Below are 115,343 nucleotides of genomic sequence, written 5' to 3' on the forward strand. Positions count from 1 at the left end.
TAGGTAATCAATAATAGTAACCTTCAGTCCAATCTGCTGACCACATCATATCCTGACAACCTGAGTAGTTACTTGCACACCCAGTATCGTCAAGTTCCAAGTTTACGGAATTACCAAGTGGATAGCCTGTAAGATTTGTAACGATACTGGGTAGATCTTCATCTAGAAGCAACTGTTCATCTGGAAAGCTTGTTGTAATCATCGTAAACCTTGAACTTGAGTTTTAACACACTGTTGTCACTGTCACCCGTATATGAATTTGATCAAATAGATCAGGGGTGGATGCAAATTAACACCACTAATCCCCATTTCACATTAAAACCTAGATTTGAGCACGCTAAGTTGATCTCTGGCTAGAGATCTATGTCTGAGCTTTCTAGCAGGCGAAGCCAATGCTTAACACTCAAGGTTTAACCTTGAGTGGGAATAACCCATTTTTTTGTTTCTGAATCATATTGCAAATGAAATGTATGGCGCTGAACTGGGCCCACTCTAATACTACAATAATCAGCCCATTCTTGGTCTTCCATAACTTTTTGTTTCAACTCCACTTTGATCCTAGCTACATTGTTGTAGATTGTTTCTTCTAAAATCGTGTAGTTAGAGCAGAATAGCTCTTCGCTCCCAAGCAGCATCTTAAAAGCAAAAATGCTGTCTTCAGAAAAACCATCTGAGGTATTTGTTTCATCAGCTATGTGGCTCTTCAGAAAATCAGCAGTTGAAGGCGCAACAAAGTCGTGAAAGTTACCCACACCATCAGTTCTTAACATTTCTGCATACGCTGGAAATGCTTCGCTTGCGGATATTTTTCCATCACCATCAGTATCTTGACTGTCACTAAAACAACCAGACAATGCGAATGATAAAGTTGCGATAGAGCTTAACAAAACGAGTTTATTCATTTAATTTTCCTTTATTAGACAAACCAAAATATCTTTTTTAAAAACACGATGACTAAAAACTGTTGAAGCCAAAACTCTTTGAAGTTAATGAATTCAACCGTAGTTGATGGCAGTAAATATACTGACGCAGACGGAATAGATCTTTCCATCAAGAAAATAATTAGGAGATATAAGCATTTTAGTTGACGGAAATTTTTATTCTGCTTCGAGCTGTATATTCAAATTACTGAATTGAACAAATACATTTTTGTATTCGGCTAATTCTATCAACACGTTTTTTATCAAACCTTGGAGTGTATATGCAGCAGGATATCAACCAGGCTATTTACAACATATTGATGCGAGCCAAAAGTCATTCGTTTTTGGTAGACATCAGTTCGCCTTGTAAACCAATTAAGGTTGCTTTTAGTGACCGTATTGAGTTTATGAAAAAGCTGGTTGTTGGTTCGGCGCGGATAGATGAGTTTGATGACCAAGTGATTTTAGAGGTGTTAGTAAGGCAGTATTTGGGCGAAATTGAACTCGCACGTAAATCCCCTTGGCCAAATAGCCTTTATGGTGAAGATTGTGTAGTGTTCATTAGAGCTAAACATAGGTTAGAGCATGATGCAGAAACAACCATCCAAAGTGTCGCTAAACTAGAGTGTGATAATCATCAAATAAAAGTGTTTAGCAATCCTAATGATCACGAAGAAGTGTGGATATTTATCTTCGGATATTCGTCAAATGCGTCTCAAATTGAGATAGACCTAAATACGGTATTAATTAACGTTAATAGAGGTAACCAGGCCAACGAAATTGGCTCCAAAGACATTCAACGATATTTTGTACTGCCGCAAAAAATCAATCAACAATCACCTAAAAGCTTTTCACAACAATTAATCGCCAATCTTTTTAACGAGTTTTCTATCAAGCGAGAATTTGAGCCTACTTGGATGCTGCCTTATATAGGTGTTCTGAGTTTATCTGTCGATGATTTTTCTAACATTGATAATTATCTAGAAGAGGCTTTTCGCCATCTTATGAACTACTCTTCACAACAAAAAAATCGGACTAAACCCAATTTCAGCAATCTTATTTTCAAATAGAAACTACGTGTAAATACGCCAAATATATCAATCAAATTTATGAGGTAACTATGCAAAATATTGCAATAAAAAGTGACAACAAAGCTATTTCACAAGCTTCGACTCCAATGCTTTTGAATTTTGAGCGTGCAATGTTAGCGGCAGCAATAGGTGATGCATTTGGATTGCCGATGGAGTTTTTTAGTGATCAAAAAATCAAACAGTCGGGACTCCACCTATACAATTATGACGGACAATTAACATTTTTAGGTAAAACCAGCGACGACACGCAATTAAACCTATTTACCGCAGAAGGTATTATTTATTCTAAATACACTAACAAACAAAACGTTAATGATTACCAACTGATAAACGACACGATAGTCCTTGAAGTGGCTCGCGCATATCAGCGCTGGCTATACACGCAGAATGAAGTCAGCGTATTTTGTGAAAAAATTGATACTGAAGCTGGATTAGTGTCTCATCCTGAATTAAACCAGCGAGTTGAACCAGGCGATACTTGCATAAGTGCACTGAAAGATATGGAATATCCCTCACAGAGTGCATACAACTTTAGTAAAGGCTCAGGCGTGACCATTAAAAACCTGCCGATAGCAATGGTGTATGCAGCTCAATCTTCTAGTTCATGTTCTTTAAGTTGTCATCAAAAAGCGTTGGCAAGTTTTGACTTAGGATTCAAAGTGGCGCAAATCACTCATGGACATCCTATCGCAAAATTAACAGCGGCAGCTATTGCAACCCTGCTCTTTTTTAATTTACAACGAGGTCCTAGTAAAAGCACATTAATGTACTCCATGGCAATGACTAGAGAGTTAATGATAAGTAACCTGGCGAATATATTGTCTTTTAGTTTTGATATTCAAAAGAGCCATATTGAACACGTCATCGAGCTACTTAATAACGATTTTTACGAAGGTGTTAACTGTGTATCTGCTTACGGACAAGGTTGGTGTGCTGATGAGACATTGGCAATGGCTTTATACTGCGCTCTTCATGCCGAAACATTCGAACAATTATTGGTAATGAGTGCCTGTCATTCTGGAGATTCGGATTCTACTTGTAGCTTAGCTGCGTCGATTTTTGTATCAGCAAGAGGTGGTGAGGGTATGCCTGATTATTTGGTAGAAAAGCTAGAACTGAGGGATATTGTAAAAGTAATAACTGAAAAATTCATTTATTAGTCAAGGCTTGTTCAGTTAACCAACTCGATTTAAATCGAGTTGGTTTTCACGGTACTCATGGATGAGGCGTTCTGAACCTATGATGTTAACGTGGTTGCCAAGAGACATTAAATCTTCTATAAATTTAACACTTAGGCGGCGATTAAAGGATACACGAGCCTTTCGGAATGAAGAGTCAGTATTTTCAAACTGCCAGTCCTCACAAAAACGCGGTCTTTCCTCGCGGTAAAGATCCACTGCTTTAGAAGACAACTCCAAAACAATATGCTCTTTATTATCGCTAATAAAGTGCTCTTCAATCCCACTTTGTAGAATACCTATGGCGTCACTTTGAGACAAAACATGAAAATGCTTTTCGTCATGCTTTTTGCATAAATCAAGCATCTTCATTACCGTGTAAGCCCTTTTTTCACCGTGTTTATTAAATGCGATCATGACAGTATGTCTACCGTCTTTAATAATGCCTATGGGCTCTACAATGCGCTCACTAGTGCCTTGCTTTCCCTTAATATAAGAGAAAACTAATTTACGTTTATGCTGGATCGCATCTTTAATAGTATTTACACGCTCCATTAGCCCTTTGTCTAAACGGTCAACCACATCGGCGCTTAATCCAATCAGCCTCTCTTGTAGCTCAAAGTCATTTAAGCGCTCTGATGAAGCTTTATTGACTCTTCCATCCTCATTTGCACTCAATTGCGTCAGACGTTTTAGGTCCAGAGTATTTAAGTGGGGTTTCTTATAAAACCTTGCAGCGCGGCCCCCCTCAACACGGCATATGTGGCCACCATCAATGAGAGGCTTTAGCTTATTCCTAATATTTCTCATTTGGCTGTCGGGAGTACCTTTACCACGAATATGTTCAGGTAGCTTTGCATTAAGCTCTGCTACCGATATAGCATCACTGATTGTTGTTGCAGAAATGAAAGTAGCAAGCTCTAGAGATTGACTAATTAAGCACATAAAAAACCCTCGACGTAGTGGAATGATCGATAACAATTAAACAAAAAAATTATTTTAGGATTGAAAGTTAGTAGCCAAACTAATTAGCAAAATAGCTACCGTTTTATTTCTTTGCCCGAAGGGCTATTTCATGTGAATAAAAGTGAGTTAGTTAAATAACGTGTCTGTTGACAACGGCGAGCATCTTACACTAATTGAGGTGAAAAGTCAATGTGGAATCATACTCTATTGATTTTGTCAACGTTTGATGGGAATTAATTTTCAAGTGCCAGTTGCAAGCTTATCTAATTACAATGACTTTCCAATATTGGGATTAAGGGACTGGTATATAGCGAATAAAATTAGACACAAATCGTTCACTTTATTCTAAATAAATTTTATACATTATTTTTTGTTTGTTTTAGCCAGTTTTTTCTTGAGACCCATATATCGTTGAGCCCAAACAATTGGCTCTTTATAATAAGCTGTCTCTGCAATGATTAACGCCCGCCTCAAAACTTCAGTCCCCTCTATCATATTTGTAGATTCGATAAAACTATCAGGAATTGTCATCATCACAGACCAAAATTCGAGGCCCCATACTTCAGGCCTTGACGTGTAGAGTTTTTCCAAAACAACTAAAGATTCTCCCATATACCGAATAGTTTCATTTACATTTTCTATTTGCTGCCAGGTTTGGATAAGATGAGTGAGACTATTGTAATAGCTCTCCCCCCATTGTTCAGGTGCTAGTTCAAAGTAAGGTTTAAGTATATTTCGAGCTCTTTTGCCAAGGTTAATTGCTACTTCAAAATACTTTAATTTCATGCTAATGAAACTGAGACTAATTAGACTACCGTAATAATAATTTACCCAGAAATCTGGATCCTTTCTGAAACCATCTTCTCTAATATTTAATGATTGCTGAAAAAGGTTTTTAGCCTGTTCTGTCTCAATGCCTGATTGTACATAGCAAAAGCCGAGATTATTCAGACTAATGCTATAGTCTTCAGCCCAGAGGCTAGGATTATTGGAGAAGCCTTTTTTTCGAATTGCAAGAGCTTTCTTATTAAATAAAATAGCATCAATATTGCGATCTTCGACTTGTATATAGCTTTCTGCAAGGTTATTAAGAGTTGCACTGTAGTTAATTACAGATAGTGTATCGTTTTCATTATAGAGTCGTTTGCTGATAGGTAGTGCAATTTCGCCAATTTTAATTGCATCTTCGTAATTGCTCGCATTCATGTAAAACGTTGCAACATTTATTAAACTAGTTAAATATTGTTTTTCCCAACGATACGGATTGAGACTGAAGCGTTGCGTCAGTATTATCAACGCTCTTTTTCCTATGTTGATCGCGTCTATAACTTTGTCAGATTTATCATAATATGAAGCAAGATTATTAAGGAGTGAGATGTAAATATTTATCCAATATCCAGCGTTTTTACTATAGTTGGGCTCTACAATTTGCAGTGCTTTTACATTTAAATGAATAGCATCATACATTTCACCCCTCGTATAATGCAGTCCTGAACGATTAATAAGGCCATTAACGTATAGGTCGGCCCAAATTTCAGGGTTTTTAATATACAATTTTTTACGAATGTCTAGTGCCACTTCTTGCAATTCATTGCACTTTGACAAATTGTCTATTTGGCGATAACTATCCGCAAGATTAACCAAACTATCGCTGTAGTATTCCGCCCATATATCAGGATTTATTCCATACAGTTTTTTTCGAATGAGCAATGCCTTTTTTCCAACACGAATCGACTCTCTATGCCGCTCCATCTCATTATAGATTCCTGCACAAGTGTTCAATAATAAACTGTAAATGCCAGCCCGTTGATCGGGATCTTTACTATATTTAGGTTCAACAATCAATAACGCTTTCTCAATAAGTTTGAGAGCCTCATCTTCTTGACCAACTAAAGCGTATTGACTTGCAAGATTGTTTAAGCTTTTACAATAACCTCGCCAATTTTCATCGGTGGCAGTGTAAAGTTCTTCTTGTATGTTATTTGATTTAGTATTTAGTCGAATCGCTTCATCATTTTGTTCAATTTTACCGTAAAAGAGTGCAAGGGTATGCAAAGTACTACAATACTCACCGCTCCAGAGGGATGGATTTTCTGTATAACAATATTCAGCAATAGTTACTGCGTCCTCCCCAAGACTAATAGCATTTTCGCTCTGCCCTGTTAGGTTGTAGGTAGATGCAAGTGTTCGTAAACTACTGCAAAACGGTTTCCCCCAATATTGAGCATCAATATCATAAGCAAATTCTAATAAACGATTTAAGGAATTTTTCAAGTATAATTGGACTTCGAATTGTGCTTTAGTAGGCTGTTTGAGCTCCAAAAATTTATCGATTTTCTCATTTAAAACGTCCTGACAAAGCGCTACAAATGCATTGAACGTATGACTGTTCTGTCTATAGTTTAATACCTTATCAAGTGTATGTTTTGCTTGTTGTCGCAAAAATAGGGCAAACAATCCGTGGCGATATTGGTGCATGTTTTGGCCTTGCTGCAGGCGTCTGAGTATCTCAAAAACTTCATCCAATATTTCAAGATGCTCGTAAGTAAGCGTTTGTCCACTTTGTTGGTTTAAGAAGGTTTTTATTGGTGACATAGTTGGGTATTTTGATATATCTACGGTACTGAGTTTTGTAATTAACTCACTCACTAAACTACTATCAAAAGGCGCGCCAATTAGTGCCCCTAGCTGTAGGCTAAATGTAGCGGCGTCGCCATATTCAGCAAAATATTGGTGAATAATAAATAAACGCTCTTCCATTACTGCGTATGAGGACAGGGTAAAATTTCTAGTAGTTTCATTTTGGAAACTGTCATGATTAAACGCATCTTGGTGCGCTTCACGTAACAGTTTGAAAACTCGCTCTACAATATGTGAAAGACTTTGTTCTGTTTCAGTATTAATTCTAAACATGCCTTTCTCATTCTGAATAATCAAACGAGCAACATCGGCGTTTCGGTGATAGAAGGCGTCATCGCTGACGACGTTCAGCGCTTCGACAGCAAACAGCGTAACCACCTGCGTTTGTTCTGATATTTGCTCTTCTGTTAACGCTTCGATAAGGGCGCTAGCTATTATATCAGCACTATACTGCGTGGTATTTTGATAAACTGTGCTTATTAATGAGGCTAAAGTGGTTTTATCCATGCCTCTGAGATTAAGTTGTTCAGTTAGCTTGATATTATTAAGTTCTGTTGAACTATTTTTGTTTTGAGATTTTTTGTTGCTTGGAGTGCTAAACAGATTAGCAATTTCGAATAGTTTTAGTTTATGTGGAGACAGATTTTCATCTTGTTTGGCCAACTTAAAACTTGTCTCGCTATCAGACTTTCTTGCTGTTATCAGAAGTTGTACTGAAAACTTAGGCAATAATTGGTTGAGTATGTATTCGGCCGATAATTCATCTATCCATTGAAGATCATCAATAAACAGTAAAAGGGGAACTGCTTTCGCCCCAGGGTTAACAGCTTCTGAAATATTCGATAAATGCATAAGTGCAATATTCAGTTGTTCAAACTGCTCTTGCTTTTTATCTTCCTTATTGTCTGTATCCAGTACATTCATAGTTTGAAACTGGCTTTTATCCAAGGTAAGGGCATCAAATGCTGAACTTGTTGCGTCGTGCATAGTCCCAAAACCTGCACAATCAGCAATAAATTTAACAGCATTTTTTATAGTGCTTTTTCTAGAGCTATATCCCCCACCCACAGCATGCTCAGCGTCATCTTTAGCATTTTTAATTACTATCTTTTTATCATTTATCGCTTGTACCACAAAGTTTTGCTTGGTTTGATAATAATGGGTTAATCGGATTGCTTCTGATTGTATGAATTGCAATAGAGAGGCCAACCCCGTCACTTCAGAATTATGTCCTATTTGGTTTAATAGTCGTAAACGGATTTGACTGCTTAAAAGTGAGTCTTTAGGGTTTGTGATGTTTTCAATATGTTTATTAATTAGCGCTGTTTTACCAGTACCTGGTTCGCCTTTTATCATTGTCCATAGACTTTCTTTGGTTCCCTTAGTTTTTTCTGTACATTCTTTAACGAAATCAAAATACGACTGAGATAATTGTTCTAATTCTTCTTTACGACCAACAAAGGTAGAGGCTTTAATCGCTGGTTTAGGAATGTTGGATCCCGGCTTTTCCAACATGCCATAACGCTGCACCATGTGACGCAACCGTGTCAATGTTGTGTATCTTGTAGAATCGTCTTTGTCAGCGCTTTGTGCAATCGGCGACATGTCGTATGGTTGACGGTCCGTATAATTAAAGACGACAGATATGTTAGTGCTCTCACTTTTTTGATTTAGATCTTTTGCATAAGAAAACAGCAAAGAGCACAGTGATAAAGATGCCGAATCCAAATGATATGGGTTGTTGATAACAATTAGTTTAGGGGCATCTAATCCAAGTGATGTTATCAATTTCATAGTGAATTGTATGGCTTGATGCGGAGTATGTTCTTGACTTATGTTGGTGGCTAATTCAAGCAAGCATTTTTGGGCTTCATTACTTAGATATAACTCGCTACCTAATTGATGCCTTTTATTAGCTAAGTCAGCGATATTATTGCTAACATCTTCGACTTTATCGAGCGCCATGCTCACTGATTTTTCAGAAATATCTTCAGAAAATTTATCTACGACCGTATCAATCAAATCAGATATCTGACTAGTTACATTCTCAGCAACTAAGTCGGCAAGTCCCATCGTAGAGAAACTAACCACCAATTTTAACAAGCTATCAATGGTCTTCTTCGCTTTTAAACTGCTGCTAATTAAATGATAAATAGCATTCAAAATTTGAGCTTTTTCGCCAGCATTTGCATCGATAACTATTATATTTGTCAAATTGTAATTGGATAATTCTGCATCATAGATTTTGCGATAAGTTTCAAATTCGGAGAAGATTTCATTCTCCTTTTTTAGTTGTTCAATATGCTTTTTTTGCACTTCAATAAGTCGCGCTGTTTGACGTGCAGCAATAAGGTCATTGGTAAAGTCTTGGTATAATGTTGTCATGCTTTTAAGTCTCAGTTGAAATACGTGTTTTATTCAAATTTATGGCACTAGTTTATTTATGTGGGGGAGTAAAATACGATAACGTTATTTCTGCGGCCTATATTTATATCAACAACCTATTATACTCATAAGCAAAAATTAACTCTAAGTACATGTTATACAGTAAGTATTTTCACTTTGTTACCTGTTATAATTATATGCTTGGCTCATAAGGTATATATTTACATACCTCTGTTATTCATTACGTATAAATAACGTCCAATTTCCTTTTCTGGCATATTACAAATAAATTTTATTAGCAATTTTGGAATGAGCGGAAATATTATTTCCGGCTGCCTCGTTAATATAGCTGCCATTATCGTATAGCCAGCCAGCTGATAGATACAATTGCAGTCTCTTTATCTGGTTAGCTTTTTTACGGTGATTATTCACCAGTCTCATACACGGTTAATATGCCTTCACGGGCTTTGTTTCTAATGTGCAGATAGATATTACTTTTCTTATTAAGGAATTCTTATGAGCAATAAAAAAGCTATGAAAACTAATCTACATCATGAAATTAGTAACGACCCACTGATGAACCAAAATCAACCGAAAGTTGACAAGACTGTGGAAGATGAGTTTGATCAGGATTTTGCAGATATATTCGATGAGCTTTTAGATTTAGATATTGAAGAAGACGTTTATGACTCGGTTAAAAAAGATCTGAAAGCGCTAGGACCGGTGCGAGATAAAGGTCAAATAGATTATCAAAGCGATAAGTTTGACCCAAATAAAATAGCTATTGTTGACCTGCAAAAATTGCAGAAAGTTATAGAAGAGCAACACAGTGTATCCATAAACAATGAGGATCATTTGTCGACTATAAGCGCATATAAAAATGCGTTGGTGTGCACCATAGAAATGGCTCAGAAAGTTGCCTCTTTAATTGTTGATTTCCCAAACTTTAGTCATGTTATTGAAGATTTAGTAGATAGAATTACCTTGTTATCTATTTCATCAAAACACATGTCTGTGCAATCAATTAATCTTCAAGGGTCTCCAGGTGTAGGTAAAACTACCTTTGTACGCGCATTAGCAGCAGCATTGGGTGTCGATTTTTTTGATTTAACGATTAGCGCTATGATGTCTAAATTTGAACTTTGTGGGGGTAATCCACATTGGAAAAATGCCACTTGTGGGCGGCTGGCTGAATATATGCTTAAAAAAACAAATAATTTCCAACCGATTATATTGTTAGATGATTTGTGCTCAGTGTATACAGGTACCGAGTCTGAACATACCTTGTTGCCAGTATTACTCAATATATTAGAGCCTCATCAAGCTAAACATTTCAAAGACCAGTTTTACGATTTAGAAATTGATCTTTCGGGTGTCATATTTATTTCTACAACCAATAAGTTTTCAAGATTACCTGAAAACATTCAATCTCGTTTGAGTAACTATGAGATAGATTTGCCAGAAGGCGATCAATTCTCTCGGGTAGTTCAAAATATTTACCAGGGGCTTGTCGTTGAAAATGACTTGTCAGACATATTTTCTAAGCAGCTCAACGAAGCAGTCATTGGTAAGCTGCAAAATACCAATCTGCGGCATATAAAACGTTTACTGACCCGGGCAATCAATCAGGCCTATAAACGGTCCGCTGCGGTTTCACTAGAACTTACTCAAATTGCCGTTTCTCTGGCAGATTTAAACTTACTCGAAAAAAACAATCAATCGGGTTTACCTGAGTGTCAGCGGGTTTTGCACTGAAATAGTAAAGCTAAATTCGGCAGGGAACGTATTTGTATTTTAGGCCAGTTTGGGAGATGTCATGAGTAATCAATCAGAATGTTTTGGTTTTATGAAGAAGCGTGAAAAAAGTATTGTTTATTCAGGTATGTACACAAATTTTTCTAACAAATTAGCAAAATTGACCGAAGCCAAACCTAATTGGAAGAGTGGTCTTCAATGGCAATCCCCTTATCGAGGTATAAACTTAGAGCTGACTCGGTTTATTCAAAAAATATGTTTGGCTAATAATGGTCAAAAAGTACAGCTAATCAACCAATTCAATATGATAGCCTCTGCGATTTTGGATTTTTCAGAAATACAAACCTACGTTGAGTTATTTAATCATAAATCCAACATTAGCTTAAAGTCGTTCTTAAAAACCGATAAACGTATATTTAATATCGGTTTTAATGTGCTTAATCAAAACAGTCCAAACCTAGAGCGTGAGGTAGTGTTTGATACCTACAATAAAACGTTGAACACACTCAGTCGAAGTATATGGCCACTATTACCCGTGAGTACGATTACCCGCGGCAAAATACGCGAGGGAACTGAAATAGACCATGAGAGTGACATTGAAAGTAGTTTTGCTGAGCCCAGATTTATCCCGACAGAAACTGATAATTGCACACTAAAAATCGCTCAATCTGCCTACTTCCGGCATTTACTAAATTCACGCTATGAAGGTGACACAATCGATTTAGGGCAATACTTAACCGAGTCTCGGCACCTAAATGTTGCGTATTACACAGATTTGCGTACGCCTTTTTTATGCATCTTGAATATCAATGGTAAAAAAATCCCCTATATTGCCAATTTAGATAGCGAAGACATTTTAGTGAATACCATGGAGTTCCTAAATTTATCTGCTGAGGTAGGTGCGTATATTAACTTACGAGAAAGCTGGCAGTTTTGTTTTCAGTAATAGTTAAAGGCGGAGAAAGTGAAGTATTAGTATAGAATGCCAATCGAGGTCGTGACTTTCATAATGTCGTTGCAATGATCTTAGTACTAATTTTGTTTTCTAATGGTTGTTATTTACACAATCCGCACCGCTACTTGCTAGATACGTTGACTTATTAATTCTTTAAAGCCACTTTTCAAAAATGCGATTTCGGCTGTCGACTGTGCGTGTTCTCTATCCATACTACAAAACTCTTTAATTCTATACTTCAGATGTGGCACAACGACGTGATAAACCGAAAGAGCTTCATTTAAGTCCTTGGTTTTCAACGAGAAACGAACTTCTAATCTGTGCCTCTTACTAATAGTATTGTTAAAGGGTAATAGAAAGCGGAGGTAATAATTTGAGTTACGATTTTTAAGAAGGTAGGGGAGTTTGAAAGCCATATGTGTGACACCTGAGTGTGACACTTTTTCGCACTTTCGACCAAGATGTCGACCTAACTCGTTGAATTATCAACGAATTAGGTCTTAATTGGTGGAGCTGGCGGGAACTTAACAGGGTATGTAATTTATTGTATTTTATATATTAATTATTTTTTATGTTTTTTCTGTCCCACATCCTGTACCACTAAAGCTAATTGTGACCATCAATTACGATTGTTCAATTCTAGTACTTAAAATTTCAACTTCATTATTTTTAAACGCTTTTGTAAATCCACAAAAAAACCATTCACTATCACAATATTCAGCAATGATAGGGACGCTATCTATTTCTTTGCATCTAACCCAGTAATAACCGTCTACTATCAAATCATGCAAAGCTAAATCCTTTAGTTATTAGTTCTGAAAGGTAAAGTGTAAATCATAGTTATCGATCTACAACTTATGAGTTATCGTTTGTATAAAAAGTCTTTAAGTTGCGGGAGTATAAGAAGGAGTATAGCGACGGTACTGATTGAAATGGGAGTAGACTTTTTACCTGCCCCTAGGTGGTCTTATTCAATTGATATTTGAAATCCGCAAAGGAATGAAAACATTAACTTCGAATTATCCATGTAGTTTCCAGTCAACAGGACTCTTTTTTACATACCATATAGAAACAACAACCTAACCTTCAAGGATTAAACCTAGAAAATCTCTGGGATGGGAATTACCCACAAACTCCTAGCCTTGAAGGACCCAATTTCGCCTTTGGTGAGTGATAAACGGGCTGATGGGTTGCTACACCTAAGATTTCATTTAAACGTGAATATGTAGCCAAATATGGCGCTGCAATGGCTTTATTTAAGCAAACCAGCATCCTACTCGAATAAAGGTTAGTGAAGAATTTAAAATCAAACTTACAAACCTTTTTTTAATTATTAATCATATAACGACGATGAAACAACATTTTGCATTTACTCAGAAATGATTTAGTACGGTTGCACATACCCACATCATAGAGTAATTAAAGGACGCTAATTGATATCCATATTCTGTTATTGACACTAAAAGCATCAATGCCTTAGTGTGGTTAAAAAACAACCACAAGGAAATTCAGTAATATGGATAATTTGAAGAAAGGAATTGGGTACCTACTGTTTGGACATGGCTTTATTTTATTAATTAGTTCGATTTTTATGCTTTTTCACTTCATTCCTAAACTTGGGTTTCCTGATGGATTAATACCTTCTTGCATCGCAATATTAGTAGGAATTATCGAAGCGTTTATTGGAATGAAATTAATAAAATTAGGTGAAAAAGATAAGGGGGTTGGTCGTATTTATATCTTGTATTTTTCGATTGGTGCTATGTTGTTGATTGGTGATTTTATCGGGGTAATAAATCAAACTTTAACGCCAAGTGTTGGTGTCACCATTTTGGGGTTTGCTATTACTTCATTTGGGTTGGGGGTCAGAAGTCGTTCTAATTATATTTATCAAAAAAATCAAAAGTTTTCACACGTTGAATATTCCAGACCGTCTGAAAGTGAGTATGAAGGCATCTCGTTAAAAACTAAAAAGAGCAAACACAAACGTTTTATTAAATGAATTTTAGGTTTTGCTAGTTACTTTAAATTTTTATTTCTTTCGTTAGAACTGCAGCTTGTGCCACAGAAAACACAGATGAATTTTACAACTCATATAAATCTATCAAGGTTTTGGCTTTTCCAAACTTTAAGTTTTGTAGCGGCACTGTGAGATGTAAACCAAAATGGTAAAATTGTTTCAGTTACTGTATTTTTCGGGAACCTTTGCTTTCCTCGGTCAGCCAAAATAACAAAATCAAATTTAATTCTTATAGAATTAACATCTTTAAATTTGAGTGGATGCAAAGAGTATTTTTGCCAATGAACTGGGCAGTTAAGGAATATAATATTTCTAATGTTAGTACCGTTCTTTAAAGCGTCCATAACAACATTGCACCCATGGCTATGGGCTATAATATCTAAGCCGGACAAGTTCCTTGCATTTATCCAATCATTTAAGTTCATAGAAGCTACTTCCCTAGCATAATCAGTATAACCACCTTCCCAACGGAAATAATCATTTTGGCTGTAAACATCTGGTCGAATGCTTCTTAAGTGATTGTGGAGCTGCCCAGTGTTAGGTACTGACCATGTGGGGGCATTTGATTGTTTAGTTGGTAGCACGGTACCGTGAATTAGCAATAGGTTTGGTACATTTGACGGGGAGGGGGTTATGCTAAATGGAGTTTGGTTATTAGCACTTGGTATGTGAAGAAACACTCTAGAGACTATAGACGCTAAAATTTGGCTCGTTGTTTCATCTACTTCTCTACCGTAAAACCAACCAATTCTCTGGAATAAATCTAATTCCTTAATGTCGAATAAGTCGATAGCAGAGCAAAGTGCGCATGAACGAATAAGATTGTTAGGTGATCGTAGGCCTAAAGCAACTAATTGTGATGAAGCAAAAACGCTTTTTTGAGAAATCGCGCTTGCTAATACACCATTCAATATTCTGTAAAACTCGGTATCAGAAAAATGTGGAGAATAGATTTTGTCGTAAAAAGATTCATATTCGTTCAAATTATCAAACGAAAACCTATCTTGTGATATTTGGCTTTCGATACACCAAAGTAACAACCCTAGTTCTTCAAGTTCCTCTTCTGCAGGTAAGCAAACATTTTTTACTTCTTCGTCATGTATTATTCCCGCTAACAACATGGCTGCAGCAATAGTTAAAATCACTTTATCGTCAGGCTGCTCTTCTGATTCAAGTGAGCGTAAAGTCTGATTTAATGAAGCGACCTCTGTAACTAAATTGTCCATATCAAATTTATTCCTTATCATTTACTTAGGCTTTGCACATAGAGTCACTATATTTTTATAGCTTGAAGTATGTAAAACACCAAACTACTATTCTGAAATGAAAATAGCTAAAGCTTCCATTCTGGTGTAGTTATCACCGCGAATATACATGGACAGGCACCTTTTAAGGTAGTGAAAATTGAGGCATATAATTTATACTGGAATCTGATGAAAAGTATTAATGCGTTCATAATTTAGGTAAACACCTAAGCAATCATCGATTTCAGGCGACTGAGCATCATGGAGATGAATTTGGCGCGATGCTAGGCCTGCCTCTTGTGCAAAAGACGATTGAAATGAAAACTGATTTTAGGGGAGACGTTAACCCAATGAACTCTTTTGCCGACGCTTTCGTTTATATTCCTTCAATGTACCAGATTGGCCCGCAGCCACGCTAAAATTAGTTTCAAAGGTTAAAAATATATCTTGCCAGGTTTCTTCATCCAATCCTAAGCGCTGCAATATGGGCGAACCACTCATATCTATTGCGCCTCGCTTGTTAGGAACAAAACTACGACCCGATAGGTCCACTAATTTTAGATAGTCGACTAAATCAAACTTTAGTCCTGCCGGTTTTGGCTGCATTGAGTTACCGACAAAGGGCATTAACGTAGAGGGCTGATACCCTTTTTTAAAATCATGAATGCGGCGCTTTATGCTGGTGTGATGAGATGATTCTGGTGTAGTTGCCATTTTAGCGCGTATTGGATTTAAATCTACATACACCATACATGCAGCTAAAGCATGCTCATCCAACAGAGCCTGTGACTTAAATCGCCCTTCCCAAAAATGCCCCGTACAGTTATCTTCTTGGTTTGCTTGTCGGGCAATAGGCTCATTCAATTCTCGCATGAACCAGCTGATGTCGATTAATCGACTTCGATAGACGGATAAAGTGGATTGGAGTGTCATGTGTTCAGCCTCACTAAGCTCAGTAGCTTGCTCAGATGTGAACTTTTGTGAAAGCAGCGTGCCCTTGTGAAGCATATGCCAGCGCTGAGCAACTTCTTTATCCGTCCAGTGTTTTGCTTTGCCAGAGTTCACATACAGTACCACATGGGTGTGATTACTCATTACCGCATATGCACACACGTCAATGGCAAAGACCGTGGTCAAAAATAACAATCTGTCTTCTACCCACTGGCGACGGTGTTCATAACTTTTTCCAGTCAGTTTATCTTCGCCGCACAAAAAAGCCCGACGAACACAGCGGGATATACAATGATAATAAGGGGGGTCTGAAAGACTGATTTGGCGCTTCCGTGGCAATGGCATAATTCATTCCTTGAATTAAGAATACTTAAGCATAGTTGATGTGGGTTACCTTAGAGTCTAGTTTGTGGCTGTCCATACTTGAGTTTGTACATGAGTTAGGTGAGTTGCCGACGTTAAAATTTTGCCTACCAGTAGTGCTTTTTAGCCACTTTAAATTAGTCAGTATTTTTTACAAAATGTATATTTTAATAAGTGTGTAAAATAAATATCCTTATTAAACAATTATTTATGATTTGGCGTGACCTTTGCATTTCTTGGTTATCTTGACAATATAGAGTAAATGAAATGAATAAAGTATTACTGACCCTTGCACTTCTTTTTGTTGGTACAGCAAATGCGTCTTTAATTTATAATGTGGAAAGAGTCATTGGGGCTGGTGGTGTCACTGGTTCAATTACTACAGATGGTTTTTTAGGAACATTGGCTACGAACAATATCATCGATTGGGACTTAACGCTTAATGATGGTTCTAATACGTTTAATTTAATCGGCCCTGGAAATGTGGGTACGAATTCTGACCTTTTGATAAATGGTTCCTCTTTGACGGCTACAAACACAGATTTATTATTTGATTTTTCTGGTGTTGGTCTCGTACTATTCCAAAATCCCTTTACTGGTTCTGGTATAAACTTTTGGTGCGTCGAGGGTGTAAATTCCGCCTGTGCAAGTTCAGGCAGTAGTACAGAGAGTCTTTATCTATCATCGATGTCTTATGTTGTGAATAGCGGTGTTGTGAGCATTGCATCAACGTCAAGCCAGTCGGTTCCTGAGCCATTGTCTTTAGCATTACTTTGCATGGGGTTGTTCGGACTGCGTTTTTCTACGAAGCGTAAATAAGTTTTCAATAGTAATCGTTTAAGTACATCTACGGCCTGTTCTTTGAAACGGGCTTTTTTTTTGCCACATGTTATGATAAATGATGGAGAGTGCCATGGCTTTACTTGTTAAAAGCTAATGGACGTTTGCTAATAATTTTAAATATGTTTTAACCAATGAGTAAAATTATTCTGCAACATCGATAACCGATAAGATGATATGCGCTCTATATCACTGATGTTAACCACATTACAGCCATTGTTGTTTTCTTCCAATAAAAGGCGAGCCAGTGTTTGCTGATGGTTTTCCATTAGGTATGCAATAAATGCCCAACTGGTAGCATACATCATCGTTTTGTCGGCTTCCCAGAGACTGCCGTTTGCTTTAAACAGTGTTGTAAGAGGCAGTGTCCCATGTTTTTGGATATGTGCTCGCCATTGGCTATTGGAAGGGGAAGTCGACTGACTTGATTCTGCGTATTCAGCGATACCTTCATTCAGCCATTTGCTCATATGACCGAACCAATGCCGATTGATCGCGTGCATCGCTTCGTGAACAGCCGTATCCACACTCTGCTTATCATCATTGATCATAACAACAGATTCGTTAATATGACTAACATAAAAACCAATAGCCGATTCTATAGTGGGCGCGACCTGCTTCTGGTATTTATTGTAGCTATTAATATCTTTGAAAAATCTAAAATTAATGGTGATAGGTCTTACTAAATCCTTTGCTGTAATTTGTGCAAACAAGTCTTTGTTTGTCATTACCCTTGAGTGAATTTCTTGTTGTAGACGATAGGGCGGTACCGTACCTGAGTAATTGATAGATAATGCCTCGGGTTGGATGGTTGCAATGACTGAAACGGAGGTATCACTGTTCACGGATCTGGATTTGTCACTTATATGACGGTTACCATCGTTATCTATCCAAGTGTAAATTTGTTTACTCTTAAGATTTGGCCGAGAATCAGAGCATAGGGATCCCGTGGTAGATAATTCTCCATGATTATTGATATTGGCAATTAGTTTAGCAGAATCCGGCTGTTGGCCACTGGCAGGTAAATCAATGTTGTGTTGGGGTTGAACATTATCTAAAGGGGTCAAAGGCACGGATGTGATTTCATCTTCTTCGTTAATTAATAGTTCTATATAGGATAATGGTTTCACTAACCACTCGGGTAATGCTAATCGCTCTCGCCCTAGATATAGGACTGCTAAAGAATTAACCAGGATAATCAACAATACGATAGTCAATTTGAATGTGCGACTTTTGCTAACAAGCATAAATATCCTTATAAACCGCGCCTTGTTTAAGCAATTAGATTAAATCGATAGTTATGTCACCATAGTATCGAGGGAATAGACAGTATCTCAACAAGTTGTTGTTATTCAAATTAATACCTGAGTCACCAATGCAAGATAAAAGCTAATTTCTTAACCACCCATTGAAAATAACGGGAGGATAAAGTGGAATGTTCAGAGTTGATATTAAGGGGGGAATTTTAAGGATAAGAGATAATACCATGCTGATAAAAGATAAATTCATTTAACTGATGGTATTAATAGAAATTATGTTGTCTGGAGACATAAAAAAAGACGCTAAAAAGCGTCTTCTTTTATTGATTTGGTGGAGCTGGCGGGACTTGAACTATTTTTAAAGTTATGTTTTTCAATGGAATACATATTCTATTCTCTATAATTGACTGCAGTGATACCATTCTCAAGTCGTTCTTTGCAAAGTTCTTTTGTCCATATTTTATAGTTTGGATTTATTTGGTTCGCACAGCTGACTAATCCGATAAACCGTTGAAAGAATGCTATTGATTCTTCCATACTATTTTTCGATTTTTTGATGAACCGTTCCCTGTCTCTATCATGATTTAACATTTTCAATCTCAATTTATTAGGAACATATAGCACATTATCTTTTAATATTACGCCTGTTATTAATTTAGCTGTATTACAGTCATACATTTTGAATTTGTGAATAGTGTAATTAGAATTTTTCTTAAAAAGAAATATTACTCTATCAAAAAGCTCTTTTTTAAGTTTATATTTCGCAGAAAAAGTAAGATCATCTACGTATAAAGAAAATTTTATTTCTCTCTTTTTACAATACTGAGAAACTTGATTAAATAAGTTAATATTACAAAAAAAAGTGAGATTTTGAGACAAAGAACTACCAGTAGGAATATGGCCATTGTAGGTGCATAAAACCGACAATACATTAGCTATATCAGGTTTCATTTTAAAGGTATTTATAAAACATTTGTAAACGCTTTTTACAGATGTGTCTTCGTAATAATTTTTTATATCAACTTTACTCATATACGAAGATTCTATATGACATTTAGCATTACTTACATTCGACCGACCCTTAACTCCTGAGTATAGGTATTCAGGTTTCTGAATTTTAGAGAGAAATTTCTGTATTTTTCTATGAATCCTGTTTAGCTGCGGCTTGGGGACTTGTATTTTTCTCTTAATAATTTCTTTTACACCGCTTTTAATTTTTTCCTGCTTTACATAAGAGGTGTAGTAATTGTTTTCAGGATTGTTGAGAAGAGATTCCAAACTTTTCACTTCGCAATCTAAGATTTTTGCTAGCCTTTTAAAAGTTCCAAGTTTGTAAAGTGGAGATTGATTTATATTATACTGCTTTGCCATTCAAAAATAAGCTTCCTGTCTTATAGAATATTTTGTTCAAAATTTTTAAAAAGTAAACGGATGACTTTGGAGCATTACCTTGAATGAAGCAAAATTTGAACTTATCTACATCAATTCCTATCAAGTCAGAATAGTAAAAAGAAATTCTATTTGTAACGTTTGACTGATTTAACTTAGTAGCATCTTTTTGCTCAACAGCTTCAAGTTCTTCAACTGTAATATCACATGAACTTGCAACCTCTATTGCATCTATTCCAAGGATATTTCTAAGCAATAATAAATTCATAATAACACCATATAGGTAAACGCAGGGGAGTAACCCTAGCCCTAGCAATATAAAGCTAAAAGTTTGGCACTAGCACTCCGAAGTACGTTAAACATGCAATGATGGCTATTTTAAGCAATACTTTTATTGCAAAGTAAAAACAATTTAAAAATAGCTTAATCATCAAGATTCGCCACTTAGTAGCTCTTCTCAAACTCTTAGGTTTTTCGTTAGTTTTGCGATCAATATTCATAATATTTTCTCCGTCATATGGTTGGTTCAACCCCCTGAAAGATATCAGAGGTCCACTATAAACTTCCCATCTGGAGTGGTGAGCTACTAACGAACTTTACTCCCCGACAAACCTAGCGACGATCCACTCGTCGCTTACCGGGCACGACGTGCTTAAAAGCTCGCGAGCGTTACCGGTTCAGGTAGAACATTTAAGTTCCTCGAATTAACAATTTTGAGCAATGCTCTGTGGTTAAATTCACCATTTAATCGCGTAATTAGATTACCTTACCGTGGTCATTTGTCAATTATTAATCCACCGCCCATAAACTTTTCTAATCATGCCCCAGTCAGCGTGCCCCATTTGTGCGGCAACCCACATTGGTGGTTTTCCCTTAGATAGCATCATTGAAGCGTATGTATGTCTTGTTTGATATGGGCATCGGTATTTAACTTGGCTCGTATTGAGTGCAGTTTTCCAAATATATTTTCTTAAACCTTCTGCATTTTTGAATGTTTTACTCGTTCGCGGATCAACAAAAACACGTTCGGCATTAGTATGTTTACTGGTAAGTTGGAGCTTGAGAGCTTCTTGTGCTTTTGGATGCATATCCATATCTCTTATACTTCCACGTGTTTTCGGATCCTTTTCAACTCCATGTGAAATACTTTTACGCACGTGTATCTTAGTGTTATCGAAATCAATATCCTCCCACCTCAAAGCTAATAATTCACCAGTACGCATACCTGTATAAAAAGCGACTTGAAAATATGCTTTATAAGGGGATTCTAAAGCAGACAGTATTTTGTCGATTTCTTGCTGGTTAAAAGGTTCAGGTTCTTTTTGTTGTACTTTGGCTCTGCGGGTACGTTTTATGGGATTTACATCAACAATTTCGTCAAGAAATGCTTCTTCAAATATTTGATTAAGGATATTACGGATTTCATTCATAGATTTTCCGGACATTTTTTGAACTTTTGCCCAATCGTGATAAATACTAGGAGTAAAGTCTTGAAGTTTGATTTGGCCAAAATTCGGCTTTATATGAGTATTATATTTTTGGCTATAGCCTCGAATTGTAGTGTGTGACCAGTTGGCTTGGTGGCGACCAAACCAAATGGATGAATATGCATCTACCGTATAGCTAGCACTTTTAAAGTCGAAAGCTTTTTGTAATATTCCGCTATTAGGATATTTGTCTAACGCAGTTTTATCACTTATCGAGATCGCCATTTTATAAACTGCTTCTTGTTCTATTAACCGCTTTTCTGCACTTTTGTTATGTGGCGCAGGGATGGACTCCCTATATCGAACACCATTCAAAGTGAAGTCCATTACATATCCACCTTTTGATATTTTTACTGTCATTACGGCCTTCCTTCTATCCATTTGTAAATTGCTTCAACATTCATCATTAGCCTCCCGTCAGGAGCTTTATGGAAATGAACATTTTTTTGCCAAATACCTTTTTTGGTTTTGTTGTTAATTGCTTCTCTCGTGTATCCTGTGATTTCGGATAGTTTTTTGGTCGTGACATATTTCTGAGTTAGGGCAATCATTTTTGTACCTCCGTATTAATTGAGGGGTTAGAATGGTCTGTAAAGGTTTGGTAAAACAGGGTTTATACCGGTATGAAACCGGTTGATATTATTTTGTTAGGGAATTAAAAGTGGTTGATATTCAAAAGCTTAATGGGGTTCTAAAGACTGCTAAGCAAATCCTAAATGAAAATCAGAATTTGAATAAAGCTGAAGAAATACTTTTAGCATTAATTACAAAATCCTTAGAATTAATTGAAGAATCGGTTCCAATTAATAATATTTGTTTTACATACAAAGAAATTTACTCATTTGTATGGTCAGATAATGTTGACGCTGACAAAGCAAGAAGAGTAGTAAATAGCCATAAAGATAACCTTAAAGAGCTTTTATCAGCGGAATCTAAATTTAGTAAAAGTTTGTTAGAGAAAGGGCATAACAGACATCTCGAAATAAATAGCAATGATTCGAAAGGTGGCGCAAAAGCATTTTGGTATTTAACTCTTTCAGATATTAACTCACCTAACTTTGAACCTAGTAACCAGATCAGCTATAAACCCATTTCAATTCAAAAACCTTATTTCTGGGTAAAGCCATTATTAAAAGTATCACTCCAAGGAAAAGGGGCTTTTTTCTTTGTTTGCATACCCGTAATTGGAATCATTGGAATCCCTTTTTTGATCTACTTACTTGGTACGACAAATTATGTTTGGGTTTCTATAATCTCAGTATTTTTCCTTTACTTTTTAGTACGAGCGATATTCGTAATATACGAGTTAATGGAAAAAGGTGTTTCTTCTGTACCTGATTTTATGGTTAGGTTTAAAACATCAAACACTTTGTTTGTTGTCACTAGGGATAAAAGTATAAAAGATGAGAAGGAACCGAAATCAATTGAAATTGTACAATATGAAGCGAGTTGTCCTAAGTGCGGTGATATTGTATTTATTGAACATGGAATAAAAGAGTTCAAAGGAAGGTACGTGGGCCGTTGCACTTTAGCACCATCAGAGCATCAGTTTTCTTTTGATCATGTTTTAAAAATTGGTAAATGTTTACGCTGATTTACCTATAAAAAGGGTATGTTATTGAATAATCAAATAAAATCTAGAGATAGGGAATTGTCTGATGGACTTTTAAGACAACGAAGAAACTTAATTATGTCTTCAATAGGCATTTTGATTTTTGTCGTTTTAGGATTTGAATTAGAAACAGTAAGATTTTTAGGAAACACTGTTAAATTAACTAGTCATGAAAATGTATATGTCGTTCTTCTTTGTATCCATATATATTTTTGTTTCAGGTTTGGCCAGTATTATTTAGAAGAAAATCATAGGCCTAGTTTTTTAAGTGTTATTAGAAGCAATAATCAGAATTTGGAAAAATTATATTTTGAGAGTTTAGCATTAAAATCATTAGATCAATTTTTCAGGAATAAGAAAAATCAAGTTTTTGTACTATTACCGAGATTAGCAACTGAAGATAATGAGTTATACAAACTAAAATCGGAAGGGGATCCCAATTTCTTTTTTGCTCAGACTCCCGTTTACGTTTCACTAGGAGATGAGTTATATCGTTCTATATTTGAATATAGCCCTGAAAATAAATTGATTGTTAAAAATAAAGTGGATTTTAGAGGTTGGGAAGTTCTTGAAAAACTAGAAAACATTAACTCATTTAAGACCCCTTTTTTACATAAAAATCTGGAGTACAGCCGTCTAAAAATTATTTTAATTAGAATTAAATCCTTTATTAAATATTTGGTTATTCAATCTAATTTTTCAGACTATGAGTTCCCAATAGTTTTAGCACTTATTCCATTTTTATTATCAATGTATTAATAGACTAGTGTCACCCAAACCAATCAAAATCCAAATTATTAAAGAGCGTTTTACTTAAATAAATTCAGGTAAAGATAAAAACTTAACAGCGTTGAACTTTTCCTTGGCTATATCCATGGCAGCTTCGGCACTTTTGTATTTAAAGCTAAACTTTACTTGGCCGTCTTGTTTACCCATGACAAACCAATCGCCTGGTTTAAGCATGTCAAAATCCAACATTTTATTATGTTCTAACGCTACTGATTGATTGGCTTTTATGACATGGCAACAAGCGTTATCAAAGTCGATATCAAAAGGGGTGTGACTCTCATATTCCTTTGTAAAACCGTGATAAACTGTCACTTCAAAATCATCTTCTAAGAACTCAGGCTCTAAGGTTTGTTTAACGTCGAAAGTCTGTGATTTTTGGTTCATTAACAAACAGCATTTTTTAAATTTTTTGCCACTTCCGCAAGGGCATTGATCGTTTCTTTTAGTTTTCATATTTGTTCTTTATTTGTCGTTTATTAAGTTGAGTACAGTTATTTACACAAGTCCAAGACCTACGGGATTGGAGCTCCTCCCCGCAGGCGGGGCCCCTCCCCAAGCCCTTCGGTAACCACCGGAGGCTTCATCAACTGCTCGTCCGTCCCGTGGGGCGGGCGAGCAGTTGATTTGCTCCGGAGGTGACGATAAGAGCTTCCAGCCTTTATCTTCTATAGGGTAGTTGTTAGTCGTTGAGCGAATAGAGCAGGGCTTTTTGTTAAATGCATGCTCAGATAAAGTGGAAGCCTCTAAACCTTCTAAGTGTTTTTTTAATTGCTTCTTGTATTCAATGGCAAAGGGACGATCTTGTTTGGGGATATTGTGACCTCCCATTAGCACTAGGTAAGTTAACCAATCGGATGAATCAGCTGCTTTACGGATTTCTTCCAACTCAGAAGATTTTGATTCTTTTGTTTTTCTAAGTTCTCTCCATAAACTGACAGATGGCCCACCAATAAATTGAAATTGACGTATCCTAAATAATGATGCCCATGCAGTGATCCGTTTTGCCGAGGTTTTCGCATCATTACCGTATTTATCTTTATCGATGTATTCACCATCAATGTTTTTGCAAACGTATTTTGCAATATAGTCCTGCGCTGACCCTTTTTCGGGAATGATTTCTTTCGCATTAAACCTGTTTTTTTCAGCACCACGTTCAGCGCCATCATCTTCCAAAGCATAAAATTTTAAAATTTCAGTAACACGATGTGCATGCTCAGGAGCCATGAATAACATTAAGTGCCAATGTGGCGTTCCGTCATGGTGTGGCTCAACAACGCGTAAACCATAAACTTGTATATTTTCTCTGTGGAACTGGGCACGGGTCTTTTGCCATTGTTTACACAAATAATCGTTAGTTTCTTTCACATTGAAATTCTGATATTTCGGGTTTGGTCTACCTGTTTTGTAGTGAGAGTGATATTTGGAAGGGGACGTAATTGTATAGAAGTACCCAATGTGCCCAAGCAATTTTGAATATTCTTCAGTTCCTTTTATGCGTACCATTAGTTCAGCTCGTCTAATAGCTGGATTCGATACATTACTTTTATAAGCGTCTAACATTGAGATTAGTTCACCGCTGGCGCTGCAAAACCAGTTTTTAGACATGTATTCTAAGGATTGTTCTTTTTCCCATTCCCATTGACGAAGTTGATCATTACTACAATAGGGGCTTTTAGACTGATTGATTAAATCTAGTGAACGACGCACCTGTTCAAATTTTTGTGAGGCAAGTTGCTTTAATTTTAGAAACCAGAATTTTTCATTTTTTGCTGATGCAATATTTTCTATATCACTGGCTTTTTCAGGAAGTGTGATTCCATACTTCAATAGCTTTGCTTTGCACCATGCTACTGACTGAGCATCATTGAGACCAACGGTGTCTAATATGCACTCCATTGACTTCTTATTAGCAAATTCTCTAATTTCTTTAATGTCCCAAGTGATATTGAGATCTGCAATATGGATTTGCTTATCAATTCGATTCAGAAACCGATTTGCGTGAACATAATCTAACTCACGGGTAATTTTTAAGTATTTATGAGCTGTATCGTAGGAAATAGGGGTGATGCGATTGAATATCTTTTTACGAAATTCATGGCATTCTCGCGTACCAATGCCTTGAGTAAGTTCGTCAGGAGAGGTTACAGATTTGAGACATTTACTTGCAGATTTGGGACATTCTGTAGCCTTTTTAAGACCACGCATGACCGCATGCTGTGAATGTGATGATTCACTGGAGGCTATATAGTTAGGGGGATTCGACGGTCTAGAAGGGTCTAAACCGTCATTTTGTTTGGTGGAGCTGGCGGGACTTGAACCCGCGTCCAGAAAGCTTCAACCGTCGGTACTACATGCTTATTTTGTCTTTTATTTAACTATTTTGGACTCCGACAAACAGGATTCCTAGTAGCTGTTCCGATACTATTTCGCGGTTCAACCTCGGACAAGTTTCCCTCGCTATTCTATTAGTATGACCTTCCAAACCTTCACGAATAGAAGACGGCTGAAGTGGAAGGGCCTATACAGGTTATTAAGCTGCTAGTGCGTAGTTTTCGTCGTTTGCGACTATTTTTTTGCGGCTGTTTAAAGAGGCAAACCGCACCTCTGCATGCACCTAAGGCATCCCGATTCCTGTCGAATCCAAAATCAGCCCCGATGTAGTACTTTTTCAAGTAGCAGATAGGATAACACATCCTTCTATAAAACAATATGTGGGGACAATAAATTTTGTTTCAAGTGGTTGGGTTTTAATCGTTTATGAGTATTCAACATAGTTTAGACGTTTTATTGTGCAGCTTGACTTAGTAAAAGGAGTATATAAGTGCATTTATTTAGCGTCACCTCACTGAAAATCGGTTTTTGACAACCTAGGGTGGCTAAATGATAAGATTTGTTAATCCAGACTCCAAAGGGGAGTGACCCTTGTAGGGGCTAATTATTTTGGGTTAGTTGTTGTGCAAATAACTATTCTGATTTGATTAAGTCATGGTTAACTATTGCATACTAAGAAGAGTTTAATGACGAACGACATATTTGCAGCTTTTTCGCTGCCCAGTGGTAAAACCTTAAAAAATAGATTGGTAAAAGGGGCAATGGAAGAGAATTTGGCAAATGCCAAGCAATTGCCCGATGAAACCCTATTTAATTTGTATCAAAAATGGGCAGAAGGGGGCGTAGGTCTCATTATTACTGGTAATATTATGGTCGATGCTATGGCCATGACAGGCCCTGGGGGAATGGCTTTAGAAGAAGATACGGATTTAGCTCCATTTGCGACTTTGGCGCAAAAAGCAAAACGCAATAATACACGAGTTTGGATGCAAATTAATCATCCAGGACGACAGGTATTTAAAAAAATGGGGGGCAAAGTCTTGTCACCGTCGAATGTGGCCCTTGATCTTGGCAAGCATTCTAGGCTATTTGGTCAACCTAAGGCGATGACTGAGGAGGAAATTCAAGATGTCATTCAACGCTTTACTGAAACCGCACTGTTGGCCGAAAAAGCGGGGTTTGATGGCGTTGAAGTGCATGCAGCTCACGGCTATTTGCTCGCACAATTTTTATCACCTTTAGTTAATCAGCGCACTGATCAGTGGGGCGGAAGCCTGGAAAATCGCGCCCGTTTATTAATCGAGATCATCACTGCGATAAGAAAGTCTTGTGCTAAGGACTTTAGCGTGGCAGTGAAGCTTAATTCCGCTGATTTTCAACGTGGTGGTTTTGATGTTGACGATGCCATAGCCGTTGTGAAAATGCTTGAACCCCTGCATGTTGATGTGGTTGAACTTTCAGGTGGAAGTTATGAAGCGCCTGCGATGCAAGGGCATACTGCAGATGATAGAACACTAGCAAGGGAAGCGTATTTTCTTGAATTTGCCAGCAAAATTGCTCAACAAAGCCACATCCCCATCATGACGACAGGGGGGATTAAACGCTTACCGGTTGCTCAAAAGGTGTTGGAGTCTGGTGTTGATTTAGTGGGAATGGCCACAGCACTCGCCTACAACCCTGATTTACCGAATCATTGGCAACAAGTGCCCGGAATGGTCAGCATGACACCGCAAGTGGGATGGAAAGATAAAACCTTAAGTGGCATGGCTAATATGGCGTTGGTGAAACGACAACTGCGACGGCTCGGCAAGGGTAAGCCAGTAAAACTCAATGCATCTGCGTTTATTAGTGTCGTGCTAGATCAAATTTTAGCGGCTAAATTAACTAAGCGTTACCGACGCAATATGCCACATACAACTAAGTGATAGTGGCTTTTAGCAATTAATTTACTACGTCAATCCTTCGGCTTGTAAACTAGCCTAGCCCAATTACATGAAATGGGCTAGTTAGCCAAGCATAGCGTTAAGCGCTATGTTTCATCATACGTTCTTTTTGCCTTGCCCAATCGCGATCTTTTACTGTATCTCGTTTATCATGGGCGTCTTTACCTTTGGCTAAATGTATTTCTACTTTTACCCAACACTGCTTCCAATACATAGCTGTGGCGATAATAGAGTAGCCTTGTCGTTCTCTTGCGCCCATTAATCGGTCAATTTCACGGCGGTGAATAAGTAACTTTTTCTGACGATCGGGATCACACACAACATGGCTAGAAGCCTGATTTAATGGAGTAATCTTACAGCCTTGCAAATAAGCTTCGCCATTGTGAATATTCACAAAGCTATCTGTCAGGTTAACTTTTCCAGCACGAATACCTTTCACTTCCCAGCCTTGTAGTTCTATACCTGCTTCGATTTTATCTTGCAGGTGATAGTCATGACGGGCTTTCTTGTTTAAAGCTATGGTGTTGCTTTTATTTGATTTAGCGTTCTTTTTCTTCATAGTGGCGAATTATATCAGGCCGATTTAATTTGTCTGTAGATGATTTAAAAAATAGTTGTATTTACATGGATGAACTATGCAATTTGATAATTCGTGGTAAACTTCCTCGAGAAATTGCAAGGTTATTAAGAGGAAAGTGGATGGCAAGTGTTCATCGCAGTGCGCTAGTAGGATTCAGTGCCGAATCGATGTTTGATTTAGTCAATGACGTAGCGTCATATCCTGAATTTTTGCCAGGTTGCGCTGAAACGAAAGTGCTTGAACATGACAAGGATTCAATGAAAGCGGCTGTGTTGATTGCCAAAGCGGGTGTAAAACAATGGTTTACCACGTTAAATGCCTTAGATAGGGGCAAAACCATTGAAATGAACCTTATTGAAGGGCCTTTTTCCCATCTAAGTGGGGGCTGGTCATTTACCGCATTAGCCGAAGATGCGTGCAAAATAGAATTGAAGCTGGATTTTGCATTTTCGAGTCGTCTAGCGGAAATGGCGTTTGGCAAAGTATTTAATACCCTGGCTACCAATATGGTCAATGCTTTTACAGCCAGAGCGAAAGAGGTGTATTTATGAGTGATTCGCAAATCACAGTCGAGGTGGTTTACGGTATACCTAAAGAGCAGGCGTTGATTAGTGTAACTATCGAAAAGGGCAAAACGGCAGAGCAAGCAATTCAGGCGTCCGGTATTTTACGGCGCTTTCCAGAAATTGATTTATCAAAATTGAAAATTGGTATTTGGAATCGCACATGTAAGCTCTCCGAAGTACCTAAGGAGGGGGATAGAATTGAAATTTACCGTCCCCTCATAGCAGATCCAAAAGAAGTACGTCGGATCAGAGCGGAAAAAGCAAAACTAGAAGGGCGAGCTGATAAAGTTACAGGTGGAAGAGTTAAATCTTAGTGCCCCATAGGAATTAGATAGTTTGTGCAATCTAAGCGCCTCTTCCCGTTATCTTAAAAGCGAAGCCTGTCGAAAATATTGATGAATGTAGAACCTGTATTCATTGGATTAAACAAACCTTGTGTAAATTTGAATTCTATTTGGTCATGAATTCGATTTAGCAACGACATGAAAAGAATATAATAATGGCAATTCAGTGGTATCCAGGGCACATGCATAAAGCCCAAAAAGAGATAAAAGATGTTCTACCCAGTGTGGATCTGGTGATTGAAGTACTTGATGCTCGAATTCCTTATTCAAGCGAAAATCCCGCGATTAAACACTTAAGAGGTGAAAAGCCTTGTATCAAAGTGTTAAGTAAAACAGATTTAGCCGATCCTGAACTCACTCTGAAATGGCAAGAATATTTAGAGCAAGAAAAAGGTGTTAAGACATTTCCAACTACTACGGAGCAACCGGCGAAAATTAAACAAATTGTAGATCTGTGCCGCAAAATGCTGCCTGAAAAAGATGCTGGAATCAAATCCATCAATACCATGATAGTGGGTATTCCTAATGTAGGAAAATCGACCTTAATTAACACCCTAGCTGATAGGATTATTGCACAAACGGGCAATGTTCCAGCAGTGACTAAAACCCAGCAACGGATAAACTTGGGAAGTGGTATCGTGTTGTTAGATACGCCCGGAATTCTTTGGCCCAAAATTGAAAATGAAAACAGTAGTTATCGTTTGGCTGCGTCAGGTGCAATTAAAGACACGGCCATGGATTACGAAGACGTTGGCTTTTATGCGGCAGACTACCTCATTAAATACTATCCTGAGCTGATGAAGGAAAGATTTGGTTTAGACACCATACCCGATACGGAAATTGAGTTTTTAGAGGCCGCAGCAAGTAAACGTGGCGCCTTGCGAGCAGGAGGACGGGTTAATTTACATAAAATCTGTGAAGTGCTTATTAATGAGCTTCGTTCAGGTAGATTGGGCCGAATCACATTAGAAACTCCAACTATGGTGATTCAGGAAGAGAAACTTGTGGCGCAATTGGCTGCTCAAAAAATGGCTGAGAAAGAAGCGAAAAAACAGCGTTTTAAAGACGGCTCAGCAACACCAAATAAGCGTGATTCAAAAGCCATGAAAATGGAAGGGAAAACGAAAAGTAAACGACGAAAACGTTGATAGTTATTTCCCAAATTATTCAAAATAATCAAATATTTAGGTAAAATAATTGCGCATCTTGAGTTTGTGGAATAAATTAGACGGAGCTTAATTTTGTTCTATACTTAATGAATATTCATTGAGTAGATGATATTGATGGCAGACTTTATTGAGCTTAACACCAAGAAGCTTTTAGAAAACGCTCACATAGGCGTTGTGATCCATCGCTGGGACACTTCTATTATTTATGCAAACCCAACGTCTTTACGCTTATTAAGATTAAACTACAAACAAATCATCGGCAAAAGTTCTAAAGATCCTCAGTGGCGTTTTATCGATGAGTCTGGTAAAAAATTGTTGATTGAAGATTATCCAGTTAACAAAGTTAAACGAACCAAAAAACGTCTTAAAAACGAAGTGCTTGGCGTGTTAGACAGCTCGGCAGATACTATTAGTTGGTTTTTTATTAACGCTTATTTTGAAGGTGAACCCGATAGTCCCGAAACCTTTATTGTCGTAACTTTTACTGATATTTCAGACTCGAAACAATTATTTTCCTTTCAAGCCATTGTTGAAAATACTCAAGATATGGTGGTGGTTACTGAAGCGTCGGAAATTGACTATCCATTAAGTCCTAGGATCATCTATGTCAATAAAGCGTTTGAGAAGATGACCGGTTATAAGAAAGAAGATGTTATCGGTGAAACGCCGAGAATTTTGCAAGGCGCATTAACAGATAAACAAACTACAGATCGCATACATCAAAAGCTCGAGAATTTTCAGGAAGTGAGCGAAACACTCCTTAATTATGATGCTAATGGCAGACCTTACTGGATTGATATGAATATCATTCCTTTAAAAAATAAATATGGTCAAGTTACTCATTTTGCTGCCATAGAACGCGATATTTCAGAACGGAAGTTTCATCTAGAACAATTAGAAAACAAACATAATGAATTCAAAAAGTTAAAGACAGAGCTAGAAAATCTAATTGATAAAAGAACCAAAGAGCTTCAAACCGCCAACGCTAAACTGGAAAAGATTGCCTATTACGACCCCTTAACGAATATTCCCAATCGACGTTTTTTTATTGACCATGCCCACCGGCTGATTAAATCCTGCCTCAGACGAGACTCGTTAGTTGCTTTTGGTTTATTAGATATTGATGATTTTAAAGTGTTTAATGATACTTATGGCCATGATGCAGGTGATATTGTGTTGGTTGAAATCGCCAAATATTTAAACGGCTTCTTTCGGGTAGATGACGCTTTTTGTCGATACGGAGGTGAAGAGTTTGCCTTTGTTGCGGCAATTAAAGAAGCTGATGATGCATCCCGCTTGGCGGATAGGCTGTTAAATGGAATTCGCAATCTTAAGGTAACCCTTAACACTAGCACGCAAATTTCGGTGACCATCAGTATGGGAATACGAGTATCTCTGCCTTCTGAAGATCTTGATTTAGAAAAAGGTTTAAAAGATGCCGATATCACACTTTACCATTCCAAAGGAGAGGGCAAGAATCAAGTCAATATAACCTTTGATCACAAATGAATATTGGTTTGACGCAGTGTTCAATTTGCACGGTAAAGACATTGGCGTATTTTAAAAGTGGATTGGGAAAACAATGTTTAAATCCTCATATGCCCATGTTCTCTATAGGGGGAACTCAGCAAAGCGTGCTGAGTTTTGTTAAGCAATGGCAACCCCATTGTATTTTCGTAAGCTATCAGTTAAACAAGCGTTGATTCAGCAGGAGGTGTTTACCTCAAAGCTAGCCCTTAAATGAGCCTATTAGCTTAAAGTGGAATATGAAAATGGTAAACAGGTGTTTATAATTCACCATTAAGAGATTAATATTGGTCACCAAACCTGTTGTTTTTAGGAATCCTGTGAACGAGACGATTTTATTTGCGAGACAACCTATTTTCGATAGAAGTTGTAAAATGGTCGCTAGTGAGATTTTATATCGTGGAGATATATTTAACTCTGATAGTGACGATAAAGATCTTATTGCTACTCGGGATTTATTAGTTAATGTGTGCACTTCTGTTTTCAACAGTAATATAAATCTAGATCTCCCCATGTTAGTCAACGTTGATATGGGTTTTTTAGATTCAGACTACTTTTTCCCTATCCCCCCACATAATCTTATTTTCGAAATATTGGAAACCGTCGAACCTAGTGAGGATGTATTAAAACGAATTGCTGAACTAAGACGTTTGGGCTATCAATTCGCATTAGATGATTATGTACTCGAGCCATCTAAGTTTCCGTTTTTTAAACACATTAAAATATTAAAAATTGATATTCTAGATATCGACTTTAACAAATTAACTGTAATTTTTCCGAAATTAAAAAAAGTTGGTTTCCAGCTGTTGGCGGAAAAAGTAGAAGACCAAGAAAGCTTTGATAAATGTCTCGATTTAGGCTTCGATTTATTTCAAGGGTATTTTTTGGAAAAGCCAGTCTTAATTAGTGGCCAGAAAATTGATGCTAACAAAAATTCAGCGTTGCAATTAGTTTCCCATTTAAGTCGGCATGATATTGAAACCGATGAAGTTGCTGAGTTGATCTCTCGGGATCCTGTGCTCACGGTTAAAATTTTAGCATTAATAAATTGCCCGATTTATCAACTGGTTAGAGAGGTTAAATCGGTTAAAGATGCGGTGGTAAGGCTTGGTTTAAATGTGGTAAAACAATGGGCAATGATCCTAACCCTTGCATCCAATTCATCCCAACCCAAAGAGTTATTAAGAACGCTATTAATCAGAGCTAAAACCCTATCGTTGTTTTCTGATAATCCCCTTACCGGTGGCGTAAAAACAGATTCTTCAGAGAGTTTTTTGGTTGGTTTACTCTCAGGTATAGATGCGGTTTTTCAAGTTGAAATTAAAGATCTTTTAGATAGTTTAACCCTGAGTGATTCGATTAAGTCAGCCTTACTGTTTCATGATAATGATTTGGGTAAATTACTGCAAAATACCATTGGAATTGAGCGCCTAGACGACAAAGTGTTTGAACGGCTAACCAAACAAGAACTCGAACTCTTCAAGAAGTGTTATTCACAGGCGTTGACCTGGACTGATGAAGTCATGAATTACCTTGTTTAAGTGATCTTTTTGTAGATTAGCTGTTAAGCGATTTTAATCGTAACCTCGAGCAATAGAAGGGTTTTCGGACTGAGCTCCGTCTTCTAGTTTTTTTGTAAATAGCATTCAATCTTTTCCGCCGTTGCTTGAACTGTCATATGCGTATTGTCTATATGGAAAGTTTCAACATTCGGAATATTAGTTGAAAAATCGAAGTCTCTGAGATACTTATCAAGGTATGCTTTCGATTGAATTTTGTTGGTGTTTTTACGACCTGGGTTGATTACTCTACTGACGTGTTCATCATAAGCACAAGATATTCGAATAAAATTAGGCGCAATGTGGTTGCGTTTCAATAATTCAAACAAGCCTTCAATGAAATAGTTACTTGCTAGATGCACATAGCAAAACGTAAAAACGACTCCATTTGTCTTTTTATCAATCATGGTTTGCAAGGCTTCAACACATATTTTGCGCTGAAATGCCTCAAAACCGTCATTACCGAAACCCACTGCCGCACAAGAAATGTCGAAGGCCAAATGTTGTGGAAATAATCGCCAGTAATTTCTTTTTGCCAACTCTCTGGCCACACTTTCTTTACCGACTCCAGATGCGCCGTATATCATTGTAAACTTCAACGTCTATCTGCTTTTTAAATAGTATTGATAACCACAATGTAACTGTATATAAAAACAGTATCAAGTTGGTTTCGTAATCTCGTCGATATTTTAGCCAATGGGTTTAAACCAAAGCGCAATTTTCTTTGCCCCTTGGAGTCATGCAAACGAATATGTCTAGAATCGCAAGCCTAAGGCATCGCATAAAAACTTCTGAAAGGGCTGAGCTCTGCCATAGCGCCTAGCCACTTCCTCGCATAAGTCTCCACCAAATAGAAATGTTTCAGGTAATGGACAAACAGCAATAAAGTCTTTGCGCTTTATTTCTTCAATCAATTGATGTTCGCCGTTGAAACCTTTAGGAGGGCGTTTCAATTTATCCCCTGAGAGTTCATAGATTTGTTTAAATGGCGCGTGCTGTATTGCGTCCTCGTACGAATCAGGTTTCAAGGCAATGTGTTCACGGATGGATTTCAATGCGTCGGGTTCTGGCCGCCAAGTGCCCACTGCAATAAATACATTTTCCGGTTCAATATGCAAATAAAAACCAGGAGCATGTACATTTTTGCCAATTTCATGACGAAATTGAATGCCTAGGTTAGTTTTGTAAGGGGATTTATCTTTGCTAAAGCGAACATCTCGGTAGGGGCGCATCATCGATCCTCCTACCTTTTTCGCTATTGCCTCATAGTGTGGAGAAATCATCTTAATCCAACTATCCATGCTGTCAATAAATTCAAGGGTAGGGGTACGAACTTTGTCTTCATACTCCTGTTTATGGTCGGCAAACCACTCTTTATTATTATTACTAGCCAATTGTCTCAGAAACGTCAGCAAACTTGGATCAAAATGAGTAAACATACAGTAACGTCCTAATATTTGCGCCTTTGAATACCTGTTTCTGCCAATATCTTAGCTGACATCTCTTCAATGGAGAATTTTGTGCTATTCAAAAAGGGAATTTTTTCCTTACGATATAAGTTTTCCACTTCTCTCAATTCCATGCGGCATTGTTTCATCGAGGCGTAACGGCTATTTGCTCGTCGCTCCGAACGAATTGAGTGCAACCTTTCTGCGGCAATGGTTAACCCAAACAACTTATCTTTAAAACGTCTCAATGCAGGGGGAAGTTTCAAAATATCGCCCATATCTTCTTCGGTGAAAGGGTAATTTGCCGCCTTAATTCCAAATTGTAATGCCAAATATAGACTGGTGGGCGTTTTTCCTGAGCGAGATACCCCACATAGAATAATATCGGCTTCATTGTAGTCTTTTACATTAGAGCCATCGTCGTTAGCTAGCGCATAATTGACTGCATCAATTCTATTGTCATAGGTCTTTTCATGGATACTATGAGTTCGATGCTTTTCTGGCATCGACGGAACACCAAGTGCTTTTTCTAGGGGAGCTACAAATTGGTCAAGGAAGTTATAATTAATCCCCACCGACTTAGCTATCATTTTTCGAATATCGGTGTTTACGATGGTATAAAATACCAATGGGCGTAAACCGGTCTCCTTAAATTCCTCTGAAATCTTGTTTAATACTTTTTTAGCTTGTTGTTCAGTTTCTACGAAAGGTTCGGTGTAATGTTTAAATTCTACGGTGAAAAGCGACAGTAAAGCATGGCCAAACACTTCTGCGGTAATGGCTGTGCCATCAGATATGTAAAAAGCTGATCTCACTACAATTCCTTAACAATGTTGTAATTTTATTACAGAAAGAAATTAAATTTTACTTTCATCTTTACACCATTCTAAAATCCCTGACGCAAAAAGCCAGAAGGTGAACAAAATAAATTCGTATGCACCAATCTGAACACTATTTTGCGATAAAACTTATTTCGTTTGCGCCTTAGCAATCGAGCCCAGGACAAAAAACTTTGAGGTGTTAGCAGTGCAAGAATATGTACTTTGGTATGAGCAGTTGGGAATGGATGATGTGAATCGCGTTGGCGGTAAAAATGCATCATTGGGTGAAATGATTTCAAACCTGTCTAATGCAGGTGTTCAAGTTCCGGGGGGCTTTGCTACAACCGCATATGCATTTAACGAATTTTTGGAACAAAGTGGACTAGAAGGTCGTATCCATGATGTTTTGAACAGCTTAGATGTTGACGATGTGGAAGCGCTAGCCAAAGCAGGTGAAAATATTCGCAACTGGGTGATTGAAACCCCGTTTTTACCGAAACTCGAAAGTGAAATCAAATCTGCATTTGAAAAGTTACAAGGAGATGCTGGTGAAGAGGCTTCTTTTGCAGTGCGTTCGTCTGCAACGGCTGAAGATATGCCAGATGCTTCTTTTGCAGGTCAACAAGAAACCTTTTTGAATGTTAAAGGCTATGAGTCAGTACTTGTTGCCATTAAACATGTATTTGCATCGCTATTTAACGACCGTGCTATTTCCTATCGTGTTCACCAAGGTTACGACCATAAAGGGGTTGCTTTATCTGCTGGTATCCAGCGTATGGTAAGAAGTGACGTAAGTTCTTCTGGTGTTATGTTTACCATTGATACTGAGTCGGGTTTCGAAGACGTAGTCTTCATTACATCTTCCTATGGTTTAGGGGAAATGGTTGTACAAGGGGCCGTAAACCCAGATGAGTTTTACGTGCACAAACCAACCCTAGATAAAGGCTTACCTGCTATTGTGCGTCGCAATATGGGTAGCAAACTAATTAAAATGATTTATTCTCCAGATTTGTCCCACGGTAAACAAGTTGAAATTGTTGATGTCGACAAATCTCAAAGTTTGGAGTTCTCTCTTACTGATCAAGAAGTCATGGAACTCGCCAAGCAAGCTCAAATCATTGAGAAACACTATAAACGTCCAATGGATATCGAATGGGCAAAAGATGGCACTGACGGCAAGCTCTATATTGTTCAGGCTCGTCCGGAAACTGTGCGTTCTCGTGAAGATATTCAAGTCATTGAAAACTTCCAATTGAAAGGCAAAGCGAAGATTGTCACTGAAGGTCGCGCAATTGGCCATAAAATCGGTGCAGGTGAAGCCAAAGTACTAAGCTCAATTGATGAAATGGGTAAAATTCTTCCAGGGGATGTGCTAGTCACAGACATGACAGATCCTGATTGGGAACCCATCATGAAAAAGGCGTCAGCTATCGTCACCAATCGGGGTGGAAGAACCTGTCATGCGGCTATCATCGCTCGTGAACTGGGTATACCCGCCGTGGTGGGTTGCGGAAATGCAACTGATTCCATAGAAACTGGCGATAAGATTACTGTTTCTTGTGCCGAAGGTGATACGGGGTATGTCTACGATGCTGAGTTAGAATTTGATGTGGTGACATCACGCATTGATTCTATGCCAGATATTCCATTGAAAGTCATGATGAACGTCGGTAATCCTGACCGTGCATTTGATTTCGCAAGATTACCCCATAAAGGCGTAGGTTTAGCGCGCTTAGAGTTTATTATCAACCGAATGATTGGTGTGCATCCTAAAGCCTTGTTAGACTTTGAAAATCAGCCTGAAGAGTTGAAAGATGAAATCTCTGAAATGATTGCGGGTTATGAATCACCAGTTGAGTTCTATATTCAAAAGCTTGTGGAAGGGGTTTCTACCATTGCGGCGGCTTTCTCACCGGAGAAAGTAATCGTGCGTATGTCAGACTTTAAATCAAACGAATATTTCAACTTGGTAGGCGGCTACCAGTATGAACCTGATGAAGAAAACCCAATGCTGGGCTTCCGTGGTGCAAGTCGCTACATTTCAGAGGAATTCCGTGATTGTTTTGCTCTAGAATGTGAGGCCATTAAGCGTGTTCGTAACACCATGGGGCTAACCAATGTTGAAGTTATGATCCCCTTTGTGCGCACTGTAGGCGAAGGCAAAAAAGTCATTGAACTACTCGCTGAGCAGGGATTAGTGCAAGGTGAAAACGGTTTGCGGGTTATTATGATGTGCGAACTCCCTTCAAATGCATTACTTGCTGATCAATTCTTGGATATCTTTGATGGGTTCTCAATCGGTTCTAATGATTTAACCCAGTTAACATTAGGACTGGATCGTGATTCAGGGGTTATTGCTCATTTGTTTGATGAACGCGACGAAGCTGTGAAAGTACTCTTAAGTATGGCCATTAAAGCGGCGAAAAAACGCGGAAAATACGTGGGTATATGTGGTCAAGGACCATCAGATCATGAAGACCTTGCAGCTTGGTTAGTGGAACAGGGAATTGATAGTGTTTCCCTAAACCCAGATACCGTTGTAGAAACATGGTTATATTTGGGCGAAAAACACGCTTAATCTCAGGTAATAAGACAATAAATACAATAAAGGCAGGTTAATCCTGCCTTTATTTTGCGTAAAATTTGCTTGCTAGGGGTTAGCGATATTTGCGATTTAGTAAGAACCTGTCTAATCGCCGCGCATTAACACTCATAGAGTTCTGACACTTTGCTAAACACTTTCGGGCAAAAGGTATGTCATAGCTCAATAACACAAGGCCGCCTATTAAAAATAAAATAGAGCCTGGTAGGATTGCAAACACAATTCCAACTGCAGATAACACCGCGCCAAGGGCAATTCGTATTGTCTTTTTCATAATCTTCCTTTCTCTGTTTACCATTAACGAGCATGAATAGTGATATATTGAGTATCAGCTTTGATGCTTATAAACCTCCCCAAAATACAATGCCAGTGTAGTCTATATTTTAATTTAAATGTGTTTCCTCATGTAACAAGTTGTGTTGATTGATTTCTCTTTTTACCCTTTAATGATTGTCGATGCTCAACTCATATTACTCACGGAAGAAGGCGCATGGTGGGCAAGTTTTGATTTACCATGGCGTTTTGAAATACATTTTCTCAGCACCCGCCAATAGCTGCTTTCAAGACAATCGTAACCGTCATACATACCTCTTTGTTTAAATAGCTCATGGGCTTTTTTCAAATTTTGTGCGGGTATTTTTTGATGAATATGATGTTCTAAATGGTAGTTAACATCGTTTGGACAAAACAACAGTGAGACTAAGGGGTTGGTTAAAGTTGTACGAGTATTTAAACGCGGATCTAACGCATTTATATCGGTAACTGCACCATGCTCACCCATGATCCTAAGTCTACTCAAGGCAGGGTAAAAGAAAATATAGCCTACCCAAAATGCGCCATACACCCAAAATACGTCCAAAAGCACTAAGCTTACAATAATAACGCTATGAACCAGGATATTCGGAAGTCGCTTGTGCCAGCTAGACACCTTTATTTGATAAGCAATTTCCTTGAAACCATTAATGCCGCTCAGGTCACGCAGGAATTTTCGAAACATACTTACGGGCGTTGCTGGGTAGCTAATTACGAATAATTTATCTGGATCTTTTGCTGTACCGGCATAGCGATGGTGCTGTTGATGACCGTTCTTAAACGCTTCATAATCCACTAATACTAAGCCCCCTAATAACCAACGGCCCACAAAATGATTAAGCTGTCGACTGCGAAATAAAGTGTCATGTCCAGCGTCATGATTGAGGATGGCAATGCCTAAAATGCGACCGCCTAGGATCCAACTACAGAAAATAAAGGTATACCAATAGGGGAAGGTGACTAGGATTATTGCTGCAATGGAAATCAATGCATAGTTAGTTAAAACACGATACCATCCCACCCAATCAGAAGTTTGGCATAGGGCTTTTAATTCGTCAGACGAAATATGTTCTGAAAGTTTTAGCATGGTCAAATATCCCAAAAGAAACACCTAATTTAGGTATAACAAAAAATAAGGAAATTGCAAATAATTTGTTATGAAGTTAAACTATCAAACTGCTATGGAACGACTCGACGCAGATAGCGCCGATAAAAAAGTGTTAGAATTACTGAGTGCTATTAAAGGTTTTCAAATATCTGAATTGACAAGTCTTTCAGCGAAACAGTTACTATTAATTGCTGATAAGTTGGGAATAAGTGAAGCTTCAATGCGAATGGCATTATCCCGCCAAACAAAGCAGGGGAAGTTAATTAGAGATAACGGCAAATATTCTCTGGCAAAAAGTAAAAACTCATTTGTTCTGCCTCGATTCTGGTTGGATTTGAAAAAGCGCAACTTGAATTGGAGCGGGCAATGGTTGTTAGTGAATCAGCTACAGCATAAATTTAGCCCCACGATAATGCGACGCTTACACAACAAAGCAGAGTTACTTGGGTTTAAGTTTTTTCATAATTTAGGTTGGGTAAGACCTAACAACTTGAGTGATTTGCTAGAGGAAACCGCTTTTCATTTTCATTCGATTGTTGAGCAGCCTCAGATGCTAATCGGTAATTTGACGGATATTGATGCCGGTACGACTCACTTATTTACGCAAAGTTGGCCATTAGATGAATTAAATCAATTTTATGTTGATGCCAATGAGTTGATTGTCAATGAATGTCAAAGTGTTGAGTCATTATCAGATAAAGATATTTTGGTTCGGAGTTTTGCAATTGGCCGACTGGTCGTAGAATATTTATCGAAAGATCCTTGGTTGCCTGGAACCTTGATTAATTTACCAGCGCGTACGAGATTATTTGATAAAACGGTTGAATATTATCAACAAATTACACCAATGTGGCTAAATGTAATGAAGCAGGCATAGCACCATAGTTAATTTTAGTTTCATATAAATCAATTAGATAGTTGATCTACTATGATGAATTCGATTTATAAAATATATCGAATGAATGTAGGTAAAGCACAAAGCAAAAGGTTATAATATGCCTATCTTTTTTGGACGTTTAAAACAGTGACGATGTTACCGAGTATTGACCCACAATCTGCGTTAGAAAATCATTATCAAATGTATTTAGAAGAGTTAACGTCTTCTGGCTTTTCTGGTGATATTGAGTACAGTTACGCTAGCCGCTTAGCTGTTGCCACTGATAACTCCATTTATCAAAAATTACCGCAAGCCGTGTTATTTCCAAAATCTACCGCTGATTTGTCATTAATTGGTCGCACAGCAAATAATTTTGATGAGGTTAGATTTAGCGCTCGTGGAGGCGGTACTGGCACTAACGGACAGTCCCTTACAAATGGCATTATTGTCGACGTTTCTCGTCACATGAATGAGATTCTTGAGATCAACGCTGAACAATCTTGGGTGAGAGTGCAAGCGGGGGTTGTAAAAGATCAATTAAACGACGCCTTACGTCCACTGGGGTTTTTCTTTGCTCCTGATTTGTCAACCAGTAATCGAGCCACTATTGGGGGGATGATTAGTACGGATGCATCAGGGCAAGGTTCATTAGTTTATGGTAAAACCAGTGATCATGTTTTAGGGCTCACCTCTGTGTTAGTGGATGGTACGATTTTAGAAACCGCGCCTAGGGCTATCGAAGACGTGCAAAAGACAGGGGCTGAAAGCACCCGTTTAACTGAAATTGCCACGCAATTAATTGAAACCTGTGTGGGTAAACGAGAACAAGTCTTAGCTAAGTTTCCGCGCTTAAATCGCTTTTTAACAGGTTACGATTTAGAGCATACGGTGTCAGATGATTTAACTCAGTTAGATATTAGCCGTGTGATAACGGGTTCAGAAGGCTCCCTTGTTTTCGTGTCTGAAGCAAAGCTAAATATTACGCCCATTGCCAAGTGCAAAGCCTTGGTTAATATTAAATATGATTCGTTCGAATCAGCACTTCGCCATGCTCCTCATATGGTCGCCGCTAATGCAACATCTGTGGAAACGGTTGACAGTAAAGTACTCAATTTGGCCAAGCAAGATATTGTGTGGCACTCAGTCAAAGACCTTATTCAAGACGTGCCGGGTAAAGACGTACTCGGTTTGAATATGGTGGAGTACAACAGTGAAGATAAAACTCAAATAGAAACGAAAATAGCGCAGCTATGTGAAAGGCTAGACGACGCTCAAAAGCAGGGGGTAGATGGCATCATTGGTTATCAATTGACCTATGATGTAGCTGATATTAATCGTATCTACGCAATGCGGAAAAAGTCTGTGGGCTTATTAGGTAAAGCCGATGGCTGGAAAAAGCCTATTCCCTTTACGGAAGATACCGCTGTACCTCCTGAGAATTTGGCTGACTTCATTATGGAGTTTCGAGGGTTGTTGAATAGTAAAGGGCTTCAATATGGAATGTTCGGTCATGTAGATGCAGGTGTCTTGCATGTTCGACCAGCCCTGGATATGAGTGACCCTAATCAACAGCAAATAATGCAAGACATTTCTGATCAAGTGGTCGCCCTCGTGTCTAAATATGGCGGTTTAATGTGGGGGGAGCATGGCAAAGGTTACCGTAGTGAATACGGGCCGGAATTTTTTGGAGAAGGGTTATTTCTTGAGCTGCGAAAAATAAAGAGTGTTTTCGACCCTCTGAATAAAATGAATCCGGGCAAAATATGCACACCAATCGATTCAACCGAAGAACTGGTCAAAGTTTCAGATCTGAAACGTGGCGATCTTGATAGTCAAATACCCATTGCCGTTCGCGATTCTTTTGAGCCTGCTATGAGCTGTAATGGTAACGCCCTTTGTTATAATTACGACACCACTTCGACCATGTGCCCTTCCAGTAAAGTGACCCGGGATCGTCGTCATACGCCTAAAGGACGAGCTGGAATGATTAGAGAGTGGTTACGTTTACTTAGCCAAAAAAACGTGAATATTATTGAACTGGAAAAAGGCGAGGAGCGTCCTTCATGGTTTGAACGTTTACAAAATACTCGGTATAAGTCTAAAAATGCAGACTTTTCCCACGAAGTGTTAGAAGTCATGGAGGGCTGTTTAGCCTGTAAGGCGTGTGCCAGCCAATGTCCGGTGAATGTAGATGTTCCTTCTTTTCGTTCGCGATTTTTAGCCATTTATTATCAACGTTATTTGCGACCGGCCAAAGATGTATTAACCGCCAATATTGAGTCAATGGCTCCTTGGATGGCTAAAGCACCGGCAATGATTAATTTCTTCCAACGCCAACCTTGGCTGAAGAAAGGCATAGAGCGTTATGTAGGTTACGTAGACGCCCCTTTATTGTCTGAGCCTGCGCTGGACACGCGGCTTGAACAAAAGCAACTTATGCCATTCGATTTGCACGCGTTGTCTGGATTAAATGAAACCGAAAAATCAAAAACGGTGCTGATAGTGCAAGACCCTTTCACCAGCTTTTATGAAGCTGAAGTTGTGGAAGAGTTAATTCAGTTATTGCAAAAACTGAATTTTAATCCGGTTGTGCTGCCATTCAAACCCAATGGCAAGCCGCAACATGTTAAAGGGTTTTTAGCGAAGTTTGCGAAAACTGCAAAAAATACAGCAGATTTCTTAAATCAAGTATCAAAATTAAATCTGCCTATGATAGGTATCGATGGTTCGTTAGTGCTATGTTACCGGGATGAATATAGTCGTATCCTTGGCAGCCAACGCGGCAATTTCAACGTGCAGTTGGTAAATGAGTGGCTCGCTAGTCAAACTCTTGAACGGGAGTTATTAGACAAAATGCAAGTTCATGGCAAAACCGATGTTGCTTTTAAGCTTATTTCACACTGTACTGAAAAAACCAGCATTGCTGGAAATGATGATCATTGGAAGGCAATATTTGCTTGGTTTGGTTTAGAGTTAACTCCCATCGCTACGGGCTGTTGTGGAATGGCGGGATCATTCGGCCATGAGTTAATTCATCAACAAGAATCAAAAGGAATTTATGACTTAAGTTGGAAGCAAGTGGTGAATTCAACTCCACAGCATACGCTTCTGGCAACAGGATATTCATGCCGTACTCAAGTGAACAGATACGAAGGCTTCAAGCCAAAGCATCCAGTACAGGCACTGTTAGCAGTATTACAGAATTAGAATTGGATAAGGATAGTTATGACACAACCTCAAAAAATGAGTCAGGAGCAAATGACTCAATGGGTACGTTCACAGTTTCAACGGGCAAATAAACATTTGGCAGAAAATGGTGTTATTTTTGACTCTGTCGTCACCGAAGAATGTCGATATTTAGCACCCTATGTCGCAATTTGGAAAATAAAAGCCTTAGACAATAGGTTTTATTGGGTGATAAGTGGCGATCTACCCTGCGACTTCTTGCCTTATGAAAGCGAGAAAAATGCCAGAGATGTACTGCGAAGATTCTCTTTTCAATGGCAATTAAAAGCACAAGATATTGAAGAAAGTGCAAATATTGATGCCACTCAAAAAGAGTTTGCTAAGATGCTAGTGACGCGAGCAGAAGGGCTTTATGCGTTGTACAACCAAGAAGAGTTGTGGAAAGAAATTAAGGGTGGTAAGGCATAGGTTAGGAGCAAATCCTACTTAAAAAAATACAGCACCAAAGGTGCTGTATTAATGTGTTAATTCCACTCTATTGAGTGAAAATTCTGCGGTGGAGCATGCCATTTTTTGTCTGGCTATTCCGGCATCCATATAAACTGGACCGACTGGGTTGAATCCTTGGTTTTTATAGTATTCTACTCCTTCCAAATCACACTGGACGTATACTTGCTGCAATCCTAATCGATTAGCGTTATCAACTAGAGCCGCGAATAGTGTGCGGTAGACTTCTGGCCCACGAAATTTTGGAACAACTGCAACACGACCAATTTCACCTCTTGTGGTTAATCTGCCGGTTGCGATTTCTTGTTTTTCATTGTCAAAGACAAGGACATGAATCGCATGCATATCCTGTTGATCAAATTCACATTCTCTTGGAATGCGCCACTCGTAAACAAAAACCTTTTCTCTTAACCTACTTAATGTATGTTTGGCTTTTTCCCAGTCAACGTTTTGTACAGTTAACGTCACTGAAGCACTCTCCTCAAAGTTTGTTAAATATCAGGGTACCAACCCCCTGCATTTACGAGTCTAGCCAATATTTGATTAAAAATTAAGCCGTTAGCGTAATTATTTTTTTCTTGGTTATCTAAATAATTAGCATTAAGCATGCTTAACAGCATATTTTCATGTTCTATTTCAACGTTTATCCGGTGTTGGTTAACCCAGGTAACTGTCTGATATTTATCGTTTATTCTTAATTTTTGTTGAATTACTCTGGTGTCGAGTTTACGCTGAAATATCACCCCATTGTCGAGTAAGTTAATTATTTCATTTAGTGAATAATTTTCTGTTAAATCAGCTGCATACATATCTACATCTTTGGTTTCCGTAAAATAAGTTGCGATAAAATCATCAAAATGAACAGAATTAATCATTTGCATAAACATACTTTTCATTTTTTCGATTTCCGAAGCTTTAATTTCGAAACGGGAGTCACGGGGCGAAATATCGGGATCGCTATAGCGCTGATTGAATAAATTTTTTGCTTGCGCGTAATCAACAAACCCATCCAGCAATTCTCGCTGGGTTGGTGCACGGAATCCGACGGAATAGTTTAAACAGGATGTTAGCGCTACGCCATTATGTGGAAACCCTGGAGGGATATAAATTAAATCACCTGGCTCAAGAATTTCATCAATGATGGGATCAAAACCGGTGATCTGTTTTAAATTTTTGGCGGGTTGAATGGACTCATGGTGCTTGTTTGCTCCAACTTGCCAACGTCGGGTCCCTTGCCCTTGAATAATAAAGACATCATATTGATCGATATGAGGACCAACTCCTCCATTCGCTACTGAATAACTGACCATCAAATCATCAACTCGCCAATTGGGAATGAAATCAAAACTGTCTAACAGCATTTTTACTTCGGGAATATAGTGATCGACCGATTGCACCAGCAACGACCAATCACCAATACAATAGGGCGTAAAATCAGAAAATGGGCCCTGGGTATTTGACCAAACACCTTGTTTTTTGGAAATGATTCGAGAATCAATGTCTTCTTCTTGCGCAAGGCCTGCAAGTTCATGTTCGTCTAAAGGGTCGGCAAAATTAGGAAAAGCGTTACGAATAACAATGGGCTTTTTTTGCCAGTGCTCTGTTAGGAAATGGTGTTTATTGGGGAGATTTAATTTATACATTAAGTTTAACGATTTCCTCTATTATTCAGTGTCACTTATGAAATAAGCGGTAAGTGTACCAAGTCCTTTCAGATTAAGCTTGTCTCCACTTTCAAATTTGATATGGCTACGGCTATGCAAATAAGTCGTGTGGCAAACGAGAATTTTACTTGCTTTTCCGTTACTTTCTAAGCGTGAGGCTAAATTAACGGTTTCCCCCCATACATCGAAAAGCATGTTATCTAATCCTACACAACCAGCGGTTAACGGACCGCTGGCTATACCGATTCTTATTTGTAAGTTTAAATTTAATTCACCACAAAGATGATTGAAACTCTTCAGCATCGCCTTGGCTGCTTGACATGATTGTATGGCGGGATTGATACGTTTCTCATAAATGCCGCAAACAGCCATATACTGATCACCATTAGTCTTTATTTTTTGCAGTTGATTTCTTCTACTAATTAAATCAAATTCACAATAAAAAGCATTCAGTAATTGCATGGTTTCTTGTGTGTTGGAATGACTACAATGTTGGGTATACCCTTGAATATCGGCGAATAATACGGAGCAAGAATGCTGTTCCAACTGAGTACTGGATTGATTAGTTGTAAAGTTTGTCAGTAGAGTTTTAATTAAAGGTTTAGGTAAGGTTTTCTGCAATAAATGTGAGATGCGAGCTTTGTCCCGAGTGACTCTCACATGAGCCCTACGAGTATTTTGATAGACTAACAGGCTTGCAGTGATAGCTGCGCCAGAGATCAACAGACAGGTTCCCATTGTTAACCAAAATCTCTCTAATTCATTGGGCTGAAAAGCGTGACGTGGGAATTGCCAATATGCTTCAATGCCACAAAAACACGCAACATAGATTATTAAGTTCGGTATGTACTGGCGGGTTTCCCAGTCTCGATATAAAAACGGGCTAACAAATAAGCCAATTAAAAAGAAAAAGTGAAATTGCAGGTTGATACTCCAAATTATACTGGATATACCAATGTAGGAGACAAAACCACACATGAGTAAAGATCTTGCAGATACAAAATGATGACGCCAATTGAAACGCAGTATTTGGATGAAAACGACGATATGTAACGCGCATGAAATAAGAACAGGAGAGCCGCCATATTGCCAAAACCCAATGATAAAAGGCAGTTGGATTATTAAAAATGTTAACACCATCAATGAAATAGTGTTAACTATTTTTATATGACTAACGTTGTCCAAATCATTTTCATTGATGCCAAGAAATGCAATTTGCCGAAATAGATCCTTTAACATATGGCATTCCTTGCCTTGTTAATTAATATATTTTTAAACTTAGCAACAAAGCCACATTTTTCCCATGTTAACCCAGTCTAGTTTTTAAAAGCCGAGTTTTGAAAAATGGTGTTGTTAATTGCCTAATCTTAAACAGCAGAGTGCTTATAAAGTAAAAGGTTTAGTCTAGTTCAAATGCCAGAGGTAACAATGAATTCATATCAATAGATTGAATATTGTCTAGACTGTCACACATTAAAATTTCGGTATTTTTATCGGCAAATTCTTTGATTTTTTGTCGGCAGCCGCCGCAAGGGGAACAGATCTTTTCATTCGGGCTGGCGACTAAAATTTTAACTATTTTTTTGCCACCGTCCAAAATCATGGCCGCAATTGCACCGGCCTCGGCACATTGACCAAGAGGGTAGGCCGCATTCTCTACATTGCAGCCAGCATACACTTTACCGTTGTCCGCTAAAATTGCCGAGCCTACTTTAAAATTTGAATAAGGGGCATAAGAATTCAATTGCGCTTGTTTAGCCGCCTGGATTAGTTTTTGTATTTTATTTTCCAAGTATTTTATCTTACATTTTTAAAACGGCCACATAGTTTGCGATAAAACCTAAGCTGTTGACAAGTGTTTATCTAAATAGACATTGAATAACTATAATAAAACGCACTAATTTAGCTCTGAATAATTCGCATTTATGCACTGCTGGACTTTACATTTTAGGCTAAATAGGCGAGTCTTATCTTGCTCTTTTGGGCGTTATTTTCTTAACCTTTAGATCACAATTGATTTAATTTCTGTTATTTTTTGTCCAACTTTCAAGTGCCATTGCCATCAATATGAATAGACACCTTTTGCTATCTTTGTTTTTTATTTCTATCGTCCTTACTGGGTGCAGCATTAACTCGGGTTCCGCGCTGCATTCAAAAGTCGAAAGTATTCTCATTCCAGAGCCTCAACCATTAAATTTTAGATCACAACTTGCCATTGCAAGATACAACCAGATCCTGACTCAAACATCATTGAGTAATGAAGAAAAAGCCGAGTTATTATTTTTACGGGGTACCCATTACGATACCGTTGGATTGGCTGGATTGGCGCAATACGATTTTGGTAGGGCAAAACAATTAAAGCCTGATTTGGCGGAAGCGTATAATTCCATTGGCATCCATTTCACCCAGCAGATGGATTTTAATGAAGCCTATGAATCTTTTGATTCTGCTTTAGAAATTAATCCAGAATTAGACTTTGCGTTATTAAATCGCGGCATTGCACTTTACTACGGTCAACGTAATGAGCTCGCCGTGGACGATCTCACGCGTTTTTACAACAAGGACAAAGGGAATCCTTTTTCCGCCTTATGGCTTTTTTTAGCGCATAAAGAAGTGAATTATGAAACAGCGTTAGCTGAACTAGAAAAGCATCGTGAAAACCTTGCCGATGATAATTGGGGAACAATCATCGTTGATTTTTACCTGGGCAAAGTGACTCGGAATAAATTACTAAATGGCTTTGTAATAGGCCCGAAAAATACCGTTGAATTGAATCAACGTATGTGTGAAGTGTATTTTTATATGGGGAAATTTTATGAAAGTCGTGGTGATCGCGGTTTAGCGTTAAATTATTTCAAAATGGTTTTGAGCACTAATATTTATGATTATGTAGAACATCGTTATGCGCGGCTGGAGATAGATAAGTTACGTAAACAGGCGTCAGAAGACTTAAAAAGTTAAGTCTATTGTTCAAACAATGATAATCCGTTTACTGCCGTTTGTTCTAATTTCCATGCTATTGCGAGCCGATAGCGTATTTTCGACGAAGTTTTTATATAATTTAGGCACTCGAGAACCTCAACAATACAGCCCTTTGTTTATGGCTGCTAAACAGAAACATGCAGGGGCTTTAGAACGATTATCGACTCTAGCCATAGAACAAAATCAAGTTTATTGGATTCAAAAAAGTGCGGAAATTGGATCAATAGACGCACTTTTATTCCTCGCAGCGCACACTGCAGACACGGATACGAAAAAACATTACCTTACCCGTGCTGCAAAGCTTGGTGATTCTGAGAGCCAATTCCAACTTGCTCTATTCGCATCTACCACGTCTGCCAAGGTAAGGTTACTTGAAAATGCAGCGTCATCTGGACATAAAAAAGCCATCGTCTCCCTGTATTATTTGCTCAATCAATTAGGCACTACTGATGAAGACAACCAGTGGTTAAGCAAGGCCGCTGAACTTAATCCGCATCTAACTCGGGTTTACGCCGCTCTCCTATGGAACCATCAGAGCCCTGAAGTCAGTTTTCAATGGTTGGCTAACCAAAGTGACAACCAAGAGGGCAACGTTCAAAAACTGACACAGGATTTGGTTGCCAATATTGAAAGCATGCGCTGGCAAGAAACCCATCAACGACGATCAACAAATGATGGTATGAAACAGCCTCTGTGCGCCATGAAAATACAGTTTATCGCCGGCTCATTGCAGGCAATTACCCAAATTGATGAGTTTTCTGAGCGTTTTCAATCTGATCCTCGTTTTAGGTCTTTCCCCATTTGCTTTAATTCTCCAGTTTGGCTAGCGCCAGATGATTTAGCCTGTAGCGGTGAAAAACAGCAACCCCTTTCTTGCTCGTTGCAGACTGTTTCTGAACTGGCGAGTTCGACTGATTTCACCCATGCAATTGTGATTGCCGATAGGGGAGTGGCCAATGTCCATAACGGTGTCATGTTTCTTGATAAGGAAGATGACTATAAGGTGTTTTTACATGAACTGGCTCATTTCGCAGGCTTCATTGATGAATATGAAATAGATGAATTAGTGGCGAAGAAATTATGTCTATCCGGCCAAGCTCCCAACTTGGTATATGCCGCCAATAAACCGCTAATTTCTGGTACCGAGTTTGCCCAATATCAAAATAAGTATGAAAAAATCGTACTTACCAAGACAGCAACTTGTGACCAAACTACAGGAAATGCTTATAAACCAGTAAAACATACTACCTTTATGGAGCATCATGATGTTGGTGTCATCCCTGATTTGTATTTAAAAATCTGGCGTGATTCGTTAAACGACAAGCTTAGCTTAACTCCCATTTACGTCAATTTTGCCCAATGGTATGAATCAACGGGGGATTATGAGCAGGCCGGCTATTGGTGGTATAAGTATAAAAACTTCCGTTCATAATGTTTCAGTTTTACGCCCATTATATGGCCGTTACATTTTGTGAAATGCTAAACCACAACAATTTTGACTAATTAAAAATGAGATATTTAAAACATGGCAATTGATGTGACCTCGTTAAGTGACGCCTATGAGTTCTTACCTGATCCAACAGGCATTGTGGATGAAACTGGTAAGCTATTGTTTATCAATACCGCCTTTGCACAACTCATTGGTGATAATCAAAAAAGTCAATCAATGGAAGCTTTAGATGAGGTGTTTTTGTTACGGCAAACGAGTGCTAACAGTTGGCAAAACGCGTTAAGTAAAGCCCTCTCAGAGATTTGTACCCTTGATGTATTGATTGCCGCTAAATCTAAACACCTTGTTTCTTGTAGTTTGCATCTCTCACCCATCGTTGATGAAGGACGTTTTGTTTGCTTTTTGGCCCGCTTGAGCAACAAATCCGTTGATGCGTTGCCCGATCAAAGCTTAACGACGCTGGCATATCGAGATAGTTTAACAGGTCTAGCGAATAGATACTTATTCAGTCAATTGTTCGACCATGAAATTAGTCAATCACAACGATTAGCAAAACGCTTTGCTGTGTTGTTTATGGATTTAGATAAATTTAAGCTGGTGAATGACAATATGGGGCACGATGCGGGTGATGCATTGTTATGTGCAGTGGCAGAAAGGTTACAAAAATCATTACGCAGAAGTGATCTTATCGCGCGCATGGGAGGCGATGAATTTGCTGTAATCATGAGTAATATCAAAGATACTGAAACCATTTCAAAGGTTTGTGAAAAACTCATCCGTGAAGTGAAGAAGCCGGTTAGAAGTGGCAACAATGTGATGGAGGTTGGCTGCAGTATTGGCATTAGCATTTACCCTGATAATGGTGAAACCGCTGAATCTCTGTTGCAGCAAGGTGATGCCGCAATGTATCGCGCTAAGCACGATGGTGGTAATCGCTACCAGTTTTTCAGCGAAGCATTAAACCAAGAATTGAATGATATTCGTGTGGTTGAACAAGAATTACAACAAGGATTGATTGATGACCAATTTGTACCTTACTTCCAGCCTGTCTTTGACTTACGCGATAATCGAATCGTCGGCGTTGAATGTTTAGCCCGTTGGCAACATCCTAAACGAGGAGTGTTAGCCGCTACTGAGTTTATCAATGTAGCGGAAAAGAAAGGTTTAATTATTGACGTTTTCGAACAAGTTTTGACCAAGGCATTTGAACAAATAGATGACTGGACAATGTCATTGAATGAACGCATCCCACTTTCTATTAACGTTTCAAATCGGCAATTTTATCAACACAAAACTTTCGATTTAATAGATAACTTAATCAAAAAGCATCAAGTGCCTGCCGATGCTATTCGCATTGAAGTAACCGAAAGTACTCTGCAGGAAAGCGAAAGTGATTTGTTGGAACATTTAACGCGAATTAAAACGTCGGGATTTAGTATCACATTAGATGATTTTGGCACCGGTTATTCATCCTTACGATACTTGCAACAGTTACCCGTTGATACCCTTAAAATCGATAGATCTTTTGTGCGTAATTTAGAGAATAACCCCCAGGAAAAAATCATTGTTAAAGCGATCATTCAGCTTGCTGAAACCCTTGGCATTTCTGTGGTTGCTGAGGGCGTTGAAACGGCGGTGCAATCGGAATTTTTAGCCCAAAATGCGTGCTTTATTATGCAGGGATATTTGTTTAGTCAACCCTTAAGTAGCCAAGATTTTGAGGTCTTTATGAAGACAAAGTCATCGCTCACTTAATGCACTTATTATGATGGCTACCTAAACCCGTTAATCTCATCATAAAGAAGTCGAAGGTGACCAACCTAGAATCGATCACCCTTCGACGCTTTTTAATGCTGGGGAACTTTGTCTCGTAATTCGTTAACCCACATAGATGTTGCGCCACAAATTGCCACAGGCATCACCAAAAAGTTAATGATAGGTATCATCGAAAACACACTGACCAAAATGCCAAACGAAAAGCAGTGGGTACGGCTTTCGTTTAGAGTGCGACGCATGGTTTTAAAATCGACCTTGTGATTATCAAATGGATAGTCACAATATTGGATTGCCATCATCCAAGCTGAAAATAGGAACCACAAAACTTGTCCAGCCACGGGCAAAAGAAAAAACAGAATAAGGAAACCAATGGCGCGAGGAATATAATATCCTAGTTTGGCCATTTCTCGCCCTAGGGTGCGCGGAATATCTTTGAAAGCATCCAGTAAACCAGAATCGCCTAAACCTTTGCCAGTGAGGTGCAATTCCACTTTTTCAGCCAGTAAGCCATTAAAAGGTGCAGCTATCCAATTGGCAAGGGTACCGAATAAAAGAGCAAACACCAGCAGCACCGTTATCACCGCAAGGGGCCAAAGTATGTATGCTAAACCTTGTTTTAACCAACTCAGCCATTCCCAATCGGGAATAATGTTGACGATATACAGAATTGAAGTCTCTATCTGACCCACTAAAAAATATAGGGCCACAGAAAAAAGTATTAAATTGACTGCTAAAGGAACAAAAACAAATCGTTTTAGGCCTTTAGTTTTAATTAATGAAAAGCCCTGCAGAAAATACCCTGCGCCACTATTACTTTGCATATTTTTACTCATACTCGCAAATTAGGTTCAAAAATAGGCATTAAGTATAACTTTGTAGTGAATCAATACAAATCCTCAATTGTTACACCTGATGACATTTGATACATTCAATACAAACTATAATAAAGATCCTCTATCCCGAATGCGCTTAAAAAAAATCAGATTGGCTGGGTTCAAGTCTTTTGTTGATCCTACCAATATTCCGTTTCCAGATGATATGACAGCAATTGTTGGTCCCAACGGTTGTGGAAAGTCTAATGTCATCGATGCGGTGCGTTGGGTGTTAGGCGAAAGTTCTGCTAAGAATCTGCGTGGGGATGCAATGACTGATGTCATTTTCAATGGCTCCAATGCACGCAAGCCCGTGTCTCAATGTAGTGTTGAGTTAGTTTTTGACAATTCCTCTGGGCGAATACAAGGGGAGTTTGCAAACTACGCTGAGCTTTCCGTTAAGCGAGTGGTCACCCGCGAAGCCCAATCAACTTATTACTTAAACGCAACTAAGTGCCGTCGCCGGGATGTGACTGATTTGTTTCTTGGTACAGGATTGGGACCTAGAAGTTATGCGATCATTGAACAAGGCACTATATCTCGACTCATTGAGTCTAAGCCCCAAGAACTTCGAGTATTTATAGAAGAAGCGGCGGGAATATCTAAGTATAAAGAACGCCGTCGTGAAACAGAAAATCGTATCCGACATACCAAAGAAAATTTAGAACGGTTAGAAGATGTGCGTTCAGAATTGGGGCAGCAGATAGACAAGCTACAACGTCAAGCTAATGCAGCCAGAAAGTATAAAGACCTAAAAGCCAAAGAACGCAACCTAAAAGGGGAGCTCGCCGCGTTACGCTGGTTAAAACACAGTGAACATATAGCAGCACTGGAAAGTGAAATAGAACAACAGCAGAATGACGTTGAAGCCTTTGTGGCAAAACAACGAGGCGATGAGCGAGGTATAACCGTTTATCGGGAACAACAACAAAATTTTAAGCAACAATTAACAGATTTACAGAAGCAGAATTTCCAATTGGGCACTGATATTACCAAATTGGAGCAAAGTCGTTTGCATGCCAAGCAACGAGAAACACAAATTGAAAACGAACTGCAACAGCTCAATCAATCCATTGAAGAGTCTGAACTAGTCGCAGCAGAAGAGGCGGCTAAACTTGAAAGCCTTGAAGTTAAGCTCGCGGAGTCAGAACCTGAGTCCGAGGCAGTGCAAGCACAATTAGAACATGCACAAGAAACCTTACTAGAGCATCAAGAGGCATCGAGGTTGCTGAATAATGATTTTCATGACCATGAAAAGGCCTATCAAGGTTGTAAACAGCAAGTGCAAAGTTGCCATAGTCAAATTCAATCGACAATGAATATGCAGATGCGCACTGGGCAACGGCTGAGCGAATTAAAACAAGAGCAAGATGAATTAGAACAGGACGTGGTCGCCGAACAAATTGATAGTTTACATTTGCAAATTGCTCAAGGAAAAGAGCGCTTTGATGATGCCAAACAACAACTTGAACACAGTAAAGAGCGTTTACTCGACACACGAGAAAAAGAAAAAGTACAACAGAGCGAACTGTTTGACTTAAAAGGACAAGTGCAACAACTGGATGCGCAAATATCCGCTTTAAAAAGTTTGCAAAGTAGTTCTAGTGAACATCAAACCCTAGATCAACTGTTGCAGGCAAGAGGTGAAGATTACCAACCTTTATGGAAAGTACTGCAAGTTGAAGCAGGTTGGGAAAAAGCCGTTGAGGCGGTGACTACTGAATGGCAGCAAGGGTATTGGTTGAACCAAGGACGTCATCTTGAAGAGTATTTGAAATTGGAAGGTGGCAAGCTGATCTTTGCTGATCAGTTGAGTCAGATAAAACCCGAAGGTAGCTTAGCAAGTAAAATTATAAATGCAGAATTACCAGATTGGTTTGCTCAGATAATAGCGGTAGAAACTAACGAGCAAGCCATGGCATTGCAAGCAACTTTAAAACCTGGACAAAGTATCGTTACCCAAAAAGGACAACGTTTTGGCAAAGGCTGGTTGGATTTAGGAAAAATTCAAAAGCAAACGGGGTTAATTGAAAGAGCTGCAAAAATCACTGAATTAACTGGGGTTCGCCAGCAACTCGTCGATGAAAAGTTGACCGAGCTTGAAGCGGTATCTGCCCAATTAGCCGACACCACTGAGCAACTGGAAACTCAACTGGAAGAAAAGCAAACAGAGTTTTTTCAGGTTGAACAAGGCATGATTCAAAAACAGAATCAACTGAATTTGTTAGAAATGCAACAGCAACAAACAGTGGTAAGACAATCAAAACTGCAACAAGAACTTAGCCGCCAATTGCAACTTTTAGAAGATGAAAAAATGCAATCTGAGCAATTGGCAGAGCAAGTTCAAGACTTAGAATTGCAACTTGAAGAAATGTCAGTAAAACAACTCGAGTTCGAGCAACAAAGAGCTCAATTGCAGGACAGGGAACAGCAAGCACGTCATCAAGTTGAAACCCTGACTACTCAGTCCCATCAACTTGCCTTATTGTTACAACAGTTACAAAGCCAAATTCAGGGCGTTAGTGATGGGAATCAACGCACTCAACAGTTAATTGCAAATATGCTGACCCGCAAAAACCAGCTTTGTGACGAGCTTGCTGAGTTATCTCAGCCGGCGGATGAACAAGAGCAAAGGTTGGCCATCCTATTGGAACAAAGGGTTGAAGTTGAATTACAACAAACACAGGTTAGCGATAATTTAGCTGAAGTGGAAAATTTACTGTCTGAAGCGGAGAAAGGACAACAAGGAATTGTTGATAAAATTCAACAAATGCGAAGTCTTTTGGAAAGTAAAAAGCTCGAGTGTGAAGGTTATCGTGTCCGCGCTAACAGTACTTTAGAGCATTTGGAAGAGCTCAATCAAAACCTTAAAACGCTGTTGGAAAATATGCCAGAAGAAGCCGAAGAAAATAGCTGGCAACAACAATTGGAAAGCACTATTGCTGCAGTGTCTCGTCTTGGAGCGGTGAATTTAGCGGCAGTAGAAGAATATGAAATCCAATTCCAACGTAAAAAGCATCTGGATGACCAAAACGACGATTTGATGGCTGCACTGGAAACCTTAGAAAGTGCAATCCGAAAAATAGATCGCGAAACACGAACTCGCTTTAAAGAGACCTTTGAAAATGTGAATAATGGCTTAAAAGAACTGTTTCCCAAGGTGTTTGGAGGTGGCTCAGCTTATTTGGAACTAACTGGCGAAGATTTACTCGAAACAGGCGTAACCATAATGGCAAGACCGCCAGGAAAGAAAAATAGTACAATTCACCTTCTTTCTGGTGGAGAAAAAGCGTTAACCGCTTTATCATTGGTGTTTGCGATTTTTAGATTAAATCCAGCACCGTTTTGTCTTCTTGATGAAGTTGATGCTCCGTTGGATGATGCCAACGTTGGGCGCTTTTGTAAATTGGTGTCAGAAATGTCAAAAAGCGTACAATTTATTTATATCACCCACAATAAGATCGCGATGGAAATGGCTAAACATTTGACTGGTGTTACTATGGCGGAACCTGGCGTTTCACGTATGGTTGCAGTGGATGTTGAAGAAGCTGTGGCGATTGCACAAGCATAAAAATAGGGTATTAAGCTCATATGGAAGAATTACGACTAGCATTTTTAGTCATTGGTGGGGTAGCCATCATAGGCATTTTGGCACATGGCATGTGGAGTGTGCGTAAAAACGCACAAGAAAAAGGGCATGCGAATTTAGAAACTCAAGGTTGGGACGATGAGTACGATGAAGATATTGAAGACATCGATACTGATTCCGAACCGAGCGCAAGTTCAGACGTCATCGAGATGGGTGCTGCGGCTAAATCTAACGATAAAGTTGAGCCTAGTTTAGGTGGCGATAATTTCGATGAACTTGGCATAGGAGCGGTTCGAGTGGTGAGCCAAGCTTCCAATCAGCAAAATGCCGCGGATCCTGAAACGCCATTAAGCACAAAAAATGCGCAAGGTGAAACAAACGATATTCCTGAGACAAATTTGTCTGAAAATGCCGGTGATGTGATTAAACAAGATGTCACAGAACAAGCAGTAGATTCACAAGCAGTTAAACCTAAAATTTATTCGTCAGTTGTCACTCAGCCTAAGCCTGAATATGCTGCTCAACAAGTTCACGCCATGCGTTCTCGTATGAGTGCAATTGATAATGCTGATCCAAGTGATATTCCAGAACCTCCTCCGTTTTTACTAAGAACAAACGAGCTAGAGACTGGTAAAGCGCCTGGTGGACAACCAGCGATTGAATCAGGTGAGCAGCCTAATGTAACGGATTCAGTAATGGACTTTTCGGCGGTCGATGAAGTTGCTGCCAATCCTGACGTAACAGCAAAGCCTAAATCACCAGATTCGCCTAACATTAAACCTGACACTGAGCACAAGAGCGAGCCTAAAGTTGAGCCTGAGCCTAAAGCTGAAACACCTGTAGACAATAAAGTTAGCCTTGCAGATCAAGCTCGCAATTTTGTTAAACGCAGTAAAGCTGAGCCTAAGCCGCGGAAGCGCAAAGAACCGCAAATACGTGAAGATCAGATGAAAATCGATTTTGATGAACCCGAAGCAACTTCTGATGCATCCGCTACGCAAAAAAGCGCTCAAAGCCCATCAAGTGGCGCAAGCAGCGAAAATACAGAGCCACCAGAACAACAGGTTTTAGTGCTCAATGTGCGGGCAAATGACGATAATCCCATTCAAGGAGCCGCTTTACTACCTATGCTGCTAACCCTTGGATTTAAGTTTGGGGATCAAGATATTTTCCATCGTCACGTAAATAGCAATGGCAAAGGACCGGTATTATTTAGTTTGGCCAATATGTTCAAACCTGGTGTGTTTGATATCGATAACTTGGAGAACTTTACTACTTTGGGGGTGTCATTGTTTATGATGTTGCCCATTGAGGGAGATCCACATCAAGTCTTCAATATGATGCACAACGCCGCGCGCAAAATTGCTGACGAGTTTTCTGCTCAAGTACTCGATGGAAGACGCAGTGCTTTGACCAAACAAAGTCTGCAGCAGTATGTTGAAAAAATCAGAGAGTTTGAAAGAAAACGCATGATAGCGCGTTAAACTAGATTAAATGGGGCAGTGATTATGGCTGCCCCCCAATTATTCATTTCCCATCTATTCCGATTTGTAGGTAAATTCATGAGCCCATCTGCCGATTTGTTGCAGCAGTTAAACCATATTCGAACTCAAATTAACGAATATAATTATCAATACTATGTTCTCGATGATCCTTCGGTACCTGATGCTGAATACGATCGTTTAATGCGTGAACTCAATGCTATCGAAAAAACGCATCCGCAATTAATTACTGCCGATTCACCAAGTCAAAAAGTTGGGGGCGAAGCATTATCTTCCTTTACCCAAGTTGAACATGAAGTACCGATGTTGTCATTGGACAATGCGTTTAATGACCAAGAGTTGAGTGCGTTTGATAAACGCATTGTTGATAGGCTTAAACAAGATGTAATTTTGGAGTATAGCTGCGAGCCCAAATTAGATGGTTTGGCAGTGAGTATTTTATATGAGAACGGTATCTTAGTCAGTGCGGCCACCCGGGGGGATGGGCGCGTAGGAGAAAATATTACCAGCAACGTTAAAACTATTAAAAACGTGCCGTTAATGTTAAGGGGCAATGACTTTCCAGCTCGACTAGAAGTGCGCGGTGAAGTGTTCATGCCGAAAAAGGGCTTCGAACAACTTAATGAAAGACAACGCAGTGCAGATAAAAAAGTATTCGCTAATCCGCGTAATGCTGCTGCAGGAAGTTTACGACAACTAGACCCCAAAATTACAGCCAGTCGTCCGTTGTTATTTTATGCCTATTCAATGGGGTTAGTCGAAGGTGAAGTAGAGCCGATGGCGAACAAACACAGTGATCGCCTTGCCCAATTAGTTGCTTGGGGGTTACCGGTTTGTAACGAAATTGATGTGGCAGAAGGAGTGGAAGCCTGTCATCGGTATTTCGCCAAAATCGGTGAAATGCGGGATGGTTTAAGTTATGAGATTGACGGTGTTGTTTTTAAAGTGAACGACATAGCGTTGCAACAACAGCTAGGCTTTGTATCGCGAGCACCACGATGGGCTATTGCCCAAAAGTTTCCAGCTCAAGAGCAAATGACAAAACTCCTCGATGTTGAATTTCAGGTAGGACGCACCGGAGCTATAACCCCAGTTGCCCGTTTGGAACCGGTTTTTGTCGGAGGAGTAACCGTATCCAATGCGACACTGCACAATCAGGATGAAATTCAGCGCTTAGGTGTTAAAAAAGGCGATATGGTGATTATTCGCCGAGCCGGGGATGTCATTCCACAAGTCGTTTCTGTCGTCACTAAAATGCGGCCGGAGGATGCCACAGAAATCGTCTTCCCAAGCCGATGTCCTATCTGCGATTCAGCCATTGAAAAAATAGAAGGCGAAGCCGTCGCCAGATGTAGCGGCGGTTTATTCTGTGCTGCACAGCGTAAAGAAGCCATGAAGCACTTTGCCTCTCGCAAAGCTTTGGATGTAGATGGTTTAGGCGACAAGCTGATTGAACAATTAGTAGAACAGGATTTAGTTAAAAGTCCTGCAGATTTTTTCAAATTAGATCTAGCGCAACTTTCCAATATGGAACGCATGGGAGAAAAGTCGGCGGCAAATCTGGTGAATGCGCTATTAGATGCCAAACACACTACCTTTCCTAAATTTTTGTATTCGTTAGGTATTCGTGAAGTCGGAGAAGCAACAGCCGCGAACTTGGCGAATCATTATTGTAACTTAGAAGCGTTAAAAGCTGCGGATCAAGAGTCCTTGCAGGAAGTCAGTGATGTAGGCGTAATTGTAGCCGCCCATGTATTTCACTTTTTGCGTGAACCCCACAATATTCAAGTTATCGATGATTTACTGGAAGTGGGAATAACTTGGCCAGACATTATTCCTAAATCAGTGGATGAAATGCCTCTCAAAGATAAAACCTTTGTGTTGACTGGGACAATGGAGACGATGGGGCGCAGCGATGCCAAGGCAAAATTACAAGCTTTGGGGGCTAAAGTGTCGGGGAGTGTATCCGCTAAAACAGATTACCTTGTTGCCGGTGATAAAGCCGGATCTAAACTCACTAAAGCACAAGATTTAGGGGTGGCGGTGTTAACTGAACAGGATTTAATTGATTTACTTGACCAACATGCTGATTAATCTTGCTTAAGTGACAGTGACAGTGACATTGAGAGTGACATTCATTTGTTAAATGGATTACCTGAGACTGCGGTACAACGCAGTCTCAGAAAAAACGGTCTCAGAAAAAAACAGTCTCCGAAGGCAGCCTAGTGTTTATTCTAAGTTTGCATTGAAAGGGCATCTTTTGTTTACAGGAAGGTTGTTTGAATTGGCAGTTTGCAAGGGGGAGTTTGTCAGTGAGTCAATTGCTCGGTATGCTCTAAACATACATCGACTAAACACAGTGACAAAATGTCCGTTTGAATAAAGCGAATAAGGTAACTGTACTATGGCAAGTGAAAATAAAACCCAAGCAAATGATGTAGATGTTGTCTCATTCATTCATCGTATAGAGCCCACTCGACGCCGCGAGGATGCGTTAGTGTTGCTGGATATATTCAAACAAGTGACTGACCAGAATCCAACAATGTGGGGCAGCAGTATTATTGGTTTTGGCCGCTACACTTACACTTTAGCAAGTGGTAAACAAGAGCAGTTTTTACGCAGCGGATTTTCCCCCCGCAAACAAAATTTATCCATTTATGTTGGTGCATTTCTGTCTGAAAATAACAGCTTATTAGACAAACTCGGTAAGCACAAAACCAGTAAGGCTTGTTTGTATATAAATACCTTAGCAGATATTGATTTACAGATATTGAAACAAATCATCAGTAGTGATTTACACATTATGGATAAACGTTATCCGACATAAATATTATTGAGCAGCATTCACCTATTTAGTCGCTTCACGTCTGGCTTTATGGGTTTTTATGTTGCCGTAATTTTCGCTTATTCCAGGCTTTATTCACCGAGTATCGCCAAATGGCGTTAAGACCAAAGTAGCCAACAATACTGCACACAATCGAGCAGATACCACAGCCAACTAAGAACGCTGGCCCTATGGTTTCCATACTTTGTACCACCCAATCCCAACTCAATTGAAATTTAAAATGCCTCTCTGGCGTGCCCAGTACTTTAGTCCCTAATAGATAAGCAAGATAAAACATTGGGGGCATGGTGAACGGGTTAGTAATCCAAACCGTTGCCATTGAAAGGGGCAGGTTCACCCGTAAAGGTATGGCTGATGCGGCGGCTAACCACATTTGAAAGGGCACTGGCCACCATGCGAAAAACAACCCAATACCAAATGCACCTGAAGCGGATTTTCTGTTCAAATGCCACAAATTGGGGTCATGAAGTACAGTTCCGAACATTTTTAACGCTTTATGCTTCTTGATCGTTTGGTGATCTGGTAAAAAGCGTTTAATAATCTTTTTAGGCATAGTTAACCGAATTTCATACCACTGTTGAGGCAAAGGAATTGCTAAACACTATACAACGTAATAAACAACTTTGGCTTGTCAGTTTTGTGACAATCTCAATGTCCAGTATCTTGTGGACCCATCTCCCAAGTGTTTATTGGTTGCCAGTATTACTTCTCATTGCCTGGCTATTTACACGAAATCCCCAAGGAATTGGCTTTTCGAAAGCAATATTAATCTCTGGAGCGCTATTTGCAATCGTGTGGATGGCGAGTGTAGGCCATTGGCGGGTTAATTGGCAACTCCCAGAGCAAGATATTCGACAAATTAGGCAAGTTACAGGCTCAATCGAAACTATCATCAGTACAAAACAAACCGCCAGATTTAATTTAATAGTCGCAAGTATCAACGGCCAAACGCACTACGCAAAATCCCGCATCAGACTCACTTGGAAAGCGCCATCATGGTCACTTAAACAGGGGCAATTAGTCGCATTACAAATAAAAGTGAAGCCTATCCACGGGCTAGCCAATACAGGAGGCTTTTCCTATCAGAAGTGGTTGCTCTCTGAGAACATCGTTGCCACAGGTTACGTACTCAACAAAGGTGCTGAGTTAATTGATGATACTGTCAGCCGTCGACAGCAACTAATTGATAAATTTAGGCAAATTAATTTACAAAACAGTGGTTGGATTGCTGCCATAACCTTTGGTGACCGAACCGGGTTGCAGCCAACAGATTGGCAAATGATCCAGGCAACAGGAGTGGCGCATTTAGTCGCCATTTCAGGATTGCATTTAGGTGTTGTGGCGTCTCTTTGTTATGGGCTGTTCAATATCGCTTTGGGTTTACTCGGTCGTTTTATCCAGTTCCCCCAGCGTTTGAATTATCAACACTTAACGGTAGTCGCCACATTGATGTTGACATTTTGCTATGCCTATTTAGCCGGATTTTCATTGCCGACCTTGCGCGCTTGGGTAATGTTATGCGCATGGGCAGTGCTGCTTATATCTGCTCGATTTATGACCTTTGGCTGGTTTATATTGAGCAATATTTTTATCTTTATTTTGATTTCCCCTATGAGCTTATTAAGCGCCAGTTTTTGGCTGAGTTTTGGGGCAATTACTTTTATTGGATTAGTCGCTTGGTTGTGGCCGGTTAATCCACATAACCCTAAGTCACAAACTTTGCTGGCCCGTGTTAAGGGCTCCGCGAAAGTGGTATTGCGATTGCAACTGATACTCTGCTTTTTAATGATGCCCATAGTGGCGGTTTACTTTTCCATGGTGTCGGTTATTTCGCCCTTGGTAAACTTACTTGCAGTGCCTTTGGTTACGTTAATCATTGTACCAATGTGTTTAATTGGCTGTTTACTGCTCTTGTGTAATGACTATTTGGCCGCATTACTATTTTCCTGGGTTGACTGGATTTTAGATTTTAGCCTTATAGGTTTAGCGCGCTTTTCCGAATTAAGTTGGTCCCGTATTGAACTCCCTGGCATTCCACAGGTTGTGTGGGCATGGCTGTTCTTGGTGATCATAATGTTATGTATGCCAATTAAGCGTTCCTTTAAACTGCTTAGTTTAATCGCAGTGGTACCACTACTGAGTTACTTTTTCGCTGCCACAACTCATACTTGGAAGGTACATATATTGGACGTGGGGCAGGGACTTTCCGTATTAATTGAACAAGACGAAGGAGCGCTTTTGTACGACACCGGGGCCGCTTACCCAAGTGGCTTTAATATGGCTGATGCCGCGGTGTTACCGGTATTAAAAAATAACAATATAAGCAAACTCGATTGGGTCTTTGTCAGTCATTTTGACAATGATCACGGGGGCAGTTTAGCGCAACTACTTGCAGGGGTTGACGTCTCTGGTTTTATATCCAATCAAGATAGGTGCAACAGTAACTTATCAATGCAATGGCTCCATCTAACGATTACCGGGCTTTGGCCAGAAGCTGGTACGGTCGGAGAAGGGAATGACTATTCTTGCGTTTTGCTAATATCTGATGGGCATCAGGGCATTTTGTTGCCCGGAGACATAAGTAAACAAGTTGAGTACAAACTGGTAGAAAAGTATCAAAAGTTGTTGAATGTGGATATTTTAGTTGCTGCCCACCATGGTAGCGATACATCGTCAGTCATGTCGTTTATTCAAGCAACTTCTCCCCAGTATGCTATTTTCAGTCAAGGTTATTTAAATCGTTGGGATTTTCCTAAGCAACAGGTAGTGAATCGGTATGTAAAACACAATATTGAGCTGATATCTACGGCGCAATCTGGGCAAATTAGCTTGACGTTATCCTTCGAAGGAGAACCCATTAAAGTTACGCGTTTTCGAGACGCCCCACGTCAACGCTGGTTTAATCGATACTTATGGCATTAATCGGTGTTTTTGTATTAAAAATGCTCAATTTGGCTAGGGATAAAGCGAATTTAGACAAACAATCGCGTAATCGTAATATCAATTTTTATTAGATTGGAATTACAGCTATAATCAACAAGTTATCTAACGTAAAAGTTGCACATAAATGAATTCAACGCTTCCAACACAATCTCTGTTTAAACGTTTTCTAGTCTATTTGAAGGAATTCAAATTGGCGTTTTTGATGGCGATTATTGGCATGCTCGGATATGCCGCCATCGATTCTTGGATATTCTCACAGCTCCAGCCCATTATTGACAATAGTTTAGGCAAACAGAATTTTGAAACTTTGCGAATTGCCGCCTTTTTTGTCGTGCCCATTTTTATCGCTCGCGGCTTATTTAATTTTATGGGAACTTATACGTTGGCCTGGATAGGCAGCAAAATTGTGATGAAAATGCGCCAACAATTATTTGAAAAGTATATGTACTTGCCTGTTTCTTTCCATGATGATAACGCCTCTGGCGGACTCATATCAAAGGTCATTTACGATACCGAACAAGTGTCAGGGGCCGGCAGTAAAGCCTTACTGACCTTGATACGTGAAGGTGCTTTTGTCATCGGTTTACTCGCGGTTATGTTTTATTACTCATGGCAGCTGTCCTTAGTATTTATTTTGATTGGGCCCGTGGTTGCTGTCATAGTGTCTGTGGTGAGTAAACGCTTCCGTCAGGTTAGTAAAACCATTCAACAAACTATGGGGAATTTAACCTCATCAGTAGAGCAGGTTATCAAAGGCCATAAAGTGGTGTTAATGTTTGGTGGCCAGAAGCAAGAAAAAGCAAACTTTAATGAGCGCAATAATCATAATCGTCAACAAAATATGAAATTAGTTGTTGCTCGTGTTTTGAGTGTTTCATCCATTCAAATATTGGCCTCTATCGCCCTTGCAGTGGTGTTATATATTTCTAGCCTACCGAGTATGGTTGAAGATCTAACCCCCGGTATTTTTACCACGGTTGTGGTATGTATGACGATGCTGTTAAAGCCTTTAAAACAACTGACGACGGTAAACAGTGAATTCCAAAAAGGAATGGCAGCCTGTGCCAGTATCTTTGAGGTTCTTGATCAAGACATTGAAGTTGACTCAGGGAAAAAACAAATAAGTCGATTAGATGGCAAGATTGAATTTGATAATGTGACTTTTAGTTATCCAGGCACACCCACAGAGGCGTTAAGTCATATCTCTTTTAAAGTTGAAGTGGGTCAAACCTTTGCCTTAGTCGGGCGATCTGGAAGTGGTAAATCTACTATTTCAAGTTTATTAACTCGATTCTACAATATTCAGCAAGGGCAAATTCGTTTAGACGATATTCCCATTGAAGACATCAAACTCACTGATTTACGTAAACAGTTTGCATTGGTCTCTCAACACGTCACCCTGTTTAACGACACCATTTTTAATAATATCGCTTATGCAACTGCTAATGTTGATCCTTCGCGGGTACTGGAAGCCGCAAAGATCGCCCATGTTCAGGAGTTTGTCGATCAATTACCCGATGGCTACGACACTATGGTAGGCGAGAACGGGTTAAAATTATCTGGAGGGCAACGTCAACGTATTGCCATAGCTCGGGCAATTTTGCTCGATGCGCCTATTCTTATTTTAGATGAGGCAACCTCTGCTCTAGACACTGAGTCTGAACGTTTAATTCAAGACGCGTTAGACAAGTTACAACAAGATAGAACCAGTATCGTGGTGGCCCATCGTTTATCGACGATTGAAAATGCAGACCAAATAATGGTAATCGAACAAGGTAAAATTATCGAGCAAGGTGATCACAATACGTTGTTGCAACAACAAGGGGCGTATTCGCAGCTGCACAGTATGCAATTTAGTGAAGGGAATAAGCACTAAGTGAGCTTTATTGAAAGAGTATGGTTTAATCCTGCGCCTCAACATCGGTTGATTAAGTGGCTTCTTTTTCCTCTGACTTGCCTATTTTGGTTGTTGTCGGGCATGCGTCGTAGGGGCTACCAAATCGGTTGTTTTAAAACCCATAAAGTCCCAGTGCCAGTGATTGTAGTGGGAAACATTTCCGTGGGTGGAAATGGTAAAACACCCATGGTGGTTTTCTTAGCTGATTGGTTAACTCAACAAGGTTACACACCCGGTATCTTGAGCCGTGGCTATGGTGGTAAAGCCACTTACTACCCGGCCAGTGTTGACTTGCAAAGCGACGTTAACCTTGTTGGCGATGAACCTCTATTGTTAAAACAAAGAGCCAACTGCCCCGTGGTCATAGATCCTAAGCGTCCAAGGGGGGCTCAATACTTGGTGGATAAACATCATTGCGATGTGGTGATTTGTGACGATGGTTTGCAGCATTATGCATTGCATCGTGACATTGAAATTGTGGTAATTGATGGTGTTAGAAAACATGGAAATGGCTGGCTGCTGCCCATGGGCCCCCTCAGAGAAACCCAAAAAAGGTTGCAAACTGTCGATTTCGTGATCAACAACAGTGGTACACCAATATCTCCCGAAATCCCCATGGATATAATCTCAGGTGACTTTATTAACCTAAAAGATGCTAGTCTACATAAACCTGTTAACGGTTTTAGCGAGGCTGTGACCGCCATTGCGGCAATAGGAAACCCGCAACGCTTTTATCATTTATTAGACGATTTGCAGGTGCCGGTTAAACAACATCTTTCGTTTATCGACCATTACCAATTTACACCATCAGATTTTCCCGACGGAAATATAGTGATGACTGAAAAAGATGCGGTAAAATGTCGTCATATGGCAAAAGATAATTGGTGGTATCTACCTATTTTTGCAAAACTGCCAGAAAGCTTTACTCTACAATTAAAACAAAAATTAGACTCCATTAAAAAGGATACATAAAACAAATGGCATTTGATAAAAAACTACTGGAAATACTGGCCTGCCCAGTTTGTAAAGGTAAGCTACAATATCAGGCTAAAGATTCAGAATTAATATGTCGTTTTGACCGGTTAGCCTTTTCGATAAAAGATAATATTCCGGTCATGCTAGAAAATGAGGCACGTGAATTAACATCCACGGATATTGAAAATTTGGATCAACGCTAACAATGAAATTTACCGTAATTATTCCTGCACGTTATGCTTCTACCCGTTTTCCAGGTAAACCATTGGTTGAAATTAATGGTAAACCTATGGTCCAACATGTTTATGAAAGAGCATTGGAAGCAGGGGCGACGCGCGTCATAGTAGCAACAGATGATGCTCGCATCGCGAAGACAGTGACGGACTTTGGTGGCAATTATTGTATGACGGCCGCCCATCACGAATCAGGCACTGAAAGGTTGGCCGAAGTGGTTGATGTTGAGGGGCTTTTAGCCCATGAATTAGTGGTCAATGTGCAAGGGGATGAACCTTTTATCCCTGCAGCGAATATTCGTCAGGTGGCAGAAAACCTATTTCAATATAAAGATGCTGAGATGGCCACATTGGGCGTCAAAATTACCGATGTTGAAGATGCCTTTAACCCTAATGTGGTTAAAGTGGTTACCGATAAAATGGGTTATGCATTGTACTTTTCTCGTGCTGCTATACCTTATGATCGGTCTCGCTTTATGGATGCAGATAGCATTGATGAAATTGGCGATTTTTATCTTCGCCATATCGGTATCTATGCCTATCGAGCTGGCTTCATCAAACAGTATGTGAACATGGCACCGTCGGGGCTTGAACATGTGGAGTCTTTAGAGCAACTTCGGGTGTTGTGGCATGGCGAAAAAATTCACGTAGATGAAGCACAGAAAGCGCCACCAACAGGCATTGATACGCCTGAAGACTTAGAAAAACTCATTCAAACCTTAAAAAATGGAGAGGGATAATGCCAAATGCAGTGATAACGGGTGCTAATCGCGGTATTGGATTAGAGCTTACAAAGCAACTTTTAGCTCAGGGCTGGGACGTGTATGCATTGTGCCGCAATAGTTCAGACGAGTTAGATAAAAGTGGCGCTAAGGTTGTGACAAAAGTCGACGTAGGCAACCCAGATACGTTACCAAATGCATTAGCTAAATTAAAGGATTTGAAAATAGACTTGCTGATTAATAACGCGGGTGTTTTAGGTCGTGATTCTATAAAAGAATGGGATCCTCATACCATTGAACATCAGTTTAGAGTCAATGCGTTGGGGCCTCTTCTCGTCACACAAATTTTACTCGAGCAGCTTAGAAAAGGCGCTAAAGTAGCGCATATTACCAGTCGGATGGGGTCTTTAGCTGATAATAGCTCTGGTGGCTATTACGGATACCGTATGTCTAAAGCTGCTCTAAATGCTGTTGGCGTGTCCATGGCCAATGATCTTAAAGAGCGTGGAATTGCAGTCGCACTGTTACACCCAGGGTATGTACAAACTGAAATGGTGAGTTACGGAGGCGATATTTCTGCACAAGATGCGGCAGGGCGATTATTAACTCGTATTGAAGAGTTGAATTTAGATAATACCGGTAGTTTTTGGCATTCAAATGGTGAAATTTTACCTTGGTAAACCACGCCATGCAGATGAGATGAAAAGACCAACGCAGAAGGTTAGGTACAAATTGCTCAAGGTGCTATGTGGGATCATAGCCCTTTTCTATTTGCATAACGCTGCAGCCGATCAAAGCCTTCACGTGGCCGTTGCCAGCAACTTTTTATCGACATTTAAGCACTTAAAGTCAGAGTTTGAACAGACTCATAACAGCCAAATTTTGATCAGCACTGGTTCCACAGGTAAATTGTTTGCACAGATCTCCCACGGCGCACCTTACGATATATTTCTTTCTGCCGACGATGTGCGTCCAAAACAGTTGCAACGGTTAGGGTTAACTAAACAGAATAAACCCTTTACCTATGCCTATGGCAAGTTAGTGGTATTTCATCCCGGTATTCTGTCTTCTCAGTTCTCTTTAGGGTATTTAACCAATAAAGGCGTTGAACACATTGCTATTGCCAACCCTAAACTTGCTCCTTATGGCGAAGCAGCAAAACAATGGCTAGTTCACAAAGGTGTGTGGACATCAATTACCCATAAAGTCGTCATGGGAGAAAATATCAATCAGGCTTTGCAATATGTGAAATCAGGCAATGCGCAAGTTGCCATTGTTGCCTTGTCGATGGTGCAACAAGAGCGTGATAGTCGTTTCACTGAGCTGGATAGCAAGGACTATCAGCCAATCAAACAACAGGGCGTTTTACTTACCCATCGACAAGCTGGCGCTGAATTTATCACTTTTTTATCCTCTGAAGCTGCGCGCACTATTATTCAACAGCGCGGATATGGCGTGCCATAATGTTGGATTCAGCTGACTTAATTGCCTTCTGGCTAACTATCAAATTAGCATTTATTTCGACATTCTTATTACTCATAATCGGTTTTCCCTTGAGCTTCTGGTTAGCTAAGTCAAAGTGGCGATTTAAATTTATTTTTGAAGCGATGATAGCTCTTCCGTTAGTTTTGCCTCCTACGGTGCTTGGCTTTTACTTATTGATTTTAATGAGCCCAAATGGAACGCTTGGTCAATTAACAAATGCTTTGGGAGCAGGCAATCTAGCTTTTAGTTTCACCGGTTTAATTATTGGCTCTTGTATTTATTCCTTACCTTTTGTGATTCAGCCTTTGCAAACTGCTTTTACGAATTTACAACAATGGCCTTTAGACGTAGCCGCTACTTTAGGTGCGTCAAAGTCTGAGCGCTTTTTTCGGATTGTTGTTCCGTTACTAAGACCCGGCATCATTAGCGCTGCAGTATTGGGGTTTGCCCATACCCTTGGCGAGTTTGGCGTAGTATTAATGATTGGAGGCAATATTCCCGGCCAAACACAGGTTGTTTCAATCGCCATTTATGAACACGTAGAATCACTTGAGTATCAACAGGCTCATTGGTTGGCTGCTGCACTATTGTTGTTTTCGTTTGTTTTGTTGTTGATCGTATATGCAACCAACAAAGGTTACAAAGTGGTGAATAAATGAGTTTACAGGTTCGTTTCATGAAACCTCTAAATAGCCGCTCCATTAAGGTTGATTTAGACCTTAAATCTAAAGGCGTAACTGTCTTGTTTGGTCCCTCTGGTGCAGGAAAAACAACGTTATTGCGGGTTATTGCGGGGTTAGATAATTTAACTGATGCACAGGTTATTTTTGAACATAATCTTTGGCAAAATGAAAATACCTTTGTACCACCTCAAAATCGTCATATTGGTATGGTGTTTCAACAGCCTAGTTTGTTTGAGCATTTAAATGTTGAACAAAATATTTATTTTTATAGGGGATTGAAAAACCATAAAAATCGAGAGCAACGCTTTAATGTCCCTCAGCTTATTGAGTTACTAAAGTTAACCCCCTTATTAAGGCGCGCTCCTAATACGTTGTCGGGTGGTGAACAGCAAAGGGTGGCTATCGTCAGAGCCTTAGCGACACAGCCGGATCTATTGTTAATGGATGAGCCCCTCAGCGCTCTAGATGATGAGCTTAAAAGTCAATTTTTAGATTACCTCGAACCCTTACTAGAGCAAATATCCATACCCGTTATTTATGTTACCCATTCTAAATCTGAATTAGCTCGATTAGCTAAACAGGTTGTGTTAATGGACAAAACGGGAGTGACGGGGCAGGGGACGACTAGCGAGTTGCTTACTGATCTAAATCAATCGTTAACCTTAGGACCGGATCTGCAAAGTGTGCTTAGTGCCAAAGTTGATCTAGTTGATGTACAACAACATGTTAGTGCCATAGAAACACCCGCCGGGCGGCTTTGGGTCAGCATCACAAACAAAGCCGCCGGGCAACGAATGAAAGTGGTTATACACGCAAAGGATGTGAGTGTGAGCCTAACCCGAGCCTCTGATAGCAGTATCCTCAATGTACTTCCGGCACAACTACTGGATTTCAAGTTTACCCAAAGCGGTAGTGTTATTTTAAAATTGAAAGTGGGTAGTAGCGTTATCCTCAGTCAAATCACACAAAAATCTTTTCAGCATTTAAAGTTAGCCAAGGATCTGCACCTATTCGCACAAATTAAAGGTGTGGTTATAAAATAATTATGAATAGCTATCTTTTAAATGGATATACAATGTATATACATTGACTATCATTTTGGTATCTGTCACTATCATTCTATCACGTAGTTAAACCTCTCAATTTAATGGTGATTTGGAGATTATTTTGCAGCACAAAAAATCAAAGAAAAAGAATAGCCAGTTAATAGTTAGGATTAATGATCAGGAAAGAGCGGAGTTTGTCATGCTTTGTGAAGAGCTAGACACTAGTGCAGCCCGTGAAGTCCGGCGGTTTATTCGTGATTTTTTAAAAGAACATAAGGATCAAGATTAATCGATCCCTGTTCTTGTTTTGATTATTTTTATTCAGGAGATGCCATCATGGCTAAAGCAAAAACATTAAAAGCAAAAATTAAGACCAGCAAAGCTAAAATCGCTAAGCAAAAAAACAAACTAGCTAAATTGAAAAAGCAGCTTAAAAAAGCGAAATAATTTTAGGACCTTTTGTCCCAACTTTCCTAAGTAGAAGTTGTTAGCGGAAATTCTTGCAATGAATTTCCGCTTTTTTATTTATCAGACGGTTCTGGTCGCCATTGCTGGCGGAATAGTTGCCGCTTTTTTGGCGGGGCCAAACACCGCAAGTTGGCCAACAACCCAAAGTACTATCATACCTGCAGGCACGAAATACCAATCCAATGCATTTAGGCTAAACATTTCCACTAATAGCATATTTAAAATAACGGTCAATGCCGCACCTAAACTCACCCCGACCGTACTTATCAAAAAGTTTTCAATCATAAAGTAGCGTACTATTGAACCTTGGCTTGCGCCTAACGCTCGACGCGTGCCAATTTGTTTTTTCCGACGATTGACACTGAAACTAGCTAAACCAACAATTCCTAACCCTGTAACTATGGTGAGAATAACCATGGTCGTTGACAGTATTTTTATCATCGCTGTGTCACCACGGTAGCTGCGTTCTCGGGTTTCCTGAACGGTGCGCATACCGCGAATAATACGTTGTTTATTTGACGACGCTAGCGCCTCTTCAATAACCGGCATAATTGCGTCACGCTGCCCAGCTTGTGCTCGGACATAATATCTATTTGATTCGAAACCCGTTATCTCAGGTGTCAGTACTGTGTGCTCTAAGTCATCCCAACCTACCCAAGGTGCCTGAATTTTATCGACGATACCTTTTACGATCATGGGTTCAGTTTGGCTAATATAAATGGTTTTACCTACCACATTTTGATAGGGCGTATCGGGAAACAAAGACTCCGCTAGTACTTTGGTGATCAGCACATTGTCTGGCCAATCTCTTACCCCTGGTTGCCGGAATCTTACGTCAATGGGGAGAAAGTTTTCTCCAGCAATCACTTCTAAATCGAGCGCATCTATAGCGTGCTCATCCACCATGTAAATGGCGCCCCCTTGCGTTTCTTTTTCTTCCCCAGGCTCAGTTTGAAAACTCATTGACCAGCCACTGCCACTAACAGGGATGGCATTAATTTGGATTGCGTCTAATACCCCAGGTGTATTTCTAATCAATTCTAAGTCATTAAACGCGGTACTTTTAGGATCAAAGTTTTCGCCGAAACCTGTGGTGGTGAGATAAAAGCTATTCACTTCATCAATACCGCTATCTCGTTCAATGCGCTGTGCTCGTTCTAGAATGATAAATATTGAATTCACTACTATGGTCATAGTCACAGCAATTTGAATGGCAATTAAAATAGCACCTACTTTATTGCGCATTAAGGCGCGAAAAATTGGACCGATTTCCCATTGGTTAGAGCTCATCGTATTCTCCTTGTTAACTTTTTAATTGGCTGGCTGGCGCGATATTGCAAGCCCGCCAAGTGGGGTACATGCCAGCCAATATGCTCGATACTAGGGCGAGCAAAATAGCGCTGGCCATCATAGTCACGTCTAATCCAACTAAATTTTGTACGAATTCGCCGTACAATGACTTAATCCCCTCCAGCCCTAAGTAGGCCAAGCCTAAGCCCAAAATTCCGCCGGCTATACCAATACAAGCCGTTTCCACCAGATGCTGAATAAATAGGTCGGTTTTTGACGCGCCTACTGCTCGGCGTAAACCAATTTCTGCGGCTTTGCCAGTAAATTTGGCTAACAGCAAACCTATTGTATTTAGCAAGCAAACCAATAAGAACATAAAGGACACCCACATCATGATCTGCGCATCATCGGCAACTACCTCTTGATTTTCCATCCACTCCATCACATTTGAAAGGCGGTTGTTTAGTGGGCGGGCAAAGCGACCTAAAGACTTTTGCTCATTTACATAATTGTCTAGAAAGTTCATGTATTGAGCTTTTTCATTATCGTTTCTTAGTTCGACCCACATTTGGTAGTTCACGCATTCAGATTGTAAAAATGCAGTGAATCCCTCACCCTCAGGGGTCTTCCAACAATTGGTATTGCCACCATTGGTCAGCTCTAGTTCTTGTTTCATGTAAAAGGGCATAAAGACTTCTTCGGTTTCGTCAAATGCCCCTGTGGTAACATCGTAAAAGCGTGGCACTAAAAGCCAATCATCTAATACCCCCACAACTCGGAAATTTTCACCAACAATTCGTATGGTGCGGCCAATAGAGTTTTCACCACCAAACACTCGTTCATTTGTGGCTTTGCTGATCACAACCACGTAATCTCGGTTTTTATCACTGCTATCTGGCCAGCCACTACCGTATAAAAAGGGGACGTCAAACATCGGGAAAAAGTCTGAAAAAGCCAGCCGAATACTGGCCATAAATGGTTTTTCATCTTGCCCTTGGGGTTCAATTACGCCACCTGTAGATGCCATCGCCGATTGTCGATAGGCTTGATTGGCCTGCATTAAGTTGGTCGCTTCCGTCCAGGTAATTTGATCGGGTGGTTCATTAGGCTCTCTAGCAGGTTCGAACTCAGACCAACTGTCTAATTGCACGTAAAAAAGTTGCTCGCTTTTATGGGGGATAGGATTGGCAGACATCAGGTAGTTAACGGTAACCGTTGTCATGCTTGCGCCAATGCCAAGGCCAATCGCGGTAATCATTAAGGCACTGAGAATAGGATTGCGTTTAATACTTTTCATGGCCAAGCGAAGATAATAAGTAAACATTGTTGTTCCTTAGCCTATGGCAGCTTGATGCATTTCTATATGAGCAGGCTCGGCGATGCCACTCATTTCACTTACCTGACCATCACGCACATAAATGTTGCGTTTGGCTTGGGAGGCTAAATGCTGATCGTGGGTTACCATCACGATAGTGGTACCTTGCTGGTTAATTTGTTTCAATAACTCCAATACACTTAATGCCATTTTAGTATCTAAGTTACCAGTTGGTTCATCGGCAAGTAAAAACCTCGGATTACCAGCAAGGGCACGTGCTATGGCAACACGCTGTTGCTGGCCTCCAGAAAGTTGTGAGGGTAGATGTTTCATACGATTAGCTAACCCCACTAATTCTAAACTTTCTTCGATGCGCTTTTTACGTTCATTACGTTTGAAACCGCGATAACGCAGAGGCACGTCTACGTTATCGAACAAATTTAAATCTGGGATAAGATTAAAACTTTGAAAAATAAACCCAATTTTTTCATTTCTGAGTTGGCTGCGCTGTCTATCATTTAGGTGACTTACATTCTGACCATCTAACTGATAGGTGCCACCTTCAAAGGTTTCTAATAAGCCCGCGATGTTCAAAAAGGTGGTTTTTCCTGAGCCTGAAGGGCCGGTGACGGCTACGAACTCGCCCTCATCTACCTGCAAATTAAAGTCACGTAGGGCATGGGTTTCAATGAGATCGGTACGAAACACTTTTTTTACGTCTGTCATGGTTAGCATCTACTTTCCTTATTCGTTTCTATTATTTTTTTGAATTTTTGTCGCTAGAATTTTCATTTTGGGTATTCACGACCGAGCATTTTAATTGGTGATAAGAATTCGTTGGGCACCGTTAAATTGTTCTGTTCCAGAAATAATGATGGTGTCACCTGCATTTAAACCGTGCATGATTTCAACATTTGACAGGCTGCGGATACCGGTGGAAATTGTGGTTTTTTCCGCCATACCATCTTTCACTAGATAAGCAATTCGACCACTACCACTGTCAAGAAATTGTCCTCGTTGCACCATTAACACATCCGCTTTGCTTTCCATCAGAATACGGGTGGTTAAACGCTGGTTTTGACGCAATCCTTGAGGTTGCTTTAAGGTCTCTCCAGCGGCATTTTGGGCGGCGAAACGCACTCTTCCGTTCACTTGATTGTTCTCAATTTCAGGTGAGATAGTGACCAGAGTGGCTGAATGCGTTTCGCCATTGAAACTGACCTCTGCAGGCATACCTATTGCCAAATCGTCTGCATAGCTTTCTGGAATATCAACTTCCAATTCAAATTCCGATAAGTCCACTACACTTAAAATCGGCTGATTTTGGGTTACTTGATTTTTCTGCTGAACAGCTAAATTGCCGACGATGCCATTGACTGGAGAGCGCATAGTCAATTCGTCGACTTTGCGGGTTAATTCTTCTACCAGCAGTCGTTGTCTAGCCAGTTGCAATTGTTTAGTTTGAATTTCAAAGGCCAGACTTTCTTGATTTAATTGGGCATCTCGCACCGCATGTTGGTGGACGAGTTTGGCATTTTGTAAATCATCTTGGGCTTTTTCATAGTCGATCTGACTGATAGAGTGGGTTGCATAAGCTTTGTCAGCCCGGCGTTTTTCCCGATCAGCCGCGGTTAAGGCGACTAAAGCGAGATCCACTGCTTTTTGATTTTCTAACGCTTGTTTTTTAGCTTGTATTTTTTCCCGATCTAATTCCATTTGCGAACGTTGTAAGCTGGACTCTTCTTGTTTTAGTTCATTGGTCAAAGCTGGGCTGTCAATTAATGCCAACACTTGATTCATTTTCACTGAATCGCCAGCATCTACTTTAAAGGTAATGGTGCCTTGAGCAGGGCTGTAAAGTCTTGGACTAACCGACGCCACCACTCGACCTTGAACTGATAAATCTCTTACCAGGTTACCTTTTTGAACCGTACCAAGTCGCAAGCGCTTAGCTGAAATGGAATAGTCGGAACTTGACCAATTACTCAACGCGGGGGCTAGGGTAAAATAGCTGGCTAATAAGGCAATACCAACGACGACGATGATGATAAAGGGTTTTTTATTTTTTTTATTCGCCAGTACGACGTCTTGCCCACTGGTATCTTCAATTTTCATGACATTTTCTCTGAAATTATTAGAACAATCAGAGAGTAAGTCGAAGGTGAAGATGAAAAGGTTTAAATGATCCTAAAATAAATTTAATTTAAAGGGGAAACCTAAACCGTATCTGGCTTTTAATTATAGGCACAATTTGCACTGCACCCGGTCTCCCAGGCGCTTTGCGTTAATTTTTTGATGTTATATGAGCTTAGCGATTACGACCCATTTTGTCGTGACTGCTAACCCAATGACCAGCGATGACAGCACAGGCCAGTGAAATATCGCCGGCTAATACCGTTGCCGCCACAATTTCAGCGAATTTATTGGCTTTGTCTTTACCTACGCAATCGAGTAACTGTAAACATTCGTGTTGAGTGGGTAACCCTGTTCCACCACCAAAGGTGGCTACAATCAATGAAGGTAAGGTTACGGCTAGATAAAAATCACCGTTATCGAGCAATTCATGGGATAGCATACCAGCGTGAGACTCAACTACGTTTGCTTCGTCTTGGCCAGTGGCAATATATAGTGAAGCAATACCATTCGCAGAGTGAGGACCATTATAAGCTGCCCCCGCTAATTGAGCGCCATTATTGGCCAGAGTGGTGGCTCCTGCTAATACTTTTGTATCGACGTTCATTACCCGTGCTAACACCTCTTTTTTCAATATCACCTCAGCAATGACGCGTTTTCCTCTGGAGTGCAGCATATTTAAATGGGAGTGTTTTTTATCTGTATCCATATTGCCAGAAAGCAAATACATACATGGAATAGGGGAGTTGGCTTTGATCCATTCACATGCCACTAGGGTTGCTTTACCCACCATATTTTGGCCGGCCGCATCACCTGTTGTGTAGTTAAACCGTAAATACTGAGTTTTTGCCACAGACCATTGTTGAATGTGTTCTAATTTACCAATACTGGTTGTAGACTCAGATACGGCTTTAATATGTTCAAAGTTGTGCTCTACCCATTGGCCAAAATCACGGGCTTGTCTGGCATCTTCGAAAATAAACGCTGGAGCACGTTGCATCCAACCTTCCACAACTGTGGTTTTTACTCCGCCACATTCGTTTATTACCCGCATTCCTCGGCTATAACTGGCCACTAAGGTACCTTCTGTCGTGGCGAGGGGAACGTAAAATAAACCTTTAGCACTTTCACCATTTATTTGCACTGGGCCAGCGATACCTACAGGCATTTGCACAATACCAATAAAGTTTTCTACATTGCCGGGTAAAACCCCGGGATCGATACTGAATTCACCTGTGTATTTTAAATCCGCCCCGGTTTTTTGTTTCAAAAACTCCCGTCGGGTTTTTGCCATTTCAACAGTGTGATCATTCTCTGGGTTACGGGGAATCCGGGTATCTTCAGACATAGTAGAGTTCCTTTTTTATCGACAACAATGGAAACAGCGTAAAAGGTGCTGTTTCTCAATTAATGCATAATTAAGCCTATTTAGAAAGGAAGTATGTTATAAATTTGTAATTATTTTGTGTTTGGATTGATTTGACTGACTATTTCACAGGAAAAGGCACTTTTCGTTTAAGTTTATTATTGGTATCTCGGCTGCTGCGAATGATGTCATCGGAATATATGGTGTCTTGTTGTTTTGCCATTCGGTCATACAAGAGTACGTTCACTGACGCTGCTAAATTCATGCAACCTTTCGTAGGGACGTAAACTACGTCATCACATTGATTCAGAACCTGTTGTGGTATCGAACCGTCTTCCGGCCCAAAAATATACATTGCCTTCTCTGGATGTTGGAAATGGGGTAGTGGTGTTGCTCCCTCGACTAATTCAAATGCGATTTTTTGATAACCCTCTGGTAAGTCGTCAAATAGCGTTTCTTTAGGAATTAACGGAATGTGTGTATTGGCATTTTTGGTGTCAGTGGCGAAGTTTTTAGCGCGTTCATAGCGTTTGCCAGTATACACAATTGATTTGGCGCAATAGCACCCTGTAGCTCGTAATGTTGCCCCTACATTGGTAGGACTTTTGGGGTTGATAAGTCCGACAATGCAATGATTCGTTTGATTTTGTTGGGTAGATTTAACCATTTTGGATTAGCAGATTAGGATAGTTTGGACTAGGATACTGTAGATTGGATTATAAAACACCATGGAGTAAGTTGATGAGGTTTACCATTTTTATTCAAGCGTTAGACTTGGGGCAGTGTAAAGATCAAATTCAACGTCAGGCTTTATTTGATATTGCGCTTATGTTTGTGATGATTGATGGCGTGATTGACGAGCAAGAAAGGCGCTATATGCAGGACTGGTTAGCACAACTGGAATGGTCTAGCGATATCGATAAACTAGATTATTACACTACCCTTGAAAGGAAAGTCGTCGATGCCATTGCGGAAGACGAAATTGAAAACTTTTTAGCCCATCGCGCGATTCTATTGTCAGATCCCTGGATGAAATTACAAGCTTTAAAGTTGGCTGAAGAAATCGCCAATGCCGATGGTGACTTTGCGCCGTCTGAAAAGGCCGCCATAGCATTTCTAATGGACAAATTAGCAGATAAACGCTAACAGCAAACCATTAACAGTAAACCGCCTTTTAAGGCTCTTAATTAGCTTATAAAAGCCATCAGCCAATTAAGAGCCTTCGGCCAGTTGAGAGCCATCAGCCAATTAAGAGCCTTCGGCCGATAAAGGCGCTCATGAAGAGACATTATGAGCGCCATTTTCTATCGATTCCTCAAGCTCCGGTAATTTTCGCCACTAGGTGTTTACTATCCGATATCATCTGTACGGTATTGCGACGTAATTTAAGCAGCAATAAATACGTTAAAGGGACTAAAAATAAACTAGTTAAGGTACTGAATAGCAAACCGCCTATTATGGCGATAGCCATTGGAGAGTAAGACGGGCCGTCACCGCCAATGCTCACATCACCCAACGCCAGGGGAACAAGTCCAAGTACAGTAGTAGATACGGTCATTAAAATGGGCCTAACTCGGGTAAGACAGCCTTCAATGATGGCATCGTGAACTGCTAAACCTTGATTAACCAATTGATTAATCCGGTCGACCAAGACGATACCATTGTTCACCACTATTCCCATTAAAATTAACATGCCTATCATGCCCATTACCGTCATGGGGTTGCCGGTAATTAAGAATGCCCAAAACACGCCTGTAAATGAAAATATCAACGAGGTTAATACCGAAGTGGGTAATAATAAGGATTCGAAAAGCGCAGCCATAACAATATAAATCATGCAGACAGCTAAAAGCATATTTGTGATCATTACCCCTTCGTCTTCGTCCTGGCGCTGGAAACTGCCGTCTAACGCCCAAGAGTAACCGTTGGGAAGTTGCACATTGGCCATAATGGCTTCAATGCGTTCTTTTGCTTCTTCAATGGTGAGGTCGCTTTCTAAATTTGCGCCTATGCTCAATGCTGTTTGTCTGCCGTCTCGCTGAATATGAGACATCCTTGGTTTGATGGTTAAATCAGCCAACATATCCAGAGTGACATTTTGCTCAAGGTTTCTAAACACAATTAAATTACGTAGCCCATCGATGGATGTTTGCAATGTTTCATCGTAAAGCAATCGAATATCTATTTCTCCATTACTGGCATTTCTGAATGTGCGTAGGTTTGAACCGCGCAGTGCTGTACTGATCATAGTCGCCACATCCTGAGTGTTTAAACCAAATCGAAAGGCCTTGTTCCTATCAACCTTAATTTGTAACTCGTAGTTTTGACCATCTATATCCGCTTTAACATCGGTTAAACCGTCAACACTTGCCAATACAGGGACAATTTCATTGGCAATTTCCATTAAGGTTTCAGATGACTGTCCGAATAATGATATTTTGACGCCGCCGCCACTGCTCTCATTCCACTGGAAAGACGGTTTTGCCCGTGCAAATGCAGGAAATTCATCTTTAATGCGTTTTTTAAGATCTGCAATTTTAATGGGGATATCATCTTCTAACGTAATGCCTGATTGTGCTTCACCTGTGGTGAAATAACTGTACACCTGCTTAATGTAAAAGCGTTCCTTATTGGCGTATAAATAGTCCTCCATTTTAACTACTGTCTTTTCTACTTCCTGAAGGCTGTAATTAGCCTGGACATTGTAATTCAACCAAATACGACCATTGTTACCATTGTTTTGCTCATCGCTTTTCAACAGGTTCATGGGGATTATAGTGCTCACTAAAATCAGTACTGCAATCAATGCCGTCTTACCTTGGTTTGCAAGGGTCCAGGTTAAGATAGACCTATACAAGGCTTTCAGTTTTGATGGCTTAATATGTTTTGGCTTAGGTTTTATTTTCAACTTTGTGGTTAATAATGGAATGAGCGTTTGCGCTAAAATCAAAGAAGCAAACAATGAAATACAGATAGACACGGCTACATGTTCTAAAAACACCGTAATTTCTTCTTTGGCCCCTACAATATTGGGTAAAAAAACGATGGCTGTGGTAGCCGTTCCAGCGATCACCGCCAAACTTACCAAAGCGACGCCTTTCTTCGTTGCTTCCACTGGGTCAGGTTCGTCTTCTCTGACTTGAAAAATGCTCTCTGTGACTACCACAGCATTGTCTACTAACATGCCTACCGCTAACATCAAGCCCATTAATGACAGAATATTGAGGGTATAACCTAAGAAATACATGCAGGCTAATGTTATGCATATTGCAAAGGGCACAGACAATACCACTACCAAGGTTGTGGCTAAGTTGCGTAAAAATAAATACAAAACAATGATCGATAATACTGCACCGATCAGGCCTGAATTAAGTAAGTCTTGAAGGGAGGTGGTGACCGAGTCAGCCTCATCATCCATAATAAATAGGTTAATGCCATTGAACGCGGTGCTATTGCGGGCTTTTTCAATTTCTTGCATAACCGCATCGGATACCGCGACTAAATTCGCACCGGATTCTCGAAAGATATTTAAACCAATGGCATGGGTGCGATCTAAATGGCGTCCTTCTTCCGCCCGTGGGGTTTCATATTTAACGGTGGCGATATCGGTTAAGCGCACATTGGGCTGAACAATAAGATCTTCAATTTCCTGTATACTCCGGTATTCTCCCACTGGATTAACGGTGATTTTTTGGTCTAAATCAAAAAACTGACCGGCCGTCATGGAAAAGTTAGCGTCCCTTAAGGTTTTGGTTAATTTTCCAGTATCGATATGCAGTGCTGCTATACGTTGGGGATCTAAACGAATGGAGATTTGTTTTTTCTGAACCCCGTACAACTCTACTTTTGAGACACCTTTAATGCGTTCTATGGGCATTTTTAGATTACGTTCAAGTAAGTCATAGGAATTGGAAATATCGCGGTCACTGGACAATCTGAGTTGAAAAACCGGCATATCTTTCAAATTAAATTTAAATACTAATACCCGTTCTACATCTTCTGGTAACAGATGGCGTATCGCATCGATTTTTTCTCGGGCTTCTATGCTTTTGGCTTTAATATTGGCATCCCAATCAAAGCGAATTTGAATTTCCGCATTATTTTCCGTAGAACGGGAGCGCAAGCGTTTAATTCCCGACATAGTGGCTAACGCCTCTTCCACGGGCTGAGTGATCATTTTATCGATTTCCGCCGGCGTTGCATCTTTGTAGGGAACTTGGATGAATATTTCCGGAAAATCTATGCCTGGAAATTTCTCCAATGGCAACAGTCGACTGGCTGCCAACCCCATGATTAACAATGAAAAGAACACCATTGAGATGGTAACCGGACGTCGTATGGCAAAGCTTGCCAATGCAGCGCCAGCATGGGCGAACTTATCCATACACCACCTCATTTGTATCAGTTTTAGTGTGTTGAATAGTCGTCTTGTCGTTATCTGCGGCGAAAGTTTTGCGATCAAATAGGCTGTATAAGACTGGGATCATCAATAAGGTAAGAAACGTGGCGAACAACAGGCCAAATATTACTGTGATAGCCATAGGTGTGCGAATTTCAGAGCCTTCACCTAAGCCAATGGCCATGGGCAGCAAGCCCAAAATTGTGGTCAGAGTGGTCATAAGAATTGGCCGCAAGCGGCTATGTGCAGCTTGTTTAATGGCTGCTATTTTTTCTTCCCCATTTGCACGTAGTTGATTAATGCGATCAATTAATACTATGGCGTTGTTTACAACAATACCTGCGAGCATAATGAGGCCAATAAACACCACGACACTGATGTTGGTATTGGTTAAATATAAACCGTAAATTGAACCGGCACAGGCCATAGGCACGGTAAATAAAATTAAGAATGGATGTAGTAAGGACTCAAATTGTGATGCCATGACCAAATACACCATGAAAATAGCTAGGGCTAATGCCATATATAGAGAATTAAAGCTCGCTTCCATTTCCTCACTTTGACCTGTGACCCTAGCTTGTAAACTGACTGGTAGATTGAGAGTTTCTATGGCTGATTGGGCGTCAATTACTGCGGTTCCTAAATCACCATAGTTGAGGTTTGCACTAACCAATACAACCCGCTGTTGACCGACTCTGGTTATTTCACTTGGGCCTACCGACATTTCAATCGAGGCAACCGCAGCTAATGGAATTGCATTGGCGCTATTCGGATTGACGACAATTTGAGAGATATCTTGAATGGAGTCTCGTTGGGTATGTTGGTTTCTCACTAAAATATCTATCTTGCGATCATCAATACTAAATTGACTGGCTACTTCGCCGCCAATCTTAGCTGCAATCAATTTAGACACATCGGGTGCATTCAAACCTAGTTGCGCTAGCTTGGCATGGTCAAAGAGTACCCTTAATTCTGGGTTACCATTTTGCAGGGAGCTTTTGATATCCGCAAATCGTCCATTTTCAGACAGCACTTGTGCAAGTTTGTCACCGTAACGTTTTAACATTTGTAGGTCGTATCCAGATATTTCAATCATCAGTGGGGTGGAAAAACTAAATAGTTCGGGGGTACCAAATTTACTTTGCAATCCCGCTTGATTGCTCAAATATTGGCGCATGGCAGCAATAACCTGCTGTTCATCTTCAGCTGAAGCTTCACTGGCCATTACCACATTTAATTTTCCCCAATGATCACCACCTTGTGAGGGAGAGGCATTCATTAAACTGCCGGTGCCAGCTAATGAATACGTGCGTGCAACCTGTGGTTGTTGTTGCGTAAAGGTAGCCAACGACGCTAGCACTGCATCAGTATTTTCTAACTTAGAGCCAGTTGGTAAGGTAATCTCCACATCAAATTCTCCCTGAGCCAGTGGCGGGATCAATTCCAATCCAATTTTAGGCAAAAGTAACAGAGATAATGCAGAGCAGGCGAGCACAATGGCGACTACTGCAAAGCGTGCTTGCATAGCAACATTGAGACTATAGTAATAGGCTGCTGATATTAGCTTGTAGAATTTATCGAAAAGCCATAGTACGGGTTTGAATAGTGCGGATAACAATTTGGATAGCCCGTTAAATACAGCTAAAATCAGGCTTGTTAATACTAGCGGGAGCACATAAAACAGCAGTTTTGCTAAAAGAGTGAATGGTAATAGCAGGTAGTAACCGGTTAGTTGTAACCAACCCGATGGTTTTTGTTTAATATTCCTAGGACCTAAATCAACTTCTTTGCTTGGGCGACGAGATTTTTCTCTTGCAGCTAACATTGGGATCAGGGTGAGTGCCACTACTAAGGATGCCGCAAGTGCAAAGGTCACCGTAAGGGCTTGATCACTAAATAATTGACCTGCAATGCCTTCAACAAATACCAATGGGAAAAATACTGCCATAGTGGTGAGGGTGGAGGCGACTATGGCCATTGATACTTCTTTTGTTCCCTGGGCAGCAGCCTCTAATGTATTGGCATTGTGTTTTTTATGCCTGTCGATATTTTCCAGCACCACTATGCTGTTATCAACCAATAAACCAATAGCCAAGGCAATACCGCCCAAGCTCATAATGTTTAAACTAATATCGTAACTATACATTAAGTTAAAGGTGGCAATTATGGACACGGGAATGGAAATGGAAATTATTAACGTAGGCCAGATGTTTTTCAGGAAAAAATACAACACAAACATGGCCAGGATTCCGCCTATGATGGCAGCCGATTTCACTTCCTCAAGAGCACTGGCAATAAACAAAGATTGATCGTAGACCATTTGGATTTGGTAGTTTTCAGGCAATGTTTGATTTAAGGTTTCAAGCCTAGTTTTTACTGCATTAGCCACGTTAACCGTGTTGGCATCGCCTTCTTTATAGATGGCAATTTCAACGCCTTCAAATCCATCAAAGCGGGTGACGGATGAACGTTCTTTGTAGGCGTTATTTACTTCTGCCACATCACTTAAACGAATGTGTCTGCCATCACGTGTGGCAATGTACAAGTTACGCATGTCGTCTAAAGATTTAAATTGGTTGAGGGTTCTGACGATATACTCCTGTGAACCGTCTTCGACACGGCCTCCGGAAGCATTGACATTTTCATCTTTTAAACGCTTGATTATCTCGGCTAACGGAATGTTTAATTGACTCGTGCGATGCTGATCGATCAAAACATGGATCTCGTTTTCCAGACCTCCTCCGACGCGCACGGAAGCGACTCCTTCAACGGACTCCAACTTACGCTTGATATCTTCTTCAGCGTAGGTCCGGATCCGCTTCATACTCCCTTCATCCATACTTGGTTGTTGTGAAAAAGAAGGATTAGCAGAGCTGGCGTTATCAGAATTTGCCTTGTTTGCGCCAAGTCCAAAGCGCATGACCGGATCTAAACTTGGGTTAAATCGCAATAACAGCGGCCGTTTAACGTCCAGGGGCAATAACAGAACATCGAGCTTTTCCCTTACCTCTAAGCTGGCCATATCCATTTCAGTACCCCAGTCAAACTCTAAAACGACATCTGACTGTCCTGCTTTTGAAGCCGAGGTAACTTTACGCACCCCTTTGACAATGCCCACGGCCTCTTCAATGGGTTTGCTGACTAATTGCTCAATTTCCCCAGGCGCTGCACCCACATAGTCTGTGCGAATTGTAAGTGTGGGGTAGGATAACTCCGGTAACAGGTTTAATGATAAACGTGATAAAGAAACAAAGCCGAATAGCAGTACTGCTAAGGTGAACATCCACACGGTTACCGGACGTCTCACCGCAATTTCAATTAGATTCATAATTTGCTCCCCAATTAGCTGTTTACGATTTCAACAACAGCTTTGTCTTTGAGGTTTTGATGACCAGTCACTACTACTTTTTCACCACCAATTAGACCTTCGGTCACTTCTACGAAGTTGCCTTCCTGGTAGCCAACTTTAATGGCTATTTTGTTAGCAATCCCATTGGCGTCGACCACAAACACGTTGGTTTTGTCGTCAATGGCGAGTAAAGCTTTGCGCGGTAATAAAGTCGCATTTTGACGGGTGTCGTAATTTAAACTGACCTGAGAGAACATCCCTGCTTTTAGCAAATTATCCTCGTTGGGTACCCTAAGGGTGACTTTGAAAGTGCCAGTTTTTGCGTCAATGACAGGGCTAATACGCTCTACATAAGCATTAATGAGTGTATCGTTCAGTGCAGATATTGATAGGCTAGCCTGTTGATTTTCGTGTACGCGAGAGAGTTCTTTTTCTGGTAGGTAAACAATTCCGTATAGCTGCTTTTGTTGCACAATATGAAACATGCGCTCGCGCTGGAAGGATTCCGTTAGATTGCCCACTTTTGCATTTCTTTCTGCGATATAGCCACTAATAGGCGCGACTATGGTTGCCTCTTTTAAATCGAGTTTAGCTAAGGCTAAGGTTGCTTTTGCTGATTCATATTGAGCTGTGAGTTTGTCATAAGTGTCATCACTGATGAGTTTTTTGTGATAAACCTTATTAACTTTCGCAAGTTCCTTTTCAATACCTTGTAAATCAGCCGCTGCTCTTAATAAGTTTAATTCATAACGTTCGGGATCTAGTTTCGCTAATATTTGGCCTTTTTTAACGTAATCACCTTCTTCTACTAAAATCTGATCAATGATCCCTGATGCTCTAGCAACCACAAAGGCTTCTTCTTTTGCCTCTAAAACGGCGGTTGTTGCATAATTAGAAGAAATATCACCACGGCTCAAACTCTTCACTTCAACTGGAATTGGAATAACTTTAGCCTGTTCTGTTTCGGTTTTTTCGTTTTTATTGGCTTCTGCCTGTCCACATGCGGTCAATAAGAAACTCGAGCAAATCATAACGGCTAGGGATAACTGTTTTAGTGATGAGCGTGAAATTGAAATATGGTTGTGATAATTATTAGTGTCCATTGTATTTTCCAAATTTAACCAAACATTTTAAATTAAGTTCGTAACGACAATTTGCATTGTGCTTTGATTAATGACCACTCGTAAGAGAGTCCTTTTCTGTAAACTAAGCACTCACCATGCCACTTGTAAAAAACTATATAAATCAAATGGATATAGCCATTCATGAATTTAATTTTGAAATTGATTAACTGTGTTTGGTTAAATTTACTAATACTTGGTTTATTTGCTAATAGTTGAGTGAAAATGCTGCAGAATACATTTTGATAAGATATTGAAAAATAAATAACCCCTTTTTAATACTCATTCGTTGGTACTGATAACTAAGTGTAAAAGGAATAAAAATGAACACGAATAAATCAGACAACTCAAAACGTCAAGATACTATTAATCTAGTAACTAAACCTAAATTTACCCTCAGAAGAATGAGTTATTTGTTTGCTACGACTGGACTTGCCTTGAGTATTGCGGCTTGCACAATCAATGAAAATGAAAAACAGGTTAAAGATTCAGCTAAGGCTGAGGAGGTTATGGTAGCTGCTCAGCGGGCAGAGGCACACGCTAGGGCTCAAGGAGCATTGCAAAAGAGACAGCGACTGCAAACTCAAGAGTTTGCTATGGCTGACTTATCCGCCACTTCACCGGGTTATTATCCGCCGCAAATGCCGCAGAACCCCACCTTTACTGAAAAATATCAACAACAAGAAGAAAATCAGGTATTTACAACCAATACTAATCCTGTTTCTACATTTTCAATAGATGTGGATTCAGGGAGCTACAGCAACGCCAGGCGGATGCTAAATCAGGGGTGGCTACCGCCAGCTGATGCCATAAGAATTGAAGAATTCGTGAATTATTTTGATTATCAATATCCCGTAGCTGATGACCCTGAGCATCCTTTTGTAATTGATACTCAAGTGGCTAATTCACCTTGGAATGACGGGCGTTTGTTGATGCGAATTGGCCTAAAGGCTCATTCTTTAGATAAGCCAAAAAATAGTCAAACAGATGGATCTGACCAAGAGGTTAATGGTAGTGATAAAAATTTAGTGTTTTTGTTGGATGTGTCGGGCTCTATGAACTCTGCAAACAAGTTACCTTTAGTTAAGCGGGCGCTAACTATGCTGACAAAACAATTAACTGAAAATGACAGCGTTGCTATTGTGGTTTATGCAGGAGCATCTGGCGTGGTGCTGGAGCCTACCGAGGCGAATCAGACAGTAAAAATCGAGCAAGCGTTAAATCGTTTATCCGCTGGTGGTTCAACCAATGGAGGTGAGGGGATTGAACTTGCATATAAATTGGCTAAGCAGGCATTTAAGAAAAATGGCGTCAATCGGGTGATCCTAGCCACCGACGGTGATTTCAATGTAGGTAGGGTTAATCATCAACAATTAATCGAATTAGTTGAACAACAAAAACAACAAGGTATTGAACTCACAACCTTAGGTTTTGGTCAAGGTAACTACAATGATCATTTAATGGAGCAGTTAGCTGACAAAGGAAATGGTAATTACGCTTACATTGATACGTTACAGGAAGCACGAAAAGTACTGGTGGAAGAGTTGAATGCGACTTTGCAATCTGTTGCCCGTGACGTGAAAATTCAGGTGGAGTTTAACCCCAATACTGTGGCTGAATATCGCTTAATTGGTTATGAAAATCGTAATTTGAAAAATGAGGATTTCAACAACGATAAGGTAGACGCCGGAGAAATAGGCGATGGCCACACTGTGACGGCTTTTTATGAAGTGGTATTGCAAGGTGGAGTCAAGTTTAACGACGATTTACGCTATAAACAAAATCATAATAGTGACGCTTCTAATTTGGAAAACGAACTGGCACATGTCAAGCTAAGATATAAACCCATGGATGACGATAACAGTATTTTGCTTGACCAAATAATTGAAAAACAAAATATTATTGATTTCGATGCCCAATCTGTTGATTTTAAATTTGCGACTTCTGTTGTGGGTTTTGCACAATTATTGAGAAATAGTAAATACACTGCAAATTTAGATTTTGAAAAGATTATAGAACTTGCTAATGACAACAAAGGCAAGGATGATTATGGCTATCGTGCTGAATTTGTTTCTTTGGTGAGAATGGCGAAAACTCTGAAGTCAGAAACCACGGGTTCAACTACCCATGAAGAGCGCAAACAAAATACAGAAATTAAGACACAGGGTGTGAGATTGGCTAGGTCTTATTAATTTAAGGGAAGATAAATTCGTTTGAATCAAGTAGTAGATGAAGAATTGCTTAAACGATTTGCTGGTGGAGATTCAGCATCGTTTAAGCTTTTATATGAACGACATAAAGGCGGTCTGTATCGTTATTTGTTGAGGCAATTGAAAAATCAGCAATTAGCCGAAGACTTATTTCAGGATACTTGGAGTAAAGTTATCGATCGTGCGGAGTCATTTGAGCCAAACGCTAAATTTTCAACTTGGTTATACACAATGGCGCGCAACCGAGTAGTTGATCAAGTGAGGCATTTGCAAGTTGTCGAAAAGGTGATTGATGATTCTGTGGACGGTGCAGAGGGCCAAATTAATGACTCAGAAGTTCATCAAACTAGGGGGGAGAAAATGCTGATAGCTGATAAACAGCGGTTTTTCCTGAAAGAATGCATGAAAAGGTTACCCGTGAAGTTTTTGGATGTTTTTCTACTTAAAGAAGAGTCGACGTTAACGATAAAACAAATTGCGGAGATCGTTGGTTCTTCCCATGAAGCAACGAAAAGTAGATTACGTTATGCCTATGCTCAGTTAAGAGACTGTTTATCTAAAAAGATGCCAGATTGGGGAACCGAGGATGCCCATCATGAATAACAATCCAACATCCTCTAGTGAAGATATAGTTGACTCAGAAGTCAGCAATTTATACCAATCTCAAAATAAACCAGCACCTTCCCAGTTAGTGGACAGCCACATTTTAACCTTAGCGAAGCAACGTATTGATGCTAAAAATCAGTCAACTAAATGGCGACAATGGCAATGGCCTGCATCAATTGCTGCTTCAGTGATGTTCATTAGCTTAGTGGTTTACACGCAGTACGAGCAGTTCGACCCGCGTTTTGAACAGGCACCACAGGCTGATGTAGATAGCTATGAAATTGCTGATCAAGCGACTTTGGATGAAAGCGAAGGAGCTAGCAAAGCTAAATTGCAAACTAAAGATTTAAGTAAACCGTCAGTTTCGACGCGAATGGCGAGTGCACCATTGCCCCAGAAAGAAGAATTTACAGAGCAACAGCTGGATGAACCTGAGCGGGCCCAATATGCTGAAAAAGAAGCGTTAACTTTAGCTGCCAAGGCAATGGATAATGTGGAAATTGAACCCTTGGCATTGGAGCTTGAGCTACCCTTAGAGGTCGAAGTTGACGAGCAAATTCCAGAAGAAATAGCCTTGAGTCAGGAAGAAGCCGAACAGATGGCATTGAAAAAAGCTGATTTACTTGCCAGACAGGCAACTGACCAGTCAGCCAAAAAAGAACAACAAGCTAACAAAAGATTGTCTATATTAGATACTGCAGCAGCATTTAGTGATATTCAAGATTCAAAATCAAAGATTCAGGTTAATACCGAATATCTTGATAACTTGTTGAAAAAGCTTGAAGGACAGGCTGTACTAACTAACTCCGATTCCTTTAAAAGTAAGGAGTTAAAAAGGTTGCAGGGAGATATTTTCGATTATTTGTCGCTACTCAAAATGTCTGATCCTTTGGTTGAGATTGACGAAAAATATTGGAAAGTGTTAACGCAAGAACAACAAGAGAAATTAGCTAAGTAGTCTCTACTAATACCAATTTAGTGTCATTATTTCATGGTAAAGGTATTTTGGGTATTTTGGGACAGGCATGATTTTTTTAATTTCTAGGGTTAAATTGTTGGACTAAATTGTTGGACAGCCATAAATTTATTTTTAAATTTTTAATGTTCAGTAAAAAATAAGACATCTTCTATACTTCGAAAATTGTGGTAGTTGTGATCTAAACATGAAATACCGATTAGTTTCTAACAGGAGCAAGTGTAATGAGCGATAAAAAATGTCCATATGAACCAACAGACCTCACTACTAGCAGTGGCGCGCCGGTAGTCGACAATCAAAATAGTTTAACTGCAGGCAAACGAGGTCCGGTTTTAGCGCAAGACGTGTGGTTAAATGAAAAGCTTGGCAACTTTGTACGTGAGGTCATTCCTGAAAGGCGCATGCATGCTAAGGGGTCAGGGGCATATGGTACGTTCACCGTTACTCAAGATATTAGTAAATACACTCGCGCCAAAATATTTAGTGAGGTAGGTAAAAAAACTGAAATGTTTGCGCGTTTTAGTACGGTAGCTGGAGAGCGCGGTGCCGCTGATGCTGAACGCGATATTCGAGGGTTTGCTTTGAAGTTTTATACTGAAGAAGGGATATGGGATATGGTTGGCAATAATACCCCTGTTTTCTTTTTGCGAGATCCTCTTAAATTTCCAGACTTAAACAAAGCAGTTAAGCGTGACCCTCGTACTAATATGCGATCGGCTACAAATAATTGGGATTTTTGGACATTATTGCCAGAAGCGTTGCATCAAGTAACTGTGGTAATGAGTGATCGTGGTATTCCAGCTTCATATCGGCATATGCATGGTTTTGGCTCTCACACCTATAGCTTTTGGAACGAGGCAGGCGAACGCTATTGGGTTAAGTTTCATTTCCGCACTCAACAAGGTATTAAAAACTTAACCGATAGCGAAGCTGCAGACGTGGTTGCTATGGATCGAGAAAGCAATCAAAAAGACCTCTATGAGGCCATCGAGCAGGGAGATTTTCCTAAGTGGAAGATGTATGTACAAATTATGCCAGAGGCTGAAGCGGATAAAGTTCCTTACCATCCTTTTGATTTGACTAAAGTGTGGCCTAAAGGAGATTACCCATTAATAGAAGTTGGTGAGTTTGAGCTCAATAAAAACGCTGAAAACTATTTTGCAGATGTTGAGCAAGCAGCCTTTGCTCCCAGTAATTTAGTTCCAGGTATTAGTGTTTCACCAGATCGTATGCTGCAGGCTAGACTGATAAATTATGCAGATGCTCAACGTTATCGAGTGGGTGTGAACCTGAATCAAATTCCGGTGAACAAAGCCCGCTGCCCTGTGAATAGTAATGCTCGTGACGGTCAAGGTCGAGTCGACGGCAATTACGGCGATAAACCTCACTACGAACCTAATAGCTTTCAACAGTGGCAGGAGCAACAACAGTTCGCGGAACCACCTTTGAAAATAGATGGCTATGCTAAACGTTATGATTTCCGTGAAGATGATGAAGACTATTTCAGTCAGCCTCGTGCATTATTTAATTTAATGAATGATGAACAAAAGCAAGCTCTATTTGAAAATACTGCAAGGCAAATGGGTGATACTTTTGATTTTATTAAATTTCGTCATATTCGCAATTGTAATAAATGTCACCCAGAATATGGTGAGGGTATAGCTAAAGCACTAGGCTTAACAGTTGCAGATGCAATAAAAGCAAGAGAGGCGGATCCTGCTATTCATCTATCAAGTTGTTTGTAAATAAAACTTCGACAAACATAAACACCGTTTTAGCATGTTAAAACGGTGTTTTTTTGTGGACAAATCGTGTTTTTTAAATTGGACAGGCATGTTTAAATGGACAGGCATAACTTTGTATGATCTTTAAATTTGGACAGGCATAGTTAATTATTTAATTAGACAGACACTACTTTGTATGAATAACAATATGTAATGCTAAGTTATTTTTATAGACAAGCTAAAAGTGAATATAATTCTTTTTTAAAATGAGCTAAAAACGAAATATTGAAGTGTGGCAGTTAATTAGGTGCGCGATAGTTTTGCCGATATATGACTAAGCAGTATTTTTCGATTCAGAAATTAACTTGATTGAATTATTATTAAATTGAACCAACTAAGCGCTTATGTCGACGTCGTCGTTTATAACTTTTAAGAGTGTCGTTTTGGCCTGCTGCGACACTAAAAGTTTCTTCGAAGCTTGAAAAAAGGGTATTCCAAGTTTGTTCATCAAAACCAAGTCGCTGAAGGATAGGTGACTGATTCATATTTATTGCACCACTTTTAGTGGGATGTAGACTACGCCCGGAAAGGTCGACTAACTTTAGATAGTCTATAAGATTAAACGGTATCACGGTTGTTTGACGGGTTAATACGTTGCTTAAAAATGGCATCAATGTTGAAGGTTGTTTTCCGTGTTTCAAGTCGATAATACGTCGTCTGACGCTGGTATGTTTAGAGGTTTCAGGTGTGGTGGCTAATTTTGCCCGAATTGGGTTTAAATCCACATAAACCATGCATGCGGCTATTGCATGCTCATCTAATAGCGCTTGAGATTTAAAGCGTCCTTCCCAGAAATGGCCGGTACATTGGTCTTCATGATTGGCTTTTCGCGCAATGGGTTCGTTAAGTTCGCGCATGAACCAACTGATATCCATTAGCCGTTGTCGGTAGATGGATAAAGTGGCTTGCAAACTGTCTAATTCTGGCGCAGAAAACGATGTGGTTTCACTACTCAAGAATTGCTGGGTTAACAGCGTTCCTTTGTGTAATTTATGCCATCTTGCGCACACTTGTTTGTCCGTCCAGTGATTAGCGTCGTTCACGTTAACATGCAACACCACATGGGAATGATTGCTCATAATGGCGTAGGCACAGACATCAATGGCAAATACCGTGGATAAAAACAGTAATCGGTCTTCAACCCACTGACGACGGTGTTCAAAACTTTTTCCTGTGACGTTGTCTTTCCCACACAAATAAGCCCGACGAACACAGCGGGACACGCAGTGATAGTAGGGAGTGTCCGTCAAACAAATTTGACGCTTCCTTGCTAAAGGCATAGTTCTTCCTGTTGAATCTAATACCTAAAGCTTAGTGGATTACTTGAAAGAGGTGGTCTAGTTTGTGGCTGTCTTGATTTTAAATTTGTGGCTGTCCAACAAAAGAAAAGCTTAGGAGAATTTCAATCAAGCTTACTTTTTCACAGGAATACCTTTAAGTAACGCTAAAACTGCGCTGTTGTTGTTTAAATTAGCTAAATCAATGAGGTAGCTTTTTTCAAGTTCTTGCATTGAATGCTCAGATATAAGACTTTTTACAGTCTGCGTTTCGCCATTCACTATTGCGGTTTTAAGTGCAGCAAAATGCATAAAGCTATTGTCATCTTTATTTGAGTTTTCCGATGTCATTTATTCCTCCCAGGTCAAATTAAAACTCACATAGCTCGAATATTAACCTAACATATTATTCAGTGGTTTATCAATTTGTCCCATAATATTGATAAACCACCATCAACTGTCCCCATCATCAACTCTGCGCATGCTTTCAAATAGTGAGGGCTCCCAAGGTCGCATTGCCATCAATATGCCCATGTGTTGACGCTTAGATAGTGGTAGTGAGGCATCTTCTTGGTTGAGATCAGATGCTTCCTTAGTTAGCTGGTTTAACTTGCGCTGAATAATCTCTATTGACGTTTGTGAATATCTACCCCGGATATAAAGCCTGAAATTCCACTTTTCATCTTTTTTGGGAGCCATGAATTTCACCATTACCTCCTGTTCCATAAATTTCTCTAACGGACCGCCAGGTATCCATCTAAAATCTTGAGCAATCAAGGTCTTATAGTAATTATTGGGTAACAAGCTGATTATTTTAAGTTTGTCTAGTTTTGCTAATAAGCGGGTACATTCGTATTGATCAATATCGTAGTGTTCAATCAATTCGTTAAATTTCCACGAATCCCGCACACACACGGCAACCAGCAGTAATTTAGGATCGGCGAGTAATTGTAGTTCTTGTTCTTCCGTAAGTTGGCTGAGTTTCTCGGTTTGTTGCTGTGCTACCACAAACAGGTCAGAAAGTGACATCTGCAGTATGTCGCATATTTCTTCAAGACGTTCTAGTGTAAAACTATTAGTTGAAAAAATGCGTTTTATGTTGGCCTCACTCATTGCTAACTTATCGGCAAGCGCTCGATAGGTAATTTGATGTTGTTTTAAAAGCTGCTTGAGCGTTTTACTTACCTGTCCAATTTGACTCATTCTTTTCCTCGGGTATTAAAATAATAAACTAATGGTTGATGTTTAGTATACATAAAACAGTATTGTTTACACAGGGTATACCTGAAAGCTATTGTTCATCTCGTTCACAACAAACAGGAAGAACAATATGAAAGCCTTAACTACTGCTTTAATAATCATTTTATCTACATCATCTTTGAACGCACTTGCTGAAGGATCTGTCCATCATAGTGGACAGGCAAGTAAACATACTGCTTTAGCTGCATCGGAAGGATTAGCTTCTACCGCTAAAGTGGCTAGCGTGGTAATGGTCACCCCAGTGATAGTCGCAGGTAGCGTGAGCTTAGTTGCTGGAAGCGCTGTTGTAGAGGCCGGGGATGCATTAAGTGATGGCCTCATGTCCTCCCATAGTGCTTCTCATGAACATCATCATCAACAAACATTGATTATCACTGAGCATACTATCACTGCTGATCCTGCCCCTAATCAAGTGATTAAACGACAGTAAATTAGCCTGACGCTTTTGAATAATTCTAATAACTTTTGTACGGAGACTAAGGAAATGAAATCTCGAACATATTATCTACTCATCATGATTAGTACGTTTAGTTTTTTGCCTAACATTGTATTTGCTGGCAGTCAAAGTGATGCTCCTAGTCAGCACGAGCCTAAGAAAATTATTAAATTTGCCAAAGACGTTGAAAAATATGCAGCCTCTAAGGGCGCTAGAGCATTTATTATTGCAAGAGTAGGGAGGCCAGAGAAAGATTTGCCTGAAGGAATTAAGTTTACCCATACGGCAGTAGCATTGTATTCAAATATTACCTTGGACAATGGTGAAGTAGTGCAAGGTTACGCAATACATAACCTTTATCAAATAAATGGAAAGCCGAATCAAAGTGAACTCATTGTCGACTATCCAGTGGATTTCTTCTGGGGTGTACATGAATTAACTGCCGGCATTTTAATTCCACGCAAAGAAGTACAGGAAAAACTGATAGAATTGATCGCTTCGGGAAACGATAAAGCTCTGCACAATCAACACTATTCGGTTATTGCTAACCCGTTCAATTCGACCTTTCAAAACTGTACTGAGTACACTCTAGATTTACTTAATTCGGCCATCTACGGCACGCGAGATGTTGCGCAATTGAAGGTTAATGCAAAAGCACATTTCCATGCACAACAGGTCAAGACTAACCCATTTAAATTGTTTTTTGGCTCTCTATTCATGGATGATGTCACTACTAAAGATCACGACGGCAAGGTATTTACAGCGACGTTTACCACCATTGGCAATTACCTAAGACGGAACGAATTGGCCAGTGAATTTATTACTTTCACGGCAAGCGGAGATATAAACTCATTGTAAGGTATATTAATAATAAACTTTAGGGCTTGAAATAAGCTACATTTAAAAATTGGGTTTATTAATGGCCTTGTTGAAGGCAAGCTTTATCCATACCTTAGATAACACATTAAACAACAGGGAATTATTATGACAACACAACCGGTAACGACTTCTATGCACGCCCCAACAAAATCTTATACCTATGCAGCTGTTGCAGCTTTGATTATCGGCATCGGTGCTTATGGTGTGGGGCTCTTTAATGCTCAAATGTTACTTAATGAAAAAGGTTACTATCTAATAACGTTACTTTATGGATTATTTTCTACAGTTTCTTTGCAGAAAAATGTAAGAGATAAGGCTGAAGGTATAAACACTTCATCTATTTACAGCACCTTGTCATGGTTATCTTCCGGTCTAGCCATAGGGCTTTTAGTGATTGGTTTGATCAATGCTGATTTATTATTGAGTGAAAAAGGATTTTACGCTATGGCATATACATTAAGTTTGTTTGCAGCTGTGACTGTCCAAAAAAACGTTAGAGATAAACAAGCTTTAGATAATTCCACTGCCGTTGAAGCAGCAGAAACCACAGAACCGGTCGTAATCTAAAAATAAAAAGACATAAGCAAAACCAGTACAGCCTGTTTATCAAATAAACAGGCTTTTTTCTTTATCACTCTTCAACTCGATAAGACGTGGTTATGTTCACATTTCCAGTTAACATCAACATCACTGAACAATATTTTTCACAGGATAACTGCACTGCACGAGCTAGGTGTTTATCACTTATTTTTTCACCGCTAACTACATATTCTGCATGAATATCGGTAAATACTTTTGGAGCAGAATCTGCTCGAGTTGCTGAGAGTTCACATCGGCAACTTGTTAGAGGCAGACGAGATTTCTTCATAATTTCAACTACATCAACGGAAGAACAGGCTCCTACGGATAATAGGACTGTCTCCATTGGTGTTAATTGATCACCATTTCCATCTAATTGGAGTTTTTTACCCGATTCGGTTTCACAATCAAACAGCATATCTTTTTGCCAGGTAACAGTGGCTTGCATTTCTTGTTCCTTGTTAAGGTCGTTATAGTTTTACTTTACTAGTGTGATTTTCGTTTTATCGATTAAAATACGTTTTTGTTTAAACAGCGATCCCAAAGCCTTTTTATAGGCATTTTTACTGGCTCCAAAGCGCTGAGTAATTTCATGGGGAGGACTTTTATCGGTTAACGTTGAAAGGCCGTCATGGGCTATTAAATCGTCAATGATAAGCTCGGTTAGCTCTTTTCTTGCTTGTTCATTGTGAAACTGAAAACACAAATCAATTTTTCCATCTTCGCGAATACGTTTAATGAAACCTTTCATCTGTTGACCAGTTCGAATTGGTTTAAACACTTCGTCCTTAAAAATTAGGCCAAGATGAGTACCATTTATCACCGCTTTGTAGCCTAAATCTGTGCGACCACAAATGATCAAATCTGCTTCTACTCCAGCTTTAAGATCATGACCCTCTTCAGATAAAAAGTCGCGAAGCTTAGTAGATGCTGCAAGGCGTCCGGTTTCTGGATCTTCAAAAACATAAACGACATACTCAACACCCTCGGACATAGGGCGTTCTTGTTCACTAAAAGGAACTAAAAGATCTTTTTCTAACCCCCAATCTAAAAAAGCACCAACACGCGTTAGGCTTTTTACTTTTAATACCGCAACTTCATTTACCTGGGCGAGGGGGATCTTAGAGGTCGCTATAATGCGATCCTCGCTGTCATGATAAATAAAAACATTGACCATTTGACCAACTTCACAACCTTCAGGCGCAGAACCATTTGGCAGTAAAATACGTTCCACTTGGGAACCATCTAGATAAAATCCAAAGGGCAATTTGTCAACCACTTCTAAGCGATTCATTTTTCCAATTTGTAGCATACACCTGACTTTTTTTAAGAATAAAGTAAACTAGCGAATCTTAGTTGTGATCTGTGTGAAAATCACTATGTTGAACTCGCCTTAGATCACCATTATATCTGAATTTACATGGAGCAATAAGCGCTTGATCAAACTAAATTGTGACTTAGGTGAAAGTTATGGGGCGTGGCGCATGCCGCATGACGATTTAATTATGCCATACGTCGACATGGCTAACATTGCTTGCGGTTTTCACAGTGGTGACCCGCAGGCTATGCAATCCGCTATCATCTCTGCAAAAAAGCACAATGTAATAATAGGTGCACATCCTTCCTACCCTGACTTACAAGGTTTTGGTCGTCGCAGTATGGCCTTGTCCGAAGCTGAACTAATTCCACTGCTACATTATCAAATTGCGGCATTAGAGGGCATGGCTAAAATTCATGCTAAAACTGTCGATTATGTCAAGCCACACGGCGCTTTATATAACGATATGATGGCTAACCAAAGTTTATTTGAAACTGTTGTAAAGGCTGTCAGTCTATATTCAGAAGGATTAATTTTGGTCGTTCAAGCGGTATCGGATTGGCAATCTTTCAAGCAAATAGCAAATAAGTATCATGTTGAACTTCAATTTGAAGCCTTTGCAGATAGGCGATATACAGAAACAGGGTTGCTATTATCCCGCGCTAAACCCGGAGCCGTGTTGCAGCTAAATGATATGTTTGCGCAGGTAAAGAGAATGGTAGAAAGCCAAGAAGTAGTATCTGCATCGGGACAAGTTTTACCGTTAAAAATAGACACACTATGTGTCCATGGTGATAGTAAAGGTGCAGCCGAAGCGGTGAAACATATCCGTGAGCTATTATCTTTATGACTGTCTTTAAACTAGTTAAGTCAATCGAATCATGAAGTACCCAGAAGTTACGATAAATGTAGCCAGCGAAAATGCCTTAATTGTCTATTTTGATGGGCTAACACTCAATGAAAAAAATCAACAAGTAAGTATGTTTGTGCACCTATTGCAACAGACAGATATTCCTTGGGTGCAAGAGGTTATCCCTGCATATCATTCTGTATTAATTAGTTTCGACATTTTTCTTACAGATTTTTTTGCAGTGAAAGCACGCATTTTAGAATTGGTTAAGACTCTACAAAATGACAATGGCGTAAACGCAGGTACTTCACTGACACCGAATATTGTTGATATCCCGGTCTGCTATGGCTTGCCTGAAGACAACGATTTACAGCGAATTGCTAAACACAATAACATGCCTGTCCATGAAGTTATTCAACTGCACCAACAACTCAGCTACCGAGTTTATTGTTTAGGTTTTGCGCCTGGCTTCGCATTTCTAGGGGAAACCCATGACAATATAGCCACCCCTAGATTAACAGCCCCTCGTAAGAAAGTGCCAAAAGGTGCAGTGGCTATCGCTGATCGACAAACCGCTATCTATCCTAATGAATCGCCAGGAGGATGGAATATTGTTGGTGTTTGTCCGCTAGAATTATTTGCCCCAAAACGAACATCACCTTCTCCATTCAAAGTAGGCGATACCGTTAGGTTTAAGCAAATTAGTGAAGATAAGTATTACCAAATGCTGGAGCACAATTCGTGAATCATGTTATTGAAATAATGACTACTGGCTTACAAAGTATGTTAGTGGATTCAGGTCGAAGAGGCTACCAGCACTTGGGGATCACCTCTGGTGGTCCGGCAGACCGACGCAGTTGCCTATGGGCTAACTGGTTATGTGATAATAAAGATAATGCCCCTAGTATTGAAGTAGTTGGTTGCGGATTTAGTTTCAAAGCCCTTTCTTATTGCCAGGTGGCGATATCTGGGGGCGCTACTGAGATTTCTATTAATGATCGCATTTTCCTATCTTGGCGCAATTTTAAATTGAATGCCGGTGATGTTTTAACCATTAATAAATCCGATAATGGGCTTCGTAGTTATGTGGCTGTCCATCAAGGTTTTCATGTACCAGAAATCTTTGGAAGTTGCACAACGGTTATGCGCGATAGGCTAGGGGGCTTAACGCAAGACGGGCAAGTATTGAAGCTCGGAGATCAAATTGCATTCTATAGTCAAACTCCTGCCACTGAGCTCAAAATACCAAAAATCGCTCCTCTTGAGGCCCAAAGAAGTGTTAAGGTTGCGGCAAATAGTGAATTAACCTTGAGATTGGTCGAGGGCTATCAAATTAACGACTTTTCAGCTGTGGCGATAAGGCAACTATATCTTAATCAATACGTCGTAAGCCCCGACTCAAGTAGAATGGCTTGTAAGTTGACTGGCAATCCTATTGCGGCACCGAATCAACCAATGTTATCAGAAGGAATTACCCGAGGTGCTGTGCAAATTCCTCAGCAAGGGTTACCTATTATTATGTTGGATGATAGGCAGACTGTAGGAGGCTACTACAAGGTGGGCAGTGTCTTGTCCGTTGATTGTGACAAATTGTCTCAAGCAACACCTGGATGCAAAGTCACTTTTTCAGCAATTGACATTCAAACCGCCCACAACTTGGTTAATCTGGCAGAAGTTAAACACGCTAAGCTTTTCACCCGAATTCAATCTAACTAATATTTTGGCAGTAATATGACTGATTCAATTGTATTCCTTAATGGTACTTTCATGCCCCAAAGTGAGGCGATGATATCCCCACTTGATCGTGGTTTTTTGTTTGGGGATGGGATTTACGAGGTAATACCCGCCTATGACCGGAAAATGGTCGGCTTTGCTCCACATATCAGACGTTTGCAAAATAGCTTAACAGCGATAGGCATTAACTTAGATTGGTCTGAGGACAAGTGGCGACAGCTTTTAAGCGAGCTGTTAAGGCAAAATAGCGGAGATAGCCTGGCCATTTATATTCAAGTGAGTCGAGGGGTCAGTCCTAAACGGCAACATGGTTTCCCTGACAATATCGAACCAACCTTATTTATGATGTGTTACGCCATTAAACCACCAGTTAATTATGATGATGGGAATCACCAAGGGTTGCACTTAGTAAGCCAGCAAGATCTGCGCTGGCGTCAATGTCATATTAAGTCTACCTCTTTGTTGGGCAACGTTTTACATTACCAAAGTAGTCAAGATCACAATGTCGATGAATGCTTGCTTTTCAATGAAGCTGAGCAAATTACAGAAGCATCATCTTGCAATGTTTTTGTGGTTAAAAATAAACAGATTTTTACGCCGTCTTTGGACTCGCAATTATTACCAGGGATTACACGAGCAATTGTTTTAGATCTTTTGAGAACGCATACTGATTATCAAGTCTTGGAGCAAAATATCAGTTTACAACAAGCTCGATCTGCGGATGAAATTTGGTTAACCAGTTCGACTAAAAATATTGCACCAGCGATAACCTTAGACGGAGAAAAAATTGGTAGTGGCAAGATTGGAAAAACGTATAAAGAAGTGAATTCGTTATTTAATCAATTTAAATATGATTACTGACTTTTAATTTTTTACTACTTTTTATTGCATCAGGACACGCTACTTAATGACACGCCCCACTGAAATTACAATCGATTTAAACGCTTTAATTGCAAATTGCCATTATGCTCAATCACTATCTCCAGACAGTCAAACTGTGGCGGTGGTTAAAGCGGATGCTTATGGCCATGGTGCAGCAGAAATTGCTAAGGCGCTGGAACAAACTGTTTCTATGTTTGCGGTCTCTAGCTTAGAAGAAGGAATTGAATTACGTCAACAAGGTATTACTGCACCAATATTGTTGTTGGAGGGATGTTTTAGCTTAGAGGAACTGTTTATCGCCTGTCAATATGGGTTTAGCGTGGTTATGCATAACCTTTATCAGTGTCAAATGCTTGAAAATTTGGACGCGAAACAACAGATTGCTATTTGGTTGAAGGTTGATACCGGTATGCATAGACTTGGCTTTTTGCCTGAACAGGTCATGGATATTTACGCAAGGTTAAAAGGCGTAAAGCAGGTAAAAAATGTGGTGCTCATGACGCATTTATCTTCTGCTGACGAAACTAATAATCACTTTACCAATCAACAAATTGAAAAATTTGCCAACTGTCATAAGCAGTTGGAGAGCCATTTTTCTATACAAATTGAAACCAGTATCGCTAATTCTGCGGGGCTTAAAGCTTGGCCTATAGCGCGGGGGACATGGAATCGTCCTGGCATCATGTTATATGGCGTTTCGCCGTTTATGCCCACGAATAAACTGTCTGTAGATAACTTACCTGAGCATAGCATGCAGCAACAACTACTCCCTGTTATGGCGTTTATGTCCAAGGTGATTGCTCTTAGGAATGTGCCTAAAGGAGAAACGGTGGGCTATGGGAATACTTGGGTCGCCAGCAAAGATTCTGTCGTGGCCACCATCGCTGCAGGATATGGTGATGGATACCCTCGTACTGCTAAGCTTGGTACTCCAGTGTTAGTGAATAGACAACACGCTAAGTTGTGTGGCAGAGTCTCTATGGATATGATCACTGTTGACGTGACAGGCTTAACAGGGATAGAAATTGATTCAGAGGTAGAGTTGTGGGGAAAAAATTTATTGGTAAATGAAGTGGCATCTTGGGCAGATACGATAGGTTATGAACTAGTCACTAGAATGCCAAAACGCACTCGTCGCAGAACCATCAATTCATAGAAGATTGAATTTCAATTCAATCTTCTCTTCATCGTGACTAATCTTCGTCACAAGTTCCGTCAGTGCACTCACCATACAGATACAAACTGTGATGGGTTAATTTCATTTTATTTTGAGCTGCTACTTCTTCTTGACGTTTTTCAATAATCGGATCTTCAAATTCGATCACTTTGCCACATTTTAAACATACTAAATGATCGTGATGTTGCTTATGACTGATTTCAAATACGGATTTACCACCTTCAAAATGATGTCTGTTTAATATTCCGGCATCATCAAATTGATTGAGAACGCGATAAACCGTGGCTAAGCCTATTTCTTCACCTTGTTCTATTAATAGCTTGTATACGTCTTCCGCACTTATATGTTGGTTTGCAGGCGCTTGCAAAACCTCGAGAATTTTTAATCTTGGTAGGGTTATTTTAAGCCCTGCTTTTTTTAATTCTTTATTTTGATCCATCTGTTTTTCTAAACGATAACTGGTGGCTTCATTATAGGGAAGTATAGGAAATATGAAAGGGATAGCGAACAAACTAATCATTAAAGTCGTTAAATATTCCGACCAAAGCAACATTTTTGTAACATGCTACTCTTTAAGGATGATCCAAAGAATGAAATCTAACTACCAAGGTGACTGCGCAAATTAGCTAAATTAGGTGGGCTGGGCCAAGCTGACGTCAATGTTAATGAAAACTCATCGAGGTTGGTTAACAAAATAATCGATTAATTAGGGCTAAAGTTAATTATGGGACTTAATGTCATAGGCAAAATTATTACCGGTTTTATATTGTTCGGGTGTGTAATGTTAGTCACAAATTTAGTTTCTTATCTTAGTTTAGATGACATACGTCAATCAGCTAAAAGTGTGGTTCAACACAAAATGCCAGTGCAGGGAAACATGTTACAAATTCAAACCGGTATTTTGTCACTTGCCACAATCTCGACTAAAGGTTATTTCGAACAATCATTGGATGAATTAGACGCTAATCAACAGAACTTTGAGCTATTATCATCGGAATTTTTGCTTAATCTTGAAAACCTTGATCAACTAATAGGTGCTAAAAATGTTTCTTTTCAACAGGGTTTACAGAGCGCTTTAGCATACGTTGAGCAATCTAAAAATATGTTCCAGGCAAAACGCAAACAATTATTATTGGATATTGAGATCAAGCAGACAGCCACCAATATTGTTGCCATGGCGGACGAAACCAGCGCCCTGTTAGGCGATATGACATTTTTGGAAAACGAGGATCCTAATCTTGAAGTGTTAATAGGTACAGCCATTAATGCAGATAACAAAATTATGCCATTGTTTACTTCCATCAAAGAGTATATTGCTACTAATGATAATCAATTAAGTGAAACCATCAAGGGCGACATTGAGTTTACTCTGAGCAACGTACAAGTCGACATCGACTATATTAATAGATTAGCACAAAGCATTGATACTGAAGGATACGTGCAGTCGCTCAATGAACAATTTTTGCAGTTACAAAATACACTACAGCAAGAGCCCGGTTTGTTTTCAAAACAAGGTAACAGACTAGACTTAATACTTCAGGCAAACGCTTTTTACGCTATTGCGAATGAGCATTTAGATGGTGCAAGGCAGCATTTTTCAACGGTTTTTTCAGAGGTCAATCAAGACACGTTGCTAGGGCAACAGGCCATTATAGAAACGGTTAACTCAAATATCTGGAAGGGGTTAATCTTATTGATTTTTGCCCTATTGGCAGCGATCGTATTTGGCAGCATTGCCACACGTAGTATCGCCCTGCCGTTGGCAAGAATTAATCGCAGTTTGGCTGTAATTAGCAGTGGAGATTTAACCCACAAAGCTTATTCTACAAACCAAGATGAGTTTGCGGTATTGGCAAAGAACGTTAATAAGGTCACTGAAAACTTGCATGCAGTGATTGAAAAGATCCTTATTCAAGAAAAGTCATTGGAAAATGCTACGGTGACGACAGCCAATTTAAGTAAACAAACGTTGCATCAAGTTGAGCAACAAAAGGAACAGTTGGGCTTAACAGCATTGGATACCCATTCAATTCGACAAGCCAGTAAAATGAATACCGAACATATTCAAAATGGAATGCAGCAGTTGCAACAGGTAAGCTTACAAAGTGCCAATGTCAGAAAGTTAGTATCCTCCACGCAAACTCAAATATCTGAACAAACTCAGCAAGCTGCTCACTCCTCAAAAATAATTAATAGATTAGATGAAAATAGTAAGAAAATCGGCAGTATTTTAGATGTGATTAAAACTATTGCCGAGCAAACTAACTTGTTAGCCTTAAATGCTGCGATAGAGGCAGCGCGAGCGGGTGAACAGGGGAGAGGCTTTGCTGTGGTTGCTGATGAAGTGCGCACGTTAGCAAATCGTACTCAAAACTCCACGGAAGAAATTGAATCTATGATAGCCAGTTTTCAGACCGATGCAGAACAAGCAGTCAAGGCTATCAATACAGGTGCAAATTACGCCAAGCAAAGCGAAGCGCAAATTTTTGATGTGGCGCAACAAGTCGCTGAAATATACGAAACCATAGATAGTTTACGGAAAATGAATCAAGATATTGTCAGCGATAGTGTAGAACAAGATGGGCTATTTGAGAAAATTGCAGATAACCTAGCCGAGATTGTTGCTTTGGCTGAGAAAAGTGCAGAATCTACTTATTCTTCTGCAGCGGCAAATCAAACACTAACGGATTTAATGGTGGAAATGAAAAAAGCGGTTAGTCAGTTTAAATTGTAGTATTTATACAAAGCTAATATTGTTTAATTACTTATTTTTACGCCAAAAAATAAGCGCTAGGGTTGTTAAAACCGACCAACGCTTGTGTACACAGAAGAGGGCATGCTAAATTCGAAAGATTAGGCTAATTCAGACAAACAAAGTTCTTCGTGAATTTGCTTACACCAATCTTTCACTCTTTGTTCCGTTAGCTCGGGTTGACGATCTTCATCAATACCTAGCCCAACAAAATGCTCATCATCTGCCATGCCTTTAGATGCTTCAAAATCATAACCTTCACAAGGCCATTGGCCGACCAGAATAGCGCCTCTAGCTTCGACGATATCACGAATCATGCCCATCGCATCTAGGAAATATTCGGCGTAATCTTCTTGATCGCCACAACCAAAAATAGCCACTAGTTTGTCATTGAAATCAATTTCTTCCAACTCCGGGAAAAAATCATCCCAATCACATTGAGCTTCACCGTAATACCAAGTTGGGATCCCGAATAAAAGTAAATCAAACTCAGCAATGTCTTCTTTACTGCTTTTAGCAATATCGTGAACATCAATAAGGTTCTTACCCAGTTCTTTTTGGATCATTTTTGCAACGTGCTCTGTGTTGCCTGTATCACTTCCAAAAAATAAACCTACACTTGCCATTCCAACTTTCCTTTACTTAACTAATTCGATGCCTAATTATATTAAATACCACTGTTTTCCCAAAAGATCTGGATCAAACCTTTAGCAATAAAACCGGCTGCACCTAAAAATAAAACAAGATAAACAACGGCTCGACCAAGGAAGGGCACATTGTTCTTTTTTAACACATCGTGTATCGCAAATCCCATTAAGGCAAAAAGCGCAACCAAGGTCAGGTTTAACACGATAGCTTCTATTTGCTCATAATATTCATTTAGCATCGCAAAACCTTCTGAATAAAAAAACGCGCAGAATATACCATACAAAGTGACACAAGCGAATTACCCACAAGTATCATTTTGCAAAAAATCGTTAACCAAACGATTAAAAATGACGGGTTTTTGAGCATGTAACCAGTGACCAGCCGAGCCAATCACTTTTGCACTGCTGTTTGGAAACAAAGCACTAATAGCTGATTTGTGTTCTGGCAATATGTAATCTGACTGACCACCTTTAATAAAGAGTACGGGGGCCAAGCAAACATTATCACTAGCAATTCCTTCAGAAATAGCCGAGTAATCATGTTGCAACAGCGGTAAGTTAAAATCCCAGCGCCACTTGCCATCAACTTGCTTTAAACTTTTTAGTAAGAATTGACTGACACCTGGCTCTTTTAAATATTCAGACATCACAGCATCAGCATTACTTCGTGAAGTTATGCTTTCTAAGTTCACCGCGTTTAATGCACTAAAAACGTTCTGATGACGAGGTGTATAGCTTACCGGAGCAATATCAGCTACAACTAGCTTTTCGATTAGTTGGGGATTATCAAGGGCTATTTTCATGGCTATTTTACCACCCAAAGAATGCCCTAAAATGGATACTTTTTGGATGTTCAAAGACGCTATTAATTGCACTATTTTGTTGGCATACCCGGTGAACGAGAATCCGTCAGTGAAGGCGGATTTACCGTGATCAGGTAAGTCGATACTCAGAACATTGTAATTGCTCTCAACAGCTTTTCTTACCATAGACAAATTATCTAGGCTGCCAAAAAGGCCATGTAAAAGTACTAAATAAGGTTTTTCAGCTTCGTTGCTGCTTAGATGATAATTAATTGATTGCATAAGTAGTTAGATAGGGATAAGTGAACGGATATACAAGCAATTTAATTGAATTAATTGCACATAGCCAGAAATTAGCAATTTTCTGCCTATGTGCTTAATCATTTAGTTACATATTCGGGTAATTAGGTCCCCCTGCGCCTTCAGGCGTCACCCACACGATATTTTGTGTAGGGTCTTTAATGTCGCAGGTTTTACAATGTACACAGTTCTGAGCATTAATTTGTAGCTGTTTTTCGCCTTCTGGGCTGTCAATAATCTCATACACACCGGCAGGGCAATACCTTTGCGCAGGTTCATCGTATTTGGGCAAATTAATGACAATAGGCGTAGCGGGATCTTTTAATCGCAAATGACAAGGCTGATCTTCTTCATGGTTGGTATTGGATAAAAAGACCGAAGAGAGTTTGTCAAAGCTAATAACACCATCAGGTTTAGGATAATCTATTTTAGTAAATTCACTCGCTAAACCAATAGCGCCGTGATCAGTACTTGTATCTTTTAACTTAAACAGAACTTTTCCGCCCAAGATATTTTGTTCAAAGGTATTATAAGCGCCCCCTAAAAAGGTGCCAAACTTGTGCAAGGCTGCGCCGAAATTCTGTGAACTATACAGTTCTTTATACAACCACGAGTTCTCAAATTTCTCAGTGTAGGACGTTAGGTCTTGACCGACTTTATCTTGGCTAATAGCTTCCACTATGGTTTCAGCTGCTAAGATACCGGATTTCATGGCAGTATGATTTCCCTTAATTTTTGCGAAATTAAGAGTACCCGCGTCGCAACCCACCATAATTCCACCCGGGAAGGTCATCTTGGGCAGGGAGTTATATCCACCTTTAGCAATCGCTCTCGCGCCATAAGATACACGCTTGCCGCCTTCTAAGTATTGTTTCAATACAGGGTGTTGTTTTACTCTTTGGAATTCATCAAAGGGACTCAAGTGTGGGTTTTTATAATTTAGGTCGATAATGATACCCACTAAAACTTGATTGTTTTCAGCATGGTAAAGATAGCTGCCGCCTGTTTCACTGCTTAGAGGCCAACCCGCAGTGTGAACCACTAAACCTTCTTGGTGTTTGCTAGGATCGATATCCCAGATTTCTTTAAAACCGATACCGTAATGTTGAGGTGCAGCATCTTTATCGAGTTCAAATTTAGATATAAGTTGTTTGCCTAAGTGACCTCGACAACCTTCAGCAAACACTGTGTATTTAGCTCTTAGTTCCATGCCAGGCATATAGCTGTCTTTGTGTTCGCCTGTCTCGCTTATGCCCATGTCGCCAGTAATAATTCCGCCGACGCTGCCGTCCTGATTATAAATTATTTCTGAAGCGGCGAAACCGGGGAAAACTTCCACTCCCAATTGCTCAGCCTGTTCCGCCAACCAACGACAGACGTTACCCATACTGACGATATAATTCCCATGATTATGCATAGTCTTAGGTGTCATAAAGTTAGGTAATTGCGTAGCAGAATTTTCACTTTTTAGATAATAAATGTGGTCTTCGGTCACTTTAGTCGTGATAGGAGCACCACGCTCATTCCAGTCCGGAAAGAGTTCATCCATTGCTTGAGTTTCAAACACTGCGCCTGAAAGAATATGAGCACCTACCTCAGAACCTTTTTCGACAACACATACCATAAGCTCTTGTTCGTTTTGCTGAGCTAATTGCATAATTTTACATGCGGTTGATAGACCAGCTGGACCTGCGCCTACTACCACCACATCGAACTCCATCGATTCACGTTCCACGGGTTTCTCCCTTATAGATATCTATTAATTAAAGAAATAAATAGTTAAGCAACTATCACTCATACTTACCAAAATTGTTTGCTACTATTCATCACGCATATAGTTTCCATTATCTACTACATAGCACCTGATAACGTCCTTTTGCTTGATATTAATGTTAACTATATCAAATAGTTAGGGCTTAATTAAAATGTAAATGTGAAGCAATAATAAGGTTGAAAAATAGTACTTTTTATTAACATTAACATAATAAAACTGAAGCTCAAATGGAAATTATTGGCTATATTTATGGCTAAAATACTGAAACATTGATTTGTAAGTTTGTAATACAGTCGTTGACGTTTAGGTAAACAGCCAGTAAATTTAGACAACCTTACAAATACGCAGATTTTGCGTTACAACTTTTCGACACTTTATATCGTATAGAGGTAAACATGAAAATTTTAGTGCCGGTTAAACGTGCCATTGATTACAACGTAAAAGTTCGCGTTAAAGCCGATAACAGCGCGGTCGATTTGACCAATACAAAAATGTCAATTAATCCATTTTGTGAAATTGCTGTAGAAGAGGCGGTTCGATTAAAAGAAAAAGGTATTGCTGATGAAATTGTAGTGGTTTCAATTGGTGACAAAGCCTGCCAAGAGCAAATTAGAACAGCCCTAGCTTTGGGAGCTGATCGTGGTATCCAAATCGATACCAGTGAAAATTTAGATTCCCTTCAAGTGGCAAAACTATTAGCAAAAGTGGTTGAAGAAGAACAACCAGGGTTGGTTATTTTAGGTAAACAGTCGATCGATTCTGACAACAACCAAACCGGTCAAATGTTAGCTGCCATTTCAGGTATGCCTCAAGGTACTTTCGCGTCTGTAGTGGATATTGAAGGTGAAAAAGTGAAAGTGACACGGGAAATCGACGGTGGTTTGCAAACTGTTGAATTGAATCTTCCAGCCGTAGTCACTACAGATTTACGACTTAATGAACCCCGTTATGCAACTCTGCCTAATATCATGAAAGCAAAACGTAAACCCATTGATGTTAAACCAGCTGATGGTTTCGGAGTATCTCTTACATCGAATGTGAAAACATTGAAAGTTACTCCACCAGCACAGCGTTCAGGTGGCATAAAAGTGGCAGATGTAGCAGAGCTGGTCAACAAATTAAAAACTGAAGCGAAGGTGATCTAATGGCTGTTTTAGTATATGCAGAACACGACAATGAACAATTAAAAACTGAAACTCACAAACTAGTCAATGCAGCCAGTAAAATGGCAGCTGACGTAGTTGTTTTGGTTGCTGGGCAAGATTGTGCAGCAGTCGCTGAACAAGCAACTAAAATTTCCGGCGTAAGCAAAGTATTGTTGGCCGATAACGCAGAATATGCTCACCAAATGGCAGAGAATATTGCTGACTTAGTCACTGAGTTAGCTGCAGATTATTCCCATGTAATTGCAGCGGCAACGACTACGGGTAAGAACTTTATGCCCCGTGTAGCAGCCCTTTTAGATGTTGCACAAATTTCCGATGTTATCGCAGTAGAGAGCGAAGATACCTTTGTGCGTCCAATTTATGCGGGTAATGCGATTGCTACTGTACAAAGTAGTGATAGCAAAAAGGTACTTACTGTGCGTGCGTCAGCATTTGATGGAGCAGAAGAAAGTGGTTCTGCTGCAGTTGAAACAATTGATACCCTTAAAGTTGCCGATAAATCAGCATTTGTCAGCGCAGAGCTTACCGAATCTGAGCGTCCTGAATTAACCGCTGCTGAGGTGATTATTTCAGGTGGTCGCGGTATGCAAAATGGTGAAAACTTCAAATTACTTGAAGGTATCGCTGATAAGTTAGGCGCTGCTATTGGTGCTTCACGTGCTGCTGTTGATGCTGGCTTTGTGCCAAATGATATGCAAGTAGGGCAGACGGGTAAGATTGTCGCTCCTCAATTATACATTGCGGTAGGGATCTCTGGTGCTATTCAGCATTTAGCGGGTATGAAAGATTCAAAAGTGATTGTTGCTATTAATAAGGATGAAGAAGCGCCAATTTTCCAAGTAGCCGATTATGGCTTAGTGGGCGATTTGTTTGATGTATTGCCTGAGTTAGAAGCTGCACTTTAAACTATATAGAAAAATCAAAAAGGCAGTCTGCTATGATGAAGCAAGACTGCCTTTTTTATAATTCATGATAATTTGGTTTGGTTTTCTCTTTTAAAATAGCTTACAAAAATTACACTGATACGACTGAGTTTTCGTCAAACGAAATTGGCGATGTCACATAAGCATCCGCGTTCCAATCGTTTTCCCACTCTTCATCATTTAACAAATATCGAAATTGATACTCTGCATCCGCAGGTAGGTTTATGGTTGAAGAAAAAGAACCGTTCTTCAATTTCTTCATAGGAGATGTCTCGATATCCCAATCATTGAAATCTCCTACTAAACGCACTGTTTCAGCATTCTTAGCTTCTTCTTTCGACAACTTGAAAGTGACTTTACACACTGGTTTTGACTTAAGGTATTGTTTCTTGAAGCTCATATGCCCCTCCGCATGGTAATTAAATTACATTAATAGTCTATTAATTCGGCAATATTACAGTTTTAATCTAATTTTGTGAAATGGAATTACAAAAAATCACGTTCATTGACTGTAAATCATACAAAACATGCCCTTTATCGGTGCAAACTTTAGATGGTGTCTAAATTTTATGCACTTATTTAGTGTAAAACAAGGCATATTGAACGATCAATTTGCTTATACTCTCTATTAACTCAGAAATTGTGCCACTTTGTTTTAATCTAGATCAAATAGTAGCCATTTGTTGATATAAAATTAATCCACTAGGTTCAACAATAGTGCTTTGTGTTTTTATTTTGAGATTTGAATAATTAGTAACTTACTTAATTGTTGTTTGGAATAATACAAGTTGGATAACACAAATAAGCTGTATAATTGCTGTCTAGGGGCGTAGCGCAAGCGTTCAATAATTAAGTTAGTTGGACAGCGCATCCTCGGCGCATCTCTAAAAGACTAAAATAGCCAACGCAAAAGCTAATTTGGTAGCTAAATAGTATTAGCTTTAATCAAACTAACCAATGTTATTCCGCCTGTAATAGTTTTTTAAAAGTGCATATTGTGTTTTGGTTAAGATGAATAGTCACTGGTAAAGTGGATTAAAAAACAGTATAAAAATAACACAATAAGTCGTTATCCACTGCGCTGATCAAACATAAAAGTTTATTGATTTATCCATTTTGGGGTTCCGATTTTTAAAGCTTGTACGTCTAGGCATTATCAATAGTTCAGGGAATATGCTTTTGACGGTGCACAAGTTCAATCTAGAAGCGATGAAACAACAGGTAAAACACAGTGATTTATCTGCCCATCAGCGTGCGCTTATTTCTGATCTTTTTAACCAACATAATGACACCTTGCTACGCTTTTTGCGCACCCGTTTGCAGTCTGATTCAGACGCACATGAAGTGGCTCAAGAAGCTTATGTTAAGTTATTAGATTTAGATAAACCCGGCGCTATTAGTTATTTACGTTCTTATTTATTCAAAGTTGCTTCCAACTTAGCGATAGATAGATTGAGAGCAAAGCAAACAGCGGTAAAATATCAGCCTTTATTATTTTTTGATGAAGAGTCGCCTTCAGCTGAACAAGAAGCCCTCGTTAACGAAAGGGTTCAGTTAGTTTCTAGCTTTATTAGTGAGCTTCCTCCAAAGTGCAGAAAAGCATTCTTGCTTAGTCGTTATCATGGTTTGAGTTCAAAACAGATTTCTAATGTCATGCGAATATCAGATCGCATGGTTAGAAAATATTTAGTCCGAGCGACTGAACATTGTAAAATGCGGTTGCAAAAAGCCTTGGAGAGCAGTGAATGAGAGGCGAATTTAAGAGTCAGGACGAAGTATTCGAGCAAGCATCGGTTTGGTATTATAGATTACGAGATCCTGATGTGATGCCTGAGACGATAACTCAATGGCAAACATGGCTATACGAAAAGCCAGAACATATTGACGCTTTTACTCAAGTTGAAGAGCTCATGCATATATCGGGAAAAGTTGATCATCTTGACTGGCCTGATGATGCCGAGTTACTTGAGGACGATTACGATGGTGAACAAAGTATTGCTCAGTGGCGGCAAAATCAGAAAATAGCTACAGAAACTGCCTCGTCTACTTCGTGGCGAAAAAGGTTGTCACTATCAACTTTTCAACATGCAATACCTTCTATGGGGGCTGCATGTTTGGTGCTGAGTTTTTTAGCTATATTCTGGGTGCAAACTTACCCTCGGGATAAAGGTAATATTTTTGTTTCAGTACACGAAACTTCAGCAGGTCAACATGACAGCATACAACTTGAGGATGGCTCCAAGATTACGTTGGGTGCAAAAAGTTTGTTGTCGGTGGCATATAGCAATAAACAACGCAAAGTTGTACTAGAGAGAGGCGAGGCCTACTTTGATGTAGCCAAAGATCCTCAACGTCCTTTTATCGTAGGATCGGGAACCCGAACTATCACCGCAGTAGGTACTGAGTTTAATGTTATTAAACAGTCTGAAAGGGTGGTTGTCACTGTTACAGAAGGAAAGGTAAAAGTAGCACCATCTTTAACCTACGGTGCTAACGTTGCTCCTAGAATTATTAAGCCTTTAAATCGAGAGCATGAGGATACTGTTTTAGTAGCAGGTCAACAGATTCGCTATACCCAACATAAGGTTGATATTGTTGATGACTCTAAAATGGACGTGGCCATAGCTTGGCGCACTGGTAATTTGCAATATCTTACTGAAGAACTTCGTTATGTAGTTGAAGATATAAATCGATATTCTAAAGTTCCGATTAGTTTGACTGACTCCAAAGTCGGGGGTTTAGCCTATTCAGGAACGATTTTTACCAACAAAATAGATAATTGGTTAGAAAGCTTACCCGTAGCTTTTCCTGTGAAAATAATCCGCCTAACTGATGGTTCAGTTATCATTACAGCTAAATAAAATTGAATTAATATTCAATAAAAATAAATAATTTGTCATTTATAAGTTCCGTTTTTTAAAGTCTACTCGTCTTAGTTATTGAAATAGCTAGATATATTTTGAAGTTTTGCTTTGTGGTAATGTTATTTATTCATTATTGCAGAGTAACTTTATTAACTTTTAAATTTTGGATGGAACGAAAAATGAAAAATGCGATAAAACCAAGGTTACCACTTAGACATGCTCTCGTTTTTAGTTCTATGTTATCGATCTCGGCAATGTCTGTTGAAACGAATAACTTAGATAATTCCATCATGTTTAATATACCAGAGCAATCATTGAATGCGGCTTTATTAGCCTTTTCAGAGCAGTCAGGTATCCAAGTGACAGTGCAAAGTGATTATCTTAAAGGATTAACTAGTGAAGGTATTAGCGGAGAACAAACCTCAATATCAGCTTTGGATCACTTGTTAGAAAATACTGGACTGATTTATACCATAATAGGTAAAGACACAATTGCGATAAGTAAGTCTCAAAGGGAGAACACATTAGAAAAAAAGCCACAAAGCAACCAAAAAAGCAAAGCGCTAGAAAATAAACTGCCTTTGTCCGCTGTTGCAATTACAAAAAATAATGAAAAAGAACCAAAAGTTGAACAAATCCAAGTAACGGGTTCACGTATTGGCCGGTTAGGCTCAACTACGCCCACTCCGGTAACTTCTATTGACGCGGCAACCCTTGCTCTAAGCGGAGATGTTCGAATTGCCGATATATTGAATGAGTTACCCGCAATCCGAGCCACTCAAACCACAGGTAATGTAAATACCACCGGCGACGCACAGGAAGCTGGGACTAACTTTTTGAATCTGCGTGGACTGGGTATTGACCGTACTTTGGTACTGATTAACGGTCGCCGCCATGTAGGAAGCCGCTCAGGTAGTGCAGCGGTAGATATGAATACTATCCCCAGTGCGATTATTAAACGGGTTGAAGTTATTACTGGCGGCGCATCTGCAATTTATGGTGCAGACGCAGTGTCTGGGGTTATCAATATCATCACCAAAGATGATATGGAAGGCTTGCAGTTTAATGCGCAAACTGGCATTTCCAGCGAAGGTGATGGTGAGCAATTTAATTTAAGTTTGACCGGTGGCAGTAATTTTGCTGACGATCGCGGCAACATTTTCTTTAATGCAACATTTGATCGATCTTTGTCAGCACGCTCTTCAGAGCGTGATTGGGCGAGTACCGAAACACGCTTCGGTCCAAATCCTGATAATACCGGTAGCAATGATGGTATTGCTGATCAGATTTTATTTGCCAATACCGGCTTTATTGGTA

The 115,343-nt window shown here is 39.7% G+C and carries 99 protein-coding genes and 1 other RNA gene (1 of these 100 only partly in view); 54 read left to right on the forward strand and 46 right to left on the reverse strand.

All coding sequences use genetic code 11. The features are described from left to right. Positions 1-7: 7 nt before the first annotated feature. Together Q4574_RS09655 and Q4574_RS09660 are read right to left on the reverse strand one after the other, a co-directional pair. Entirely contained in the window at positions 8-202 is a 195-nt protein-coding gene (locus Q4574_RS09655) for a hypothetical protein (protein ID WP_303473860.1), read from the reverse strand. Between the two features lie 208 nt (positions 203-410). Continuing rightward, on the reverse strand, positions 411-902 hold the full coding sequence (locus Q4574_RS09660) for a hypothetical protein (RefSeq protein ID WP_303473862.1): 492 nt from the start codon (positions 900-902) through the stop codon (positions 411-413). Positions 903-1,201: 299 nt separating this feature from the next. On the opposite strand from Q4574_RS09660, the gene Q4574_RS09665 reads away from it, so the two are divergent. Both Q4574_RS09665 and Q4574_RS09670 read left to right on the forward strand, forming a co-directional pair. Beyond that, positions 1,202-1,990 carry a hypothetical protein gene (locus tag Q4574_RS09665; protein WP_303473863.1) on the forward strand — a complete coding sequence of 263 codons (789 nt, stop codon included), beginning with the start codon at positions 1,202-1,204 and terminating at the stop codon, positions 1,988-1,990. A gap of 50 nt (positions 1,991-2,040) precedes the next feature. Continuing rightward, positions 2,041-3,171, forward strand: coding sequence for an ADP-ribosylglycohydrolase family protein (locus Q4574_RS09670; protein WP_303473864.1), 1,131 nt, complete (start codon positions 2,041-2,043; stop codon positions 3,169-3,171). 15 nt (positions 3,172-3,186) lie between these two features. On the opposite strand, the gene Q4574_RS09675 is transcribed toward Q4574_RS09670, so the two are convergent. Both Q4574_RS09675 and Q4574_RS09680 read right to left on the reverse strand, forming a co-directional pair. Next, the gene (locus Q4574_RS09675; RefSeq protein WP_303473865.1) at positions 3,187-4,134 is read right to left on the reverse strand and encodes a WYL domain-containing protein; all 948 of its coding nucleotides are present in this window, start codon (positions 4,132-4,134) and stop codon (positions 3,187-3,189) included. A gap of 384 nt (positions 4,135-4,518) precedes the next feature. Continuing rightward, positions 4,519-9,180, reverse strand: a complete 4,662-nt coding sequence (locus Q4574_RS09680) for a tetratricopeptide repeat protein (protein ID WP_303473866.1) — start codon at positions 9,178-9,180, stop codon at positions 4,519-4,521. A gap of 516 nt (positions 9,181-9,696) precedes the next feature. On the opposite strand from Q4574_RS09680, the gene Q4574_RS09685 reads away from it, so the two are divergent. The 3 genes from Q4574_RS09685 to Q4574_RS09695 all read left to right on the forward strand — a co-directional run bounded on the left by Q4574_RS09685 (position 9,697) and on the right by Q4574_RS09695 (position 13,892). Continuing rightward, complete coding sequence (locus Q4574_RS09685) at positions 9,697-10,935, forward strand: AAA family ATPase (protein WP_303473867.1); 1,239 nt, start codon at positions 9,697-9,699, stop codon at positions 10,933-10,935. Positions 10,936-10,996: 61 nt separating this feature from the next. After that, the gene (locus Q4574_RS09690) at positions 10,997-11,881 is read left to right on the forward strand and encodes a hypothetical protein (protein ID WP_303473868.1); all 885 of its coding nucleotides are present in this window, start codon (positions 10,997-10,999) and stop codon (positions 11,879-11,881) included. 1,525 nt (positions 11,882-13,406) lie between these two features. Then, entirely contained in the window at positions 13,407-13,892 is a 486-nt protein-coding gene (locus tag Q4574_RS09695) for a hypothetical protein (protein ID WP_303473871.1), read from the forward strand. Between the two features lie 89 nt (positions 13,893-13,981). On the opposite strand, the gene Q4574_RS09700 is transcribed toward Q4574_RS09695, so the two are convergent. Both Q4574_RS09700 and Q4574_RS09705 read right to left on the reverse strand, forming a co-directional pair. Beyond that, on the reverse strand, positions 13,982-15,136 hold the full coding sequence (locus Q4574_RS09700) for a hypothetical protein (RefSeq protein WP_303473872.1): 1,155 nt from the start codon (positions 15,134-15,136) through the stop codon (positions 13,982-13,984). A gap of 360 nt (positions 15,137-15,496) precedes the next feature. After that, the gene (locus tag Q4574_RS09705; protein WP_303473873.1) at positions 15,497-16,450 is read right to left on the reverse strand and encodes a transposase; all 954 of its coding nucleotides are present in this window, start codon (positions 16,448-16,450) and stop codon (positions 15,497-15,499) included. Positions 16,451-16,735: 285 nt separating this feature from the next. On the opposite strand from Q4574_RS09705, the gene Q4574_RS09710 reads away from it, so the two are divergent. Further along, on the forward strand, positions 16,736-17,287 hold the full coding sequence (locus tag Q4574_RS09710; protein WP_303473874.1) for a PEP-CTERM sorting domain-containing protein: 552 nt from the start codon (positions 16,736-16,738) through the stop codon (positions 17,285-17,287). Between the two features lie 137 nt (positions 17,288-17,424). On the opposite strand, the gene Q4574_RS09715 is transcribed toward Q4574_RS09710, so the two are convergent. The 5 genes from Q4574_RS09715 to xisR form a co-directional block, all read right to left on the reverse strand. Further along, on the reverse strand, positions 17,425-18,555 hold the full coding sequence (locus Q4574_RS09715) for a collagenase (RefSeq protein ID WP_303473875.1): 1,131 nt from the start codon (positions 18,553-18,555) through the stop codon (positions 17,425-17,427). A gap of 402 nt (positions 18,556-18,957) precedes the next feature. Beyond that, entirely contained in the window at positions 18,958-19,938 is a 981-nt protein-coding gene (locus tag Q4574_RS09720; RefSeq protein ID WP_303473876.1) for a reverse transcriptase family protein, read from the reverse strand. After that, positions 19,922-20,224 (reverse strand): hypothetical protein, encoded by a 303-nt coding sequence (locus tag Q4574_RS09725; RefSeq protein WP_303473877.1) that lies wholly within the window; start codon positions 20,222-20,224, stop codon positions 19,922-19,924. The genes Q4574_RS09720 and Q4574_RS09725 overlap by 17 nt, the downstream gene beginning before the upstream one ends. A 514-nt stretch (positions 20,225-20,738) precedes the next feature. Next, on the reverse strand, positions 20,739-21,803 hold the full coding sequence (locus Q4574_RS09730; protein WP_303473878.1) for a tyrosine-type recombinase/integrase: 1,065 nt from the start codon (positions 21,801-21,803) through the stop codon (positions 20,739-20,741). Beyond that, positions 21,803-21,994, reverse strand: coding sequence for an excisionase family protein (gene xisR, locus Q4574_RS09735; protein WP_303473879.1), 192 nt, complete (start codon positions 21,992-21,994; stop codon positions 21,803-21,805). Before xisR ends, Q4574_RS09730 begins: the two co-directional genes overlap by 1 nt. Before the next feature lie 110 nt (positions 21,995-22,104). On the opposite strand from xisR, the gene Q4574_RS09740 reads away from it, so the two are divergent. Continuing rightward, positions 22,105-23,037: a hypothetical protein gene (locus Q4574_RS09740; RefSeq protein WP_303473880.1), complete on the forward strand. Its 933-nt coding sequence runs from the start codon at positions 22,105-22,107 to the stop codon at positions 23,035-23,037. Positions 23,038-23,061: 24 nt separating this feature from the next. After that, a complete protein-coding gene (locus Q4574_RS09745) occupies positions 23,062-23,814 on the forward strand; it encodes a hypothetical protein (RefSeq protein WP_303473882.1) in 753 nt (250 codons plus the stop codon). A 54-nt stretch (positions 23,815-23,868) separates the two neighbouring features. Here the strand turns inward: Q4574_RS09745 and Q4574_RS09750 are convergent, their stop codons facing one another. From Q4574_RS09750 to ssrA, 3 genes are all read right to left on the reverse strand, one after another. Continuing rightward, the gene (locus Q4574_RS09750; RefSeq protein WP_303473883.1) at positions 23,869-24,297 is read right to left on the reverse strand and encodes a YecA family protein; all 429 of its coding nucleotides are present in this window, start codon (positions 24,295-24,297) and stop codon (positions 23,869-23,871) included. A gap of 42 nt (positions 24,298-24,339) precedes the next feature. After that, positions 24,340-26,049, reverse strand: a complete 1,710-nt coding sequence (locus Q4574_RS09755) for a replication endonuclease (RefSeq protein ID WP_303473884.1) — start codon at positions 26,047-26,049, stop codon at positions 24,340-24,342. A gap of 89 nt (positions 26,050-26,138) precedes the next feature. Beyond that, positions 26,139-26,498: a transfer-messenger RNA gene (gene ssrA / locus Q4574_RS09760) on the reverse strand. A 363-nt stretch (positions 26,499-26,861) separates the two neighbouring features. Between ssrA and Q4574_RS09765 the strand changes: the two genes are divergently transcribed. After that, positions 26,862-28,100 carry an NADH:flavin oxidoreductase/NADH oxidase family protein gene (locus tag Q4574_RS09765; protein ID WP_303473885.1) on the forward strand — a complete coding sequence of 413 codons (1,239 nt, stop codon included), beginning with the start codon at positions 26,862-26,864 and terminating at the stop codon, positions 28,098-28,100. 97 nt (positions 28,101-28,197) lie between these two features. Here the strand turns inward: Q4574_RS09765 and smpB are convergent, their stop codons facing one another. Beyond that, positions 28,198-28,677 carry an SsrA-binding protein SmpB gene (gene smpB, locus Q4574_RS09770; RefSeq protein ID WP_303473886.1) on the reverse strand — a complete coding sequence of 160 codons (480 nt, stop codon included), beginning with the start codon at positions 28,675-28,677 and terminating at the stop codon, positions 28,198-28,200. Positions 28,678-28,817: 140 nt separating this feature from the next. On the opposite strand from smpB, the gene Q4574_RS09775 reads away from it, so the two are divergent. The 5 genes from Q4574_RS09775 (at position 28,818) to Q4574_RS09795 (ending at position 33,845) form a co-directional block, all read left to right on the forward strand. Beyond that, the gene (locus Q4574_RS09775; protein WP_303473887.1) at positions 28,818-29,249 is read left to right on the forward strand and encodes a type II toxin-antitoxin system RatA family toxin; all 432 of its coding nucleotides are present in this window, start codon (positions 28,818-28,820) and stop codon (positions 29,247-29,249) included. After that, positions 29,246-29,578, forward strand: coding sequence for an RnfH family protein (locus Q4574_RS09780; protein ID WP_303473888.1), 333 nt, complete (start codon positions 29,246-29,248; stop codon positions 29,576-29,578). Before Q4574_RS09775 ends, Q4574_RS09780 begins: the two co-directional genes overlap by 4 nt. A 185-nt stretch (positions 29,579-29,763) precedes the next feature. Then, positions 29,764-30,756, forward strand: coding sequence for a ribosome biogenesis GTPase YlqF (ylqF, locus tag Q4574_RS09785; RefSeq protein ID WP_303473889.1), 993 nt, complete (start codon positions 29,764-29,766; stop codon positions 30,754-30,756). 135 nt (positions 30,757-30,891) lie between these two features. Next, entirely contained in the window at positions 30,892-32,286 is a 1,395-nt protein-coding gene (locus Q4574_RS09790; RefSeq protein ID WP_303473890.1) for a diguanylate cyclase, read from the forward strand. Positions 32,287-32,624: 338 nt separating this feature from the next. Further along, a complete protein-coding gene (locus tag Q4574_RS09795; RefSeq protein WP_303473891.1) occupies positions 32,625-33,845 on the forward strand; it encodes an EAL and HDOD domain-containing protein in 1,221 nt (406 codons plus the stop codon). 83 nt (positions 33,846-33,928) lie between these two features. Here the strand turns inward: Q4574_RS09795 and Q4574_RS09800 are convergent, their stop codons facing one another. The 3 genes from Q4574_RS09800 to Q4574_RS09810 form a co-directional block, all read right to left on the reverse strand. Continuing rightward, positions 33,929-34,462 carry a hypothetical protein gene (locus Q4574_RS09800; RefSeq protein ID WP_303473892.1) on the reverse strand — a complete coding sequence of 178 codons (534 nt, stop codon included), beginning with the start codon at positions 34,460-34,462 and terminating at the stop codon, positions 33,929-33,931. Positions 34,463-34,618: 156 nt separating this feature from the next. Next, positions 34,619-35,302 (reverse strand): DUF2461 domain-containing protein, encoded by a 684-nt coding sequence (locus Q4574_RS09805; protein WP_303473893.1) that lies wholly within the window; start codon positions 35,300-35,302, stop codon positions 34,619-34,621. An 11-nt stretch (positions 35,303-35,313) separates the two neighbouring features. Beyond that, positions 35,314-36,126, reverse strand: coding sequence for a pyruvate, water dikinase regulatory protein (locus tag Q4574_RS09810; RefSeq protein ID WP_303473894.1), 813 nt, complete (start codon positions 36,124-36,126; stop codon positions 35,314-35,316). A 211-nt stretch (positions 36,127-36,337) separates the two neighbouring features. Here Q4574_RS09810 and ppsA point away from each other — a divergent pair, with 211 nt between their 5' ends. Beyond that, positions 36,338-38,710, forward strand: a complete 2,373-nt coding sequence (gene ppsA / locus Q4574_RS09815) for a phosphoenolpyruvate synthase (RefSeq protein WP_303473895.1) — start codon at positions 36,338-36,340, stop codon at positions 38,708-38,710. A 79-nt stretch (positions 38,711-38,789) separates the two neighbouring features. Here the strand turns inward: ppsA and Q4574_RS09820 are convergent, their stop codons facing one another. Further along, positions 38,790-39,008, reverse strand: coding sequence for a PGPGW domain-containing protein (locus tag Q4574_RS09820; protein ID WP_303473897.1), 219 nt, complete (start codon positions 39,006-39,008; stop codon positions 38,790-38,792). Positions 39,009-39,194: 186 nt separating this feature from the next. Continuing rightward, positions 39,195-40,133 (reverse strand): fatty acid desaturase family protein, encoded by a 939-nt coding sequence (locus tag Q4574_RS09825; RefSeq protein WP_303473898.1) that lies wholly within the window; start codon positions 40,131-40,133, stop codon positions 39,195-39,197. A gap of 70 nt (positions 40,134-40,203) precedes the next feature. Here Q4574_RS09825 and Q4574_RS09830 point away from each other — a divergent pair, with 70 nt between their 5' ends. From Q4574_RS09830 to Q4574_RS09840, 3 genes are all read left to right on the forward strand, one after another. Next, positions 40,204-41,031, forward strand: a complete 828-nt coding sequence (locus Q4574_RS09830; RefSeq protein ID WP_303473899.1) for a hypothetical protein — start codon at positions 40,204-40,206, stop codon at positions 41,029-41,031. A 153-nt stretch (positions 41,032-41,184) separates the two neighbouring features. Next, positions 41,185-44,238, forward strand: a complete 3,054-nt coding sequence (locus tag Q4574_RS09835) for an FAD-binding and (Fe-S)-binding domain-containing protein (RefSeq protein ID WP_303474066.1) — start codon at positions 41,185-41,187, stop codon at positions 44,236-44,238. An 18-nt stretch (positions 44,239-44,256) separates the two neighbouring features. Next, positions 44,257-44,685, forward strand: coding sequence for a DUF4826 family protein (locus Q4574_RS09840; RefSeq protein WP_303473900.1), 429 nt, complete (start codon positions 44,257-44,259; stop codon positions 44,683-44,685). A gap of 48 nt (positions 44,686-44,733) precedes the next feature. Here the strand turns inward: Q4574_RS09840 and Q4574_RS09845 are convergent, their stop codons facing one another. From Q4574_RS09845 to cdd, 4 genes are all read right to left on the reverse strand, one after another. After that, positions 44,734-45,192 carry a GNAT family N-acetyltransferase gene (locus Q4574_RS09845; RefSeq protein WP_303473901.1) on the reverse strand — a complete coding sequence of 153 codons (459 nt, stop codon included), beginning with the start codon at positions 45,190-45,192 and terminating at the stop codon, positions 44,734-44,736. A 23-nt stretch (positions 45,193-45,215) separates the two neighbouring features. Continuing rightward, positions 45,216-46,367: a cupin domain-containing protein gene (locus Q4574_RS09850; protein WP_303473903.1), complete on the reverse strand. Its 1,152-nt coding sequence runs from the start codon at positions 46,365-46,367 to the stop codon at positions 45,216-45,218. A gap of 21 nt (positions 46,368-46,388) precedes the next feature. Beyond that, complete coding sequence (locus Q4574_RS09855; RefSeq protein ID WP_303473905.1) at positions 46,389-47,627, reverse strand: adenylate/guanylate cyclase domain-containing protein; 1,239 nt, start codon at positions 47,625-47,627, stop codon at positions 46,389-46,391. Between the two features lie 160 nt (positions 47,628-47,787). After that, the gene (gene cdd, locus Q4574_RS09860) at positions 47,788-48,180 is read right to left on the reverse strand and encodes a cytidine deaminase (protein WP_303473906.1); all 393 of its coding nucleotides are present in this window, start codon (positions 48,178-48,180) and stop codon (positions 47,788-47,790) included. A gap of 275 nt (positions 48,181-48,455) precedes the next feature. Between cdd and nlpI the strand changes: the two genes are divergently transcribed. From nlpI to Q4574_RS09875, 3 genes are all read left to right on the forward strand, one after another. Then, positions 48,456-49,349, forward strand: a complete 894-nt coding sequence (gene nlpI, locus Q4574_RS09865; RefSeq protein WP_303473907.1) for a lipoprotein NlpI — start codon at positions 48,456-48,458, stop codon at positions 49,347-49,349. A 16-nt stretch (positions 49,350-49,365) separates the two neighbouring features. Beyond that, a complete protein-coding gene (locus Q4574_RS09870; protein WP_303473908.1) occupies positions 49,366-50,802 on the forward strand; it encodes a tetratricopeptide repeat protein in 1,437 nt (478 codons plus the stop codon). Between the two features lie 93 nt (positions 50,803-50,895). Further along, positions 50,896-52,575 (forward strand): GGDEF and EAL domain-containing protein, encoded by a 1,680-nt coding sequence (locus Q4574_RS09875; RefSeq protein WP_303473909.1) that lies wholly within the window; start codon positions 50,896-50,898, stop codon positions 52,573-52,575. 92 nt (positions 52,576-52,667) lie between these two features. On the opposite strand, the gene cysZ is transcribed toward Q4574_RS09875, so the two are convergent. Next, complete coding sequence (gene cysZ / locus Q4574_RS09880) at positions 52,668-53,417, reverse strand: sulfate transporter CysZ (protein ID WP_303473910.1); 750 nt, start codon at positions 53,415-53,417, stop codon at positions 52,668-52,670. Between the two features lie 142 nt (positions 53,418-53,559). Here cysZ and smc point away from each other — a divergent pair, with 142 nt between their 5' ends. The 4 genes from smc to Q4574_RS09900 all read left to right on the forward strand — a co-directional run bounded on the left by smc (position 53,560) and on the right by Q4574_RS09900 (position 61,386). Next, positions 53,560-57,039: a chromosome segregation protein SMC gene (smc, locus tag Q4574_RS09885; RefSeq protein ID WP_303473911.1), complete on the forward strand. Its 3,480-nt coding sequence runs from the start codon at positions 53,560-53,562 to the stop codon at positions 57,037-57,039. A gap of 20 nt (positions 57,040-57,059) precedes the next feature. Continuing rightward, entirely contained in the window at positions 57,060-58,541 is a 1,482-nt protein-coding gene (gene zipA, locus Q4574_RS09890) for a cell division protein ZipA (RefSeq protein ID WP_303473912.1), read from the forward strand. 78 nt (positions 58,542-58,619) lie between these two features. Beyond that, positions 58,620-60,653, forward strand: a complete 2,034-nt coding sequence (ligA, locus tag Q4574_RS09895) for an NAD-dependent DNA ligase LigA (RefSeq protein WP_303473913.1) — start codon at positions 58,620-58,622, stop codon at positions 60,651-60,653. Between the two features lie 310 nt (positions 60,654-60,963). Next, positions 60,964-61,386, forward strand: coding sequence for a DUF1801 domain-containing protein (locus Q4574_RS09900; RefSeq protein WP_303473914.1), 423 nt, complete (start codon positions 60,964-60,966; stop codon positions 61,384-61,386). Positions 61,387-61,432: 46 nt separating this feature from the next. Here the strand turns inward: Q4574_RS09900 and Q4574_RS09905 are convergent, their stop codons facing one another. Further along, positions 61,433-61,957 (reverse strand): DUF2062 domain-containing protein, encoded by a 525-nt coding sequence (locus Q4574_RS09905; protein ID WP_303473915.1) that lies wholly within the window; start codon positions 61,955-61,957, stop codon positions 61,433-61,435. A gap of 38 nt (positions 61,958-61,995) precedes the next feature. On the opposite strand from Q4574_RS09905, the gene Q4574_RS09910 reads away from it, so the two are divergent. The 10 genes from Q4574_RS09910 to Q4574_RS09955 all read left to right on the forward strand — a co-directional run bounded on the left by Q4574_RS09910 (position 61,996) and on the right by Q4574_RS09955 (position 71,677). Further along, positions 61,996-64,326 (forward strand): DNA internalization-related competence protein ComEC/Rec2, encoded by a 2,331-nt coding sequence (locus tag Q4574_RS09910; protein WP_303473916.1) that lies wholly within the window; start codon positions 61,996-61,998, stop codon positions 64,324-64,326. A gap of 145 nt (positions 64,327-64,471) precedes the next feature. Then, positions 64,472-66,223: a lipid A export permease/ATP-binding protein MsbA gene (gene msbA, locus Q4574_RS09915; RefSeq protein WP_303473917.1), complete on the forward strand. Its 1,752-nt coding sequence runs from the start codon at positions 64,472-64,474 to the stop codon at positions 66,221-66,223. Further along, positions 66,224-67,216: a tetraacyldisaccharide 4'-kinase gene (gene lpxK / locus Q4574_RS09920; RefSeq protein WP_303473918.1), complete on the forward strand. Its 993-nt coding sequence runs from the start codon at positions 66,224-66,226 to the stop codon at positions 67,214-67,216. A gap of 5 nt (positions 67,217-67,221) precedes the next feature. Further along, positions 67,222-67,422 carry a Trm112 family protein gene (locus Q4574_RS09925; RefSeq protein WP_303473919.1) on the forward strand — a complete coding sequence of 67 codons (201 nt, stop codon included), beginning with the start codon at positions 67,222-67,224 and terminating at the stop codon, positions 67,420-67,422. Positions 67,423-67,424: 2 nt separating this feature from the next. Next, positions 67,425-68,192, forward strand: coding sequence for a 3-deoxy-manno-octulosonate cytidylyltransferase (gene kdsB / locus Q4574_RS09930; protein ID WP_303473920.1), 768 nt, complete (start codon positions 67,425-67,427; stop codon positions 68,190-68,192). Beyond that, entirely contained in the window at positions 68,192-68,854 is a 663-nt protein-coding gene (locus tag Q4574_RS09935; RefSeq protein WP_303473922.1) for an SDR family oxidoreductase, read from the forward strand. Before kdsB ends, Q4574_RS09935 begins: the two co-directional genes overlap by 1 nt. A 19-nt stretch (positions 68,855-68,873) precedes the next feature. After that, positions 68,874-69,638, forward strand: a complete 765-nt coding sequence (modA, locus tag Q4574_RS09940; RefSeq protein ID WP_303473923.1) for a molybdate ABC transporter substrate-binding protein — start codon at positions 68,874-68,876, stop codon at positions 69,636-69,638. Continuing rightward, positions 69,638-70,318, forward strand: coding sequence for a molybdate ABC transporter permease subunit (gene modB, locus Q4574_RS09945; RefSeq protein ID WP_303473924.1), 681 nt, complete (start codon positions 69,638-69,640; stop codon positions 70,316-70,318). Before modA ends, modB begins: the two co-directional genes overlap by 1 nt. After that, positions 70,315-71,385, forward strand: a complete 1,071-nt coding sequence (gene modC, locus Q4574_RS09950) for a molybdenum ABC transporter ATP-binding protein (RefSeq protein ID WP_303473926.1) — start codon at positions 70,315-70,317, stop codon at positions 71,383-71,385. The genes modB and modC overlap by 4 nt, the downstream gene beginning before the upstream one ends. A gap of 124 nt (positions 71,386-71,509) precedes the next feature. Continuing rightward, complete coding sequence (locus Q4574_RS09955; RefSeq protein ID WP_303473927.1) at positions 71,510-71,677, forward strand: hypothetical protein; 168 nt, start codon at positions 71,510-71,512, stop codon at positions 71,675-71,677. 239 nt (positions 71,678-71,916) lie between these two features. Here the strand turns inward: Q4574_RS09955 and Q4574_RS09960 are convergent, their stop codons facing one another. The 6 genes from Q4574_RS09960 to Q4574_RS09985 form a co-directional block, all read right to left on the reverse strand. Continuing rightward, on the reverse strand, positions 71,917-73,146 hold the full coding sequence (locus Q4574_RS09960) for an ABC transporter permease (RefSeq protein WP_303473928.1): 1,230 nt from the start codon (positions 73,144-73,146) through the stop codon (positions 71,917-71,919). A gap of 13 nt (positions 73,147-73,159) precedes the next feature. Then, positions 73,160-74,470 carry an ABC transporter permease gene (locus tag Q4574_RS09965; RefSeq protein ID WP_303473929.1) on the reverse strand — a complete coding sequence of 437 codons (1,311 nt, stop codon included), beginning with the start codon at positions 74,468-74,470 and terminating at the stop codon, positions 73,160-73,162. 9 nt (positions 74,471-74,479) lie between these two features. Further along, the gene (locus Q4574_RS09970; protein ID WP_303473930.1) at positions 74,480-75,196 is read right to left on the reverse strand and encodes an ABC transporter ATP-binding protein; all 717 of its coding nucleotides are present in this window, start codon (positions 75,194-75,196) and stop codon (positions 74,480-74,482) included. Between the two features lie 81 nt (positions 75,197-75,277). Then, the gene (locus Q4574_RS09975; RefSeq protein ID WP_303473931.1) at positions 75,278-76,576 is read right to left on the reverse strand and encodes an efflux RND transporter periplasmic adaptor subunit; all 1,299 of its coding nucleotides are present in this window, start codon (positions 76,574-76,576) and stop codon (positions 75,278-75,280) included. 193 nt (positions 76,577-76,769) lie between these two features. Further along, positions 76,770-77,942 (reverse strand): hydroxymethylglutaryl-CoA reductase, encoded by a 1,173-nt coding sequence (locus Q4574_RS09980; RefSeq protein ID WP_303473932.1) that lies wholly within the window; start codon positions 77,940-77,942, stop codon positions 76,770-76,772. Positions 77,943-78,081: 139 nt separating this feature from the next. After that, a complete protein-coding gene (locus Q4574_RS09985) occupies positions 78,082-78,627 on the reverse strand; it encodes an RNA methyltransferase (RefSeq protein WP_303473933.1) in 546 nt (181 codons plus the stop codon). A gap of 74 nt (positions 78,628-78,701) precedes the next feature. Here Q4574_RS09985 and Q4574_RS09990 point away from each other — a divergent pair, with 74 nt between their 5' ends. Beyond that, positions 78,702-79,106 carry a TerB family tellurite resistance protein gene (locus tag Q4574_RS09990; protein WP_303473934.1) on the forward strand — a complete coding sequence of 135 codons (405 nt, stop codon included), beginning with the start codon at positions 78,702-78,704 and terminating at the stop codon, positions 79,104-79,106. A gap of 169 nt (positions 79,107-79,275) precedes the next feature. On the opposite strand, the gene Q4574_RS09995 is transcribed toward Q4574_RS09990, so the two are convergent. The 3 genes from Q4574_RS09995 to Q4574_RS10005 are packed head-to-tail and all read right to left on the reverse strand — an operon-like array spanning position 79,276 to position 86,811. Beyond that, positions 79,276-82,344 (reverse strand): efflux RND transporter permease subunit, encoded by a 3,069-nt coding sequence (locus Q4574_RS09995; protein WP_303473935.1) that lies wholly within the window; start codon positions 82,342-82,344, stop codon positions 79,276-79,278. Continuing rightward, entirely contained in the window at positions 82,337-85,687 is a 3,351-nt protein-coding gene (locus Q4574_RS10000; protein ID WP_303473936.1) for an efflux RND transporter permease subunit, read from the reverse strand. The genes Q4574_RS09995 and Q4574_RS10000 overlap by 8 nt, the downstream gene beginning before the upstream one ends. A gap of 14 nt (positions 85,688-85,701) precedes the next feature. Further along, the gene (locus Q4574_RS10005) at positions 85,702-86,811 is read right to left on the reverse strand and encodes an efflux RND transporter periplasmic adaptor subunit (protein WP_303473937.1); all 1,110 of its coding nucleotides are present in this window, start codon (positions 86,809-86,811) and stop codon (positions 85,702-85,704) included. A 341-nt stretch (positions 86,812-87,152) separates the two neighbouring features. Between Q4574_RS10005 and Q4574_RS10010 the strand changes: the two genes are divergently transcribed. The 4 genes from Q4574_RS10010 (at position 87,153) to Q4574_RS10025 (ending at position 92,366) form a co-directional block, all read left to right on the forward strand. Next, complete coding sequence (locus tag Q4574_RS10010; protein WP_303473939.1) at positions 87,153-89,021, forward strand: VWA domain-containing protein; 1,869 nt, start codon at positions 87,153-87,155, stop codon at positions 89,019-89,021. 21 nt (positions 89,022-89,042) lie between these two features. Further along, positions 89,043-89,642 (forward strand): sigma-70 family RNA polymerase sigma factor, encoded by a 600-nt coding sequence (locus Q4574_RS10015; RefSeq protein WP_303473940.1) that lies wholly within the window; start codon positions 89,043-89,045, stop codon positions 89,640-89,642. Continuing rightward, on the forward strand, positions 89,635-90,603 hold the full coding sequence (locus tag Q4574_RS10020; protein ID WP_303473941.1) for a hypothetical protein: 969 nt from the start codon (positions 89,635-89,637) through the stop codon (positions 90,601-90,603). The genes Q4574_RS10015 and Q4574_RS10020 overlap by 8 nt, the downstream gene beginning before the upstream one ends. Before the next feature lie 242 nt (positions 90,604-90,845). Continuing rightward, complete coding sequence (locus tag Q4574_RS10025) at positions 90,846-92,366, forward strand: catalase (protein WP_303473942.1); 1,521 nt, start codon at positions 90,846-90,848, stop codon at positions 92,364-92,366. A 359-nt stretch (positions 92,367-92,725) separates the two neighbouring features. Here Q4574_RS10025 and Q4574_RS10030 read toward each other — a convergent pair whose 3' ends face one another. The 3 genes from Q4574_RS10030 to Q4574_RS10040 all read right to left on the reverse strand — a co-directional run bounded on the left by Q4574_RS10030 (position 92,726) and on the right by Q4574_RS10040 (position 94,885). After that, on the reverse strand, positions 92,726-93,685 hold the full coding sequence (locus tag Q4574_RS10030; RefSeq protein ID WP_303473943.1) for a transposase: 960 nt from the start codon (positions 93,683-93,685) through the stop codon (positions 92,726-92,728). 132 nt (positions 93,686-93,817) lie between these two features. Further along, on the reverse strand, positions 93,818-94,033 hold the full coding sequence (locus Q4574_RS10035) for a hypothetical protein (protein ID WP_303473944.1): 216 nt from the start codon (positions 94,031-94,033) through the stop codon (positions 93,818-93,820). Positions 94,034-94,135: 102 nt separating this feature from the next. After that, positions 94,136-94,885, reverse strand: a complete 750-nt coding sequence (locus Q4574_RS10040) for a helix-turn-helix transcriptional regulator (RefSeq protein WP_303473945.1) — start codon at positions 94,883-94,885, stop codon at positions 94,136-94,138. Positions 94,886-95,012: 127 nt separating this feature from the next. On the opposite strand from Q4574_RS10040, the gene Q4574_RS10045 reads away from it, so the two are divergent. From Q4574_RS10045 to yiaA, 3 genes are all read left to right on the forward strand, one after another. Beyond that, a complete protein-coding gene (locus Q4574_RS10045; protein ID WP_303473946.1) occupies positions 95,013-95,372 on the forward strand; it encodes a hypothetical protein in 360 nt (119 codons plus the stop codon). Positions 95,373-95,426: 54 nt separating this feature from the next. Then, entirely contained in the window at positions 95,427-96,236 is an 810-nt protein-coding gene (locus Q4574_RS10050) for a DUF2145 domain-containing protein (protein ID WP_303473947.1), read from the forward strand. 126 nt (positions 96,237-96,362) lie between these two features. Continuing rightward, positions 96,363-96,824 carry an inner membrane protein YiaA gene (gene yiaA, locus Q4574_RS10055; RefSeq protein WP_303473948.1) on the forward strand — a complete coding sequence of 154 codons (462 nt, stop codon included), beginning with the start codon at positions 96,363-96,365 and terminating at the stop codon, positions 96,822-96,824. Between the two features lie 64 nt (positions 96,825-96,888). Here the strand turns inward: yiaA and Q4574_RS10060 are convergent, their stop codons facing one another. Both Q4574_RS10060 and Q4574_RS10065 read right to left on the reverse strand, forming a co-directional pair. Further along, a complete protein-coding gene (locus tag Q4574_RS10060; protein WP_303473950.1) occupies positions 96,889-97,284 on the reverse strand; it encodes an OsmC family protein in 396 nt (131 codons plus the stop codon). Between the two features lie 30 nt (positions 97,285-97,314). Further along, on the reverse strand, positions 97,315-98,148 hold the full coding sequence (locus tag Q4574_RS10065; protein ID WP_303473951.1) for a S1 RNA-binding domain-containing protein: 834 nt from the start codon (positions 98,146-98,148) through the stop codon (positions 97,315-97,317). A 127-nt stretch (positions 98,149-98,275) separates the two neighbouring features. Here Q4574_RS10065 and Q4574_RS10070 point away from each other — a divergent pair, with 127 nt between their 5' ends. From Q4574_RS10070 to alr, 5 genes are read left to right on the forward strand one after another with little or no spacing between them, the layout of a single operon-like run. Further along, entirely contained in the window at positions 98,276-99,004 is a 729-nt protein-coding gene (locus tag Q4574_RS10070; RefSeq protein ID WP_303474067.1) for a 5-oxoprolinase subunit PxpA, read from the forward strand. A gap of 31 nt (positions 99,005-99,035) precedes the next feature. Continuing rightward, on the forward strand, positions 99,036-99,749 hold the full coding sequence (gene pxpB / locus Q4574_RS10075) for a 5-oxoprolinase subunit PxpB (RefSeq protein ID WP_303473952.1): 714 nt from the start codon (positions 99,036-99,038) through the stop codon (positions 99,747-99,749). After that, complete coding sequence (locus Q4574_RS10080) at positions 99,746-100,720, forward strand: biotin-dependent carboxyltransferase family protein (protein WP_303473953.1); 975 nt, start codon at positions 99,746-99,748, stop codon at positions 100,718-100,720. The genes pxpB and Q4574_RS10080 overlap by 4 nt, the downstream gene beginning before the upstream one ends. 15 nt (positions 100,721-100,735) lie before the next feature. Further along, complete coding sequence (locus tag Q4574_RS10085) at positions 100,736-101,599, forward strand: aminotransferase class IV (protein WP_303473954.1); 864 nt, start codon at positions 100,736-100,738, stop codon at positions 101,597-101,599. Positions 101,600-101,645: 46 nt separating this feature from the next. After that, positions 101,646-102,776, forward strand: coding sequence for an alanine racemase (gene alr, locus Q4574_RS10090; protein WP_303473955.1), 1,131 nt, complete (start codon positions 101,646-101,648; stop codon positions 102,774-102,776). 37 nt (positions 102,777-102,813) lie between these two features. Here the strand turns inward: alr and fur are convergent, their stop codons facing one another. Beyond that, positions 102,814-103,236 carry a ferric iron uptake transcriptional regulator gene (gene fur / locus Q4574_RS10095; protein WP_303474069.1) on the reverse strand — a complete coding sequence of 141 codons (423 nt, stop codon included), beginning with the start codon at positions 103,234-103,236 and terminating at the stop codon, positions 102,814-102,816. Positions 103,237-103,578: 342 nt separating this feature from the next. On the opposite strand from fur, the gene Q4574_RS10100 reads away from it, so the two are divergent. Next, positions 103,579-105,531 (forward strand): methyl-accepting chemotaxis protein, encoded by a 1,953-nt coding sequence (locus Q4574_RS10100; protein WP_303473956.1) that lies wholly within the window; start codon positions 103,579-103,581, stop codon positions 105,529-105,531. Between the two features lie 119 nt (positions 105,532-105,650). On the opposite strand, the gene fldA is transcribed toward Q4574_RS10100, so the two are convergent. From fldA to Q4574_RS10120, 4 genes are all read right to left on the reverse strand, one after another. Beyond that, on the reverse strand, positions 105,651-106,175 hold the full coding sequence (gene fldA, locus Q4574_RS10105) for a flavodoxin FldA (protein ID WP_303473957.1): 525 nt from the start codon (positions 106,173-106,175) through the stop codon (positions 105,651-105,653). Positions 106,176-106,216: 41 nt separating this feature from the next. Beyond that, on the reverse strand, positions 106,217-106,435 hold the full coding sequence (locus tag Q4574_RS10110) for a DUF2788 domain-containing protein (protein ID WP_216047512.1): 219 nt from the start codon (positions 106,433-106,435) through the stop codon (positions 106,217-106,219). Between the two features lie 60 nt (positions 106,436-106,495). Beyond that, the gene (locus Q4574_RS10115) at positions 106,496-107,281 is read right to left on the reverse strand and encodes an alpha/beta fold hydrolase (RefSeq protein WP_303473959.1); all 786 of its coding nucleotides are present in this window, start codon (positions 107,279-107,281) and stop codon (positions 106,496-106,498) included. A gap of 106 nt (positions 107,282-107,387) precedes the next feature. Then, positions 107,388-109,019, reverse strand: a complete 1,632-nt coding sequence (locus Q4574_RS10120) for an electron transfer flavoprotein-ubiquinone oxidoreductase (RefSeq protein ID WP_303474070.1) — start codon at positions 109,017-109,019, stop codon at positions 107,388-107,390. Between the two features lie 449 nt (positions 109,020-109,468). Here Q4574_RS10120 and Q4574_RS10125 point away from each other — a divergent pair, with 449 nt between their 5' ends. Together Q4574_RS10125 and Q4574_RS10130 are read left to right on the forward strand one after the other, a co-directional pair. Beyond that, positions 109,469-110,218 (forward strand): electron transfer flavoprotein subunit beta/FixA family protein, encoded by a 750-nt coding sequence (locus Q4574_RS10125; protein WP_303473960.1) that lies wholly within the window; start codon positions 109,469-109,471, stop codon positions 110,216-110,218. Then, positions 110,218-111,144 carry an electron transfer flavoprotein subunit alpha/FixB family protein gene (locus tag Q4574_RS10130; RefSeq protein ID WP_303473961.1) on the forward strand — a complete coding sequence of 309 codons (927 nt, stop codon included), beginning with the start codon at positions 110,218-110,220 and terminating at the stop codon, positions 111,142-111,144. Before Q4574_RS10125 ends, Q4574_RS10130 begins: the two co-directional genes overlap by 1 nt. A 109-nt stretch (positions 111,145-111,253) precedes the next feature. Here the strand turns inward: Q4574_RS10130 and Q4574_RS10135 are convergent, their stop codons facing one another. Continuing rightward, complete coding sequence (locus Q4574_RS10135) at positions 111,254-111,562, reverse strand: isoamylase early set domain-containing protein (RefSeq protein WP_303473962.1); 309 nt, start codon at positions 111,560-111,562, stop codon at positions 111,254-111,256. Positions 111,563-112,347: 785 nt separating this feature from the next. Here Q4574_RS10135 and Q4574_RS10140 point away from each other — a divergent pair. From Q4574_RS10140 to Q4574_RS10150, 3 genes are all read left to right on the forward strand, one after another. Beyond that, on the forward strand, positions 112,348-112,911 hold the full coding sequence (locus Q4574_RS10140) for an RNA polymerase sigma factor (RefSeq protein WP_303474071.1): 564 nt from the start codon (positions 112,348-112,350) through the stop codon (positions 112,909-112,911). Continuing rightward, positions 112,908-114,023 (forward strand): FecR domain-containing protein, encoded by a 1,116-nt coding sequence (locus Q4574_RS10145; RefSeq protein WP_303473963.1) that lies wholly within the window; start codon positions 112,908-112,910, stop codon positions 114,021-114,023. The genes Q4574_RS10140 and Q4574_RS10145 overlap by 4 nt, the downstream gene beginning before the upstream one ends. A 182-nt stretch (positions 114,024-114,205) precedes the next feature. Beyond that, on the forward strand, positions 114,206-115,343 hold the 5' portion of the coding sequence (locus Q4574_RS10150) for a TonB-dependent receptor (protein WP_303473964.1). The gene runs 2,072 nt beyond the window's last position; 1,138 of the gene's 3,210 nt are visible here — the first part of the coding sequence; the start codon lies at positions 114,206-114,208; its stop codon lies beyond the right edge, outside the window.

The organism is Aliiglaciecola sp. 3_MG-2023 (assembly GCF_030548205.1).
Lineage (GTDB): Bacteria > Pseudomonadota > Gammaproteobacteria > Enterobacterales > Alteromonadaceae > Aliiglaciecola.

What these genes read in the sequence shown, in the direction of transcription:
- Q4574_RS09655 (WP_303473860.1), bottom strand. Translation starts at nt 202, where the DNA reads ATGATTACAACAAGCTTTCCAGATGAACAGTTGCTTCTAGATGAAGAT.
- Q4574_RS09660 (WP_303473862.1), bottom strand. Translation starts at nt 902, where the DNA reads ATGAATAAACTCGTTTTGTTAAGCTCTATCGCAACTTTATCATTCGCA.
- Q4574_RS09665 (WP_303473863.1), top strand. Translation starts at nt 1,202, where the DNA reads ATGCAGCAGGATATCAACCAGGCTATTTACAACATATTGATGCGAGCC.
- Q4574_RS09670 (WP_303473864.1), top strand. Translation starts at nt 2,041, where the DNA reads ATGCAAAATATTGCAATAAAAAGTGACAACAAAGCTATTTCACAAGCT.
- Q4574_RS09675 (WP_303473865.1), bottom strand. Translation starts at nt 4,134, where the DNA reads ATGTGCTTAATTAGTCAATCTCTAGAGCTTGCTACTTTCATTTCTGCA.
- Q4574_RS09680 (WP_303473866.1), bottom strand. Translation starts at nt 9,180, where the DNA reads ATGACAACATTATACCAAGACTTTACCAATGACCTTATTGCTGCACGT.
- Q4574_RS09685 (WP_303473867.1), top strand. Translation starts at nt 9,697, where the DNA reads ATGAGCAATAAAAAAGCTATGAAAACTAATCTACATCATGAAATTAGT.
- Q4574_RS09690 (WP_303473868.1), top strand. Translation starts at nt 10,997, where the DNA reads ATGAGTAATCAATCAGAATGTTTTGGTTTTATGAAGAAGCGTGAAAAA.
- Q4574_RS09695 (WP_303473871.1), top strand. Translation starts at nt 13,407, where the DNA reads ATGGATAATTTGAAGAAAGGAATTGGGTACCTACTGTTTGGACATGGC.
- Q4574_RS09700 (WP_303473872.1), bottom strand. Translation starts at nt 15,136, where the DNA reads ATGGACAATTTAGTTACAGAGGTCGCTTCATTAAATCAGACTTTACGC.
- Q4574_RS09705 (WP_303473873.1), bottom strand. Translation starts at nt 16,450, where the DNA reads ATGCCATTGCCACGGAAGCGCCAAATCAGTCTTTCAGACCCCCCTTAT.
- Q4574_RS09710 (WP_303473874.1), top strand. Translation starts at nt 16,736, where the DNA reads ATGAATAAAGTATTACTGACCCTTGCACTTCTTTTTGTTGGTACAGCA.
- Q4574_RS09715 (WP_303473875.1), bottom strand. Translation starts at nt 18,555, where the DNA reads ATGCTTGTTAGCAAAAGTCGCACATTCAAATTGACTATCGTATTGTTG.
- Q4574_RS09720 (WP_303473876.1), bottom strand. Translation starts at nt 19,938, where the DNA reads ATGGCAAAGCAGTATAATATAAATCAATCTCCACTTTACAAACTTGGA.
- Q4574_RS09725 (WP_303473877.1), bottom strand. Translation starts at nt 20,224, where the DNA reads ATGAATTTATTATTGCTTAGAAATATCCTTGGAATAGATGCAATAGAG.
- Q4574_RS09730 (WP_303473878.1), bottom strand. Translation starts at nt 21,803, where the DNA reads ATGACAGTAAAAATATCAAAAGGTGGATATGTAATGGACTTCACTTTG.
- xisR (WP_303473879.1), bottom strand. Translation starts at nt 21,994, where the DNA reads ATGATTGCCCTAACTCAGAAATATGTCACGACCAAAAAACTATCCGAA.
- Q4574_RS09750 (WP_303473883.1), bottom strand. Translation starts at nt 24,297, where the DNA reads ATGAAAACTAAAAGAAACGATCAATGCCCTTGCGGAAGTGGCAAAAAA.
- Q4574_RS09755 (WP_303473884.1), bottom strand. Translation starts at nt 26,049, where the DNA reads ATGCGTGGTCTTAAAAAGGCTACAGAATGTCCCAAATCTGCAAGTAAA.
- Q4574_RS09765 (WP_303473885.1), top strand. Translation starts at nt 26,862, where the DNA reads ATGACGAACGACATATTTGCAGCTTTTTCGCTGCCCAGTGGTAAAACC.
- smpB (WP_303473886.1), bottom strand. Translation starts at nt 28,677, where the DNA reads ATGAAGAAAAAGAACGCTAAATCAAATAAAAGCAACACCATAGCTTTA.
- Q4574_RS09775 (WP_303473887.1), top strand. Translation starts at nt 28,818, where the DNA reads ATGGCAAGTGTTCATCGCAGTGCGCTAGTAGGATTCAGTGCCGAATCG.
- Q4574_RS09780 (WP_303473888.1), top strand. Translation starts at nt 29,246, where the DNA reads ATGAGTGATTCGCAAATCACAGTCGAGGTGGTTTACGGTATACCTAAA.
- ylqF (WP_303473889.1), top strand. Translation starts at nt 29,764, where the DNA reads ATGGCAATTCAGTGGTATCCAGGGCACATGCATAAAGCCCAAAAAGAG.
- Q4574_RS09790 (WP_303473890.1), top strand. Translation starts at nt 30,892, where the DNA reads ATGGCAGACTTTATTGAGCTTAACACCAAGAAGCTTTTAGAAAACGCT.
- Q4574_RS09805 (WP_303473893.1), bottom strand. Translation starts at nt 35,302, where the DNA reads ATGTTTACTCATTTTGATCCAAGTTTGCTGACGTTTCTGAGACAATTG.
- Q4574_RS09820 (WP_303473897.1), bottom strand. Translation starts at nt 39,008, where the DNA reads ATGAAAAAGACAATACGAATTGCCCTTGGCGCGGTGTTATCTGCAGTT.
- Q4574_RS09825 (WP_303473898.1), bottom strand. Translation starts at nt 40,133, where the DNA reads ATGCTAAAACTTTCAGAACATATTTCGTCTGACGAATTAAAAGCCCTA.
- Q4574_RS09830 (WP_303473899.1), top strand. Translation starts at nt 40,204, where the DNA reads ATGAAGTTAAACTATCAAACTGCTATGGAACGACTCGACGCAGATAGC.
- Q4574_RS09835 (WP_303474066.1), top strand. Translation starts at nt 41,185, where the DNA reads ATGTTACCGAGTATTGACCCACAATCTGCGTTAGAAAATCATTATCAA.
- Q4574_RS09840 (WP_303473900.1), top strand. Translation starts at nt 44,257, where the DNA reads ATGACACAACCTCAAAAAATGAGTCAGGAGCAAATGACTCAATGGGTA.
- Q4574_RS09850 (WP_303473903.1), bottom strand. Translation starts at nt 46,367, where the DNA reads ATGTATAAATTAAATCTCCCCAATAAACACCATTTCCTAACAGAGCAC.
- Q4574_RS09855 (WP_303473905.1), bottom strand. Translation starts at nt 47,627, where the DNA reads ATGTTAAAGGATCTATTTCGGCAAATTGCATTTCTTGGCATCAATGAA.
- nlpI (WP_303473907.1), top strand. Translation starts at nt 48,456, where the DNA reads ATGAATAGACACCTTTTGCTATCTTTGTTTTTTATTTCTATCGTCCTT.
- Q4574_RS09870 (WP_303473908.1), top strand. Translation starts at nt 49,366, where the DNA reads ATGATAATCCGTTTACTGCCGTTTGTTCTAATTTCCATGCTATTGCGA.
- Q4574_RS09875 (WP_303473909.1), top strand. Translation starts at nt 50,896, where the DNA reads ATGGCAATTGATGTGACCTCGTTAAGTGACGCCTATGAGTTCTTACCT.
- cysZ (WP_303473910.1), bottom strand. Translation starts at nt 53,417, where the DNA reads ATGCAAAGTAATAGTGGCGCAGGGTATTTTCTGCAGGGCTTTTCATTA.
- smc (WP_303473911.1), top strand. Translation starts at nt 53,560, where the DNA reads ATGCGCTTAAAAAAAATCAGATTGGCTGGGTTCAAGTCTTTTGTTGAT.
- zipA (WP_303473912.1), top strand. Translation starts at nt 57,060, where the DNA reads ATGGAAGAATTACGACTAGCATTTTTAGTCATTGGTGGGGTAGCCATC.
- ligA (WP_303473913.1), top strand. Translation starts at nt 58,620, where the DNA reads ATGAGCCCATCTGCCGATTTGTTGCAGCAGTTAAACCATATTCGAACT.
- Q4574_RS09900 (WP_303473914.1), top strand. Translation starts at nt 60,964, where the DNA reads ATGGCAAGTGAAAATAAAACCCAAGCAAATGATGTAGATGTTGTCTCA.
- Q4574_RS09905 (WP_303473915.1), bottom strand. Translation starts at nt 61,957, where the DNA reads ATGCCTAAAAAGATTATTAAACGCTTTTTACCAGATCACCAAACGATC.
- msbA (WP_303473917.1), top strand. Translation starts at nt 64,472, where the DNA reads ATGAATTCAACGCTTCCAACACAATCTCTGTTTAAACGTTTTCTAGTC.
- Q4574_RS09925 (WP_303473919.1), top strand. Translation starts at nt 67,222, where the DNA reads ATGGCATTTGATAAAAAACTACTGGAAATACTGGCCTGCCCAGTTTGT.
- kdsB (WP_303473920.1), top strand. Translation starts at nt 67,425, where the DNA reads ATGAAATTTACCGTAATTATTCCTGCACGTTATGCTTCTACCCGTTTT.
- Q4574_RS09935 (WP_303473922.1), top strand. Translation starts at nt 68,192, where the DNA reads ATGCCAAATGCAGTGATAACGGGTGCTAATCGCGGTATTGGATTAGAG.
- modA (WP_303473923.1), top strand. Translation starts at nt 68,874, where the DNA reads ATGAAAAGACCAACGCAGAAGGTTAGGTACAAATTGCTCAAGGTGCTA.
- modB (WP_303473924.1), top strand. Translation starts at nt 69,638, where the DNA reads ATGTTGGATTCAGCTGACTTAATTGCCTTCTGGCTAACTATCAAATTA.
- modC (WP_303473926.1), top strand. Translation starts at nt 70,315, where the DNA reads ATGAGTTTACAGGTTCGTTTCATGAAACCTCTAAATAGCCGCTCCATT.
- Q4574_RS09960 (WP_303473928.1), bottom strand. Translation starts at nt 73,146, where the DNA reads ATGAGCTCTAACCAATGGGAAATCGGTCCAATTTTTCGCGCCTTAATG.
- Q4574_RS09965 (WP_303473929.1), bottom strand. Translation starts at nt 74,470, where the DNA reads ATGTTTACTTATTATCTTCGCTTGGCCATGAAAAGTATTAAACGCAAT.
- Q4574_RS09970 (WP_303473930.1), bottom strand. Translation starts at nt 75,196, where the DNA reads ATGCTAACCATGACAGACGTAAAAAAAGTGTTTCGTACCGATCTCATT.
- Q4574_RS09975 (WP_303473931.1), bottom strand. Translation starts at nt 76,576, where the DNA reads ATGAAAATTGAAGATACCAGTGGGCAAGACGTCGTACTGGCGAATAAA.
- Q4574_RS09980 (WP_303473932.1), bottom strand. Translation starts at nt 77,942, where the DNA reads ATGTCTGAAGATACCCGGATTCCCCGTAACCCAGAGAATGATCACACT.
- Q4574_RS09985 (WP_303473933.1), bottom strand. Translation starts at nt 78,627, where the DNA reads ATGGTTAAATCTACCCAACAAAATCAAACGAATCATTGCATTGTCGGA.
- Q4574_RS09990 (WP_303473934.1), top strand. Translation starts at nt 78,702, where the DNA reads ATGAGGTTTACCATTTTTATTCAAGCGTTAGACTTGGGGCAGTGTAAA.
- Q4574_RS09995 (WP_303473935.1), bottom strand. Translation starts at nt 82,344, where the DNA reads ATGGATAAGTTCGCCCATGCTGGCGCTGCATTGGCAAGCTTTGCCATA.
- Q4574_RS10000 (WP_303473936.1), bottom strand. Translation starts at nt 85,687, where the DNA reads ATGAATCTAATTGAAATTGCGGTGAGACGTCCGGTAACCGTGTGGATG.
- Q4574_RS10005 (WP_303473937.1), bottom strand. Translation starts at nt 86,811, where the DNA reads ATGGACACTAATAATTATCACAACCATATTTCAATTTCACGCTCATCA.
- Q4574_RS10010 (WP_303473939.1), top strand. Translation starts at nt 87,153, where the DNA reads ATGAACACGAATAAATCAGACAACTCAAAACGTCAAGATACTATTAAT.
- Q4574_RS10020 (WP_303473941.1), top strand. Translation starts at nt 89,635, where the DNA reads ATGAATAACAATCCAACATCCTCTAGTGAAGATATAGTTGACTCAGAA.
- Q4574_RS10025 (WP_303473942.1), top strand. Translation starts at nt 90,846, where the DNA reads ATGAGCGATAAAAAATGTCCATATGAACCAACAGACCTCACTACTAGC.
- Q4574_RS10030 (WP_303473943.1), bottom strand. Translation starts at nt 93,685, where the DNA reads ATGCCTTTAGCAAGGAAGCGTCAAATTTGTTTGACGGACACTCCCTAC.
- Q4574_RS10035 (WP_303473944.1), bottom strand. Translation starts at nt 94,033, where the DNA reads ATGACATCGGAAAACTCAAATAAAGATGACAATAGCTTTATGCATTTT.
- Q4574_RS10040 (WP_303473945.1), bottom strand. Translation starts at nt 94,885, where the DNA reads ATGAGTCAAATTGGACAGGTAAGTAAAACGCTCAAGCAGCTTTTAAAA.
- Q4574_RS10045 (WP_303473946.1), top strand. Translation starts at nt 95,013, where the DNA reads ATGAAAGCCTTAACTACTGCTTTAATAATCATTTTATCTACATCATCT.
- Q4574_RS10050 (WP_303473947.1), top strand. Translation starts at nt 95,427, where the DNA reads ATGAAATCTCGAACATATTATCTACTCATCATGATTAGTACGTTTAGT.
- yiaA (WP_303473948.1), top strand. Translation starts at nt 96,363, where the DNA reads ATGACAACACAACCGGTAACGACTTCTATGCACGCCCCAACAAAATCT.
- Q4574_RS10060 (WP_303473950.1), bottom strand. Translation starts at nt 97,284, where the DNA reads ATGCAAGCCACTGTTACCTGGCAAAAAGATATGCTGTTTGATTGTGAA.
- Q4574_RS10065 (WP_303473951.1), bottom strand. Translation starts at nt 98,148, where the DNA reads ATGCTACAAATTGGAAAAATGAATCGCTTAGAAGTGGTTGACAAATTG.
- pxpB (WP_303473952.1), top strand. Translation starts at nt 99,036, where the DNA reads ATGAAGTACCCAGAAGTTACGATAAATGTAGCCAGCGAAAATGCCTTA.
- Q4574_RS10085 (WP_303473954.1), top strand. Translation starts at nt 100,736, where the DNA reads ATGACTGATTCAATTGTATTCCTTAATGGTACTTTCATGCCCCAAAGT.
- alr (WP_303473955.1), top strand. Translation starts at nt 101,646, where the DNA reads ATGACACGCCCCACTGAAATTACAATCGATTTAAACGCTTTAATTGCA.
- fur (WP_303474069.1), bottom strand. Translation starts at nt 103,236, where the DNA reads ATGGATCAAAATAAAGAATTAAAAAAAGCAGGGCTTAAAATAACCCTA.
- Q4574_RS10100 (WP_303473956.1), top strand. Translation starts at nt 103,579, where the DNA reads ATGTTAGTCACAAATTTAGTTTCTTATCTTAGTTTAGATGACATACGT.
- fldA (WP_303473957.1), bottom strand. Translation starts at nt 106,175, where the DNA reads ATGGCAAGTGTAGGTTTATTTTTTGGAAGTGATACAGGCAACACAGAG.
- Q4574_RS10110 (WP_216047512.1), bottom strand. Translation starts at nt 106,435, where the DNA reads ATGCTAAATGAATATTATGAGCAAATAGAAGCTATCGTGTTAAACCTG.
- Q4574_RS10115 (WP_303473959.1), bottom strand. Translation starts at nt 107,281, where the DNA reads ATGCAATCAATTAATTATCATCTAAGCAGCAACGAAGCTGAAAAACCT.
- Q4574_RS10120 (WP_303474070.1), bottom strand. Translation starts at nt 109,019, where the DNA reads ATGGAGTTCGATGTGGTGGTAGTAGGCGCAGGTCCAGCTGGTCTATCA.
- Q4574_RS10125 (WP_303473960.1), top strand. Translation starts at nt 109,469, where the DNA reads ATGAAAATTTTAGTGCCGGTTAAACGTGCCATTGATTACAACGTAAAA.
- Q4574_RS10130 (WP_303473961.1), top strand. Translation starts at nt 110,218, where the DNA reads ATGGCTGTTTTAGTATATGCAGAACACGACAATGAACAATTAAAAACT.
- Q4574_RS10135 (WP_303473962.1), bottom strand. Translation starts at nt 111,562, where the DNA reads ATGAGCTTCAAGAAACAATACCTTAAGTCAAAACCAGTGTGTAAAGTC.
- Q4574_RS10145 (WP_303473963.1), top strand. Translation starts at nt 112,908, where the DNA reads ATGAGAGGCGAATTTAAGAGTCAGGACGAAGTATTCGAGCAAGCATCG.